Origin of the sequence: Clostridium sp. UBA5712, assembly GCF_002419845.1 — a bacterium.
GTDB classification, from domain to species: Bacteria; Bacillota; Clostridia; order Clostridiales; family Clostridiaceae; genus Clostridium_J; species Clostridium_J sulfidigenes.
On record NZ_DIGW01000012.1, the window covers coordinates 1 to 115,343 of the forward strand.

96 protein-coding genes, 1 pseudogene and 1 riboswitch (1 of these 98 running past the window's edge) are annotated in these 115,343 nt (G+C 29.6%); of the genes and pseudogenes, 78 read left to right on the top strand and 19 right to left on the bottom strand.

Annotated features, from left to right (window positions below; all coding sequences use genetic code 11):
- Nucleotides 1–226 precede the first annotated feature (226 nt).
- Nucleotides 227–1,576, top strand: a complete 1,350-nt coding sequence (locus tag B3B03_RS09815; RefSeq protein ID WP_346877198.1) for a B12-binding domain-containing radical SAM protein — start codon at nt 227–229, stop codon at nt 1,574–1,576.
- Between the two features lie 129 nt (nt 1,577–1,705).
- Here the strand turns inward: B3B03_RS09815 and B3B03_RS09820 are convergent, their stop codons facing one another.
- The 3 genes from B3B03_RS09820 to B3B03_RS18060 form a co-directional block, all read right to left on the bottom strand.
- On the bottom strand, nt 1,706–1,999 hold the full coding sequence (locus tag B3B03_RS09820) for a hypothetical protein (protein WP_346877199.1): 294 nt from the start codon (nt 1,997–1,999) through the stop codon (nt 1,706–1,708).
- 232 nt (nt 2,000–2,231) lie between these two features.
- Entirely contained in the window at nt 2,232–3,125 is an 894-nt protein-coding gene (locus B3B03_RS09825; protein ID WP_346877200.1) for a hypothetical protein, read from the bottom strand.
- A 291-nt stretch (nt 3,126–3,416) separates the two neighbouring features.
- Nucleotides 3,417–3,797: a LytTR family DNA-binding domain-containing protein gene (locus B3B03_RS18060; RefSeq protein WP_414632754.1), complete on the bottom strand. Its 381-nt coding sequence runs from the start codon at nt 3,795–3,797 to the stop codon at nt 3,417–3,419.
- Between the two features lie 616 nt (nt 3,798–4,413).
- Between B3B03_RS18060 and B3B03_RS09830 the strand changes: the two genes are divergently transcribed.
- Together B3B03_RS09830 and B3B03_RS09835 are read left to right on the top strand one after the other, a co-directional pair.
- Nucleotides 4,414–4,902, top strand: a complete 489-nt coding sequence (locus tag B3B03_RS09830) for a cysteine hydrolase family protein (protein ID WP_346877201.1) — start codon at nt 4,414–4,416, stop codon at nt 4,900–4,902.
- Nucleotides 4,903–4,962: 60 nt separating this feature from the next.
- Nucleotides 4,963–5,175, top strand: coding sequence for a hypothetical protein (locus B3B03_RS09835; protein ID WP_346877202.1), 213 nt, complete (start codon nt 4,963–4,965; stop codon nt 5,173–5,175).
- A 21-nt stretch (nt 5,176–5,196) separates the two neighbouring features.
- On the opposite strand, the gene B3B03_RS09840 is transcribed toward B3B03_RS09835, so the two are convergent.
- Nucleotides 5,197–6,195 (bottom strand): AraC family transcriptional regulator, encoded by a 999-nt coding sequence (locus B3B03_RS09840; protein WP_346877203.1) that lies wholly within the window; start codon nt 6,193–6,195, stop codon nt 5,197–5,199.
- A 174-nt stretch (nt 6,196–6,369) separates the two neighbouring features.
- On the opposite strand from B3B03_RS09840, the gene B3B03_RS09845 reads away from it, so the two are divergent.
- The 14 genes from B3B03_RS09845 to B3B03_RS09910 all read left to right on the top strand — a co-directional run bounded on the left by B3B03_RS09845 (nt 6,370) and on the right by B3B03_RS09910 (nt 20,483).
- Nucleotides 6,370–7,314 carry an ABC transporter substrate-binding protein gene (locus B3B03_RS09845; RefSeq protein WP_346877204.1) on the top strand — a complete coding sequence of 315 codons (945 nt, stop codon included), beginning with the start codon at nt 6,370–6,372 and terminating at the stop codon, nt 7,312–7,314.
- Nucleotides 7,301–8,293: an iron ABC transporter permease gene (locus tag B3B03_RS09850; RefSeq protein ID WP_346877205.1), complete on the top strand. Its 993-nt coding sequence runs from the start codon at nt 7,301–7,303 to the stop codon at nt 8,291–8,293. Before B3B03_RS09845 ends, B3B03_RS09850 begins: the two co-directional genes overlap by 14 nt.
- 1 nt (nt 8,294) lies before the next feature.
- Complete coding sequence (locus B3B03_RS09855; RefSeq protein WP_346847246.1) at nt 8,295–9,302, top strand: iron ABC transporter permease; 1,008 nt, start codon at nt 8,295–8,297, stop codon at nt 9,300–9,302.
- Nucleotides 9,303–10,091 carry an ABC transporter ATP-binding protein gene (locus B3B03_RS09860; protein ID WP_346877206.1) on the top strand — a complete coding sequence of 263 codons (789 nt, stop codon included), beginning with the start codon at nt 9,303–9,305 and terminating at the stop codon, nt 10,089–10,091.
- A 1-nt stretch (nt 10,092) separates the two neighbouring features.
- Nucleotides 10,093–11,313 carry an MFS transporter gene (locus tag B3B03_RS09865; RefSeq protein ID WP_346877207.1) on the top strand — a complete coding sequence of 407 codons (1,221 nt, stop codon included), beginning with the start codon at nt 10,093–10,095 and terminating at the stop codon, nt 11,311–11,313.
- A 129-nt stretch (nt 11,314–11,442) separates the two neighbouring features.
- Nucleotides 11,443–12,594: a sensor histidine kinase gene (locus tag B3B03_RS09870; protein WP_346847249.1), complete on the top strand. Its 1,152-nt coding sequence runs from the start codon at nt 11,443–11,445 to the stop codon at nt 12,592–12,594.
- 2 nt (nt 12,595–12,596) lie between these two features.
- Nucleotides 12,597–13,235, top strand: a complete 639-nt coding sequence (locus B3B03_RS09875) for a response regulator transcription factor (RefSeq protein ID WP_346847250.1) — start codon at nt 12,597–12,599, stop codon at nt 13,233–13,235.
- Between the two features lie 85 nt (nt 13,236–13,320).
- Nucleotides 13,321–14,256 carry an ABC transporter ATP-binding protein gene (locus B3B03_RS09880; protein ID WP_346877208.1) on the top strand — a complete coding sequence of 312 codons (936 nt, stop codon included), beginning with the start codon at nt 13,321–13,323 and terminating at the stop codon, nt 14,254–14,256.
- Nucleotides 14,257–14,267: 11 nt separating this feature from the next.
- Complete coding sequence (locus B3B03_RS09885; RefSeq protein ID WP_346847252.1) at nt 14,268–15,362, top strand: ABC transporter permease; 1,095 nt, start codon at nt 14,268–14,270, stop codon at nt 15,360–15,362.
- Nucleotides 15,353–16,420, top strand: coding sequence for an ABC transporter permease (locus B3B03_RS09890; protein WP_346847253.1), 1,068 nt, complete (start codon nt 15,353–15,355; stop codon nt 16,418–16,420). Before B3B03_RS09885 ends, B3B03_RS09890 begins: the two co-directional genes overlap by 10 nt.
- A 318-nt stretch (nt 16,421–16,738) precedes the next feature.
- Entirely contained in the window at nt 16,739–17,170 is a 432-nt protein-coding gene (locus B3B03_RS09895; RefSeq protein WP_414632084.1) for a fasciclin domain-containing protein, read from the top strand.
- Nucleotides 17,171–17,425: 255 nt separating this feature from the next.
- A complete protein-coding gene (locus B3B03_RS09900) occupies nt 17,426–18,901 on the top strand; it encodes a protein adenylyltransferase SelO (protein WP_346877209.1) in 1,476 nt (491 codons plus the stop codon).
- Between the two features lie 113 nt (nt 18,902–19,014).
- On the top strand, nt 19,015–20,064 hold the full coding sequence (locus B3B03_RS09905; RefSeq protein ID WP_346877210.1) for a MerR family transcriptional regulator: 1,050 nt from the start codon (nt 19,015–19,017) through the stop codon (nt 20,062–20,064).
- Between the two features lie 35 nt (nt 20,065–20,099).
- On the top strand, nt 20,100–20,483 hold the full coding sequence (locus tag B3B03_RS09910; protein WP_346847257.1) for a (deoxy)nucleoside triphosphate pyrophosphohydrolase: 384 nt from the start codon (nt 20,100–20,102) through the stop codon (nt 20,481–20,483).
- A gap of 46 nt (nt 20,484–20,529) precedes the next feature.
- Here the strand turns inward: B3B03_RS09910 and B3B03_RS09915 are convergent, their stop codons facing one another.
- Complete coding sequence (locus tag B3B03_RS09915) at nt 20,530–23,439, bottom strand: DUF3427 domain-containing protein (RefSeq protein ID WP_414632755.1); 2,910 nt, start codon at nt 23,437–23,439, stop codon at nt 20,530–20,532.
- Nucleotides 23,440–23,725: 286 nt separating this feature from the next.
- Here B3B03_RS09915 and B3B03_RS09920 point away from each other — a divergent pair, with 286 nt between their 5' ends.
- The 3 genes from B3B03_RS09920 to B3B03_RS09930 all read left to right on the top strand — a co-directional run bounded on the left by B3B03_RS09920 (nt 23,726) and on the right by B3B03_RS09930 (nt 26,401).
- Nucleotides 23,726–24,814 carry a radical SAM protein gene (locus B3B03_RS09920; protein ID WP_346847259.1) on the top strand — a complete coding sequence of 363 codons (1,089 nt, stop codon included), beginning with the start codon at nt 23,726–23,728 and terminating at the stop codon, nt 24,812–24,814.
- Between the two features lie 38 nt (nt 24,815–24,852).
- The gene (locus tag B3B03_RS09925; RefSeq protein ID WP_346847260.1) at nt 24,853–25,314 is read left to right on the top strand and encodes an 8-oxo-dGTP diphosphatase; all 462 of its coding nucleotides are present in this window, start codon (nt 24,853–24,855) and stop codon (nt 25,312–25,314) included.
- A 223-nt stretch (nt 25,315–25,537) separates the two neighbouring features.
- Entirely contained in the window at nt 25,538–26,401 is an 864-nt protein-coding gene (locus B3B03_RS09930) for a DegV family protein (RefSeq protein WP_346877212.1), read from the top strand.
- A gap of 174 nt (nt 26,402–26,575) precedes the next feature.
- On the opposite strand, the gene B3B03_RS09935 is transcribed toward B3B03_RS09930, so the two are convergent.
- On the bottom strand, nt 26,576–27,907 hold the full coding sequence (locus tag B3B03_RS09935; RefSeq protein ID WP_346877213.1) for a DUF4910 domain-containing protein: 1,332 nt from the start codon (nt 27,905–27,907) through the stop codon (nt 26,576–26,578).
- Nucleotides 27,908–28,238: 331 nt separating this feature from the next.
- Here B3B03_RS09935 and B3B03_RS09940 point away from each other — a divergent pair, with 331 nt between their 5' ends.
- The 5 genes from B3B03_RS09940 (at nt 28,239) to B3B03_RS09960 (ending at nt 33,151) form a co-directional block, all read left to right on the top strand.
- Nucleotides 28,239–29,081 (top strand): helix-turn-helix domain-containing protein, encoded by an 843-nt coding sequence (locus B3B03_RS09940; protein WP_346847263.1) that lies wholly within the window; start codon nt 28,239–28,241, stop codon nt 29,079–29,081.
- 77 nt (nt 29,082–29,158) lie between these two features.
- Nucleotides 29,159–30,073 (top strand): hypothetical protein, encoded by a 915-nt coding sequence (locus B3B03_RS09945; protein WP_346847264.1) that lies wholly within the window; start codon nt 29,159–29,161, stop codon nt 30,071–30,073.
- A 256-nt stretch (nt 30,074–30,329) separates the two neighbouring features.
- Nucleotides 30,330–31,142 carry a glutamate 5-kinase gene (proB, locus tag B3B03_RS09950; protein WP_346847265.1) on the top strand — a complete coding sequence of 271 codons (813 nt, stop codon included), beginning with the start codon at nt 30,330–30,332 and terminating at the stop codon, nt 31,140–31,142.
- A gap of 26 nt (nt 31,143–31,168) precedes the next feature.
- The gene (locus tag B3B03_RS09955) at nt 31,169–32,413 is read left to right on the top strand and encodes a glutamate-5-semialdehyde dehydrogenase (RefSeq protein ID WP_346847266.1); all 1,245 of its coding nucleotides are present in this window, start codon (nt 31,169–31,171) and stop codon (nt 32,411–32,413) included.
- Between the two features lie 255 nt (nt 32,414–32,668).
- Nucleotides 32,669–33,151: a hypothetical protein gene (locus tag B3B03_RS09960; protein WP_346877214.1), complete on the top strand. Its 483-nt coding sequence runs from the start codon at nt 32,669–32,671 to the stop codon at nt 33,149–33,151.
- Nucleotides 33,152–33,348: 197 nt separating this feature from the next.
- Here the strand turns inward: B3B03_RS09960 and B3B03_RS09965 are convergent, their stop codons facing one another.
- On the bottom strand, nt 33,349–33,819 hold the full coding sequence (locus B3B03_RS09965) for a cupin domain-containing protein (protein ID WP_346847268.1): 471 nt from the start codon (nt 33,817–33,819) through the stop codon (nt 33,349–33,351).
- A 195-nt stretch (nt 33,820–34,014) separates the two neighbouring features.
- Between B3B03_RS09965 and B3B03_RS09970 the strand changes: the two genes are divergently transcribed.
- From B3B03_RS09970 to B3B03_RS09985, 4 genes are read left to right on the top strand one after another with little or no spacing between them, the layout of a single operon-like run.
- Nucleotides 34,015–36,342, top strand: coding sequence for an ABC transporter permease (locus tag B3B03_RS09970; RefSeq protein ID WP_346877215.1), 2,328 nt, complete (start codon nt 34,015–34,017; stop codon nt 36,340–36,342).
- An 11-nt stretch (nt 36,343–36,353) separates the two neighbouring features.
- On the top strand, nt 36,354–37,109 hold the full coding sequence (locus tag B3B03_RS09975; protein WP_346847270.1) for an ABC transporter ATP-binding protein: 756 nt from the start codon (nt 36,354–36,356) through the stop codon (nt 37,107–37,109).
- A 33-nt stretch (nt 37,110–37,142) separates the two neighbouring features.
- Nucleotides 37,143–37,829 carry a response regulator transcription factor gene (locus B3B03_RS09980; RefSeq protein ID WP_346877216.1) on the top strand — a complete coding sequence of 229 codons (687 nt, stop codon included), beginning with the start codon at nt 37,143–37,145 and terminating at the stop codon, nt 37,827–37,829.
- Nucleotides 37,811–39,202 (top strand): HAMP domain-containing sensor histidine kinase, encoded by a 1,392-nt coding sequence (locus tag B3B03_RS09985; RefSeq protein ID WP_346877217.1) that lies wholly within the window; start codon nt 37,811–37,813, stop codon nt 39,200–39,202. Before B3B03_RS09980 ends, B3B03_RS09985 begins: the two co-directional genes overlap by 19 nt.
- Before the next feature lie 87 nt (nt 39,203–39,289).
- Here B3B03_RS09985 and B3B03_RS09990 read toward each other — a convergent pair whose 3' ends face one another.
- Both B3B03_RS09990 and B3B03_RS09995 read right to left on the bottom strand, forming a co-directional pair.
- Nucleotides 39,290–39,856, bottom strand: a complete 567-nt coding sequence (locus tag B3B03_RS09990; protein ID WP_346847273.1) for a DUF6143 family protein — start codon at nt 39,854–39,856, stop codon at nt 39,290–39,292.
- Nucleotides 39,857–40,107: 251 nt separating this feature from the next.
- Nucleotides 40,108–42,498 carry an ABC transporter ATP-binding protein/permease gene (locus B3B03_RS09995; RefSeq protein WP_346847274.1) on the bottom strand — a complete coding sequence of 797 codons (2,391 nt, stop codon included), beginning with the start codon at nt 42,496–42,498 and terminating at the stop codon, nt 40,108–40,110.
- Nucleotides 42,499–42,679: 181 nt separating this feature from the next.
- Between B3B03_RS09995 and B3B03_RS10000 the strand changes: the two genes are divergently transcribed.
- Complete coding sequence (locus tag B3B03_RS10000) at nt 42,680–43,354, top strand: response regulator transcription factor (protein WP_346877218.1); 675 nt, start codon at nt 42,680–42,682, stop codon at nt 43,352–43,354.
- On the top strand, nt 43,351–44,643 hold the full coding sequence (locus tag B3B03_RS10005; RefSeq protein ID WP_346877219.1) for a HAMP domain-containing sensor histidine kinase: 1,293 nt from the start codon (nt 43,351–43,353) through the stop codon (nt 44,641–44,643). The genes B3B03_RS10000 and B3B03_RS10005 overlap by 4 nt, the downstream gene beginning before the upstream one ends.
- Nucleotides 44,644–44,862: 219 nt before the next feature.
- Here the strand turns inward: B3B03_RS10005 and B3B03_RS10010 are convergent, their stop codons facing one another.
- Nucleotides 44,863–45,408 carry a GNAT family N-acetyltransferase gene (locus B3B03_RS10010; RefSeq protein ID WP_346877220.1) on the bottom strand — a complete coding sequence of 182 codons (546 nt, stop codon included), beginning with the start codon at nt 45,406–45,408 and terminating at the stop codon, nt 44,863–44,865.
- A 468-nt stretch (nt 45,409–45,876) separates the two neighbouring features.
- Nucleotides 45,877–46,062, top strand: a riboswitch (cobalamin riboswitch).
- Nucleotides 46,063–46,381: 319 nt separating this feature from the next.
- Between B3B03_RS10010 and B3B03_RS10015 the strand changes: the two genes are divergently transcribed.
- The 13 genes from B3B03_RS10015 (at nt 46,382) to B3B03_RS10075 (ending at nt 61,420) form a co-directional block, all read left to right on the top strand.
- Entirely contained in the window at nt 46,382–47,515 is a 1,134-nt protein-coding gene (locus B3B03_RS10015) for an ABC transporter substrate-binding protein (RefSeq protein ID WP_346847278.1), read from the top strand.
- A gap of 4 nt (nt 47,516–47,519) precedes the next feature.
- Complete coding sequence (locus B3B03_RS10020) at nt 47,520–48,581, top strand: iron ABC transporter permease (RefSeq protein ID WP_346847279.1); 1,062 nt, start codon at nt 47,520–47,522, stop codon at nt 48,579–48,581.
- Nucleotides 48,581–49,339 (top strand): ABC transporter ATP-binding protein, encoded by a 759-nt coding sequence (locus B3B03_RS10025; protein WP_346847280.1) that lies wholly within the window; start codon nt 48,581–48,583, stop codon nt 49,337–49,339. Before B3B03_RS10020 ends, B3B03_RS10025 begins: the two co-directional genes overlap by 1 nt.
- A 35-nt stretch (nt 49,340–49,374) precedes the next feature.
- Nucleotides 49,375–50,154: a nicotianamine synthase family protein gene (locus B3B03_RS10030; RefSeq protein WP_346877221.1), complete on the top strand. Its 780-nt coding sequence runs from the start codon at nt 49,375–49,377 to the stop codon at nt 50,152–50,154.
- Nucleotides 50,151–51,470, top strand: coding sequence for an opine metallophore biosynthesis dehydrogenase (locus tag B3B03_RS10035; RefSeq protein ID WP_346877222.1), 1,320 nt, complete (start codon nt 50,151–50,153; stop codon nt 51,468–51,470). Before B3B03_RS10030 ends, B3B03_RS10035 begins: the two co-directional genes overlap by 4 nt.
- A complete protein-coding gene (locus B3B03_RS10040; protein WP_346847283.1) occupies nt 51,457–52,308 on the top strand; it encodes a DMT family transporter in 852 nt (283 codons plus the stop codon). Before B3B03_RS10035 ends, B3B03_RS10040 begins: the two co-directional genes overlap by 14 nt.
- Nucleotides 52,309–52,555: 247 nt before the next feature.
- Nucleotides 52,556–53,062: a GNAT family N-acetyltransferase gene (locus tag B3B03_RS10045; RefSeq protein WP_346847284.1), complete on the top strand. Its 507-nt coding sequence runs from the start codon at nt 52,556–52,558 to the stop codon at nt 53,060–53,062.
- A 476-nt stretch (nt 53,063–53,538) separates the two neighbouring features.
- Nucleotides 53,539–54,927 (top strand): MATE family efflux transporter, encoded by a 1,389-nt coding sequence (locus B3B03_RS10050; RefSeq protein WP_346877223.1) that lies wholly within the window; start codon nt 53,539–53,541, stop codon nt 54,925–54,927.
- Nucleotides 54,928–55,218: 291 nt separating this feature from the next.
- Nucleotides 55,219–56,982, top strand: a complete 1,764-nt coding sequence (locus B3B03_RS10055; RefSeq protein WP_346877224.1) for a PAS domain-containing protein — start codon at nt 55,219–55,221, stop codon at nt 56,980–56,982.
- Nucleotides 56,983–57,027: 45 nt separating this feature from the next.
- Nucleotides 57,028–57,273 (top strand): hypothetical protein, encoded by a 246-nt coding sequence (locus tag B3B03_RS10060; protein WP_346877225.1) that lies wholly within the window; start codon nt 57,028–57,030, stop codon nt 57,271–57,273.
- Nucleotides 57,257–57,685 (top strand): large conductance mechanosensitive channel protein MscL, encoded by a 429-nt coding sequence (gene mscL, locus B3B03_RS10065; protein WP_346877226.1) that lies wholly within the window; start codon nt 57,257–57,259, stop codon nt 57,683–57,685. The genes B3B03_RS10060 and mscL overlap by 17 nt, the downstream gene beginning before the upstream one ends.
- Before the next feature lie 420 nt (nt 57,686–58,105).
- Nucleotides 58,106–61,042 carry an insulinase family protein gene (locus B3B03_RS10070; protein WP_346877227.1) on the top strand — a complete coding sequence of 979 codons (2,937 nt, stop codon included), beginning with the start codon at nt 58,106–58,108 and terminating at the stop codon, nt 61,040–61,042.
- A 180-nt stretch (nt 61,043–61,222) separates the two neighbouring features.
- Nucleotides 61,223–61,420 (top strand): cold-shock protein, encoded by a 198-nt coding sequence (locus B3B03_RS10075; protein WP_035131204.1) that lies wholly within the window; start codon nt 61,223–61,225, stop codon nt 61,418–61,420.
- A gap of 153 nt (nt 61,421–61,573) precedes the next feature.
- On the opposite strand, the gene B3B03_RS10080 is transcribed toward B3B03_RS10075, so the two are convergent.
- Entirely contained in the window at nt 61,574–62,263 is a 690-nt protein-coding gene (locus B3B03_RS10080; RefSeq protein WP_346877228.1) for a TetR/AcrR family transcriptional regulator, read from the bottom strand.
- A gap of 221 nt (nt 62,264–62,484) precedes the next feature.
- Between B3B03_RS10080 and B3B03_RS10085 the strand changes: the two genes are divergently transcribed.
- From B3B03_RS10085 to B3B03_RS10140, 12 genes are all read left to right on the top strand, one after another.
- A complete protein-coding gene (locus B3B03_RS10085) occupies nt 62,485–63,810 on the top strand; it encodes a glycine/sarcosine/betaine reductase component B subunit (RefSeq protein WP_346877229.1) in 1,326 nt (441 codons plus the stop codon).
- 18 nt (nt 63,811–63,828) lie between these two features.
- Nucleotides 63,829–65,139: a betaine reductase selenoprotein B gene (grdH, locus tag B3B03_RS10090; protein WP_346847292.1), complete on the top strand. Its 1,311-nt coding sequence runs from the start codon at nt 63,829–63,831 to the stop codon at nt 65,137–65,139.
- A gap of 88 nt (nt 65,140–65,227) precedes the next feature.
- Entirely contained in the window at nt 65,228–66,769 is a 1,542-nt protein-coding gene (locus B3B03_RS10095; RefSeq protein WP_084178084.1) for a glycine betaine uptake BCCT transporter, read from the top strand.
- Nucleotides 66,770–67,029: 260 nt separating this feature from the next.
- On the top strand, nt 67,030–68,193 hold the full coding sequence (locus B3B03_RS10100; protein WP_346847293.1) for an SAM-dependent methyltransferase: 1,164 nt from the start codon (nt 67,030–67,032) through the stop codon (nt 68,191–68,193).
- 75 nt (nt 68,194–68,268) lie between these two features.
- On the top strand, nt 68,269–69,354 hold the full coding sequence (locus B3B03_RS10105) for a CdaR family transcriptional regulator (protein WP_346847294.1): 1,086 nt from the start codon (nt 68,269–68,271) through the stop codon (nt 69,352–69,354).
- Between the two features lie 304 nt (nt 69,355–69,658).
- A complete protein-coding gene (locus B3B03_RS10110; RefSeq protein WP_346847295.1) occupies nt 69,659–70,801 on the top strand; it encodes a glycerate kinase in 1,143 nt (380 codons plus the stop codon).
- 24 nt (nt 70,802–70,825) lie between these two features.
- Complete coding sequence (locus tag B3B03_RS10115; RefSeq protein WP_346847296.1) at nt 70,826–72,085, top strand: GntP family permease; 1,260 nt, start codon at nt 70,826–70,828, stop codon at nt 72,083–72,085.
- A 337-nt stretch (nt 72,086–72,422) separates the two neighbouring features.
- A complete protein-coding gene (locus tag B3B03_RS10120; RefSeq protein ID WP_346847297.1) occupies nt 72,423–73,169 on the top strand; it encodes a biosynthetic peptidoglycan transglycosylase in 747 nt (248 codons plus the stop codon).
- A gap of 188 nt (nt 73,170–73,357) precedes the next feature.
- Nucleotides 73,358–74,764 carry a L,D-transpeptidase family protein gene (locus B3B03_RS10125; RefSeq protein ID WP_346847298.1) on the top strand — a complete coding sequence of 469 codons (1,407 nt, stop codon included), beginning with the start codon at nt 73,358–73,360 and terminating at the stop codon, nt 74,762–74,764.
- A gap of 85 nt (nt 74,765–74,849) precedes the next feature.
- A complete protein-coding gene (locus B3B03_RS10130; protein WP_414632296.1) occupies nt 74,850–76,595 on the top strand; it encodes a flavin monoamine oxidase family protein in 1,746 nt (581 codons plus the stop codon).
- 185 nt (nt 76,596–76,780) lie between these two features.
- Nucleotides 76,781–77,194, top strand: a complete 414-nt coding sequence (locus B3B03_RS10135) for a hemerythrin domain-containing protein (RefSeq protein WP_346847299.1) — start codon at nt 76,781–76,783, stop codon at nt 77,192–77,194.
- 502 nt (nt 77,195–77,696) lie between these two features.
- Nucleotides 77,697–81,140 carry a pyruvate carboxylase gene (locus B3B03_RS10140; RefSeq protein WP_346877230.1) on the top strand — a complete coding sequence of 1,148 codons (3,444 nt, stop codon included), beginning with the start codon at nt 77,697–77,699 and terminating at the stop codon, nt 81,138–81,140.
- A 148-nt stretch (nt 81,141–81,288) separates the two neighbouring features.
- Here the strand turns inward: B3B03_RS10140 and B3B03_RS10145 are convergent, their stop codons facing one another.
- The 3 genes from B3B03_RS10145 to B3B03_RS10155 form a co-directional block, all read right to left on the bottom strand.
- Entirely contained in the window at nt 81,289–81,798 is a 510-nt protein-coding gene (locus tag B3B03_RS10145) for a ferritin (protein ID WP_346847301.1), read from the bottom strand.
- A gap of 94 nt (nt 81,799–81,892) precedes the next feature.
- A complete protein-coding gene (locus tag B3B03_RS10150) occupies nt 81,893–83,008 on the bottom strand; it encodes an SLC13 family permease (RefSeq protein ID WP_346847302.1) in 1,116 nt (371 codons plus the stop codon).
- A gap of 91 nt (nt 83,009–83,099) precedes the next feature.
- Nucleotides 83,100–84,482 (bottom strand): MATE family efflux transporter, encoded by a 1,383-nt coding sequence (locus B3B03_RS10155; protein WP_346877231.1) that lies wholly within the window; start codon nt 84,480–84,482, stop codon nt 83,100–83,102.
- Nucleotides 84,483–84,797: 315 nt separating this feature from the next.
- Between B3B03_RS10155 and B3B03_RS10160 the strand changes: the two genes are divergently transcribed.
- The 14 genes from B3B03_RS10160 (at nt 84,798) to B3B03_RS10225 (ending at nt 103,892) form a co-directional block, all read left to right on the top strand.
- Complete coding sequence (locus tag B3B03_RS10160) at nt 84,798–85,085, top strand: DUF503 domain-containing protein (protein WP_035131176.1); 288 nt, start codon at nt 84,798–84,800, stop codon at nt 85,083–85,085.
- Between the two features lie 261 nt (nt 85,086–85,346).
- The gene (locus tag B3B03_RS10165) at nt 85,347–87,074 is read left to right on the top strand and encodes an ABC transporter ATP-binding protein (protein WP_346877232.1); all 1,728 of its coding nucleotides are present in this window, start codon (nt 85,347–85,349) and stop codon (nt 87,072–87,074) included.
- Complete coding sequence (locus tag B3B03_RS10170) at nt 87,074–88,861, top strand: ABC transporter ATP-binding protein (protein ID WP_346877233.1); 1,788 nt, start codon at nt 87,074–87,076, stop codon at nt 88,859–88,861. Before B3B03_RS10165 ends, B3B03_RS10170 begins: the two co-directional genes overlap by 1 nt.
- Before the next feature lie 394 nt (nt 88,862–89,255).
- The gene (locus tag B3B03_RS10175) at nt 89,256–91,109 is read left to right on the top strand and encodes a 5'-nucleotidase C-terminal domain-containing protein (protein WP_346877234.1); all 1,854 of its coding nucleotides are present in this window, start codon (nt 89,256–89,258) and stop codon (nt 91,107–91,109) included.
- Nucleotides 91,110–91,364: 255 nt separating this feature from the next.
- Nucleotides 91,365–92,078, top strand: a complete 714-nt coding sequence (locus B3B03_RS10180; protein WP_346877235.1) for a phosphatase — start codon at nt 91,365–91,367, stop codon at nt 92,076–92,078.
- Between the two features lie 111 nt (nt 92,079–92,189).
- A complete protein-coding gene (locus B3B03_RS10185; RefSeq protein WP_346877236.1) occupies nt 92,190–93,629 on the top strand; it encodes an FAD-dependent oxidoreductase in 1,440 nt (479 codons plus the stop codon).
- Complete coding sequence (locus B3B03_RS10190; RefSeq protein WP_346877237.1) at nt 93,622–94,509, top strand: tocopherol cyclase family protein; 888 nt, start codon at nt 93,622–93,624, stop codon at nt 94,507–94,509. The genes B3B03_RS10185 and B3B03_RS10190 overlap by 8 nt, the downstream gene beginning before the upstream one ends.
- A gap of 170 nt (nt 94,510–94,679) precedes the next feature.
- A complete protein-coding gene (locus B3B03_RS10195; protein WP_346877238.1) occupies nt 94,680–95,465 on the top strand; it encodes an EFR1 family ferrodoxin in 786 nt (261 codons plus the stop codon).
- A 135-nt stretch (nt 95,466–95,600) separates the two neighbouring features.
- Nucleotides 95,601–96,935, top strand: coding sequence for a hypothetical protein (locus B3B03_RS10200; RefSeq protein ID WP_346877239.1), 1,335 nt, complete (start codon nt 95,601–95,603; stop codon nt 96,933–96,935).
- Between the two features lie 59 nt (nt 96,936–96,994).
- Entirely contained in the window at nt 96,995–98,197 is a 1,203-nt protein-coding gene (gltS, locus tag B3B03_RS10205; protein WP_346877240.1) for a sodium/glutamate symporter, read from the top strand.
- 488 nt (nt 98,198–98,685) lie between these two features.
- Nucleotides 98,686–100,128 (top strand): aminoacyl-histidine dipeptidase, encoded by a 1,443-nt coding sequence (locus tag B3B03_RS10210; RefSeq protein ID WP_346877241.1) that lies wholly within the window; start codon nt 98,686–98,688, stop codon nt 100,126–100,128.
- 217 nt (nt 100,129–100,345) lie between these two features.
- Nucleotides 100,346–102,277, top strand: a complete 1,932-nt coding sequence (locus B3B03_RS10215; RefSeq protein WP_346847314.1) for an OPT family oligopeptide transporter — start codon at nt 100,346–100,348, stop codon at nt 102,275–102,277.
- 165 nt (nt 102,278–102,442) lie between these two features.
- Complete coding sequence (locus tag B3B03_RS10220; RefSeq protein WP_346847315.1) at nt 102,443–102,847, top strand: PqqD family peptide modification chaperone; 405 nt, start codon at nt 102,443–102,445, stop codon at nt 102,845–102,847.
- A gap of 184 nt (nt 102,848–103,031) precedes the next feature.
- Nucleotides 103,032–103,892, top strand: a complete 861-nt coding sequence (locus tag B3B03_RS10225; RefSeq protein ID WP_346877242.1) for an undecaprenyl-diphosphate phosphatase — start codon at nt 103,032–103,034, stop codon at nt 103,890–103,892.
- Nucleotides 103,893–103,964: 72 nt separating this feature from the next.
- On the opposite strand, the gene B3B03_RS10230 is transcribed toward B3B03_RS10225, so the two are convergent.
- Together B3B03_RS10230 and B3B03_RS10235 are read right to left on the bottom strand one after the other, a co-directional pair.
- A complete protein-coding gene (locus tag B3B03_RS10230; protein WP_346877243.1) occupies nt 103,965–104,771 on the bottom strand; it encodes a TPM domain-containing protein in 807 nt (268 codons plus the stop codon).
- Nucleotides 104,772–104,773: 2 nt separating this feature from the next.
- A complete protein-coding gene (locus B3B03_RS10235; protein ID WP_346847318.1) occupies nt 104,774–105,343 on the bottom strand; it encodes a LemA family protein in 570 nt (189 codons plus the stop codon).
- Nucleotides 105,344–106,024: 681 nt separating this feature from the next.
- Between B3B03_RS10235 and B3B03_RS10240 the strand changes: the two genes are divergently transcribed.
- The 4 genes and pseudogenes from B3B03_RS10240 to B3B03_RS18065 all read left to right on the top strand — a co-directional run bounded on the left by B3B03_RS10240 (nt 106,025) and on the right by B3B03_RS18065 (nt 109,782).
- The gene (locus B3B03_RS10240; RefSeq protein WP_346847319.1) at nt 106,025–107,530 is read left to right on the top strand and encodes a carboxypeptidase M32; all 1,506 of its coding nucleotides are present in this window, start codon (nt 106,025–106,027) and stop codon (nt 107,528–107,530) included.
- A 249-nt stretch (nt 107,531–107,779) separates the two neighbouring features.
- Nucleotides 107,780–108,343: a GNAT family protein gene (locus B3B03_RS10245; RefSeq protein WP_346847320.1), complete on the top strand. Its 564-nt coding sequence runs from the start codon at nt 107,780–107,782 to the stop codon at nt 108,341–108,343.
- Nucleotides 108,344–108,593: 250 nt separating this feature from the next.
- Nucleotides 108,594–108,914 carry a rhodanese-like domain-containing protein gene (locus B3B03_RS10250; protein ID WP_346877304.1) on the top strand — a complete coding sequence of 107 codons (321 nt, stop codon included), beginning with the start codon at nt 108,594–108,596 and terminating at the stop codon, nt 108,912–108,914.
- 110 nt (nt 108,915–109,024) lie between these two features.
- Nucleotides 109,025–109,782: pseudogene (locus B3B03_RS18065) on the top strand (metalloregulator ArsR/SmtB family transcription factor).
- Nucleotides 109,783–109,951: 169 nt separating this feature from the next.
- On the opposite strand, the gene B3B03_RS10265 reads toward B3B03_RS18065, so the two are convergent.
- Nucleotides 109,952–110,890, bottom strand: coding sequence for an AEC family transporter (locus B3B03_RS10265; RefSeq protein ID WP_346877244.1), 939 nt, complete (start codon nt 110,888–110,890; stop codon nt 109,952–109,954).
- Nucleotides 110,891–111,200: 310 nt separating this feature from the next.
- Here B3B03_RS10265 and B3B03_RS10270 point away from each other — a divergent pair, with 310 nt between their 5' ends.
- The gene (locus B3B03_RS10270; protein WP_150845249.1) at nt 111,201–111,446 is read left to right on the top strand and encodes a TM1266 family iron-only hydrogenase system putative regulator; all 246 of its coding nucleotides are present in this window, start codon (nt 111,201–111,203) and stop codon (nt 111,444–111,446) included.
- Between the two features lie 82 nt (nt 111,447–111,528).
- Nucleotides 111,529–112,947: a [FeFe] hydrogenase H-cluster radical SAM maturase HydG gene (hydG, locus tag B3B03_RS10275; protein WP_346877245.1), complete on the top strand. Its 1,419-nt coding sequence runs from the start codon at nt 111,529–111,531 to the stop codon at nt 112,945–112,947.
- Nucleotides 112,948–112,974: 27 nt separating this feature from the next.
- Here the strand turns inward: hydG and B3B03_RS10280 are convergent, their stop codons facing one another.
- Together B3B03_RS10280 and B3B03_RS10285 are read right to left on the bottom strand one after the other, a co-directional pair.
- Nucleotides 112,975–113,556, bottom strand: coding sequence for a 4Fe-4S binding protein (locus B3B03_RS10280; protein ID WP_346877246.1), 582 nt, complete (start codon nt 113,554–113,556; stop codon nt 112,975–112,977).
- Nucleotides 113,556–113,768: a DUF362 domain-containing protein gene (locus B3B03_RS10285; RefSeq protein ID WP_346877247.1), complete on the bottom strand. Its 213-nt coding sequence runs from the start codon at nt 113,766–113,768 to the stop codon at nt 113,556–113,558. The genes B3B03_RS10280 and B3B03_RS10285 overlap by 1 nt, the downstream gene beginning before the upstream one ends.
- A gap of 108 nt (nt 113,769–113,876) precedes the next feature.
- Between B3B03_RS10285 and B3B03_RS10290 the strand changes: the two genes are divergently transcribed.
- A complete protein-coding gene (locus B3B03_RS10290) occupies nt 113,877–114,548 on the top strand; it encodes a Crp/Fnr family transcriptional regulator (protein ID WP_346866995.1) in 672 nt (223 codons plus the stop codon).
- 57 nt (nt 114,549–114,605) lie between these two features.
- On the top strand, nt 114,606–115,343 hold the beginning of the coding sequence (locus B3B03_RS10295; protein ID WP_346877248.1) for an AAA family ATPase. Its footprint extends 2,631 nt past the window's final position; only the first 738 of its 3,369 coding nucleotides appear in the window; the start codon lies at nt 114,606–114,608; its stop codon lies off the right edge, out of view.

The window sequence follows — 115,343 nt, forward strand, 5'->3', positions numbered from 1 at the left end:
GCATCTTGTGTTACTATTGAGTTTGTAAATTGAGAGGCCTCAGTTGTAAGATAAAATATATTACCTAAAAGAATAAAAATATATTGAAAAACAATAAAAGCAATGGTATCATATATAAATAAAGAGTGAAATATTGGTAAATCACTACTGGTTTGTTACTCTGTAAAAAGAAAGTAGTAATAGATATTTGTTACTATGATAGCTTTTGAAAAGGAGACAATTTATTGTGAAAATAAAGTTTATTTTACCAGCATTAGAAGAGGCAAAAAGTCCATATTGGAGGCCTATAAAATATTCACTGTTTCCTCCTTTAGGCTTGGCTACTTTAGCATCATTGTGTGATGACTCAGATGAAATAGAAGTAGTTGATGAACATATAGAAGAAATAAATTTAAATGATGAACCTGATTTAGTTTGTATTGAAAGTTATATAACTAATGCTAATAGAGCTTATGAAATTGCAGATTTTTATAGGAAAAGAGGAATAAAGGTTGCCATTGGTGGAATTCATGCAACATCATTACCTATAGAGGCTAAGAATCATGCAGATACTGTATTACTTGGTCTTGGAGAAAGAAGTTTTCCAGAGTTTTTAAAGGATTTTAAAGAGGGAAATATTAAGGAGTTTTATGAGCAGGGGGAAGTTTCATTAGATAATCTACCTCTGCCAAGAAGGGATTTATTTAAACAAGAGAAGTATTTAGTTCCAAATTCCATGGTCTTTTCAAGAGGGTGTCCTAATAAATGTTCCTTTTGTTATGTTAGTTCATTTTATAAGGGTGGAAAATCTTTTTTTGCATATAAAGTGGACAGGATATTAAAAGAAATTGAAAGCATGAAAGGGAGACATTTATATTTCCTTGATGATAATATATTTGCGGATAAAAAGTTATCAAGGCAAGTTTTCAAGGAAATGAGGGGAATGAATAGAGTTTTCCAAGGTGCAATAACTGTGGATTCTATTCTTCAAGATGATACAATTGATCTTGCGTATGAGGCTGGATTCAGGAGTGCTTTTATTGGGTTTGAGAGTATTAATAAACAGAACTTAATTCAAGCTAATAAAGGGTCTAACATAGGAAAAGATTATAGTAAAGCAATAAAAAAATTAGATGAATTAGGAATAATGATAAATGGAAGTTTTATTTTTGGACTGGATAGTGATACTTTAGATGTTTTTGATAGAACTACAGAATGGGCTATTAATAGTGGGATAACTACAGCAACTAATCATATTCTTACTCCGTATCCTGGTACGGGTATTTTTAGTAAAATGGATGAAGATAAGAGAATTATTACTAAGGATTGGAGACTATACGATACTAGGCATTTAGTATTTAATCACCCTCATATTACAAAAGAAGAAATGGAAAGTGGATATAATAGAGCTTATAAAGATTTTTATAGGTGGAGAAATATATATAAGGCATCAAAGGAACATGAAGAACTTAAAATGAGATTAAAACATTTCACCTATTCAGGGGCATGGAAAAAGTTTGAGCCAGTATGGAATTTTCTAATTAAGAATGAACTTCTTTCAAAGAGTAGAAGTACACTAGTAAGAACATTAAAGTAATTGAGTATTTAATGTAATAAGTAAATATCAACATGGATTAGCAATTATATATTAAAATGTAGCATAAAAGTTAAAAAGTTCCAATATTTTAATGTTGGAACTTTTATGGACTTCATGATAATATTTCAGTTACATATTATTACCAAGATTACAGTGTAATGTTAAGGAATTTTCAGAGAAAAGCCATAGTTGTGGATTTGTTGGATTGAATATCCACTTTTTGTCTTTTATATTGTAAGTTAGTGTTGCAGTAGTATCAATATGATGATGCATTGTCTCAACTATAACTTTTATAATGATTGAATCATCACCCTTTAATTTTTTTCTTATACGACCGCCACTTTCTAAATAGAACTTTATATCATTATTAAGTGACCAAGCCTGATTTTTATTACTAGAATTATAAATATTAATATCAAACATTTCATTCCTCGCCTCCTACATATGATTTATAATATCAATAACATTTAAAATTTAATCAAGGATATTACCCATTGTTGGTACAAGAGCACCTATAATCTTTGAGTTGTATTCCTTAGATTATGCTTTAATTGGAAATGTTCTATCATCATTATAATTAATAGGGTTCTTGGAATATTGAAAAAATAAAAGAACCCTATTAATTACAGGATAATATTGTTAATAAACAACTAAATTAGGATATTCCTATACGTGGATAATTATCTAAATTAATATTAGTACCTAATAAAAACTCTCCTGTAGGAAGTTTTGATTCAATATTAAGAATCTTATCTATTGTATTAAGGCAATCAGTATATAACTTTCCTTGTGCCTTATCTAGAGCTGCTTTAAATTTAGTATAATCACTAGTTTTAGTATCTAAGACTGATGCTTTTAATGCACTAACACGAGATTCAAAATTAAAATTAAAAGTTACATACTGTGTTTTTGAACAGTCATTTGTAAATTCAGTTTGAGTAGCACTAACAGAAATATAGTAGTATTTTACTTTAGGGAAATAGATCAAATCTTTTCCAGTATTAATACCTTCATGACATTGACTCATTAAAGCTACCTCAAAATTTTTTTCTTTTTTTTCCCAACATGTTCTTAGTGTCTTACCAACTCCTTTTATGAAGTTTGTAATATCTGTTATTAATGCTTCGGGAAAAGCAACTGCATCAAAAATCATCTTAAACACTTCTGTACTAAATTCAGCGACAGCCTGTTTACTACTATAATTTTCAGTTTTTATCTTAAAACCAGCTAATCCACCAGCATCAACTAAAATATTTTCCATAAGATGTGTAACAGATTTGCTCCATTGAGAGGTAGGGGGTATATCACCAGGTAAAACCGCTTCAGGATGATCTTTTAGGTATGTATATACCTGAATACGTAGTGAAGAATAAAAATTACATATTTTATCACATAACTCTCTTCCTGGCTTATATTCAGTACTTTTACCTATAATCTCATTTGTTAGATTTACAAATGAGATTAATCCGTCAGAATCGCTAAATTTGCTTTCATCCTCTTTTAGATTGTTGTGATTTAAAATTAAGTCTAGATGATTTATACTTTCCATAATGTAAATTCTCCTTATTTTTAAATTTGTTTTGTATATTTAGAGTGTTTGGTAAATATTCACTAAAAATATAATTTGTATAACTTACGTTAACTCCCTTTACATAGGTTTGTAAAAAACTATTACATCCCTTATTGGTTTAATTGAAAGGTTTTTATTAGGTTAACCCTGTTGTATCTACACGTGTAATTTACATTAATATTATAAGGTCAATTTATTTTCAATATACTATTTAGTCCGTGAAAGTAAAATATAAGCATTAAACATCATAATATGGGTTTAAACTGCAAATTACCAGCAAACGATTTTTTTAAAATCTTTTATATATTTCCTTCCTACGGGTAATGTTTTTGTGTATTTTTCTAATTTTAAATCAAAGGTATAATTATAAGATGGGATAATTTCTAACACTTTTTCAAGATTCACGATATAGCCTTTATGACATCTAAAGAAGTTACAATAGGGAAGTTTTTTTTCCCAGAATTGAAGTGAGTGTGGCACAGTATATATACAATTATCAACTGTAATGATTTTTATTTCATTGCTATGAGAATAAAAGTATAATATATTTTTTAAGTCAATAAGAAACTTTTTATTTTCTTTGGTAGCAATTATTTTTCTTAAAGGTAATAAATATGATACATCGCTATCAGTATTTATGACTGCTTGTATACCTTTATTTTTTAAAAAATTCTATTAGTTCATTTTCAATAGGTGTTTTAGAATTATAAATTATAGAATTCATATTTTGTTACTCTCCTTTATTTTAATTTTTTATTTTTTAAAATTTATGAATATTAGATTCTGTTATGAATAATGATTCATAATACGTAAAATTTATAGTAGAGTATAAGGTTTTATATTATGATATGTTAAAAAATATTAGTAAAAATGAGGGGAAATTATTTAACATTACATTTGCTTATTTCAATCATCTTATAAACATGGTATAGAAGATACGCTTACTGTGAAAAATAAATGTAAAATTATTCTATATTATAACCACAAAAATACTTACAAAACATTTTACTTATGCAGGTGCATAGAAAAAATTTGAGCCAGTATGGAATTTTCTAATTAAGAATGAACTTCTTTCAAAGAGTAGAAGTGCATTGGTAAGAACATTAAAGTAATTACTATTTAATTTAGGTGGTTTTATTTTTCAAAAAGTTGGGACTATTAATATTTAATGTATTATAATTAAATGGTATATATTTGTTAATTATTAATATAGATTGGAAATATATTTTCGTGGGTAAGATATAAAAATTTAAAGGGGTGTATAAGAATGAAAGCAGCGTTTCTAATAATTGATATGCAAAAGGGATGTTATGACTTTTGTAAATGTCCAAGAGAATTTGATGATGCAGTAGAGTATATAAATGAAGCAGCACGTATGTTTAGGGAAAAAGGATTGCCTGTTGTTAAAGTATTAGATATCGAAGTTGGAGATGGTCCTGGATCTGAGAAGTTTGAATTTGTTGATTCTATTAATGAGAGTACAAATGATATTGTTATACATAAAGAGTATAATAATGCATTTTTCAAGACAGAACTTCATGCAAAGCTTCAAGAACTTGGAGTTGAATTTGTTGTTATAAGTGGATTTGCAGCAGAGTATTGCGTATTATTTTCTTATAATGGAGCAAAAGAGATGGGATATGGAACATCATTACTTCAAAATGGTATTTCAGGAGTTGAATATGAAGAAGTGAAAAAAATGCAACTCTTAAGACCAGTAATTAGTCTTGAGGCATTAGAATATTTTTTAAAGTAAGAAAAGCTTAGTGCCTAGGCACTAAGCAATCCTCAGAACAAAAGCAGATAATCCAAAGCTTTGATTTGGTGTAAGTCACTTTGGCAGCGTGCTTATTTTGTTTTAGAACTATTGGATGAAATTTATGATATGAATTTAAGAGGCAAAAGCACTATTCTTTTAGGGATAGAAGCTTTTGCCTTTGCTATTAAATTCTTCTTAACTCCAAGAAATCTAACCTCAGAAGATTTACAGAACATAACTACAGTAGTTCTCTATATCCATCGTTTTTAAGTTATATCTCCATGGATTTCGTTATTTTGTTTTTCTGAATTTCAATGGAGTTTTTCCATAAGTCTTTTTAAACATTTTAGAAAAGTTTGCAGAATAATTATAACCAACTTTTTGAGATATTTCTTCAATACTTAAATCTGTGGTAGATAAGAGGTTTGCAGCAATATTCATTTTAATATGATTGGTGTATTCCCCAATGGACATATGATAATGCTTTGAAAATCCTGCTTTTAATTTTTGTTCGTTCAAAAATACCATCTTACTTAAAGTGCTAATATTAGGAGGGTTATTATAATTTTTTTCTAAAATATCATGGACTTTTTGAATAGCATGGATATCAGACGAGGTTAGTTTTATTATTCTGTTAGCACCAATATTAATATTTCCATAGTTAATTTGATTAGTAAAAGCATTCTCAGGTTTAGTGGACTCATTTATTAATATAGCTATGCACTCTAAAATTTTACTTTCTAGATAAATACTATTTAAGGAATTTTCATAAGTTAAACTTTGTAACTGATTAATAATATCTATAATTCCTAAGGGTAGATAAGTATAGGTATAATTTTTAATAAAAGAATCAAAATCCATTATCTTTGGAAAGTTAGGTTTTATTATTTCTTTAAAATAATTTTCGTATATAGTGATTTCAGTTCCATGAAAATGTTGTCCTTTTTTCCAATGCTGTTCACCTTTTAGATTTTTTTCAATGACAAAGAAGGATGAAGGGGTAAAGGATGAAACAGGATTATTTTCAATTTTAAATTCTGTAATTCCTTTATAAACTAAACCAAAACGCATTAAATATTCAGGATTATCAAAGTATATGGAAAAATCCTCAGGTATTGTATAGTCTGCAATACCTAAATTATAATAACCATCTCTTGAATAAGTAATTAAGTGGCCAAGTTCAGGCTTATTTTTATTTGTATATAAAGTATAGTTTTTACTTTCAATTTTACTAAAGCATAATTTATTTAAAACCACAGATTTAAATTCTTCACTAGATTTTACTATCATAAAAATCCTCCTTCTTATAAATAATATTATATATAATTTGTAATTAATCAAGGGAAAATACTTTATTTAGATGTAAAAATAATTAAATTAGGTGCAAATATTGTTATGATAATGATAATCATATACAATTAGCTTTGTTAATATAAGAATTTAATTATTGAAAGGAAGATATAGATGAAAAGAAAATCAGTATTAAAAGCAATTCTAGCTACCTGTATGACATCAATGATTTTAGTTGGTTGTTCAAATACTTCAACTGTAGAAGAAAAAAGTAAAACCGTTACAGTAACAGACGTTAGAGGAGAAGTTGAAATTCCAGAGAATCCTGAAAGAATAGTTGACTTAAGTGGTAATAGTGATATTTTATCAATTTTAGGATATAAGGTAATCGGAACTGCTAATAGTGATGCTTACGATTATACAAAATTCCCTACATATTTAGAAGAGACATTAAAAGGTGCAACTATATTAGGTTATAGCATGCAAGATACTATGGATGTTGAAGCAATAATGAACTTAGATCCAGACTTAATTGTCATATCAACAGTGCAAGAAAAAATGTATGATCAATTAAGTGAAATCGCTCCAACTGTAATGATTAAATTAGAAGCTTTAGACTGGAAGGAAGATGTTAAGTCTTTAGCAAAGGTATTTAATAAAGAAGAGGCTGCAAATACTTGGTTAGAAAATTACGATAAAAAGTCAAAAGAAGTTGGAGATAAGATTAAAGAAACTTATGGTAAAGATACAACTTATTTATCTTTCTTAGCTAGTGGTGGTCAATTCTATGTATTTGATGGAGCAGGTTTTGGTAATGTTTTATATGAAGATTTAGGATTAGCTAAACCTGAAGGTATGCCAGAACAAAATGATATAAGTTTACCAGTGGTAACCTATGAAGGATTAGCGTCAATAAAATCAGATTATATATTTGTGATTGCAACAGATGAAGATTTAAAAGTACTTGAAGAGAATGGGGTATGGAATAATTTACCTCAAGTAAAAGAAGGTAAAGTTGTTAAACTAGATTCTTCACCTTACTTTGTACAAGGCTATAGTTCAATAGGTAGACAAGTGCTTTTAGACGAAATAATGGAGATGTTAAATGAAACAAAATAATAAAAATACAATAACTTTTATAGTTTGTAGTATTTTTATTCTAATAATCGGTGTATTCCTAGCTATTAGTCTAGGAGTCACCAATATTGGAATATCAGAAGTTTGGAATAGTATTTTTAATTATAGTGAAACTATAGAACCTATGCTAATCAGAGATATGCGTATTCCTAGGGCCCTTACAGTGTTACTCACAGGGGGGATTTTGGGAGTGACAGGAGCTATGATTCAAGGAGTTACAAGAAATCCAATAGCAGAGCCGTCCATTCTTGGAGTAAGTCAAGGGGCAACTATGGTTATAGCTATATTTTATGCTGTTGGGATTACTATAAATACTACAAATGTTATGATAGCTTCATTAATTGGGGCAATCTTTAGTGGAATTATAGTGATGGGATTTACATCAAGAAAATCAAATAATAGATCTATAGCAAAAATACTTTTGGCAGGTACTGCTATGAGTACTTTCTTTATTTCTTTAACAACTATAATAGGACTTTTATCAAATAAATCTCAGTTTATTGCTTTTTGGGTTTCAGGAGGTTTCAGAAATGCAACCTGGGCAGATTTTAATTTAGTTGCAATAGTTGGAATCCTAGGTTTAATAATAGCTATTTTCCTATCAGAGAAAATAAATATTCTAAGCTTAGGGGATAATGTGGCAATTAGCCTTGGGCAAAATCCAGAAAAAATAAGACTAATAACTTTCCTTGTTATGATACCAATGTGTGCAGCGGCTGTGGCTGTTGGTAAAAATATAGCCTTTGTTGGACTTATAGTTCCACAAATAGTAAGAAAAATATTTGGAGAAGATTATAGAAAAAATATACCTTTTTCTTTCTTGTTAGGTGCAATACTATTAACTTATTCCGATATAGCTGCAAGAATGGTGTATAGTCCTTATGAAACCCCTATTGGAATTTTTACAGCCTTAATAGGTGTTCCATTCTTTATAGCTGTAGCAAGAAGGGAGCGTGGTTGATATGAAAAGAAAAAGATTTAAAATAATAATCTCAATGTTATTTATTTTATTACTTGCATCTTTAATTATGTATTTATGTTGGGGAACTTATAAAATATCACCTTTAGATAGTATAAAAACTTTATTAGGTCAAGGAACAAAACTTCAAAATGCAGCAATTTTAAATCTTAGACTCCCTAGAATGTTAGTTGGAATTTCTGTGGGTATTGCTTTATCTACAGCAGGAGCACTGTTGCAGACTATAACAAAAAATGATCTAGCAGATTCAGGGATAATTGGTATTAATGCTGGAGCAGCAGTGGCAGCAGTTATATTTGTTTCATTAAAAACTTTAAATTACTATAGTACACTTGGACCTCTATCTGTTTATGTATTACCATTTATGGCCATTATAGGTGCAGGAATTTCAGCCACTATAATTTACTTATTATCAAGTAGAAATGGAGTTAAACCAAAGAGATTACTACTTATAGGACTTGGCCTAAATGCGGGATTAAATGCTTTTATTACCTTCTTTACTTTTAGAGGTGGAGTTGGTGATTACAATAGAGTATTAATTTGGACATCTGGAAGCCTTTGGGGAGCAGGATGGAACTATGCAAAAGTAATTATTCCCTTAGTTACTTTAATGTTTATGGTTGTATTATTGGATTATAAAAAGTTAGATGCTCTTAATTTATCTGATGAACATGCAATTTCTCTTGGCTTAAACTTAAATAGGGAAAGAAAAAAGTTTTTATCCTATGCGGTTATTCTTGCTGGTGGAGCTACAGCTTTTGCAGGAAATGTAGGATTTATTGGATTAATATCTCCTCATATAGCAAGAAAGTTAGTTGGGCCCTATCATAAAAATTTCTTATGGGTATCTGGAATTATAAGTATAGTAATAGTTTTATTTGCTGATGCAGTTTCAAGAAACTTATTTTCTCCAATTGAAATACCTGTAGGAATCACAATTTCAATATTCGGAGTGCCATATTTTATTTATTTAATGATGAAGGAGAAATAGATGGAAGCTATTAGTGTAAAAAATTTATCAGTAGCCTATGAAGATAATGTCATAATAGATGATATGAATCTTTCCATTCCTAAGGGTAAGATAAGTATTATTATAGGGGCAAACGGATGCGGAAAATCAACTCTGCTAAAAACAATAGCAAGGGTAATAAAGCCTAAAAATGGAGATATCTTTATAAATGGAAAAGATATAAAAATACAAAAAGAGAAGTATATAGCAACACAAGTGGCCTTTCTACCTCAAGGCCCTGTGTGTCCAAGTGGAATTACTGTAAAAGAATTAGTTGCTTTTGGAAGATTTCCACATCAAAAACTCATAGGTGGACTTAAGGCTCATGATAAAGAAATTATTGATTGGGCAATAGAGGAGACAGGACTTACGGATTTTGCAGATAGAGAAATAGAAAATTTATCTGGAGGACAAAGACAAAGGGCTTGGATTGCAATGACCTTAGCACAAGAAACAGATATAATTATGCTAGATGAGCCAACCACTTATTTGGATATGTCTTATCAGCTTGAAGTATTACAAGTGTTAGAGAAATTAAATAAAGAAAAAAACATTACTATTATCATGGTGTTACATGAGTTAAATAATGCTTGTAGGTTTGCAAGTAATATTATCGGACTTAAAAAAGGCAAGGTTATTTGCCAAGGTACCCCTATGGAAGCTATAACTAAAGAAAACTTAAAAGAGATTTATGGAATTCATGGTAAGTTGCAATTAAGTGAAAATAAAAATTACCCTATATGCATAGATTATGAACTTATAGGGGGATAAAATGAAAAACAAAAACTTTACTATAGTGGTTACTGGACAGATAATATCTTTATTTGGAAATGCAATTCAAAGATTTTGTATGTCCTTATACATTTTAGATTTAACAGGAAGTGCCGCTATTTTTTCAAGGATATTGGCAATTTCAACTATTCCATACATATTATTTGCACCTATTGCAGGACTATTAGCTGATACAGTAAATAGAAAAAAGATAATGGTTTACCTTGATTTTTTCAGTGCTGGGTTAATGGCTATATATTCAATAATATTGATAAGTGGAAGAGATAATATCATAATAGTAGGAAGCATTATGTTCATGCTATCTACTATTTATACCTTATATAGTCCTTCTGTTACAGCTTGTATTCCACAAATAGTTGAAAAGGATAAACTAGCTACAGCTAATGGAATAATTCAACAAGTTGGTGCTATAGTAAATTTAGTTGGGCCTATAGTCGCAGGTTTATTATATAGTTTTATTGAGATAAAAACAATCGTAATAATAAATGCTATCAGCTTTTTTATTTCAGCTATTATAGAGCTATTTTTAGAAATTCCAGATTTGCAGTTAAAGGAAAAAATAAAAAAACCTATTTTACAATCTTTTAAGGAAATGAAAAAGAGTTTTATTTATCTAAAAGAAAAAAAGAAAATTGTCTTAGGAATTATAGTTTTTTATGGTTTAACTAATATTTTTGTAGTACCAATTCTAAGTGTTGTATCTCCTTATTTTATTAAAATAAAATTGAATATGCCTTCAGTTATATATGGTTTTGTAGAAGCAATATTTGTTATAGGAATGATGCTAGGAGGATTATTAATAACATTTAGACCTAAAATGTTTAAGATGAAACACATACACAAAACTATGTATCCTATGGTAGTAGCTATTGTAATTATAGGGATTTCCACTCATTTAACTAGAACAAATAAATTTATTGTTTTAGGATTTTATTCTATAGGAGGTCTTGGAATAATGTTATCACTAGCTTTATCTAACATTATATCTTTAACCTATATTCAACAAGAAATAAAAGAAGATATGCTAGGAAAGGTAAGTGCTTTTTCTACTGCTATTGCAACAGCAAGTGTTGCACCTGGTCAGTTAATATATGGACAACTTATAGATATTAATTTAAGCATTTACAATATCCTATTATTAACTTTAATTCTAAGTATAGGAGTAGTTTGGTTTATAAAATGGAATGTTAGGGAAATTTAAGATAAGGAATCTTCCTAGGGTGTTTATATATAAGGTTAACAAAACATAATCATATAAAAAATACACTAGTAATTTTATGTGATTTAGGCTTAAATAAATATATAGAGAAATATATATTAGGAGAGCGGTATGGTAAAAAGTAAAGAATTATTGTTAATGAGATATATATCATTTTGTATATTAACCTTTCAGTTGTTTGTAGAAGTTGAAAATAAGAGCATAGTAAGTCTAGTTTTTCTTCTATTATTTATTATAAATAATCATTTGAGAATGTTTTATTTAGAGAAAGAGAGAAGTGCTATCCTTTCAATAATAATAGAGTTAGTATTTATACCATTGGCACAACTGAACTTTGGAGGAACTATTATTTTTTACTTAATAGGGGTATCCATAGATTTATTCCCGTTGAAAAGTAAGATAGTTAAGTATGGATTAGGGCTTATAATTTTATTTATTGGAATTTATCCGAAGTTTAGTGGGCCTATTGAAGATGGCATTATTAATTTTGTTTTACTTGGAATCTTCTTTATTCTTTTAAGTTATATATCTAGACTTTTTAGTACAAAGGTTGAAGCACAGCAGCTTTATGATAAGCTTAGAGTTTCAGATGAAAAACTTATAGAAGCTAATAAGGAGCTTGAAGGGTATGTAGAATCTATTGAGGAATTAACTTTATTAAAGGAAAGAAATAGAATATCAAGGGAAATTCATGATAGTGTTGGACATACTTTATCTACTGCTATGATTCAGTTATCGGCTATGGAAGCCATTGCAGAGAAGGAAAATAGTTCTATGAAGGATATGATAGGAAATTTAAGAGCTTTTATTAGTGAAAGTTTTCAAGATGTGAAGAGAGCTGTAAGGGAGTTAAAGCCCGATGAATATGATAACTATCAAGGAATTTTAAGACTTCAAGATGTATGTAAAAACTTTGAGAGAATGTCTGGAGTAGAAGTTAAGGTCATTATATCAAAGGGTGATTGGAATTTATCAACTAAGCAGATTAATCATTTATATAGAATGATTCAAGAGATTTTATCAAATTCTTTAAAGCATGGTAAAGCAACTATAGTTAAGGTTATTATGAATTTTACAGAAGATGAATTTGTAATATCCTTTAGTGACAATGGCGTGGGAACAGATAAAATTGTGGAAAGTGGACTCGGACTTAAAAGTATAAGGGAAAGAGTAGCGGAGATAGAGGGTATAGTTCATATGAAGTCTAGCAAAGACAATGGTTTTTTTGTTAAGGTTATAGTTCCAAGGGAAGTGGAGGTGTAGGAATGGAAAAGATTAAACTTTTAATTGTAGATGATGAGAAATTAATAAGAGAAGGCTTGAAAGTAATGCTTTCAGTTTATGAGGATATTGAAGTTGTTGGGATAGCTGAAAATGGTTATAAGGCTTTGGAAGTTTGCAAAACCACTGATGTTGATGTTGTTCTTATGGATATAAGAATGAAAACTTGTGATGGGGTTATGGGGACAAGACTTATTAAGGAACAGTTTACAAAGATAAAGGTTATAATTCTTACTACCTTTAAGGATAAGGAGTATATAAGAGAAGCCATGAGGTATGGGGCTTTTGGTTATATGCTTAAGGATAGCTCCCATGATGTAATTTATGAAGGTATAAAAATGGCTTATAAAGGTAATATGGTAGTTCATCCTGATGTGGCCATAGAAATGATGGGAAGTAATGGAGTAATTAAAAGTGATATAGATAAGTATGGACTTTTGGAGAAAGAGCTTAAGATAATAGAAGCAATAGCTAAAGGATTAACTAATAAAGAGATTTCAGAAGAGTTGTTTTTATCAGAAGGAACAATAAAAAATAATATAACCAATATACTATCAAAGTTGAAGCTTAGAGATAGGACGCAGATTGCAATTTTTGCTTTTAAAAATGGAATAGTGACTTAAGTCATTTATGTAGTGACCTTAAGTTATGGCCATCCCCCTGGAAATATCTTATTATAATAGTAAGATAAGTCTAGGGGGTAATTTTATGAGTATTATAGAAGTAAAAAACATCAGTAAAAGATTTAATGATAAGTTAGTTTTAGATAATATTAGCTATGAAGTAAAAGAAGGGGAGATATTTGGCTTTATTGGACCTAATGGAGCGGGTAAGTCAACTTTAATAAATATTATGACAAGCTTATTAACACCAGATAGTGGGACTATTGAAATATGTGGATATGATATTTTAAGGGAGCCGATTAAGGCAAAGGAATGTATGGGATATGTTCCACAGGAGTTAGCTCTAATGGAGGACCTTAATGCCTATGATAATTTAGAGTTCTTTGGAGCTTTATATGGATTAAAGGGGAAACTTTTGAAGGAAAGAATAGCAGAGGCTCTTAAAGTAACTGGATTAGAGGAAACTAAAAAGCAAAAGGTTAAGAAGTTTTCAGGTGGAATGAAAAGAAGACTAAATATTGCAGTATCAATTCTCCACCATCCAAAAGTTTTAATATTGGATGAGCCTACCGTTGGCGTAGATCCGCAATCAAGAAATCATATATTTTCTTTCATAAAAAATATATGTAAGGATTGGGGTACTACAGTAATTTATACTTCACATTATATGGAGGAAATCGAGGAGCTTTGCAAGAGAGTATTTATAATTGATTTAGGCAAGGAAGTATCCTATGGAGATAGAGAAGAGATTAAGGCTTCAGTTTTCTCTAACAATAAGGTGATTATTGAAACTCAAGAGATAAGTGGAGAAACAATAATGAAGTTAAAGGATTTAGAGGGAATCGATAAGGTATCAGATAAGGATAATGTACTTAATTTAACTATTGATTCAAAGTTTAAGCTGGCTAGTGTGCTTTCATTATTAGAAAAAGAAACTGTTAATATAAAGAAGATTAGTTATGAAGAGGCAAAGCTTGAAGATGTATTTTTATCATTAACAGGAAAAACTTTAAGAGATTAGGGGGAAGAGCTATGAAGGCATTATATTATATAAAAACTACCCTTAAAGGTATGTTTGCAAATGGCGTAGTTACCATAGCAACTTTTATCTTATTTCCTATTTTACTTGCATGTTTTATGGCATTTTTTCATAATTTGGATGATGAAAATCCATTAAAGCTTAAGGCATTAAATGTTCAAATTGTTGATGAAGACAACACTGAAAATTCAAAAAGGCTTGTAGAACTTTTAGGCAGTGATGATTTGAAAGAGGTTGTAAATATAGTAGATAAAAAGCCAGATGTGGAACTAACAATAAAAGAAGGATATGAGAAAAATGTTTTATCTTTAAATAAGGGAGATATAATTATTAATAAAAAAGTAGAAGGCATGGGAATGTCCACTGACACCTTAAAGGTAATATTAGATAGATATCATCAAAGTTTATATGTATCTATAGCTGGTGGAGATATGGGGAATTTAAATAGAATTATGGAATCATCTATAGTTGAAGATATTACAATAGATACTATAAAAACCAATAATCCCTATGAAAAGATATCAGCATCCATGATTGGCTTTGTAATTACCATTCTTATATATACAATGATTCATGGTGGTTATGCAGATATTAGTGTAAATTTAGATAAAAGAATTAATGCAACTCCTATTACAAAATTACAATATCTTTTTTACGAGACTATGGCTTTGATAGTATATGTGTTTATAATAATCAGTGGATATGTAATTTTCTTTAGAGTAGCTGGATTAAGTTTTAAAGGAAATATTTTAGATTTAATATTATTAATATTAATGGGAACTATGCTAGTAGTATCTATGTCTAAAAGTATATCTACTATATTTGGGGCTAAGTATGGAAAAATAATTGGGACTATAATATTTACCTTACCTCTAATAAGTGGAGAGATATTTTCAGGTGAAGGTAATAAAATTGCGTTGCTAACACCAACACATTATTTAAATAATGCATTTAATTTATATAATTTAAATGGAAATTTAGAAGGCTGTGGGAAATGGATATTAATTATATTTGCAATGTCAATTATTATATACTCTGCAGCAATAATTAAAGCAGTAATTCAGGGGAGGAAAAAGGTATGCGCTTAATAAGATTAGTATTAATTAATATGAAAAGACAATTAAAAAGTCCATTTATGTTACTAATGACCTTGATATTTCCTGTTGTTATGATTTTAGTTATAAATGGTGGAGGTTTAAGTCACGGATCAGGAAGCATAGGAATTATAGATAAAAGTAATTCAAATCACTCTACTGAGGTTATTGAGAAATTGAGTGAAGAATATTCAATAAATACACTAGATGGAAAGGTAGAAGACAATTTCGATTTGCTTAGAGAAAATAAATTAGGTGCAATTTATGTTATAGAAGATAACTTTCAAGATTTATTAGATAATGGAGAGCTTCCTAAAATTCAGTGTTATAGTACAGAAGCAGCTAGTGGCTCAATAATGGCAGAAGATATTATAACAAACTATGTATCTGGAGTTGTTGAGGAAGAAGTAAGTGCGGGATTAAGCACAAATTCTACTACTGCAGTTATTGTAGATGAAGAAGTAGACAGTAAAGAGGATTATAAGATGACTATATTATTGATATGTTATTTTATGATGATAGGTGGTTCCGTTATTGCGGGAGAAATAATTAAACTTAGAGAGCAAAAGGTATTAAAAAGAACCATAGCAACTAGTAATTCAGATATAACTATTTTAGGTAGTTTATTTATTTCATCCTTTATAATTCAAGGAGTTTTAAGTTGCTCAGCTTTTATAATCTTAACACTTGTATTAAAGCTTCCTAACAACAATATTCCTCAAGGAATACTAATCATATTTCTAAGTAGTTTAGTTACAACATCTATTATTGTAGCAGTAACAAGATGGATTAGAAATGTAACCTTAGCAAGTCTATCTACAGTTGTTTTTGGAATAGCTGCCTTTGGTATGGGGATTTTTGGATCAGAGTTAGATAGCTTTGATAATGTTCCTGAAATAATAAGTAGAATCAGTGTAATATCACCATTTACATGGCTACTCAGAATAATAAATACAGGAAAAATTATTATTCCTATCTTAATCATATTTTTAATGTCTATTATGTTATTTACAGCAGGTAGCTTTAGGCTCAGGGAGTTTGTTAAAGAATAATGTGGATTTAATATTAGTAGCTTTCAATTTAGGTTGGGGCTACTATTTTTTTATGTGAATTTATTTCAGAGAAATATTAATTAAGTACGTATATATTTATTTAGAATAATCTAGATTTTTAATGGGCAAACTTAAATGGAATAAAAGTTACAAATTTTAAAAGAGGGTGTAAAAACTTTACACTAACCCAAATAGTAAAGGAGAATGATTATGAAAAGAAAAATTAAAATTATTGTAGCGTTAGCAATGATGGTATTTATTATACAAATGCCTTTAGTGGCAAGTGCACAGAGCATTTTACATATTCAAAGTGATACCATGAAAGAAATGGCAGAACCAAAGGACATAGTGGATATAGCTACAAGTGATGGCAGATTTAAAACTTTAACAGCAGCTTTAGAGGCAGCCGGATTAGTGGATACCCTAAAGAGTGAAGGTCCATTTACAGTGTTTGCACCTACAGATGACGCATTTTCAAAACTTCCAGCAGGAAAAATTGATGAGCTATTAAGACCAGAAAATAAAAATGTGCTTACAGATATTTTAACTTATCATGTTTTCAAAGGTAAAGCTACTGCTGCAGATGTTGCCAAATTAAATGGTAAGGAAATAACCATGGCAAATGGAAAAAATGCTAAAATAGAGGTTAAGGGTGATTCAGTATTTATTGATGGAGCGAAAGTTATAATTACTGATATTATGGCTAAAAATGGAGTTATACACGTAATTGATACTGTAATGATGCCTTAGTAGATGGATTATACAAACAGTTTAAATTAAGGTAAAAGATGCTAATCATCTTAGGATGAAGCATCTTTTTGCTTTTTATTTCATATTAAGATTGATAGCTTTAATTTGATATTTCAATAGTAAACAAAGACATAAGTATTTAATAAATAACATATTAGAATAAATAATTATTAAAAGTATAAACTAAAAAGAGGGTAGTTATTATAGAAGTTTATATCTATAATTTATATAAAATGAAGAAGAAAAGGAGATATGATGAAAGAAGGAAAAGCATTAATAGAAACAGGATTCAACTTGGAAAATAGTTATGCTGGACTACCGAAAAAATTTTTTGAAATGCAAAGACCTAGTCATGTACCATCACCTAAACTAGTTATGCTAAATTATCCGCTAATAAAGTTTTTAGGATTGAATGCTGAAGGATTACAAAGCATTGATGGGGTAGATATACTTGCAGGAAATAAGATTCCAGAAGGAGCTATGCCTATTGCTCAGGCATATGCAGGACATCAATTCGGCCATTTCACCATGTTAGGTGATGGGAGAGCTGTTCTCATAGGTGAGCATATTACTCCCCTAGGTGAGAGAGTTGATATTCAGCTTAAGGGTTCAGGTAGAACTCCATATTCACGAGGAGGTGATGGAAAAGCATCACTAGGTCCAATGCTGAGGGAATATATCATAAGTGAAGCAATGAATGCACTAGGTATTCCTACTACTCGTAGTTTAGCTGTGGTTACAACTGGTGAGTCAATAATGAGAGAAACACAGTTATCTGGTGCAATTCTCACTCGTGTATCAGCTAGTCATATTCGTGTTGGTACATTTCAATACGCATCAAAATGGGGTACCGTTGAAGAACTTAGAGCTTTAGCTGATTATACTTTGCAAAGACATTTTCAAGAGGTAAAGGATAAAGAAAATCCATATCTTTTATTACTTCAGCAAGTAATTAGGAAGCAGGCTGAGCTTATTGCAAAATGGCAGTTAGTTGGGTTTATCCATGGTGTAATGAATACTGATAATGTAACAATTAGTGGAGAAACAATTGATTATGGGCCATGTGCTTTTATGGATGCCTATGATCCTTCTACTGTATTTAGTTCTATTGATATTCAGGGTAGATATGCTTATGGTAATCAACCTAATATTGGTGCATGGGATCTTGCCAGATTTGCGGAGACTCTGTTACCATTGTTACACACTAATGAGAATGAGGCATTAAGGCTAGCACAAAAAGAAGTTTCACATTTTGCTGATTTATATAAGAATAATTGGATTAGAGGAATGAGAGAAAAACTTGGAATTTTTAATGAAGAAGTTGCTGATGAAGCTTTAATTGAGGAACTTTTAAGTATTATGAAAAAGTATGGTGCAGATTATACCAACACCTTCCGTGTATTAACTAGTGGAAAGATAAAGGATAATGTACTCTTTGGCAAAGAGGAATTTGATAAATGGTATAAGCGATGGCAGGAGAGATTAACGAGACAAGAAGAATCAAAAATTTCCTCAAGGGAGCTTATGGAAAGAAGTAATCCAGCGGTAATTCCACGTAACCATAGGGTAGAAGAAGCACTAGAAGCTGCAGTAAATCAAGGAGATTATAGGGTCATGGAAAGGCTATTGGATGCTCTCTCAAAACCATATGATCACTCTAAAGAACTAGATTATTACACTACATTGCCAGAGACATCAACGTGTCCATACCGAACTTATTGTGGAACTTAATATAAAAATAGCTAGTAAAATTAATTTGGTTTTACTAGCTATTTTTATTGACTTTAACCCTAGACGAAAGTTTAGAATAGTATTATTAAGAGTATTATTAAGGGGATGAACACATGGGAAGTAAATATACTATAAGTGAAGTAAGTAAAATGTTTAATATAACTACTAATAAAATTAGATTTTATGAGAAAAAGGGTTTATTAAAGCCTATAAGAGAAGAAGAAAATGAGTATAGAAAATTTAATGAACAAGATATAATTAAATTACAATCTATATTGCTCTATAGGTCAATAGGATTAACTATTAATGACATTAGAAATATATTAGATAATAATGAAAAAGAAAATTGTTTAGCACATTTTAATAATCAATGGAAATTCGTTAATGATGAAATACATAGGCTTAATAGTATAAGAAAATCTTTAGAAGATGTGATAGACAAGCTTTATGGAGAAACAACAGGATATGAAATAGATAGTGAAGTACTAGATATAATAAATAGTAGTAATAAATTAAGTAGTATTAGAAATAACTGGAAAGATAAATGGGGCTTTAATCATTGGGCAAAAACATATGATAATGACGTTATTGAAGATAAAGGACAATTTAAAGTATATAAGAACTACAATTTAATATTGCAAAGTGTATATGATTTAGTAAATAATGTGAAGTTAAAAAATCCAATAATACTTGAAATAGGAGTAGGTACAGGTAATTTAGCAAGTAAGTTTTTAAATAACAATTGTGAGATAATTGGAATAGATCAGTCTAGGGAAATGCTATTAGTAGCAAAACAAAAATATCCAAATTTAAAAGTTAGATTAGGTGAATTTTTGAAGATACCATACGATAATAAGTACTTTGATATTATTATTTCAACATATGCATTTCATCATTTAAATGAAAGTGAAAAAGTCATAGCAATAGAAGAAATGATAAGAGTACTAAAAGATGATGGAATAATAGTTATTGGAGATTTAATGTTTAAAAGTAAGGATGATGAAAAAGGTATTTTTAATGAATTATCTAAGGAACAAGTAGAAGAAATAGAAGATGAGTATTATTCACATATTGATTTTTTAGAAAATGAATTTAAAAAATATAATAAAAATCTAGAGTATAGAAAAATAGATGAACTTAATTATATAATAAAAGTAGATTAGTATTTAAAAAAAGCATAGTAAAAGAGGGGGAACATATGAAGACAATAGAAGTAGTAGCAGCAGTAATAAAACATAATGATAGAATATTTATTACACGTAGAGGATACGGTGACTTTGTTGATATGTGGGAATTTCCTGGAGGTAAAATAGAAATTGGTGAATCAAAGGAAGAAGCACTTATTCGTGAGATAAAGGAAGAATTAGAATTAGATATAAAAATATCAGATTTTTTAACCACAGTAGAATATGATTATCCTAGTTTCCATCTTATTATGCATTGTTTTATTTGCCAAATTTCTGGTGGGAAATTAAATCTAAATGCCCATAATGATGCTAAGTGGATTACATTTGATGAATTAGATGGTGAAAAGTGGATTCCAGCGGATATTTTAGTTATTGATGCTCTAAATAATATGTAAGAAAAGGGACTTAGCAAATTAAATTACTTTGCTAAGTCCTTTTACATTATGAAGTAATGTATTCATAAATATCTTCTCTTACAGGTGTAATTAATTGATATTTAATTTCCACAGCTGTTTTATTAGTATTTTTCATAATGAATTGGACAGGTGTTCCTACAGCTTTAATTTTTCCAAGGAAGTAAAATTCTTTTGAAATTTTATCATCTTTATTTTTCCTCAGAAATAAGCTCATTTCAACACCAGTTTCTTCAGCTTTATAAGCTTGTACAATATCATCAGAAGTTATTGTTCTGCCTGACTTTGATATAGCAATTAACTGGGATGGAGATAGAAATCTATCTTCATAGTTAATAGTATCAGTAATATCTTCAGATTTCTCATAGTTGATAAATACGGGATATGTTTTAGTGGTTTTATCGAATTTATATCCACCAATATTAAGTGCAACTTCACCTTTCTCCCACTGAAGTAATCTACAAACATCCTCATAGGTATATTTTTGATATAACTGAAAACTAGTATTCATATAACTTTTACTGTAGAATTTCGTATATCTTTCCATTCCAAAATGGATTAACTCCTCAACCATATATTTAAAATCCCTATTTTCAAGATGATTCTTAAAGGATTTAGAAATTTTATAATCAGAATCTGATACTTCTAAAAAAACACATTTTTCATAAGTTTTTTTACCAGTGCCAGTGGGAAATTCATTTGTAAGAACATTAACCACATTAGTTTCAGTGGTAGCTTTAAAATCTATATTATAATCATCTTTTAGCTCTTTTTTCAGTCTATGGATTAGATTGGTTTCATGGTTAATAGCAAGCTTAAGCATAAGCAGTTCATGAATTCTTTTACCGGAAGCTAGCTTTTTAGAGATGAATTCAATAAATAATTCTTCAGACTTATTAAGTTCTATAGCATAGTCCTTCTCATATTTTTTTAAGAATTTATAGTATGAACCCAGGCTTTTATTATCAAATATTCTTAATGGGTCAATAGATTCATAAGTATCAAAATCTGTTAAACTTGGTATTCTACCAATCTTTTGCTTAAGATTATTATAACTTTCTTTAATTAGCTTAATATCATTAAAATTAGCTTTATCAATGGACTCAAATATTTTATTTTTAGATATTTCATCAAAATTAATAGTGGAACAACCAGGTATTATTCTTGTTCCTTCCATAACATATTTTCTAATGGAATCTTTATTAAAGGTTCTATCTCCAGATAAAGCAATGGGAATTAAAAAATTGCTGTTATAGTTTCCTATAAAGTCTATAATAACAACATATTCTTTAAAATTATGTTTTCTAAGACCTCTACCTAATTGTTGAACGAAAATTATAGCTGACTTAGTTGGCCTTAACATAACAACTTGATTAACAGCAGGTATATCTACACCTTCATTAAATATATCAACTGTGAAAATATAATCTAAAGAGTTATTTAATTCTTCTTGCTCTAAACGTTGAATTGCTGATTCTCTTTCATCCTGAGTATTTTCTCCAGTTAAGGCTACTGTTTTATAGCCGCGAGTATTAAATATATTTGATAGTTGAATGGCTTCTTTTTTATCACTACAGAATATTAACCCCTTTACTCTTTCACCACAATATCCATAAAAATCAATTTTATCGATGATATGATTAACTCTTTCTTCAGCTACTAAAGCTCTAAAGTCTGATTTTTCCTCTAACTCCACACCATTAACACTAATATCAGATACACCAAAATAATGGAATGGACAAAGTAAATCTTCTTCTAAGGCCTGTTGAAGACGTATTTCATAGGCAATGTTGTAGTTAAATATTTTAAAAATATCAAAGTTATCACTTCTTTCAGGGGTGGCTGTCATGCCAAGTAAGAATTTAGGATTAAAATATTCAACTATCTTTTGATAACTATTAGCTCCTGCCTTATGAACTTCATCGATGATAATATAATCAAATTCATCTTTGCTAAAACTTTGAAGCACCTCATCCTTTGATAGTGTTTGGACTGTACAAAAGATAAAGTCTTTATTAATTTCCTTTCGGCTTCCAGAGAGAATTCCCATGCTTCGAGTATCACCAAATACATTTTGAAAGCTATTTAGGCCTTGATTGGCTATTTGTTCTCTATGTACTATAAATAGAGCTTTTTTAGGATTATAATTTCTTAACTCAAAAGCAGATAGATAAGTTTTTCCAGTACCAGTAGCAGAAATTAAGAGAGCCTTATCTGCACCGTTTTCCCTGAGCTTATTTAATCCTTGAATAGCAGCTACCTGCATTTTATTTGGCTTAAGCTTATATTGTGCTAGCCTTGGAATGTTACTTTTTCTTGCGTATTCAATTTGCTTTTTATAAATATCTTCATAGGTTTCTATCCAATTTAAAGTTAAGTCATCAGCATCCTTCCAAAGCTCCTGAAATTCATCAATTACATTTTCAGTTAAGGAACCTGCCTCTAAAGAGGAAATTTTTAAATTCCATTCCTTATTTTTTGTTAATGCTGATTGAGTTAAATTCGAACTTCCTACAATTAATTTATAATGATCTTCATATTTAAATATATATCCTTTAGTATGAAAGTTTTCTTTGCTATATAACTTAATTTCAATATTTGAAAATTCAAGTAGCTTCCTTAATGCTTTAGGCTCACTGAAATTCAGATAATCTGTAGTTAAAATTTTACCTTTCACACCTTTTTTATTTAAGTATTTCAAGGTTTCTAGTAAGGGGGTTATGCCACTACTTGTAATAAAAGCAACGGATATAAAAAACTCTTTACATCTTGTTAATTCAGAGATTATTTCATTTAAAACTTTGCTACCTTTTAAATAGTCATTTACTATTAACTTTGGTGTTAAAGCTAAATTTGAATGGATTAAGCTATTTACTAAACCAGTTTCACTAGCTTTAATAATCTCATCTTTAATTATATTTTTATCATTTGTATCCATATCAATAGTCTTAAAGTTAATACTTACTGGTGTATTAAATATATCTGTTTTAGTTATAGTACTCATATTTACCTCACATTTAAATTATCATAGTTAAAGTGTAAATAATTTCATCAATTCTTATATTATAACATAATTATATGATATGGATTTTACTATATAATGATATAATGTATTTAAATAGAATTTATCATACTAAAGGTAAGGTGAACTGTGAATATTAAAGAATACTTGATATTGAAATAAAGTAAATTAAATAAATAATTTATAGGGAGATGGCATTGAAATGGGTACAGAGTTTAGTTTAGTTAACTATTTAAATGAAGGGGTAGAAAGCATTGTAAAGGGTGCAATGAAGGCTTCTTTTCAAAATCCCAAAGAGGCAAAGTTCATTATGAAATATATTTTAGAAAGCAAAAAAGCTGCTAAAAGAAGAAAAACCTTTGAAGAGAAAGGACAACATATTCCACCTTTCCTAATCTCAAGCATCACTAGTAGCTGTAATCTCTTTTGTAAAGGGTGTTATGCAAGAGCCAATAATACCTGTGGTGAAAAGTCAAATAAAGATCAAATGACAAGTTATCAATGGGAAGATATATTTAAACAGGGGAAAGAACTTGGAATTTCTTTTATATTACTAGCTGGTGGAGAACCTTTAATGAGAAAGGATGTTATAGAAAAAGCGTCTCAAATTAAAGAAATTATTTTTCCTATATTCACAAATGGGACTATCATTGATGAAGAATATATTAAGCTATTCGATGCTAATAGAAATCTTGTGCCTGTTATTAGTATTGAAGGTGATGAGAACAAAACTGATGCTAGACGTGGTAAAGGAACCTATGAACTTCTCATAAATAAAATAGATTCACTTAAATCTAAAGGAATATTATATGGAGCTTCTATAACTGTTACCACAGAAAATATCTATAATGTGGCTAGTAAAGAGTTTATAGCAGAATTATATAATAGAGGTTGCAAATTAGTAATTTTTGTAGAATATGTACCAGTAGTTGCTTCAACTAAAGATTTAGCACCAACTGATAAAGAAAGGAACTATCTTGAAAGTGAACAAGCTCGTCTTAGAGAAATTTATGAAGATATGATTTTTATTTCTTTTCCAGGAGATGAAAAACATTCAGGAGGATGTCTTGCTGCTGGAAGAGGTTTCTTTCATATTAACACAAGTGGAGGAGTAGAGCCATGTCCATTTTCACCTTTTTCAGATACAAATTTAAAAAATTCTAGCTTGTTAGATGCATTACAATCACCTTTATTTAGAAAATTAAGTGCAGCAGAAATGCTTCTTGGTGAACATAAGGGTGGATGTGTATTGTTTGAAAAAGAAGAAGAAGTAAAAAAGCTTTTGATATAAAACAAAAAAATATAAATTGTACTTAAGAGGTGTAATATATGGAGAATGTAGAACTAACAAATATGGTTATGATAATGGATAAATTAAATAATAAAGTTCTTGTTCAGAACCGCATTAAAGGAAATTGGACTGGAATAGCTTTTCCAGGGGGGCATGTAGAAAAGGGTGAGTCTATTGTAGATTCAGCCATCAGAGAAGTTAATGAGGAAACTGGCCTAGTAGTAAATAATTTAGAAATTTGCGGTGTTAAAGATTGGTATAGGGCAGAAGATAATAAAAGGTATATGGTTTTTCTTTTTAAAACTGATTCATACCAGGGAGATTTAATAGAGTATGGTGAAGAAGGTCATGTATTTTGGCATGATATAGATAAACTTAATTTATTAAATCTTGCCCATGGATTTGATAGGATGGTTAAAATAATATTAGAGGATAAACTTAATGAGTATTTTATTACAGAGAATCAACAAAAATCTCATTGGGAGCATATGCTAAAATAAAGATAAGTCAATTATAAGATTTAAGATTTTATGTTTAGCTTATTTTGAATGTTTCTGGATTATTGTGTGTAAAATATAAGCAATATAAGTATCTAAGTTCTTAGTAGGATTTCTGGGAATATGGGAATAAATTATTAATAGAACCTTATCTTAGAAATTTAACAAAGCTTTTTTGGTAAATTATACAAATGAAAAATGTTATGAATTTTATGGAGGTAAACTTGTGAAAAAAATAATTATTTTAGCAGAGAGCGGAGCAGATATTCCATTGGATTTAGCCACATTACATAATATTCAGGTTATCCCCATGCACGTGATAATGGGAGACTCATCTTATTTAGATGGTTCAATACCTGTAACAGAAGTCTATGATTATTATAAAAAAACTAAAAAAATACCATCAACTTCAGCAACAAATCCAGAAGAATTTCATCTTTTATTTAAAAAAATAAAAGATGAAAATCCGGGTTGTATTATTCTTCATATTGGATATACATCTAAAGCCTCTTGTGCTTACCAAAATGCACTTATTGCTTCAGAAGGAATGGAAGATATTTATCATGTTGATTCTTTAAATGTCACTGGTGGTCAAGGAGCAATTGTTTTAAGAGCAGCTGAAATCATAGAAAAACATCCAAATATAATGATAACTAATTTAATTGAAGAAATTCAGGATTACGTGGCAAGAGCCAGAGTATCTTTTATCCCTGGTGATCTTGCATATCTGAGAGCAGGAGGGCGTGTATCCAATGCTGCATACTTGGGAGGAACTTTACTACTAATAAAACCCCTCATTGAAATTGTAGATGGAAAGTTAATTTCAACACAAAAGTTTCGTGGGAAAATGGTTAGTGTTGCTGATAAGTATATGAAAGAATATATTAAGAGATACAATTTTGATAAAGAACAATTATATCTTATTTATTCTTTGGGTCTTGATGAATCTATAAAACATAACATGGAGGGAATTGCTAAAGAAGAGGGATTTAGAAAGATTATATGGATTCAAGCAGGATGTGTAATTACATCTCATAGTGGTCCAGGAGCTATTGGAATAGCAGGATTTGAAAAGGTTAGTTCTAAATAAAAGTAAGGCTCTATAAAATTANNTAATTTTATAGAGCCTTACTTTATTAGAGAAAGGTATCCACTACAATTATATTTGCTTGTTCATTATTATCCATAGGAATAATAGTACACTAGAAGCATTATGTTACTTAAGTTCTTTTTTATATAAGATTTAAGATTTTATTTTTAGTTATTATTTTGAGAATCTTTCTGGATTATTACCAATTTCATTACATAAAGATGTAATTACGTTGCATGTATTAGATAAGTTTTCTTTATTGATCTTATCAGCGGTATCTTTATCCGTATGGTAGTCAACAAATGGGCCATATTCAAAATATGCCACTGGTATACCAGCTGCTTCAAAAGCTACATGATCACTTCTGTTACTTTCATCTCTTCTATTATCGTATTGGAAGTTATTCATACAACTTACTGCTAAATCTGCAGTTAAAGAATCCTTAGAGCTATCCATTGTGTAAACACATAAGTTATCACCGATACCAACCATATCGGCATTTATCATTGCAATAGTATTTTGTAAATCATCACTATTTAAAGATTGAACATAATAATTTGAACCCACTAAACCTATTTCTTCAGCACCAAATGCAATAAATTTAATATTACAATCAAGGTTTTTCTTGGATAAAATCCTTGCCGACTCCATTACAGTAGAAATACCTGAAGCATTGTCATTTGCAGCTGGGGTATCTACTCCATCATAGTGAGCTCCAACTATTAAGGTTTTAGCATCTTTCTTTTTAGATTTTAAGGTTGCAATAATATTTTTAGATTTACTATCTAGACACTGACTATCAACCTTTAGTGTGGCTTTAAGGCCTTTTTTTGAGGTTATTATGGTTGAATTAAGATATTCTGCATCAGCTTTAGATATTGTAACAGCTGGTATTTTTGTAGGTTCAACTAGGGTAGCAGATAGAGGTTCTTCGCTATTAGGATCAAAAAATATAACACCTACAGCACCCATTGCAGTAGCTCTTTCAGTTTTATTTTTAAATGTATCACCACTACGTTGAATAATAACAAGTTTATCTTTTACTTTAGCTTTTTCCAAATCAGCTTGTGTTCCCATATATCCATTAACGACTTCTGAAGTTAAGCCTTCCTTTGGAGTCTCTTTACTAAAGGTTAAAGCCTTAGATTCAACAACTTTACTTTCAGGTATATCTATTTTTACTTCTACATCATTACATTTAAATGCGGTTACAGGAAACTCTTGTTCATCAACACTAAGTCCCATGTCTTTAAACTCTTTAGAAATATATGATGCTGCATCCTTTTCTCCATCAAACCCGGTTATTCTAGCATCATCCTTTGCTGAAAGTTTCTCTATAGTGCTATATATCCTATCTTCAGAAATATCCTTTGAAAAATCTTTGAATTTTATGCTAGTTATATCACTTAAGCTAGAGGATTTGTCTTTAACACTATTACAACCCACAAGTGATGTTATAACAATTAAAGAGCAACATATACATATTATTTTTTTGGTGCCTTTCAAAATTAATCCCTCCCCAAAATTATTAGTAAGTATAACCTTTGTTTTAATCTTAAAATAGATAAAATTTTATACTCCTTTCATTTATAACTAAATAGTATTTGTAATGTAGTTAGTACAATTCAATATATGCTATTTGTAAATTATATGAATATATTAACACTTAATTACATTTAATTCTAGTAATAAATTAAGCACACTAACACTTTTTATGAACTTTATCTATTAAAGATTTTAATAGATAAAGTTTATCCTAAATATTAGAAATAATGTTATAATGTTAGTACGATTATTAACAAAAATAAAAATAAATTATTATGAAGTGGTGGAACAAATGAAAGAGTTATCAGACTTATTTAAACCCATAACTAATAATATAATAAATAAATCAGATACTTATAGAGAAGTTGAGCCATGTGATACTTTAAAGCCATATATAAGATGCTTTTGGGGAAGTCCAGTGCCTTATAGAAATAAGGAAATAACTAAAGATGGGGATAGAAACAATATTGTGATTCCAGATTGTTGTATGGATATAATTTTTGATATAGATTATAGTAATAATAAAGTGAATAACCTATTTTGTAGTATAAATGATTATCCTTTTTATACAGAAGAGGTTAAAACCTCGGCGTTGATTTCTACCTTTGGTATCCGATTTAATTTTTGGGCTGTGCATTTATTTACAGATAATCAATTGCCTAAAAAGTGTAATGAGTTTGCAATTGTAGACCAATATTTTATGGGTTTAAGAAAAGAAATTGAAGATATAGTTATATATTATCCTAAGATTGAAGAAAGAATATATTACATAGAAAAGTTATTGCTAAGAAGATTATTCAATAAGAATTTTAGAAATAAAAATTTATTAAATGGAGTATATTATATTTTGAAATCTAAAGGGGTAACTACAATATCAGAGATTAGTAATTATATTTCTGTTAGTTCTAGACAGTTGGAGCGTATCTTTGGAGAATATATTGGAATAACTCCTAAGAAGTGCTGCAGTTTAGTTAGATATCAAAATATATGGAAAGACATAGCTTTTAAGAGAGATTTTAATCTTAGTAATATTACTTATAGTTATGGTTATTGTGATCAAGCTCATATGATAAATGACTTTAAAAAATACCATGGAAACACTCCTATGAAAGCTATAAACGAGTTAATTAAATAGAATGTCGCATTTTTACAATACTAAAGGTGTTTAATGTATTAACATTAAGTTATGAAATAAAGTTTGTGAGGTGTACTATGGAAAAGTTAAAGATGAGCCAATTTAAAAATATAGAGGAGCATATATTTAGTAATGGTAGAGATATTGAAAAAGTAAAATGGAATTATACTTTTAATAAGGGTAGTAAAGAGGATATAGTATCAGAACTAATAAAATATCAAAATGAGGATGGTGGTTTTGGAAAGGGATTAGAAGCTGATATGTTATTACCATCATCAACAAGTATAGCATCTACTGAGGCCATTTTTATTGCATATGATTATGACCTTAATTGTGAGGAGCCTTGGTTTGGAAATTTATTAAATTATTTTGAAAAAACCATTGAAGATACGCCATCATTCTGGGAGAAGGTTCCAAAGGAAGTTGAAAACTTTCCCCATGCACCATGGTGGATATATGCTCCAGATACAAAATTTACTCCTAACCCTTGTGCTGCTGTTGCCTCAGCTTTTATCAAGTATGGTAATGCTGTTCAAAAGGAGATAGGTAATAAAATTGCAGCTAGATGTATAGAGTTTTTAAATAGTAATGAAGAGTGTTCTGACCATGATTGCTATTGCCTACAAAGACTATTTATAGTTTTAAAAGAACTAAATTCAAATTTGATTAGTGATGTAACTATAAGGTCTATGGAAAGAAGAATATTAGACTGTCTTTGTATAGATGAGGCTAAATGGATGGAATATGTATCACAACCTTTAGATTTAGTAACTTCACCTGAGTCACAATGGTATAAATTAGTTGAAGCCTTTATAGAAAAGAACTTTTCTTTTTGGATTAATACATTGAAGGAAGAAGGTTTTTGGCAACCTAATTTTTCTTGGGGAGTAGATAGTGAAGTAGCTAGAAATGTTACTAAAATTTGGACTTGCTACATAGCTGTGAAAAGAGCCAGGATTTTCAAAGCTTTTGGGCTAATAAATTTATATTGATTTTAAATTAATATGTAAATAAGTTTTAAATTAATGGTGGTGTCTCGCCTCCACCATAAAACCCACGACAATACGGCAATGTATTGTGGTGGGTTATTTCATGTACAGGATATATGCTTAGGTTTGCTATGCATTGGAAGTTATTTCTAATAAATTGTAGAGTGAAGTAGTATTAATAAACTTATATTTTTATGATAATATTATTACAAGCTTATTAAAGATAAAATTAATGAAGGAAACTTAAGAGGAGATAAAAATGATATATCGCGAAAATATTAAAAATTCAAGAAGAATAATTATAAAAATTGGTACTTCAACCTTAACCTATGACAATGGAAATATAAACTTAAGAAGAATTGAAAAAATAGCCATGTCAATATCTGATTTAATAAATAGTGGGAAAGAAATAATCCTTGTAACATCTGGATCTATAGGTGTTGGAGTAAGTAAAATGAACTTAAAGGAAAGGCCAAAAACTATTAGAGAAAAGCAGGCAGCTGCATCTGTGGGACAAGTAGCACTTATGAATATTTATAGCAAACTATTTGGAGAATATGGCTATTCAGTAGGTCAAATACTTTTAACAAGAGACATTATAGAATGTGAAAGAAGTAGAAATAATGTTGCAAATACTTTTGAAACCTTGCTAGAAAGCGGAATAATTCCAATAGTAAATGAAAATGATAGTGTATCTATAGATGAAATTGAAAATATATCTAGATTTGGAGATAATGACAATCTAGCAGCAATAGTTTCTACTATTGTGGATGCAAATCTTTTAATAATACTATCAGATATTGATGGTTTCTATGACTCTAATCCAAGAACAAATAAGGATGCAAAGCTTATAAAAGAAGTGAAATATATAACGGAAGAAGTACTAAATTTTGCAGAAGGTGCAGGAAGTAATTTAGGCACAGGTGGCATGGAAACTAAAATACATGCAGCAAAGATTGTAACTGATAATGGTACAAATATGATATTAGCAAATGGAAAAGACCCAAGTAAACTTATTGATATATTAAATGGAGACGATGTAGGAACTTTATTTCTGGGAAAAGAAAGATAAACAAAATATGAAGGGAGTAATTTTAGATGCAAGAGTTAATTTTAAAAGGTAAAAAAGTAAAAGAAGCTGCGTACATATTATCAAATATTTCATCAAATGAAAAAAACAAAGCTTTAAATGAAATGGCAAAAGCATTATTAGAGAATGCTAGTGAAATAATAGCAGCAAATAAAATTGATATAGAAAATGCAAAAAATAAGGAAACATCAGAAGCAATAGTAGATAGATTGCTTTTAAATGAAGACAGAATCAAAGGGATGAGTGGAGGTTTAACACAAGTAGCAGGACTAGAAGACCCTGTAGGTGAAGTAAGTTCAATAGTAACTAGACCAAATGGACTACAAATAGGGAAAAAAAGGGTACCTCTAGGAGTAATAGGAATAATATATGAGGCAAGACCAAATGTTACTTGTGATGCAGTAGGGCTATGTTTAAAATCAGGTAATACGACAATACTAAGAGGTGGAAGTGAAGCTATAAACTCCAACAAAAAAATAGTACAGATATTAAAAAAAGCCTTAGAAGAAACTAAGTTACCAGTAGATTGTATTCAATTAATAGAAGATACAAGTAGAGAAACTGTTAAAAATATGATGAAGTTAAATGAATATATAGATGTGCTAATACCAAGAGGAGGCGCTGGACTAATAAAATCAGTAGTAGAAAATGCTACAGTACCAGTAATAGAAACTGGAACAGGGAACTGTCATGTTTATGTTGATAAAAATAGTGACTTAGAAATGGCAAAACAAATAGTTATAAATGCAAAAACTACTAGACCAGCAGTTTGTAATTCTGAGGAAAAATTACTTGTTCATGAAGAAATAGCAAAAGAATTTATTCCAGTAATAGTTGATGAATTAAGACAAAGAAAAGTAGAAGTTAGAGGAGACAAAAAATCTATAGAAATAGTAAATGACATAATACTAGCAAATGAAGAAGACTATTATAAAGAATATTTAGATTATATAATTTGTATAAAGGTAGTAAAAGATATAGATGAAGCTATAACTCATATAAATAAATATGGCTCAGGACACTCTGAAGCTATAGTAACAAATGATTATCAAAATGCTCAAAAATTTCATCAACAAGTAGATGCAGCAGCAGTTTATGTGAATGCTTCTACTAGATTTACTGATGGAGAGGAATTCGGATTTGGAGCAGAAATAGGTATAAGCACTCAAAAGCTACATGCAAGAGGTCCCATGGGACTTAAAGAGCTTACCACTAATAAGTATATAATATTTGGAAATGGTCAAATAAGATAATAACTAAGGAGTTACTCAAAATGATTAAAGGTATTTTGAGTAACTTCTTTTGTCATCTTTATTTTGTTTAGTAAGGACTCAGAAGATAATCTGAATATATTTTTATATAGATTCAAATAATATAAAATATATTATTTAGAATAGAAAAGGTGTAGAAGGTAGCAATTCCATATATTGCTTACTTTATACTATTAAAAAATTTATTTACGATATACAAATAGCAATTTACTTACTTTGAGTAAGAGGAGTGATAACATGAACAATGATTTAAGGATAAATATCTTTTTAGATGAAACCAATACTCCATTTGCACCATATTTTAGCTCGGATGATTTACACCTAAGCTCTGATTTGGAAGAGTTTATTTTATCAAAGCTACTGAATTGCAGAAGAAGAGAAGTTGATATATTTATTAAAGGTGAAAATAATTATGATGATAAGTCGTTGAAGACAGCTATAGTAAATACCTTTTCAAACCGAGTGGAAGAAAATGAATATATCTATGGTAGAAATAATATGAAGGCTATTGTTTTGTACGCCTTCGGCATCATTATTGGGTTGATAGGCTTGAGTCTTTCAAGCAGATATGCTTATTTCGCAGGTATATTAAGTATAGTGTGTTGGGTATTTATCTGGTCAGGCACAGAAGTTTATTTTTTTGAAAACCGACAAATAAAATCAGATATAAGGAAGTACCAGAATATTATTAATGCAAATGTGAATAAAAAATACACATAATGAATGGCCAATTCTACATAGAGTAAATATATTAATAAGGGCATTGAATAACATAAAAGATTATATGGTGGATTATAAATACTACATTTCATCTCCACCATTAAAATGGGGCTGTCTCACAAATTTTTTAGAGCGACAGCCCCATTTTTTATCCACGATATATTAAATAAATATTTAGCTAATATCAGGAAGAAGGTTTATCTAGTTAACTTTTTTATTATATCTTCTAGATTTGGATACATATTTAAAAGGTCTCTTCTCTCAAATAATTCAAAATCATCAAAAGTAAAGGCAGGGGCTACCATACATCCAACTAAAGCAAATCCATCATTATTCATAGAAGAACCAAATATATATCCCTTAGGAACTAAAACTTGTGGAACCTCTCCTTTTTCTATATCTAATCCTAATTGCTTAGTTATAAGCTCACCCTCTGGTGTGATCATATATATAGTCAGAGGTTGCCCGTCGTGGTAATACCACATTTCATCAGAAGTTAATCTGTGAAAATGAGACACCTCTCCTGTTTCAAGCAAGAAATATATGCTACTAAATAACTTTTTATCTTCTCTAAAGAAATCTTCTGATAATACTGATTGTTTGAAGTATCCCCCTTCCACATGTGGTGTCATGCCTAATTTTTCTATATAATATTGTGCTGATTTCATGCTGTACCTCCTAAGTATAATAAATCTATTATATCAAAAACTTAATGATTTGTTGTAGTAATATAAATTAATGACGGCATTACTGATAGAATTCCTTAGTGTATAATCAATTTAGAAAAATGTAAGAATTCATTAAGAATTTGAAATAAATATATTAAAAATTAATTAGTAATATAAAAGTATGGAGGGATGATGATGTGGAAAAAGAAAATTAAACAAAAAAAATTACAATTAATTTTAATAGCAATTATTTTAATGGTATCTTCATCTATATTTGCACTATCTATGAGCTTTACAAGTACAGTTTCAAAATATACTAATGATTATTATGAAGGAGAAAATATAAAGGATATTGTAGTTCAGACATATAATGAGGATGTTATTTCAAAAGTTGAAAGTTTTATTATGGAAGAAGAAACTAATGAAAAGGATATTAGAAAAACAAAGGGGTTAACGGTAGATAGACAAGTATTTTTAGGGGATGAAAACCTTGATTTGGGAATGGCAAATTTAATAATTTATGAGAGTATGAAAGCTCATCCATGGGATGTAGTTATAACAGAAGGAGAAAAAGTAACGACTCCAAGTAAAGGTACTATTTGGGTCTCAAATCTTTTAGCTGATTCTAAGAATTTAAAAATAGGAGATAAGTTAAAGATAAAAGATGGTGATGAATATAAATATTTAACTATATCAGCTTTAGTAAACGATTCAGTAGTTCCGAGTTCTGTTGTGGGCTATAATAATTTATATATAGGTAGTAATGATTATGATGACTTTAATGAACCTATTAAATCTGAATATATTGGTTATGATTCATCTAAAGAAGGAAACGATGCAACATCTGAATTAATTTCTTATATAGGTGATTCAATTGATGGAGTTATATATGATAAGTGGATTACAATATTTGCAGCAAATGCTGGAAGTCAAATTACAAGTGCAGTGGGGTTAAGTACAGCTATATTAATATTCATTGTATCTATTGTAATAATAAGATTTGTACTATGGAACAACATTTTAAAGGAGTATAAATCTATAGGTGTATATAAATCATTAGGATTTACCTCAAAGCAGATACGTAATATATATTTAAAAAGCTTTGGAATAGTAGGAGTCATTGCAATAACCGCTGGAAGTTTCTTTAGTATTTGGTTTATAAATTATTTAGTAAAGATATCTATTAAATATATTGGAATATATGAAGGTGGTATAAATAATTTTAGCTTTATAGTTTTAACAATAATATTAATGAGTTTTGTTTTAATATCTAATATTTATCTTTTACTTAGAAGAATAAATAAAATAAAGCCTGTTGAGGCATTTAGAATAGGAGTTACTTCATCTAAAGAGAAATTTAGGAAGTCAATTATTAGAGATGCTTCATCACCAATGTCCATGGCTATAAATGATATTTTTAAATATAAAAAGCAAAATATAATTATAGTAACAGTTTTATCCCTTGTAATATATCTTTCAGTATTTTTAGTTAGTGTAAATTACTCAATGATTAATATGAAAGATAATGCATGGAATATGTTTGGATTACTTCAGGGAGATGTTACCTTAGATTTTCCAAGTGGAGAGGCGTCATATGATAAGGCTTTAGAAGAAATTAAGAGTGACCCGAGAGTCTTAGGCGTAAGAGCGTGCTCATTTGATGTAGGAAAGGTCGCTTATTTAGATGTATCAAGATACAATATAAAAAATGCTCAAGTTATTACTTATTTATATGATAACTATGACAATAACAATGGGTTTAATGTATCTATTAAAGAGGGAAGAAATCCTAAAAATAAAAATGAAATTGCATTGTCAGAACAAATTCTAAAAGATGCAAGTTTAGATATTGGAGATTATATTGATATAAAAATATTAGGTGAAGAGAGATCATTGCTCATCACTGGTAAATATATCGGCATGATGTCAAATAACTACAATATGAGAATGACTTTAGATGTAGTGCCTAAGGAAATTAGAAATAACCTTAATAACTTAAACATCAATATTACTTTAAAAGATAAAAATGATTATGAAGAGTTTAAAGAAGAATATAAACAAAAATATGAAGTATGTTCTATAGATACATGTCCAAGTTTGATTGCAACAGCAAGTAAGTCAGTTATTGAGATAGTTATACCAGTTACTACAATTATTCTTTTAGGAATATTACTATTCAGTATATTAAATATAGTAAATCTTATAATTATGAACAATACCGATAATAGAAGAAATAATGCTATTATAAAATCGCTAGGATTTTCAAATATTTATATTTTAAAGAGAACTTTATATAGAATTATGCTACTTATAGGTATTTCATCTTTGGTTGGATTTATTTTAAATGCTACTATATCTAAAAATTTATTTAAGCTTGCAATGATGGGAATAGATGGGTTGATGATTCCAAATGGTGAAGTTATAAGCACAATAGTATTTATTGGAATATTAACCATTGGCTCATCAATAATATCAATGTTTAGTATAAGAAAAATATCTACAGTGGAACTTATTGAAGAGTAGGGGGAGAAGAGATGGGAAGTATTATTAAAGCAAGTGGATTATGTAAATCATTTATTTTAGGAAAAACATCAAACAATGTATTAAAAAATATTAATTTAGATATATATGAAAGTGATTTTACTGTAATAATGGGTAGTTCAGGTTCTGGAAAATCTACATTGTTATACTCTATTAGTACTATGGATAGCCCAAGTGCAGGTAGCGTTGAGCTTTTAGGAAAAGATATAACAAATATAGGTGAAAAAGAAGCTACAAGTATTAGAAATAAATATATATCCTTTGTTTTTCAAAGTATAAATTTACTTTATGATTTAACTATAAGAGAAAATATAACTTATTGTGGTTATCTAAACAATAAAGATAAGAAGAGCGTAAATAAAAAAACAGATGAATTATTGAATAGATTAGAGCTGAAAGATATTGAGAATAAATATCCTTCAGAAATATCAGGAGGACAACAGCAAAGAGTTGCAATTGCTAGAGCATTAATTAACAATCCTAAGATAATTTTTGGAGATGAGCCAACAGGAGCACTTAATTCTTCAACGGGAGCCAGGGTATTGGATATTCTTACAGAATTAAATGAAGAGGGACAATCCATAGTAATGGTAACCCATGATTTAAAAGCAGCCTCAAGAGCAAGTAGATTGATTTATTTAAAGGATGGAAGAATTGATGGTGATTTGTCTCTTGGAAGATATAATGAAAAAGATTCAGATAGTAGAGAAAAAAAGATATTTGAATTTATAAAAAGTAGGGGCTGGTAAAATAATGATATAATGGAAGTGGGGGTGAGTAGAATGCATGATAAAATCTTGGTAATTGAAGATGATAATGATTTAGGAAACTTAATAAAAGATTACTTAGAGATAGATGGGTTTCAGGTATTGATAGCTAATGATGGGTTAAAAGGTGTGGAACTGGCTAATGATCCTATGATAAAGCTCATTATTTTAGATATTATGCTCCCACTTTTAGATGGTGTTGAAGTTTGTAAAAGAATAAGGATGATATCGAAAATGCCAATACTTATGTTATCAGCTAAAAGTGGAGAGATGGATAAGATACTAACATTAGGAGTAGGGGCAGATGACTATATGACAAAACCTTTTTCTCCAATGGAATTAGTGGCAAGGGTGAAAGCTCATATAAGAAGGTATACTTCATTTTCTAGTGATACACTATCAGATGTAAAACAATTTGGTGATTTAATAGTAGACTCTAAGGCATATAAAGCTTTACTAAATAATAAGGAAATACCACTAACTTCTAAGGAATTTCAAATATTGGATTTTTTCACATCTAATCATTCCCAAGTGTTTTCAAAGTCTCAGGTATATGAAAGTGTATGGAGTTACAGTGAATATATGGATGAAAATACTATAGCTGTGTACGTTAAAAGGTTAAGAGAGAAGCTTGGAGAATACGGTGAAAAGTCGATAAAGACAATATGGGGAGTAGGATATAAGTGGGAAGTAATAGAGTGAAGGATAATTACCTTGGTAAAAAAATTAGTATATTTACAGGGTTAACATATCTATTTGTTATATTATCAGTGGTATATTCTCTCCTAATTTTAAAGGAAGATATTAAAAAAGAAGATAAGTCTAATTTATTAAGAATAGAAACATCAAATCAAAGAGAATTGATTAAAGAAATGTTTAAAGAAAATAGCTATTACATGGAAAATGATTTTTATGATTATACAGTTATAAATTTAAAAGGGGAGGCTATCTTTTCTTCCATAGATGATTTTAATAAAGGAGAAAAGATAAATCTTGAAAATGAAATAGGTTATGATAATGCCTTTGACAATAGAAAAAATGCATTAATTAGATACAGTATACCTTTAGTTAATAATGATGTTCAAGAAGGGATTATAATTATAGATTTACCACAGAGTATATTAAAAAAGGAAAGCAAAAATGAGAAATTTATACCCCTGTGGATACTTTTATTTTTAATAGGAATATTAGCTTTTATGATAAATAGGTTTGTAAAAATAGATATAATAAAACCAATTAAAGAGCTCCATAGTAGTGCAAAAACCATACTAAATGGAAGCTATAAGTGTAAAGTAAACTACGATTATCATGGGGAGGTTGGAGAGTTTTGTCATGATTTTGAAGCTATGAGAGGTGAAATAATAGACTCAAAAGAAAAGGAAGAAAAGCTTAAAAGAAATGAAAAAGAATTATTAGCTTGTATTTCACATGATTTAAAAACTCCTCTTTCATCAATTTCAGGATATGTTGAAGGCATAAGAGATGGAATTGCAAAGGATGAAGATGGTATAAAAAGATATTCAAACATTATATTGAAGAAATCTAAGGAACTTTCAAAATTAATAGATGATATATTAGAGCAATCGAAAACAGAGTTGAATGAAATGTCAATTGAAAGAAAAGAAATATACTCTGATGATTATCTAAAGGAAGTTTTAGGTGACTTATCTATTGATGTAGCTACTCATAATATGAAATTAGATGTTAAGGGACAATTGCCAAGGGCTTTGATTTCTATAGATATAATAAGAATAAATCAAGTTATAAATAATATTATTTCAAATTCAATAAAATACTCTAAATCAGGAGAAAAAATTGAGATATGGGTAGATGATGAGATAGATAAAATTACTGTAAATATTAAGGATTTTGGTAGTGGAATTAGCATTGATGATATACCATTTGTTTTTAATAAGTTTTATAGAGGTGAAAAGTATAGAAACACTAATATATCAGGTTCAGGGCTTGGTCTTTCTATATCTAAGTATATAGTAGAGAGTCATGGAGGAAATATAAAGTGTTCATCTTCTTTAGAATCTGGAACTACTATTAGTTTTACTATACTTAAAATATAATTAATAAAGGTGCTGTCACACCTCAGAATTTATTTTCTATTGTGTAGCAGCACCTTTTTTATCTTTTAATTTAATTATTAGTAGGATTTACTTTATCTTTTCTTCCCACCATCCAAATGCGACTCTACCTTGAGCAAGTTCATTTGGAGTTTCTGGGTTGGATAAGAAAATAATAAATGATCCTCCAGGAGGAAAAATAAATTTGCCTACTTCTTCGTCGGCAATTGTAACCTCTGGAAGGGCTCTTCTAACAAATGCCTTAACTCCACCTTTAGGTTCTCCTATAACATTGCTTGCTTTAAGTAACCTAATTCGTGGCTTTGGTAATGGGCAAAGAGCTGTATTAGCTGGAGTAACTAATTCTGATATCTCTGGACATCCAGGTGGATTTGAATTAAACCATATTTGCGCTCTTATTGGTGATTCTCCAATATTTGTGACAGTCCAGACATATACGTGTAGATTAACTCCTGAATAATAAGGATTTACTAATCCTGCCCATGCACTTTTACCTCTTCCAAAATTTAATTCATCTGCATAGCCTACAAAATATTTTCCTTGAAGTGAAAGATATAGAGGATATGGCATACTAGCTACTTGAGTTATTGGATTAGGTAAGATTATAGAGTCATTACAATTTTTTGTGTTTTCCATTTTCATAATATCTCCTATTAAAAGTATAGATTTTTCATATTCTCCATACATAAGGTATAAGAATAAATCTGTATACTGTTAATATATGTTGTACGGATATAAGGGGTGTACAAGGAGTTGAAATTTAGTAAATCTGAGAATTTAAGATAGTGTTTAATATAAAATTTAATTATTAATTTCTAGATAACTATAGGAAATAAAAATGTCACATACTCTTTAAAATAAGGAGTATGTAACATTAAATTTATATATTATTCTGTACGTAATGATTCTACAGGATTTTTTCTTGCAGCCATTTTTGCTGGAATAGCACCACCCAGCAATGTTAAAGAAACACTTATAATTATAAGTATTATAGCATGAACTGGATTAAGTTTTGCTACACCTTCAAGGTCTGTTAAATTCTTAAGAACACTATTTATTGGAAATGTTAATAAGTATGATATTAATATTCCAAGTAATCCTGAACAAGAACCTATTATGAATGTTTCAGCATTGAATACACGGGTTATATCTTTCTTTCTTGCACCTAATGCTCTCAATACACCAATTTCCTTTGTTCTTTCTAATACAGAAATGTATGTTATTATCCCAATCATAATAAGGGATACAACAAGTGATATTGCGGCAAAGGCAATTAAAACAAGGGTTATTGAATCCATAATACCACCAGATAATTTTGTGAATGTAGCTGCTAAATCTGTATATATTATAGAGTCTTCAACAGCATTTCCATCATTCCATGAATTTAAGTAATTAAGTACCCTATCCTTGGTAGTAAAATCTTTAGGGTAAAGGGTGATAGCAAATGGTGTAGAAGTAGCACCTAATTGAGAAAGTACGTCATCTTTAGTAACATTAGGAGTAGTACTACTAGCTCCTCCCATTGGTGACATTGCAGCCATTGGATTAGTAGGCATACTAGTTCCAGCTGTGGCACCTCCAAAAGGCTTTCCAGTTAATACATTATAGTTAGAATCTTGCTGTACTTTAACAATTTCAGAGTTTTTAGCATTATCAATAAAATATTGTGATAATTCATCTGAATATGAAAGTCCTGGTGAAAGAATTTCTAGCTTTGAATTTTTGCTAGAACGAACTATACCAGCAATTTTAAGAGTAATAGCATTATCATTATTATAAATATCTATAAGATTGTCTGGAGTACCGTTTATTGTAAATATATTGCCCATCTGTTTGTAGTAATCATCATTTAAAGCTAATTTAAATTCCTTGTTTATAATATCATTAAAACTTACAGTATCTGATTCAGAATCTATACCTAAAGCTTCTAGCATAGAGTTGTCAAGTCTGTTATAGCTATCGACAATAAGAACAAGATCCGTTTTTTCTTTAGGATATGACCCAGCTAATAAATCATAATTGCTTTCAAGGTATCCTTTAGTATCTAAATTTAGACTATTGGGATATGATGAAAAGTTAATTAGGGATGTATTTACTGGAGTTGCAGTTTTGCCATCAGATTTCAAAAGATTCATATTAACAAGTCTTGTATAGGACATTCCAGAAAGCAGAGATGAATCAATATTTTCAATATACTCTATGTATTCATCAGTAAATACATTTGTGTGTTCAATACTATTTTTACTAGGGTCATAAGGATAAATGTAATCTACATCTGGAAATTGATTTTCATTTACGGAATTACTCACTGCTTCTTTGTGTTGCTCTCTCATTGCATCCATATCAACTTCGGCGGTTTTTTGATTAATCATTATTGGAAAACCAGATAATGTACTATTTTCAAATTCTCCAATTTGTTTATCGAATCCATTTGATAATGAAAGTATTAAGGCAATACCAATTATACCTATACTTGAGGCAAAAGCAGTAAGTGCTGTTCTCCATTTCTTTGTAGATATGTTTTTGCCAGATAGTTTTAAAGCAGTAAAGAAACTCATACTTGTTTTCTTAAGTTTATAATCAGCAGTATCTAAGTCATCATAAAATGGATTGCTATCAGATTTTATCTCACCATCTCTAAATTCAACAATTCTATCAGCATATTCATTAGCTAACTCTGGATTATGAGTTACCATAACAACAAGTTTATCCTTTGAAATTTCTTTAATAAGCTCCATAATCTGAATACTTGTATGAGTGTCCAAAGCCCCAGTAGGTTCATCTGCTAAAATTATATCAGGGTCATTAGCTAGAGCTCGAGCTATAGCAACTCTTTGCATTTGTCCTCCTGATAGTTGGTTTGGTTTTTTGTGAACATGGTCCTTTAGGCCAACCTTTTCTAACACCTCAAGAGCTTTCTTGTGCTTCTCTGTATTTGAAACTCCACTAAGGGTCATTCCCATTTCTACATTATCTACTATACTTAAGTGAGAAATTAGGTTGTAACTTTGAAAAATAAATCCAACACTATTATTTCTATAGGCATCCCAATCTGAGTCTTTAAAATTTTTTGTAGATTTACCATTGATAATTAAATCACCTTCATCATATTGGTCAAGACCACCTATAACATTTAAACATGTTGTTTTTCCAGAGCCACTCGGTCCAAGAATTGCAACAAATTCAGATTTTCTAAATTTTAGGCTTATTCCATCTAATGCAACTTGAGTAAATTCGCCTGTAGTATAACTTTTAAATATGTTTTTTAATTGTAACATTATGCTCCTCCTTTACGATTAACTTTTCTAATTGTAGAATCGTAATATGAACCTAATATGAACCTAATATGAATTATGGTCTAAAAGTATATTTTTATTTCTTTTTTATTTGTAAAGTTCATATTTAATTAACATAAAATAATTATTATATAAAGTAACATAATAAATTGAGGTGATAATATTGTTTAATATACTTGTTGTAGAGGATGATAAGAATTTAAGAAAACTTATATCTGCAACCTTAAAACAAAATGGATATAACTCATTAATGGCAGAGAATGGAGAAATAGCTCTTGATATTATGGATAAAGAGCATATTGATTTAGTAATATCTGATATAATGATGCCTAAGTTAGATGGTTACAATTTAGTGAAAGCTTTGAGAGACTCAGGATATAATATGCCAATACTTATGGTTACAGCTAAGGAAATGTTCGAAGATAAGAGAAAAGGATTTAATGTTGGCGTAGACGATTATATGGTAAAACCTATTGATATAAATGAAATGATATTAAGAGTTGGAGCACTTCTTAGAAGAGCTAAGATATCTAATGAACATAGACTATCTATAGGTGATATTATTTTAGATTATGATTCAATATCTGTAAGTCGACATGGAGACAGTGCTACCCTTCCTAAAAAAGAATTTTATTTATTATTTAAATTATTATCTTATCCTAACGTCATATTTACACGAAGACAGTTATTAGATGAAATATGGGGTATGGATAATGAAGTGGATGAGCGTACTGTAGATGTTCATATAAAAAGATTGAGAGAAAGATATGATAGTTGTACAGAATTTAAGATTGTTACAGTACGTGGTCTTGGATATAAGGCGGTTAAGAAGATATGAGAAAAAATCTAAGAGTTAAGTTTGTTGTAATTCTTCTATTGATGATGATTGTATCAGGAATTTGTTCCCTTATAATATCTGCATTAATGTTTAGTGGAAATATAGAGAAAGAATCAAAAAATGCCCAAAGGAAAGTAGTAGATACTATAATAGAACTATATGATAATACAGATTTTACTTTAAATAAAATTATAGAGTTAAGTAATAATGATAGATATGAAGTAATACTTATCAATGATTTGCATGAGTATGCTGGAACTGCTGATACGCTTCATGAGAGAGAATTTCTACAGATTAAAACCAAAAGACTTCCTATTATTAATACTATATTAAAGGTAGATGATAGGTATATAAAAATATCTAATTCATTTAATGAAAAAAGTGTGCATATACGTGCATTTTTTCTAACTATCACATCCTTAATTATATCTACTGTAATAGCTACCATAATATCAGGTATAGCATCAAAGCGAATCTTAAGGCCAATAAGAACTTTAAGTAAAGCTACTGAAGAGGTAGCAAAGGGAAACTTTAGTGTTAAAATAGGTATTCCTAAGGATTATGAATTTTCATTATTAGCAAAAAATTTTAACAAGATGGTTCATGAGCTTAGTAGTATAGAGACCTTAAGAAATGATTTTGTTAGTAACGTTTCCCACGAGATAAAAACACCCATTGCATCTATACAAGGCTTTGCAAAGTTAATTCAAGATAAAAACTTAGATGATGATGAGAGAAGTGAATTTACAGATATTATTATTAGTGAGTCATCAAGGCTTTCTAAGCTAACTTCAAATATATTAAAGCTTTCAAAGCTTGAAAATCAAGAGGTTATTACTGGAAAAGCAGAGTTTGCATTAGATGAACAGATTAGGTGTGCAATTCTTATAATGGAACCAGAGTGGAGTGAAAAGGGAATTGACTTAGATATAGACCTAGATAAAGTCAATATTATAGGAAATGAGGATTTATTGCAGCAGGTATGGCTAAATATAATAGGAAATGCTATTAAGTTTACGGAGAAGGGTGGAACTATTGGTATCAAATTAATGGATTTGAAGGATAAAATAGTTATTAAGGTTTCAGATAATGGTGTTGGAATGAATGAAGAAACTCAAAGACATATTTTTGATAAGTTCTATCAAGGTGATAAATCCCATTTAAGCAAGGGAAATGGATTAGGATTATCACTTGTAAAACGAATAATTGAATTATGTGATGGTGAAATAAAGGTTAGGAGTAAGCTTTATTATGGTACGACTTTCACAATAGGACTACCCAAAAAATAATATTCTTAATAAATAGGATATTCCCATTTAGAGATTTAAAATTTTGCGAAGAGTAGATATGAAAAGTGAGGAAAGAAAAGAGTTGTAGTTGCAATAAAAATTTTATACCTTTATTGAACTATATAAAGATATAAGGAGCTGTCGCACTAATTTTTTAGTGTGACAGCTCCTTTACTTTAGACTTTACTGCACCTGTGAAATAAAGTTGGTAATGACACTTTACTTCATATTTATGGTCTTCCATTCATCTACAAGCATCCCATATTCATAGGTGTCTTTCCAGAGAGGATTACCATTTTCATCCTCAAAGAAATAGATATTTTGGAGACGGTGTCCTTCTCTTCTCATATTTACAGCTTCAAGCAGTTTCCAAGAAGATATGTTTCGGGGATCACAATTAGCAATTATACGTCTTGTACCTAGATTCTCAAAGGCATATTTCATAATAGCTTTTACACTTTCAGTAGCGTACCCTTTTCTATGATATTTGGAGTTAAATATATATCCAAGTTCCCAAGTCATAAAATCCTCTTTACTAAAATATAAATTGCCAATTACTTTTCCTGTACTCTTCAAGGAGACAGCCAAAAATGTATCACCCTTTGACCTGGATAGTGCTTCTTCTTTACAATCTTCCTCGGAGAAAGGCTTGTAGGGTTCAAATTTTAATACTTGCTCATCAGAAAAATACTCATGTAAATCTCTCCAGTCCTCAGGAGTAAAGTTACGAATTATTAATCTCTCAGTTTCAACTTTACAAATCATTTTTTTATACTCCATTTCATTCATTATTTATAATTAATTACTCAAACCTCGCACATGTAAATATAGCTTAACCCATTGATTTATCAAAGGTTTTGTGCTCAAATTTGCAGAGAATTCCTCTGGAAAATGATATGATGTAAATACCCAAAATACAATATATTAAATTTTTGGATGAATTATCTTATGAACAGTTTACCACAAAATAACCCAAAAAAAATGATTTAATAAAATTCATTTTAAACTATATGAAGCAATTTAAAGTTATGTAGTCTCATTAAAAATCAAATTGCTATAAGAAGTTAAAAAAGTAGCTTAATTTTGCAATAATTATGCTTATTAAATTACTTCGATATTGATAGTGCAATGGTTGAAATACTTTTTGTGCTGCGAAGTTTGAGTTATTATGAAAACAAATAATTCGAATTATTTGACAAAATATATAAGTATATGTATTATATAGATATAAAATTACATATTGTGTTTTATGGTTGCATACGCAATAACAGGGAATGAGGTTAGAATCCTCAACAGCCCCCGCTACTGTAATAGCTACGAAACTCTTTAAAAGTCACTATGAAAATAATTCATGGGAAGGCAAGGAGAATTAGGTTTGAAGCTATAAGTCAGGAGACCTACCATAAAATAAAGTTTGCAATTTCGGTGGGAAATTAAAGCGGCAAAGATTATTAGTAGATATCAAATGTATATTTTAGTATACATTTTTTATTCTGTGTATATGTGTGCTTAAAGTCCTAGAAATAGGACTTTTTTTATTTTCACTATTTATATTTTTATATTTTTTACCAATTTTGTATTGATAATGAATTTCAAATATGATACTATGTTTTTATGAAATTGATATTCATTATCATTAACAGGTTAATAAATCATAATAGAAGTAAAGAGGGAGGTGGCTAAACATTCTTATATGAAAACCAAATTGTATTATAGAAAGTAAGAGGAGTGATTTTTTATGAAAAAACTAGTTAGTATAATGGTATCTTTAATAATGATAGTAGGGCTAACAGGATGCTCACAGGAAAAGGAAAAAAACTCAGAAGAAAGTACTGTTATAGAAGTAGAAGACATAAATGGTGATGTAGTTACTTTAAATAGGCCAGCAGAAAAAATATTTTTAGGATTTTATATAGAAAATTATCTTGCAGTGTCTGGGGATTTTAAACTAGATAGAATTGTTGCTATGTCAAAAGGAGAAACAAAGGATTTAATGAATGCAATGTGGAGTAAGTATGCAGAAATAATTCCTAATTTAGAAGGGTGTATTGATACAGGATCTATTTACTTAGATAGTTTCAGTATGGAGAAACTAATTGAGGCAAAACCAGATTTAGTAATTCTTGCACCTTATCAGGCAAAAAAAATAGGGGATGGGATTAATACTATAAAAAGTCTAGGGATTCCTGTAGCAGTAGTTGACTACAATTCTTTTACTTTAGATAAGCATGTAAAAAGTACAGAAATACTTGGAAAATTATTAGGAAAAGAAGAAAGAGCAAAGGAACTTGTTGAAAATTATAAAAGTCATATAAAAAATGTTGAAGATAGAGTAAAAGATATACCAGAAGATAAGCTTAAATCTGTTTATTTTGAACTTGCAAGTCAAGGTCCAGATACCTATGGAAATTCTTATGGAAACTCTTTATGGGGAAATATACTTAAAACTGCAAAATGTAAAAATATTGCTGAAGAGAAAGTTGAAGAATATGGTCCACTAAATCCTGAATACGTTATCTCCAGCAATCCTGATATTATAATGTTCTCAGGACAAACTAATTCTCAAGATAAGGGAAAACAAAGATTTGAGATGGGATTCAATGTAAATGAGGATAGAGCTGTAGAAACAATGAATATGTATTTAAAAAGACCAGGTTGGAACAATCTAAATGCGGTAAAAAATAAAGAAGTATATGGTTTTGATCATAGCGGACTTAGAACTCTTTATGATTATGTATATCTTCAATATGCTGCAAAGGCAATTCATCCGGAAAAGTTTAAAGATGTAGATCCAATGAAAAATCTAAATGAATTTTATGAAAAATATTTACCAGTAAAACCAGCAGGTACTTTTATGATAAAGGGGGAATAGTCAAATGACTAATAAAATAAAAGTATTGGAGGATTTAAATGAGGGAGAGGATGTATATAAGAACATAAATAAAAAAAGATTTATTTTATTTGCTATTACAATTATAGCATTACTTGTATTTTCTATTTTAGATTTAATTGTTGGACCTTCTGGGATGTCTTTATCAGAGGTAATACGGACTTTAATACAAGGACCTACTAAAGAAAATATAAATTCAGCTGTTATGTGGTCTATAAGACTTCCAATGACATTAACATGTATATTTGTGGGAGCTTCATTGGGATTAGCAGGATCTCATATGCAAACTATACTTAGTAATCCATTAGCTAGTCCATATACTTTAGGTATTTCATCAGCAGCTGGCTTTGGGGCTTCTCTTGCTATTGTCACAGGAATTACTATTGGAAACATAGGATGGATTTCTATACCTTTAATGGCATTTGCTTTTTCATTTATATCTAGTTTATGTATATATTTTATAGGTAAAAGTAAGGGTATGAAGTCTATAACAATGGTGTTAACAGGTATTGTTATTCATTTTCTATTTCAGGCACTACAATCTTTAGTTCAGTATATGGCAGCACCAGAAGTATCACAACAAATTGTATTCTGGATGTTTGGAAGTTTATTAAAATCTACCTGGATTGGGGTATTTATTACTGCAAGTATTTTTCTTTTATGTTTCTTACTAACTACAACTATAGTATGGAAAATAACAGCCCTATCTGCCGGAGAAGAAAGAGCAAGAAGTCTTGGAATAAATGTAGACAAATTAAAGTTAAGGGTATTTTTAATATCAACTTTGTTAACTACAGGAGCTGTTTCATTTATAGGTCCTATTGGATTTATAGGATTAATTTCTCCGCATTTTGCAAGGTTATCCGTTGGAGAAGATCAAAGATATTTATCTCCCGTTTCAGCTATATTTGGAGCATTAATCATGGTTGTAGCTTCTATAATATCTAAAGTAATAAAACCAGGTGCATTAATACCTATAGGCATTGTTACATCTATTGTTGGAGTACCTTTTTTACTTTTTTTATTACTATCTAAGGGGGCAGAGTAATGAGTTTTATTACAGTAGATAAGGTTTCAGTTAAATATAAAAATAAAGAGGTATTAAGAGATATTACTTCTACTTTTAACCAAGGTGAAATAACTTCAATTATTGGTCCTAATGGTACAGGAAAGACAACCTTTATAAAAGCTATATCTAATATGGTTAACTATGGAGGTCATATATATATGAATGAAAATAATAAGGAGAAAATATCCATGGAAAAAGTGGGCTATGTGCCGCAGATGAGTAATAGTAGTTCTGGTTTAACTGTATTTGAAATGGTATTGCTTGGACATATGAAGGATTTAAAGTGGAAAATTTCTAAGGATAAACTAGAAGAAACAAATAAAATATTGAAAAAAATAAATTTAAGTCATCTAAGTTATAATAAATTTTCTAGTTTAAGTGGAGGAGAAAAACAATTAGTGATTATGGCACAAACCTTAGTTTCAAAGCCCAAAATACTACTATTAGATGAACCAACCAGCGCATTAGATATAAGACATCAGCTACAAGTTTTAGATCTAGCAAGAGAGTATACTACAGAAAATAATGCTATTACTATAGTTGTAATTCATGACTTAGCTTTGTCAACTAGATATAGTGACAAAATAGTATTATTTAACAAAGGATATGTGATGAAGGAAGGAAAACCAGAGGAAGTATTACAACCATCATTATTGAAAGAGGTTTATAAGGTAGATGTAGAAGTTTGCTGCACGAAGAAAGGTTATTTTACAGTTACCCCTATTACATGTAGTTAAATAATAGTAAAAATAAAGTTTTGAGGTGAGAGGGTATGAATAAACATAAATTTTTATTAAATTTAAAGTTGTTAAACATAGATATTAAAGAAATTATGAACTTATGCAAAGAGCATAATGAATGTTTTTCAGTCTTAAAAGATAAACTTGATTACGTATGTGATTTTATACTAGATAATTCAAATAATTTAAAATGGAAGAAATATTTATCAGAAGAAACGTATGATTCTCTAGTTAGAGAACTTAGAAACTCTACTTCAAATGCCTTAGGATGGGTTGAAAAGTTTCAAGCTCATAGCATATTAAGCGGTAGTGTGGATTCATTCAAGTATTCTGATGAATTAAATCTTGCTGTGAAAAATGAAATACTGGAGTTTGAAATAAATACCAAATCAAGGATTCTATTTATTGGCTCTGGAGCTATGCCTATAACAGCTTTTACTATAAAAAATGAAGTTGATTGTGAAGTGACATGTTTAGATATTGATAAAGAAGCACTTGATTTGTCTCAAAGATTATCAGATAAGTATGGGATCAAAAATATATTCTTTTCATCCCAAGATGTAAGTAAATTTGATTTAAACAACTTTACTCATATTATTATAGCTTCTTTAGTTGAAGAAAAATTAGATATTGCAAAATTTTTATTAGAAAATATCAATGGAGATACAAAGGTTATTTTAAGGTATGGAAATGAGTTAAAAAGTATATTTAATTACCCTTTGGATACAAAGATATTGAAACATTGTCAAAAAACAATAATAAAAGACAGTAAATATATTTATGAAAGTATAGTTTTGGAGAAATCTGTATGATGCTTAAAGATATATATAATAATTTGGGAAACATATTAATAGTAGGTTCAGGACCTGTAGCAATGAATATGACAATTAATTTATCTAAAGGGTTTTTGGGTGAAATAGGTATGGTTGCTAGAGAAAGTGATAAAACTATATCTTTTTTACAACAATTAAAAAATAATAATTTTACAATAATGGGGAGCTCATCAAAAAGAGAATTATTTAAAGTAGAAGGAAGCTATAAATTAAAAAAATTATATATTGGACATGCTAATATAGATGATATTTGGGAGACTATGGTATTGTGTGTTCCATGTGATTGCTATATGGACATATTAAAAAAAGTAGATTTACTAAGGCTTACTAGAGTAAAAACGATTATTTTAGTATCACCAGAGTTTGGGTCTAGTATAATAGTTTCTAATTACTTAAATAGAGAGATAAGGGAATTAGAGATAATTTCTTTGTCTAATTATTTCGGTGCAACTAAGTATTCATCATCAAAATCATTAATAGAAGTAACAACAAAAGCTTTGAAAAAAAAGATATATATAGGTTCATCATTAGAATATAGCTATAAAGTACAAGTTCTAAAAAGTTTTCTAAAAGATATTGGAGTTATTTCAGAAATATTAAATGATCCATTAGAAGTTGAAAGCAGAAACATAACTATGTTTGTACATCCAGCTTTTTTAATTAATGATATTAGTTTAAATCAAGTATTTGATTATGATAAAACAAATAAATATGTATACAAGCTATATCCAGAAGGACCTATAACAATGAATACTATATCTATTATGCGTTCTTTATGGAAAGAAATATGTCAAGTGTATATGAAACTCAGGATTAAACCTATTAATATACTTAAGTTTTTAAACGATGATAATTATCCAGTTTTAGAAGAATCTATATCAAGAGAAAATATAGATAAATATATGGAATATGATACCATAAAACAAGAATATTTACTTTATGTTAGATATTCCTCAATATTAATTGATCCGTTTTCCATACCAGATAAAAATGGAAGATACTTTGAGTTTTCAAGGATTCCTTATCCAAAAATTTATAAAGATAATAGGGGAAAATGGAATATACCAAGAATGCCATTTGAAGATTATAAAAAGATCAAGCTTTTATATGCTATAGGAAAAAAATTAAATATAGACATGGAAAATGCAAAATATTTATTAGACTTATTTGATATTTACTTAAATAAATTTATTGAAGATAAGGGTGAGAATAATATAAATAATAGTGTATTTGAAGATCATAGCATAAACAATGCAAAAATTATAATTAAGGAGCGATTAAATGAGAGTAGATAAAGGTGTAATATTGGCAATACTATCTTCATTTACGTTTAGTATAATGAATGTTTTAGTAAAGTTAGTTAGTAATAGAATACCCTCTAATGAAATAGCTTTTTTTAGAGGCATAATTGGTGTGATTTTAATATTGATATTAATGAAGGGAACTAATGTAAAGTTTTCTAAAGAAGGAAAACCACTTTTATTAATGAGAGGGCTTCTAGGAGGACTTTACATGGTAACATACTTCTTTGCAATTTCTACAATGAAGTTAGGAGATGCTTCTATATTAGCACATTTATCAGGTGTTTTTGTAATGATATTTTCTGCAATGTTTTTGAAGGAAAGACTACCAAAGAATGCTTGGATATTTATTATAATTATTTTATTTGGGGCAAGCCTTATAATAAATCCATTTAGATATTCCACATATTCTTTTTATGCTATATTTGGATTGTTAAGTGCAATCCTATCAGCAAGTGCTTCTATAACTATTAGAAAATTAGCAAAATCTAAGAAACATCATTCTTATGAAATTGTATTTTATTTTTTAGCTGCATCTACAATAGTAGCGGCTATATTAATGAGAAATAATTTTGTAGTACCAACAGTTAGAGAATTTGTTTTATTGTTTATTTTAGGAGTTGTTTCCTTATTAGCACAAATATTTTTAACAGGTGCGTTTGGAAATACTAATGCTGTAATTGTAGAAGTAGTAAGGTATATAGGAATATTATTTAATGCAACTTGGGGATTGATATTATTTGGAGAATCTTTATCCGTATACTCTATATTAGGAGGAATTCTTATAATTGGAGCATCTATTGTTTTATCCAGACAAAAATCTTTAGAGTAGGTGAAATTAAATGTAATAAAAAGACTTTTAATAACTTTAACTGGGATTAAAAAGCTAAAAATGGAAAATATAAACTAATTGGAAAAGTTGTAGAAAACAAAGGAAAGTACAATAAAAACAAGTTAAACTTAGTTAATCAGCAATTAAGATTTTTACTTATATTGAGATTAATAGTATTATAAATCATAGTTACTAGTAAATTAACATATGTTTGCAAGCATTAAATAGGTTTAAGGAGTTGTACTTTGTGGAAATAAACAGTATAGTCCTAAGCCCAGAAGTATATAGATCTGATGCAGAAAAGATAGCTGATTGGCTTAGTGATGAGGAAATTGTAAAGTATTTAAATGAAGATAATAAGGCTAGAGAGAACTTAATTAATGTTATAGATAGAGTAAATATGCCAATTTTAACTCATTTATTTAATAACAACTGTAGATTTTTTACTATAAAAAATCCATATGGAACTATAGGCTTTTTAAGACTTATCCCAAAAGGTGAAACAATTGAAATTGTTATAGCTGTGGGAGAAAAGGAACTGTGGGGAAAAGGTATAGGACATAATGCGGTTATGGAAGCATTAAAAACTGCATTTTTTGAAATGAGGACAGAAAAAGTTGTTGCAAAAATTAAGAAAGATAATAAACGGTCTCAAAACCTTGTAAAGGGAATTGGATTTAGAGAAATAAAAAAACTTGAAAAAGAAGTAGAATATCATATTACAAAGGAAATATTCTGGAAGAAAGCAGCATAATAATCTTTTATATGAGAGTAAATAAAATAATAAAGAAAAAATTTTAGACAACCATCTTAGGTAATAAACTGGGAGGGTTGTTTTTTTGTTGAGAATTAAATTATTGTTATAGTAGATAAAATTTTTACTAATGAATTTTTATCATTTAACAACAACATTAAATTTAAAACAAAAATTGACAATAATTCAGAATTGTTATACACTAATATTGATTCGAGTATCGAAGTAATTTTCAAAAGACCTGTGGATTTAAAAGATTTATCCTAAAGGATAACGACTTCTAAGTATCAAAAATACCGATATTAAGAATTTTGTTGGTAAGATTCAAATAAGCTAAGAACTCTGTTTATTATATAAATTTTAAAAATGAAAATAAATTATAAAAGAATGAAATTTAGAGCTAACCATTTATGGTTAGCTCTAAATTAAGGAAAAATTGAAGTTTAATTTATTAAATTTAATCAGGAGGTAGATGTATGGTAAAATTTTCAGAACTTTTTTCTCCCAGAGACATGACTGAGGGGACACCGTGGAAACGAATTGTAGAATTTTCATTACCAATGCTTATTGGTAATATAGCTCAGCAGTTTTATAACACAGCGGATTCTATTATTGTGGGTAAGTATGTAGGTGATAATGCACTGGCTGCTGTAGGTAGTGCATCTCCAATATTAAATCTTTTACTTGTACTTTTTGTTGGAATTGCAACAGGAGCAGGAATCATGGTTGCTCAATATTTTGGAGCAAAGGATAGGGAAAGGCTTTCTCATACCATTGGGGTATGCATATCTCTTACTGCTATAGCATCTCTAATCATAATGGTTATAGGGCCTCTAGTTACTCGTCCATTGTTATCTTTTCTTAACACTCCAGCATCTATAATAGATTGGTGTGCAGATTATCTTGTTATTTATTATGTAGGTATAGCAGGCTTTGCTTATTACAATATTTTAGCAGGAGTACTTAGAGGACTTGGCGACTCTATATCTGCTCTTGGATTTTTACTTATTGCTACAATTTTAAATGTATTCCTTGATCTTTGGTTTGTTGCAGGACTTGGAATGGGTGTACCAGGAGTTGCTTTGGCAACTATTATTGCTCAAGGTATATCAGCAGTTCTTTGTATTATTAAGTTAGCAAGAATGAATAGTACCTTTGATTTTAATCTTAAGATGCTTGTACCAGCTAAGGAATATTCGATGAAGCTTATAAAACTTGGATTGCCATCTGGATTTACTCAAGCCATATTTTCTATTGCAATGATTGTTGTACAATCTCTAACTAATAGTTTTGGAGAAATGGTTATAGCATGTAATGTAATTGTTATGCGTGTAGATGGATTTGCTATGATGCCTAACTTCACCTTTGGTAATGCAATGACAACCTATGCTGGTCAAAATATTGGTGCTAAAAAGATGGATAGAGTTGATAAGGGGACTAAAGATGGTACTATGATCGCTGTTGGAGTTTCTACTGTTATAACAATTTTAATTTTAATTTTTGGTAAATACCTTATGGGTGTTTTCACTGATACAGCAGAATTAGTTGACTTAAGTATGCATATGATGCGTATTCTTGCAGTGGGTTATATTGCTATGGCAGTAACTCAAAGTTTATCAGGTGTAATGAGAGGTGCAGGGGATACTATGACACCTATGTGGATTTCTCTAATTACTACGGTGATTTTACGTGTACCTGTTGCTTATGGTATTGCATATTTAACTCGTAGTGCAGCTTATCCTACTGGAAGACCAGAATCTACATTTATATCACTACTTGTTTCTTGGACACTTGGAGCAATTGTAACTACAGTTTTCTTTAAGAGAGGTAAGTGGAGAAATAAAGGCTTTGCTGGACATAATTAAAAGTACATGAATTAAATAGATTTTAAGAAGATGATTATATCAATAGTGCAATTGATATAATCATCTTTTTTTATTCAGTTTTAGATATTGACAATATTGCAGTTGTTATACTGAAGATAATTAAATAATATTAAGAAATATTGTGATAGTAATCACAGATTTATAAATAAAATAATGATACATTGTAAATGAAAGACATTATCAATTAAAAACAATATGATGTTAAATAGAAACTTTAAATTTAAATAATAGATTTAAATTTTATATAAAATATGAGGAGGATGAAAATATATGAAAAAGCAAATTAACTACATTACCATTGATGGACGTGGAGACCATGAGACTTTTAAAGATTGTATTACTAAAGCAATTAAGGAGTTAAAATCAAATGAAGGTATACATGTAATTAAAGATTTCGAACCTTTTCCTATGTATAAAATGATGGATGGTAAAGGCTTTGATAAACATGTAGAGAAGTTAAGTAATGAAGAATTTCATGTTTACTTCACTCCTAAAGAGAAAATAGAAAAAATTCAAATGGAGGATAATTTAGAAATGGACCATGATAAAATTAAAAAGATCATGGAAATAAAACTTAAGTATTTAAGAGGAGAAATATCTCTAGAACTAGCAAAAGAAGAAATGATAACATCAGTTAAAAGTGTAACAGCTCAAGAATTTGCTATATGTGAGCAATATCTTCAGCAATATGGTATAACTGATGATGAATTAGCAGAGAGAATGGATGAAATTCTGCAAATTTTTGATGGAATACTTACAAGTAATAAAATAGACGTTAAATTAGGTCATCCAATTAGAACCTATTTAGAGGAAGTAAAGGCTATAAGAAATGTTTTAATTGAAGCTAAGAATATGTTAAATAAAAAGTTTATTAAAAATCAATGGGCTGAGATATATGATAAATTAGAAGAAATTAATATACATTTTTCAAGAAAGCAAAATCAACTATATCCTGCTCTCGAGGATAAGGGCTTCGATAAACCTTCTAAAGTAATGTGGACCTTAGAGAATAATATAAAAGATATTATTAAAAAAGCTAAAGAGTATTTAGATCGGGATGAAGATGAAAAGTTTTTAGATATTCAAAATGAAGTAATTGAAATGATTGAGGATATGATGATAAAAGAAGAAGAAATACTTTATCCAACTTCAATGGATCTTCTTGACCATGAAGATTTTATTAAGATGAGAAAAGGTGATGATGAAATTGGATATTGTCTAATTGAGAAACCACCTTATTACAAAGAAGATGAAGTTAAGAAAGACGAAAATGCGTCTAATAATGAGCTTTTGAAGGATTTGGCAAAGGTTTTACAAAAACATGGAATATTCAATAAAGAAGATAATGAAGTGTTAGATGTAAGCCAAGGAAAGTTAACACTTAAGCAGATAAATTTAATTTTTAAACACCTTCAAGTAGATTTATCCTATGTAGATGAAAATGAGATTGTAAAGTTTTATAGTGATACAAAACATCGAGTATTTCCAAGAAGTGCAGGAGTTATAGGAAGAAAGGTGCAAAATTGCCATCCAAGAGAAAGTGTTCATATGGTAGAAGAAATTATTAGAGCGTTTAGAGCTGGTGAACAAGATCAGGCAGAATTTTGGTTAGAAATCGGTGGTAAGTTTATTTATATAATCTATAATGCAGTAAGAGATGAAGAAGGGAATTTTAGAGGCGTACTTGAGATGATGCAGGATGTAACAAAGATTAGAGGGTTACAGGGAAGTCAGAGATTATTATCTTGGACTAATGAAAAACAAGAAAGTAAAAAGGATGAGATAAGTGGTGAGGTTATAAAAAATCAATATGGATTAACAAAGGAAACTGTTATAGGTGACTTAGTAAAAAAATATCCATTTCTAAAAGAATTCTTATTAAACCTTTCCCCTAAGTTTAGTAAACTAAAAAATCCAGTATTATTTAAAACTATGGCATCTATAGCTACATTAGATATGATTAGTGAAAGAGGCGGATTTGAGGTTGAAGAGCTTATAAGTAAAATCACAGAAGAAATTAATAGTAGAAATTAAAAACTAAGAATATCAAAGAAGTTTCAGTATAATAGAATTTATATTATGCTGGAACTTCTTTTAAAAGATGTTGTCATAGATGAAAAAAATAGTAGTAATAAAGATGTTGACATTGAAGTATTTATATATGTAACATTAGATGGAATAGGGTCTGTTGGACATGTTCATTTATGTTATAATGGACAAGTTATATCCTATGGTAATTATGATGATAGATCTTTTAGGCTATTAGGTATAGCAAGTAGAGTTTTTTATTATTTTGAGGAGGAAAAGTATGTTAAAGGAATTTAAAAAATTTGCGATTAAAGGTAATATGATTGACTTAGCAATTGGTATGATTATAGGTGCAGCTTTTACTAAGCTTGTAACATCTTTGGTTGAGACAGTAATAATGCCTATTATTAGTATTTTTGTAGGTAGAATCGATTTTTCAAATTTGTTTATTGCTTTAGATGGAAAAGAATATGTAACTCTAGCTGCTGCAAAGGAAGCTGGAGCCTCAGTAGTTGCTTATGGAGTTTTTCTAACTGGACTTATAGACTTTTTAATTATGACATTTGTAGTATTTATTGTGGTAAAGCAACTTGATAGGTTTAAAGGCAAAGAAGAAGCAAAACCTGTAACAACTAAAAAATGTCCTTACTGTATTTCAGAAATCTCAATTGAAGCATCAAAATGCCCTCATTGTACTTCTGACTTATAAGATGTATAAGTTTTAATAAAGTTTTTATAGTATATAAAATTGAAGAGCTTGTTTATGTATGTAGCATAACTTATATTAATTGTATTTACAAGTATGTTAAAAAATGTTATGATTGAATAGTTAGAATATTGAAAGGAGGTCGTTTTTAAGTGAAAAGTATAAAAAATTTGAATAAAAGTGAATTTTATAATACCTATAACGGCCTTAAGAATAGATTTTAACATATTTATTTTGATATTTTAAGTCATGGGGTTGTTTGGACTCTATGACTTTTTATTTTTTTAGTAAAATGAGAAGTTGTAGATATCTTGGTTTAACTAAGGTATATCTATGACTTTTTTATTTAATATAAAGTTATGAATAGTAATGGTTTAAAATGATTTTAAACCACTATTAGGAGTGATTGTGGGGGGAATTTATATGCAATTTAAAACTAACGAAATCTACTATGGATTTAAATTATTAAAAGAGGAGAAGGTAGAAGAGGCACAATCCATGGCTAGAATATTTGAACATGTGAAAAGTGGAGCAAGACTTTTACATTTAGAAAATGAAGATGATAATAAGTTATTTTCTATAAGTTTTAGGACAACTCCTACAGATAGTACTGGAGTTGCTCATATATTAGAGCATTCTGTACTTTGTGGTTCAAGAAAATTTAAGGCTAAGGATCCTTTTGGAGATATGGCCAAGAGTTCATTACACACTTTTTTAAATGCTATGACATTTACAGACAAAACTATGTATCCTGTAGGAAGTAGAAATAGTAAAGATTTTATGAATTTAATCGATGTATATTTAGATGCAGTTTTACATCCTAGAATATATGAAAATCATGAAATATTACGTCAAGAAGGTTGGAGATATGAATTAGATGAAAATACTAATAAACTAGCGTATAAGGGTGTAGTTTATAGTGAAATGCAAGGAGCCATGTCATCACCAGAGGAAGTTATTTGTAGTGATATATATAGATCAATATTTCCAAATACTACTTATGCCTTTGTTTCAGGTGGAGATCCAGAGGATATACCTAATCTAACTCAAGAGGATTTTGAAAAGTTTCATAGCAAATTTTATCACCCATCTAATAGTTATATCTATCTATACGGGGATCAGGATTTGGATGCATGTCTTAAGTTTATAAATGATGAATATCTTTATGAATTTGACAGAATAGAGATATCTTCTCATATAGATGATGTGAAAAATTTTGAAGGTATGGTAGAAAGAACTGCTAATTATTCTATTAGGGAGGATGAAGATGAAGAAAATAAGGCATTTTTAGCACTAAATTTTGCCTTTGAAGAAACACGTAATGGAGAGGCATATTTAGCTACAAAAATACTTTATAACATGTTAATTGAATCCTCAGCATCTCCAATAAAAGCTGCCTTACTTAAAGCTGGTATAGGTGAGTGTATTATAACAAGGGATGATATGAATATGGATGCAACTAAGGAAATATTATTCCCAATAGTAGCTAAGAATGTAGATATTACAAAGAAGAGTGAATTTATAAATGTTATTATGAATACTCTTAAAGAACTTGTAGACAAGGGATTAGATAAGGATCAATTGAAGGCAGCTATAAACACCATTGAATTTGATTTGCGTGAAGCTGATCCATGGAGAACTGCTAATAAGGGAATCGAATATAATGATTGGGTTTTAAATAGTTGGATATATGATGGAGATCCTCTTGTTCACTTGAAGTATGAAGATATCCTTAATAAGATAAAAGCTGCTTTAGACAATGGATATTTTGAGAAGTTTATTGAAAAGAATATGGTTAAAAATCCCCATTGTTCCTTAGTAGTTTTGACACCTAAAAAGGGATTAGAAGATGCTAGAAATAAAGCATTAGAAAAAAAGCTAGAAAATTATAGAAGTTCTTTATCCGAAAAAGAAATAAAAGAGCTTATGGAGCGAAATAGGAAGTTAAAAGAAGCTCAAGTTAGGGTTGATACCCAAGAAGAAAAAGATACTCTTCCAAAGCTACCTATAGAAGAGGTAGATAAAAAAGTAGAAAAAATTCCTCAAGAGGTTGTAAAAGAACAAGGAATAACCATTTTAAAACATCATATTTCTACAAATAAAATAGTGTATATTAATCTGCTATTTGATGCAAAAGTAATTGAAGAAAAGTATATTCCTTATTTAGGACTTTTAAAGGATGTTTTAGGGGAGCTTGATACTGAGAAAAGAGGTTATTCTCAATTAATCACAGAAATCTATAAAACTACAGGTGGAATAACTTTTGAAAATCAAGTATACACTGAGAAAAATAATAGTCAGGCATATCATCCTAAATTTATAGTTAAATCAAAGGTAATTGCAGAAAACATTTCATCTCTACTAGAGTTAGTAAATGAAATAATTACTACTACTAAATTTGATGATTTAAGTAGGCTTAAACAAATTATTCAAGAAACAAAATCAAAGCTTCAAATGAGAGTTATAAATGCAGGACATGAGGTTGGGATGAACAGAGTATTTGCACAGACTTCTTGTGGTAGAGGATACTGGGAAAAAATTAGTGGTGCAACTTATTATGAATTCATCTGTAATTTAGAAAAAAGTATTGAGAAATCTGGTAAGGAAGTTAGAAGCAATCTTATTAAGGTTTATGAAACAATATTTAATAAAAATAATTTAATTATCTCAGTGGTGGGAGAAGAAAAAGAAGTTGAAACAGTAGTAACTAATATTAATAAGGTTATTTGTAACATTAAAACTGAACCTACTAAATTATATAATCTTGAGCATAAGAGCAAAAAGGATATAGAAGCTATAATAACTGCTAGTAATGTGCAATATGTAGTTAAGGGATTTAATTTTGCAGATCTTGGTTATGAATATTCAGGGAAAATGAGAGTGCTTTTAAATATATTAGATAATGAATATTTATATCCTAGAGTTCGTCTTCAAGGTGGTGCTTATGGATGTTATAGTGACATGAATAAGGATGGTAATTTAGCAATTTTCTCCTATCGTGATCCTAATCTTACAAGAACTATAGATGTATATAATGAAGCTTATAAATTCTTAGAAGAAGTAGATTTTACCAAGGAGGATATGGAAAAATTTATAATAGGATCTGTTGGACAGTTATATAAACCATTAACTCCTGATAGAAAAGGTGAAAAAGCAGTTGCAGACTATATTTGCAATGTAACTCAAGAAGACATTCAAAGATGGAGAGATGAACTTTTAAGTACTACTAATGAAGATATAAGAAGTTATGCTTCAATGATTAAGATAGGAATGAATGAAAATTATTGTTGTATAGTAGGTAATGAAGGAAAAATTAAGGAAAATAAAACTATTTTTAATAAAACAAGTAAATTATTATAAAATAACTTGCTTTATATAATAAAGTGTAGTATGCTTAATAAGAACTTAAATTAATAGTAAATAATATAAACCAATATGTTTCAATTAGTACTTAATAAATAGAGTATGTTAATATCGAAATTTTGTTAGTGAATTATTACAATGAATTTAAGAAAAATAAAATTTCGGAGGTATACATTTATGAATGGTACAGTAAAATGGTTTAATGGAGAAAAAGGTTTTGGATTTATTACAGGAGAAGATGGAACAGATGTTTTCGCACACTTTTCTCAAATAAATTCTGATGGTTATAAATCACTTGAAGAAGGTCAAAAAGTTTCTTTTGATGTAGCTAAAGGACCAAAAGGACCACAAGCAGAAAATATTACTATTATCTAGTTTTTAATTAGTAAATATTTACCCCTTAAATAGTTATACTATTTAAGGGGTTTTTTATATTTAAAAATTATAAATTATTTAAAAGTGTGATTACACAATATATGTAAATATTAAATTAATATTCATTTTAAATACATCTACATTAATGGCATTTTATAGAGTTAAAAAAGGTGATAAAACATTGGAAGACTTTAAGTTATAATAATGCAAGGTGTTATAAATAAATTTTAGAATAATTTCTAATGCCCTTTTTTTACTATATCCATCAACATGGTTTGTAACTTTCATCAATAAACCTTCAAAAAAAATAATAATATTTTCACTTAATTCTTTAACATCTTCTTGATTTATATACCCATCTTTAATACATACTTCAAGTAAAGCAAGATCACGTTCATTAATATAATCTTTATCTAGCATAGTAGATAAAGATGTTGGGAGACTTTTTAATTCATTAGGAAAAATTTCATAATATTCCTTCATAGTATCTTTAACACTAAGATGACCTTGATCTAGAAATATTGATTTAAAGATTTTAGGATTGTTAAAAGCGTGTATAGAGAAACACTTCCAAATACCTAAATAATTCTCTAAAGATGAATTGTCTTCACTAATATAATTAGGAAGATCTTGAATATATAAATTATAATATTTCATGCAAGCAAAAAACAAAATATGATTTAAATTTTTAAAGTACTTATATGCAGTAGCAACGTTATATCCTGTAGCATGAGCAATTTTTCTTGCTGTAACATTTTCTATACCTTCTTCATCTATAAGTTTATTAGCTGAACTTATGAAAGAAACTATCATTTCTTTTCTTTCTATGGCTGACTTAGTCATAAGATTACCCCTTTAATTTACTCATTATTAATATGTATCTTTATTATAACATTAAAATTTAAATTTATAATGATATAAGATTAACTATTTGATTTTTAAATACATAGAATTTGTTAATTAAATAACAAAAAAACGTAAACGCGTTTACAAAATGCAATTAGAGGAATAAAATAATATTATAAATATTAAGAATATTAAAAAAATAATAAGGGAGTGGGAGTATGAAACTAGAAATTGGAAATTTTCATGTGGAAGATATAGTTTTTGGCGAAAAAACAGAATTTACTCAAGGAATACTAACTATTAATAAAAAGGAAGCATTAGATTTTGTTTTAGAGGACAAGCACATAATTGAAGCAGATTTATTTATTGTTAAACCAGGTGACAATGTACGACTTATGCCAGTAAAAGAAGCTATAGAGCCAAGAGTAAAATTGAATGGAGATTCATTATTTCCAGGTTATACAGGAGATTTAGTTAAAGCAGGTAATGGTAGAACTCATGCACTGAAGGATTGTAGTCTGCTGGTAGTGGGAAAACATTGGGGTGGATTTCAAGATGGACTTATTGATATGAGTGGAGAAGGTGCAAAATATACCTACTATTCTCAACTTAAAAATATAGTACTAGTTGCTGATACAGATGAAGAATTTGAAAAAAGAGAACAACAGAAAAAAAATAAAGCTTTAAGAGAAGCAGGTCATAAACTTGCAGAATTTATAGGCAGTGTTGTTAAAGATTTAGAGCCAGAAGAAATTGAAGAATATGAACTAAAACCAGTAATAAAACGTGAAAAAAGGGTAAATGAACTTCCAAGTATGGTATTTGTTATGCAACCTCAATCTCAAATGGAAGAGTTAGGGTATAACACATTTTTATATGGATGGGACATGAATCGTATGCTACCAACCTTTATGCATCCAAATGAAGTTTTAGATGGAGCGTTGGTATCAGGTAGTTTCATGCCTTGCTCATCTAAATGGTCAACTTATGAGTTTCAAAATAATCCTACAATAAAAAGACTTTATAAAGAACATGGAAAGACAATAAATTTCTTAGGAATAATAATGTCAAATCTGAATGTAGCTTTAGAACAAAAAAACCGTGCCGCACTATTTGTAGCACAGATTGCAAAGTCTATTGGAGCTGATGGTGCAATAGTTGCAGAGGAAGGGTATGGTAACCCTGATGCAGATTTTACAGCTTGTATAGTTGCTCTTGAAGATGCGGGAGTAAAAGTTGTAGGACTTACTAATGAGTGTACTGGAAGAGATGGACAATCACAGCCACTAGTTTCTATGGACGAAAAGGCTGATGCTATAGTGTCTTGTGGTAATGTGTCAGAATTAATAACTCTTCCACCAATGGAAACTGTTATAGGAGAATTAGAATCTCTAGGTAGAGACGGTGTATCTGGTGGTTGGGAAAATGATGAGATACTTGGACCTTCTGTAAGATCAGATGGATCAATAATAATGGAGAATAATGCTATGTTCTGTGGAGATCAGGTTTGTGGTTGGTCGCCAAAAACAATGATAGAGTTTTAGTAACTAGGAGGGGATAAAATGAAAAAGGCAGTAATATATATAAACCAATTCTTTGGTCAAATAGGTGGAGAAGATAAGGCGGATTTTGAGCCTATAATTAAGGAAGGCACAATAGGACCGGCTATAGAGCTAAATAAAAACTTAGATGCAGAAGTTACTCATACAATAATTTGTGGAGATAACTTTATGGGATCTAATACAGAAGAAGCTATAAAAAGAATTATATCTGAACTTAAAAATATAGAATTTGATATTTTCTTTGCAGGCCCAGCTTTTCAAGCAGGAAGATATGGTGTTGCGTGTGGTGAAATCTGTAATGCTGTTAAAGAAGAATTTAATGTTCCAGTAATTACTTCTATGCACATAGAAAATCCTGGGGTAGAAATGTTTAAAAGAGATATGTATGTTTTTGTAGGAGGACATAGTGCAGCTAAAATGAGAAGTGATATAAAAGCTATGGCAACCTTTGGAAATAAGCTTTTAAAAGGTGAAAAAACCCTTGGTGCTGAAGTAGAAGGATATTATCCTAGAGGGATAAGACATCAAATTTGGAGAAAAGATGGTAAGTTTGGTGCTGATAGAGCAGTAGAAATGCTTATAGATAAATTATATGGAAGACCGTTTATCACTGAACTTCCAATTCCTAAAACAGATATAGTACCTATAGCAGAGCCAATTAAAGATCTTAAAAATGCAACTATAGCACTTTTAAATACAGGAGGCATCGTCCCTGTAGATAATCCAGATAGAATTCAATCAGCGTCTGCAACAAGATGGGGAAGATACAATATTGATGGCGTAGATGCTCTAAAAGGTGGAGTTTATAAAACAATCCATGCTGGTTTTGATCCTGCAGCAGCAGATGCAGACCCAAATGTAATAGCTCCAATAGATGCATTAAGAGTATATGAGAAAGAAGGAAAATTCAAAAAATTACATGAGTATTTCTATTCAACAGTTGGTACTGGAACTACTCAAGCTGAGGCAAAGAGAATGGCACAGGAGATTTTAGTTCATCTTAAAGATGAAGGTATAGATGGAGTTATAATGGTTTCTACGTGAGGAACTTGTACGCGTTGCGGTGCAACCATGGTTAAGGAAATTGAAAAATCAGGTATGCCAATTGTACAAATGGCAAACTTAATTCCAGTTTCAAAAACAGCAGGAGCAAACAAGATTATTCCTACTATATCTATTCCATATCCGCTAGGAGATCCAGGAACTTCAAAAGAAGAACAATGGAAACTTCGTTACCACAGAGTTGGAGTTGCATTAGATGCCTTAGCTACAGATGTAAAAGAACAAACTGTTTTTAAAGTTAAGTTTTAATATTTAAGGGGCTGTGAAAGTAAATTTACAGCCCCTAAAGAAAACCTACGGCATAATTATCTACTCTAATTTTAAGGAGGATATTGTTATGGGGAATAATAACACTAATATAAATACAACACTAAATGTAAAGACTAAAAGAAAGCAAGGGACAAATTCAGTTTTTATTATTTCATTGATTATAACTTTTGCTATTGTATTTTGGGGAATTTTAGATAAAAGTGGTTTTGAAAAAATATCCAATAGTGCTCTTAATTTTTTAACTGAAAAATTTGGCTGGGCATACCTGCTTTCTATGATGATATTTGTAGTATTCGCAGTAGTATTAGCATTTAGTAAATTTGGGAAAATAAAACTTGGACCGGATGATTCAAAACCAGAATATAGCACCGTTGCTTGGTTTGCAATGCTATTTGGAGCAGGTATGGGAATAGGACTAGTATTTTGGGGAATTGCAGAGCCTATATCTCACTTTGTAGCACCAATAGAAGGTATGGATCCAGGTTCCGTTGAAGCTGCAAATTTTGCTTTTAAATCTTCTTTTATGCATTGGGGATTCCACCCTTGGGCAAATTATAGTATTATAGGTCTTGCTCTAGCATATTTTCAATTTAGAAAAAATAAACCTGGACTAATTAGCAGCATATTTATTCCATTATTAGGAGAAGAAAGAGTAAATGGACCAATTGGTAAAACTATTGATATACTTGCAGTATTTGCCACAGTAGCTGGAGTTGCAACTTCTTTAGGACTTGGAACACTACAAATTAATAGTGGATTAAGTTATATGTTTGGAGTTCCAGAAACGCCTATAGTTCAGTTAATTATAATATTTGTCATAACAGTAATAGTTATTTGGACTGCAGTTAGTGGGATTGAAAAAGGAATTAGTGCAATATCAAATATAAACTTGGTCATTGCTTTTGGGATTTTAATTTTATCTCTATTTATAGGACCAACCATAAAGATAATAAATACTTTTTTAAATGGTACAGGTGGTTATCTAGCAGAGTTTATAGAGAGTAGCCTGCATATTGAACCTTTTGCAAGTAATAAATGGGTAAATAGTTGGAGAATATTTTACTGGGCGTGGTGGATTGCTTGGGCACCTTTTGTAGGAGTATTTATTGCTAGAATATCCAAAGGAAGAACTATTAGAGAGTTTATAATTGGAGTTATTGTAGCACCAAGTATTGTATCTATAATTTGGTTCTCAGTCTTTGGAACTCTTGGAGTAAATCTTGGTATTACTGGCGAGCTCACAATGGATGTATTAAAAAACTTAGCTGCATCACCAGAAACTGCATTTTTCCAAGTTATAACTAAATATCCACTAGGAAGTATAATTTCAGTATTTACTATAATATTATTAGGTACTTTCTTCATTACTTCAGCTAACTCAGCAACTTTTGTGTTAGGTATGTTATCTTCAAATGGAGATTTAAATCCATCTAATAAAAAGAAAATAATATGGGGTATACTTCAGGCACTACTAGCTACAGCTTTATTGTTATCAGGTGGATTAGCATCATTACAAACAGCATCTGTAGTTGCTGCATTTCCGTTTATTATAGTAATGCTTTTATGTTGCGTTTCACTGTGGAAGGCACTGAAAACTGAAAAGATATAATTAGCGATTTAGATAGATTGTAAGGTATATATATTAAGTTAATTTATAAAGTTTAAGGGAGTCATAGACTCCCTTTTTAATATTCATTTTTATAACCAATAGTTAAAGCTATATATTATCATTTCATAGAAAATTAAAAATTTATCTATACCCTACCCTATGTAGATAATATAATATTTTGGATGTACTTTTTCTTTTAGAACACAATAATTTAATATATGATACAATAGATACAAATATAAATAGTAAGGTGTGTAAAGATGGAAGAATTAAGAAAAGCAATTGATGAAATTATAAAAGAACATATTATAAAATTAGTTATTAGTAATAAGATGAATAAAGATATAGAATATAACAAAATAATATTTATATTAAAGGAAAACAACTCGAAGGAGTATTATCAAATAGAAAAGTATACTGATAAGCAGGTATTTCATGAAAATATTCCTTTAGATTTATTAAAGGAAAAAGTCTTAGAGTATACAATGGATAATTATAAACAAGTTTCTGCTTGGGCAAGTAATATTACCTTTGATTTAAGAATATCTAAAAAGGGTAAAGTTCATTTAGGAAAGAAAACAAGCAATAATGAAAGTCTTATTAATAAAGAACATAATAAAGAAAAGAATTATATCATTAAAGAAGGAATGATAATTGAGCCCCTTATAGATTTAGGAATCTTCACTAAAGAAGGCAAAGTGGTAAATTCTAAGTATGATAAGTACAAACAAATAAATAGATTTGTTGAAATCATTGATGATGAAATTAAAAAGAATGATTATAAAGAGCTTACAATTTTAGATTTTGGATGTGGCAAATCTTATTTAACCTTTGTACTATATTACTATTTTGTAGAGATTAAGAAAATTAATGTTAAGATGATAGGTCTAGACCTTAAAAAGGATGTAATCGAAAAGTGTAATGATATAGCTAAAAGATATAATTATGAAAACTTACACTTTGAACTTGGAGATATAAATGGATTTAAATATAATGATAAGGTTGATATGGTAATTACCTTACATGCTTGTGATACTGCTACAGATTATGCATTATATAATGCTATTAAATGGAATAGCAAAATGATTTTTTCTGTACCTTGTTGTCAGCATGAGTTTAATAAGCAAATGAACACAGAATCCTTATCTATACTTACTAGATACGGCATAGTTCAAGAAAGAGTAGCAGCTCTCATGACTGATGCAGTAAGAGGAAATCTTTTAGAATCTGTAGGATATAAAACTCAGCTTTTAGAATTTATAGATATAGCTCATTCTCCTAAAAACATATTAATTAGGGCATCAAAGGCTAGTATAGCTAAGGAAAAAAAGGAAAAGGCACTTTCAGAGGTTAATGCTTTAATGAATGAATTTAATTTGAATCCTACATTGTTTAATTTATTAAAGCAGGATGAATTAATTTAGTGGTATATAATATTTGTTACAAGGTAACCTCCTTTAAGTTTGTATATAGTGCTTCACAAGGAGATGATTTAAATTATGATAATTAATAAAATCAATTTTAACTTAGCTCAAGAAATAGTAAATGCAGTTAAAGAGGTTGTAGATAAAGATATAAATTTTATAGATATTAATGGGATAATTATAGGTAGTACAGATAAATCTAGACTTAACACCTTTCATCAAGCAGGATATAATGCTATAAAAACTTTGAGTAATGTAACTGTTGAAGATAATGAGGAATATAAAGGAAGTAGAAAAGGTATAAACTATCCCATAAAAATAAATAATATTGCAGTAGGTGCTATAGGTATAACTGGAGAGCCTAGTGAAGTTAGTAAATTTGGATTTTTAGTCACTAAAATCACAGAAATATTTATAAAAGAACAGCAGCTAAATTATAAATACGAAGCAGATAAACAGAGAATAAATTATGTTGTAAAGTCATTGATATATAATAATGTTGAAGATAAAAATGAAATTGAAAATATTCTTCAGGAATTTGGAATAGAGTTAGATCAGCAGTTTGCAATAGTTATTTTAAAGATAAATAAGTATCATAATCTTAGAGAGCTAGAGACTATAGAGAACCATATAAAAGGTGTATTAGATGATATTGGTAATATATTTAAACTATATATTTATCCTAATGAATTCATAGCGTTAGTAAACCAAGAAAGATATAATAAATTAAGAAACACTCATTTGGAAACATTAAGTAAGTATCATGGAATTTTAACTGGGGGAGTAGGGAGGTTAAAGGGTTTATATGAAGCGTATAAATCCTATGAAGAAGCTAGAATTGCCCTTAAATACTCCGCTGAAAACCATGATATTTTAACTTATCTTGATAGCTTGAATTTAGAGCTTATTTTAGAGAGTGTAGATACTGAAACAAAAAATCAGTATAAGGATAAGGTATTAAAATCTCTTGATGAAGAGGATATAAATCTATTGGAGGTTTATTATAAAAATGATATGTCTCTAAAACAAACTGCAGAAGAGTTATATGTACATAAAAATACCCTTCAGTACAGATTAGAAAGAATATATGAAAAATCAGGATTTAATCCAAGGAAATTTAATGAATCCGTAATACTTTATTTAGCTATAAAACTATCATAAAAGGCAAAATGCAAAGAAATTTTTAATAATGAATTATCTCAAAATTGATTAAATCTAAAATTTTTATTGAAATTGTATCTATATGGAATAATAGGTATCAATCAAATAAAAATGAGGATTAATTATAACCAATTTTGGGATATTTTTGTTTATAAGTAAAAATATTTTTATGAAGGATTTTAAATTTGAAAATTCAATATTAGATATGACAAAAATTAAGGTGTGAAAACGTATTATTTTGTTGTGTGTAACATAGAAGTGACAAAAATCCTTTGATATAATTTGATAAAAGGAGGAGGTAGCAATGAAAATTGTAATTTCTATAGATTCTTTAAAGGGAAGTTTAACCTCAATTGAAGCAGCTAATGCAATAAAAACAGCAATATTGAATGTAGATAATAATTCAGATATAAAAATAATGCCCTTAGCAGATGGGGGAGAGGGAACTGTAGATGCCTTAGTAGAAGGCATGAATGGTGAAGGTAAAATTATATCTGTTACAGGTCCAGTGGAAGAAAAGGTGGAGGCTAAGTATGGGATATTAAAAAATAACAATACAGCAATAATAGAAATGGCTCAAGGGGCAGGTTATGCACTTGTTCCACAAGAACTAAGAAATCCTTTAAAAACTACTACCTATGGAGTTGGAGAAATAATAAAAGCTGCCATAAAAGAAGGATGTAGAAACTTTATAGTTGGAATAGGTGGAAGTGCTACTAATGATGCAGGAGTAGGAATGCTACAGGCCTTAGGATATGAGTTTTATGATGAAAATAATGAACCTGTTGGTTTTGGTGGCCAGGTATTAAATAAGATAAAAACTATAAAAACACATAATAAATTGAAGGAGTTAGATGAGTGTACCTTCAAAATAGCTTGTGATGTGACCAATCCTTTGTATGGAGAAAATGGAGCAGCCTATGTTTATGGACCACAAAAAGGTGCAACTCTTGATATGGTGAAAGAATTAGATAGAGGACTTAGAAATTTTGCACAGGTGGTTAAAAAAGACTTAGGAAAAGATATAGCTGAGACAGAAGGTGTGGGAGCAGCAGGTGGACTTGGATTTGCATTTTTAGGGTTCTTAAATTCAAAACTAGAATCTGGAATTAAGATAATATTAGAAGAAATTAAGTTAGAAGAAGCCTTAAAGGATGCAGATTTAGTTATTACTGGTGAGGGTAGACTAGATAATCAAACTGCCATGGGAAAAGCGCCTATAGGAGTTGCTAAGCTTGCTAAAAAACATAAGGTTAAGGTAATAGCAGTGGCAGGATGCACTACAGAAGATGCTGTTAAGTGTAATGAAGAAGGAATAGATGCCTATTTTTCTATAATAAATTCAGCTATGACTATAGAAGAAGCAGTTAATAAAGAAACAGCTATAAAGAATATGACATCAACAATGACGCAAATTTTCAGACTTATAAAGACAATGAAAGAATAAAAATCTTAAATAGGGGTGACGATAATGGAAGTACAGATTACAACATTAGGAGCTTTACTTGGGCTTGTAGTAGCCATAGTATTAATCATTAAAAAAGTACAACCTGTATATAGTTTAATATTAGGTGCAGTAGTTGGAGGGTTAGTAGGTGGAGCTGGAATTGAAGGAACCGTAAGTGTAATGATAAGCGGAGCAAAAGATATCATGCCAGCAATCCTTCGTATAGTGACCTCTGGAGTTTTAGCAGGAGTACTTATTAAGACAGGAGCAGCAGCTAAAATTGCAGATCAAATTGTAAAAAGCTTAGGTGAGAAAAGAGCACTATTTGCCATAGCGTTATCAACCATGATACTAACAGCTGTTGGAGTATTTATAGATGTAGCAGTAATAACAGTAGCACCTATAGCCCTTGCAATAGCGAAGAAATTAGGATATTCACCTATGGTTATACTTTTAGCTATGATTGGTGGAGGTAAGGCAGGAAATATAGTATCGCCAAACCCTAATACCATAGCAGCAGCAGAAAATTTTGGAGTAGAATTGTCATCTTTAATGGTAGCTAATATAATTCCTGCCATAGTTGGGCTTGTAGTTACAGTAATATTGACTTCTTTACTTAATAAAAAGTATAGAGGTGCAAAAGAAACAAAAATAGAAGATGTTGAAGAGGTGGAATTGCCATCTTTCTTTGCAGCAATAATTGGTCCAATTGTAACTATAATTTTACTATCACTTAGACCATTAATAGGAATATCAATAGATCCACTTATAGCATTGCCAGTTGGAGGTATTATAGGAGTTTTAGTTATGGGTAAAGGTAAAAATATTAACGAATATCTAACCTTTGGATTATCTAAAATGATGCCTGTAGCAATACTTTTAATAGGGACAGGTACTGTAGCAGGAATAATAAAGGCATCAGGATTACAGGCTACAACTATAGGAGTGCTTAATGCTTTAAATATGCCAGCATTTGTATTGGCACCTATTTCTGGAATATTAATGTGTGCTGCTACAGCTTCAACAACCTCAGGGTCAACTATAGCATCAGCTACATTCTCACAAGCCATAGTGGGAGTAGGTATATCACCTATAGGAGGAGCGGCGATGGTTCATGCTGGAGCTACAGTTCTTGATCATCTACCACATGGTTCTTTCTTCCATGCAACAGCAGGAGCAACAGGGATGAGCATAGGACAGCGTTTGAAATTAATACCATATGAATCTTTAGTAGGATTATCAATGACTTTAGTTTCTACAATAATGTGGGGAATTATATTCTAGTTTAGTAAGTATAGATATAATAGTTAAAAAGAAATACAATATTTAAATTTTAAAAGTAATAGAGCAATATCAAGTTTTAAAATCCATAGACTCTTAATTAAATAGGAAAATACTATCATTAAGGAATACTTATGAATTCTTTGATGATAGTATTTTTATTTTAAAGCCTTCTTTAAATCACTAGTCATTGACTATAATATTAATTAATTTTAGTAATTAATAATTAATATGTTAACCTATAAAATTGTAAATTACAAAAGTGTAAGATAAGTGTAAGTTACTTCGATAACATATGTGAACTAAGAGATGTATAATAAACTTATAAGGAGGAGTTGCAATGAAGAAGTTATTAGTTAAACTTACTTTAGGGATTATTGTTTTAATGACAGCACTTGGAGTTTTTGTTTTACAAGATGGATATTCTTTATATAGAGCTGCTACCTCTGATATAGGGGTACAAGAAAAAATTAATGATATAAGAAATGGTAAGGATTATGTAACTATAGATGGAATCTCTAAAGACTTCCTAGATGCTATTGTATCCGTAGAAGATCATAGATTTTATAATCATAATGGAATAGATTTAATAGCCATAGGAAGGTCAGCTATTAGTAATATTGATGCAGGGAAAATAATTATGGGGGGAAGTACAATAACACAGCAATTAGCAAAAAACTTATTTTTTACCCATGAGCAAAGATTGGAAAGAAAAATTGCGGAAATTTTTGTGGTTAGAGAACTAGAAAATAATTACTCAAAGGAAGAAATATTAGAGCTATATGTAAATGTAATATATTATGGCGATGGCTATTCTGGAATTAAACAAGCCTCTAAAGGATACTTTAATACATCACCCAATGAAATAACTTTATCTCAATCATTGTTGTTAGCTGGATTACCACAATCACCAGAAAACTATGCATTATCTAAAAATTATGAAAGAGCAAAGGAAAGAAGTGAAGTTGTATTAATGTCTATGATAAGAAATAATGTTATTTCAAGAGAGGAAGCAGAGTTACTATGTAACGGTAAAATGGATAAAACTTTCAATAAGGCTACGCTTGCTTCAGAAACTATAAATTAAGGGTTGAAAAAGCTATAAATTAAAACTTATAGGTTGTACTTTAATAATAATAGGTACAACCTATATTTTTGTACTTTTAAAGTGGTATGATTAGTATATATAGTATGAGAATATATTTATTAATATTATTTAATTGTAAATAATCGGGGTAAATTTATTTGCAATTGCTAGTTATATAGGGGGTTATTATGGAGATTAAAGATCAAGAAGTAGAAAAAAGTGTGAATATAAAGAAGAGGATAATTATAGGTATTATAATTTCCATTAGTATTTTGCTAATTATATATTTAAGTACATCTTTATATTTTATGAAGAGATTTTATTTTGGAACTAAGATTAATGGAGTTAGTGTTACTGGAAAAACCACGGAAGATATAGAAGCTGATATATTAGCAGAAAGTGAAGCTTATATATTAAAGTTAAAGCAAAGAGGTAATATTGAAGAAAATATAAATGGAAGCGACATTGAATATAAGTATAATTTAGAAAACAAAATTGGAGACTTGAAGGATAATCAAAGTGCTTTTGGATGGATTTATGGAGTTTTTAATACTAGCGATTATAAGTTAGAAAAAAAAGTATCTTATAATGATGAATTGTTAAAAAAGAAGTTTCGTAGTTTAAATTGTTTTAAGAATGATAATGTAATTAAACCTGAGAGTGCTAAAATTGAATATGAAAATAAGGAATACGTAATTAAAGATGAAGTACAAGGAAATAAGGTAAATAAAGATATATTATATAAAAAAGTTAAGGAAGCACTTAATAATAAAGTAGATGAAATAAATTTAGAAGAAATTGAATGCTATGAAAAACCAAAGTATACTGTTGCTTCAAAGGAAGTGGTAAATGCTAAAAATACTCTTGATAAGTATATAGGCTCAGTAATTACTCATAAATTTGGAGATAATAAAGAAGTATTAAATGGAGATTCTATTCATAATTGGCTTGATATTGATAAAAACTTTAAGGTATCTATTAATGAAGAAAAGGCAAGAGAATATGTAAATTCACTGTCTATTAAGTACGATACTTATGGGGCTACAAGAAATTTTAAAACCTCCATTGGAACTACCGTAAATGTAAGCGGAGGTAACTATGGATGGTTAATTAATTATAGTGAAGAAACTGAAACTTTAATTAATGCTATTAAAGATGGAAAAAAGGAAGAAAGACAACCTATATATGCTCAAACAGCTGTAGCTTATGGTGCAAATGATTTCGGAAATACATATGTAGAAATTAATTTAACAACCCAGCATATATGGTTTTACAATGATGGAGTTTTAATTACGGAAGGGCCTATGGTTAGTGGTAATGCTGATAGTAAGCATGCTACTCCACCAGGTATTTACAGTTTAACTTACAAAGAAAAAAATGCAACTTTAAGAGGAGAAAATTATGCGGCACCCGTTAGTTATTGGATGCCTTTCAATGGGGATATTGGTATCCATGATGCTACTTGGCGCTCAAAATTTGGAGGGCAAATTTATATAACAGATGGTTCTCATGGATGTATAAATACTCCATATGATGTTGCTAGTAAGATATTTGAATATATAACTCAGGGTACACCAGTAATATGTTATTTTTAGTTTGATTATATAATTAAACCATAGAACTCTTTTTAGTAAAGTAGAATATTATAATTACTATAGAACTAAAAGGAGTTGAAACTATTTGGCTAGGGAAATTAAAGTTGTGCAGCCAAGTAATCCTACAGACGAGGAAAGGCATAGTATGCTAAGGCTTGCTTTAGAGGAAGTAGGTCGAATAGAAGACTATGATAATTTAATTGAACTACTTAGCCCGCCAAAGGACATTACAACCATATTACCACCGGGTGGATGCAAAGGCATTAATATAGGTATAATAGGAGGAGGAATTGCAGGTTTATCTGCTGCTTTTGAGCTTAGGAAATTGGGTTTTGACATAACTATATTTGAACAGCAAAAGGAACGTATAGGAGGAAGAATTTATACTTACTATTTTGATGAAAATAAAAGATTTTATGGTGAGCTTGGTGCTATGAGAATACCAGTAAGTCATGAAGCTACATGGAAGTATATAAATCAATTTAAATTAAGAACAACACCTTTTATTCAAAATAATGATAATGCCTTTATTTATGTGAGAAATAAAAGAGCTATCAATGATCCAGATGGAATAAGTGTTATGGAGAAAATATATCCTGAATTTAATTTAGCACCATGGGAAAGACAAGAGCCATGGCAAAAGCTTGTAAGTTATGGCTTAGGAGCTAGCTTACTTCAAATTAGCCCAGATATAAGAAGAGAGTTATTACAAAATAAAAAAAGGTACTCTCCAGAAATTGAATACTTTGACAGCTTAAGCATAAGAAGAGAACTTGAAGAACGGGGATTAAGTGAAGGTGCTATAGAAATGTTATCATCTATTGTTACATTTTCTGGATGGCTCTATGATAATAGTTATATAGAAAGTCTCCAAGAACAGTATGCTGTAGATGATGCTTTTAGGTACCAAATTGATGGAGGAACAGTATGGTTACCTATTGCAATGTATCATTCATTAATGTCACTTGACCCTAAAGAGTATAATGACATTTTACAGGATCAACTAGGACATATAACTTGGAAAAGTGGGAATAGAGTAGAAGGTATATACAAAAATAACGAAGATAATAAAGTTATTTTAGAATATAAAAGTGAACAAGAAATAAGTAGTCACCACCAGAGCTTTGATTTTGTAATATGCACTATACCATTTTCTAGCCTTCGTAATGTAAATATATATCCTATGTTTAGCACAGAAAAAATGCAAGCAATCAAAGAGGTTAATTATATAGCAGGACAAAAAACTCTCTTTATGTGTAAGGAGAAATTTTGGGAAGAAGGGGGACCTAGTAAAGCAATAATAGGTGGAGCCTCTTATACAGACTTACCAATAGGAAGTATATGGTACCCATCTTATAATATTGAGTACAATATTGCCGATTTGGAAAGTCAGGTAATACCTTCTGTGAGAAGAGAGTATAAAAGTTATGGAGGGGCTGGGGTTCTTTTAGCATCCTACAATCTATCTAGAGATGCAATGCGTCTTGGTAATTTAGAACCAATAACTAGATTAGAATGGATAAAAATACAAGTAGAGCATGTCCAAGGACTTAAACAAGGATATCTTGATGATATAGTATTAGATAGTAAAACCATACAATGGGATAATGAACAAGGATTTTTTGGAGCTGTTTGCTATTATATGCCTGGCCAAAAAAGGCTATTTGCCTATGCTTCTAGCCAGCCTGAATATGATAATAGAGTATATTTTGCTGGTGAACATATTTCACAGGAACATGGATGGATACAAGGAGCAATAAAAAGTGCAATGATTGCTGCAAATGAAGTAGCAGAACATTGTAAAAATTATATGAAAATAGGTATAAATTAAAAATGAGGTTATATCAAAATATATTAAATCTTATATTAATTTAAGATTAATAGATTATTTTGATATGACCTTTTCTAATATTAATTAAAATAGAGGATATATGCTAAAGGTTGTAACAAATGGTACATAACTTCTGCTACATTTTGTTTATAATAAAGGTAGTAAATCAGTAGGGGGGTATTACCATGAATTTAAATAATTTAATGAGACAACACGGAGACATATCAGATGAAATAAGGCTAATAAAAGAAATGATAAATAAAAATGTTATGGCATTAAATGCAATGGAAGCAGCAAGCCATATAAATAAACTCGCAGGGAAATTACAAATTCACTTAACATCAGAGGATAAATTTTTATATCCAACTTTGATTAATGGTAAAGATTTATCACTTAAGAAAATGGCTAATTTATATATGAATGAAATGGGTGAAATTTCACAAGTATTCACTAGTTATAAAAATAAATTTAATACTAAGAATAAAATTGAAGCTAATTTAATGGAATTTGTTGAAGAAACTAAGTGTATATTAAAAGCTATAGAGACAAGGATTACCAAGGAAGAAAATGAATTATATAAAATGATAAATGTTAATTAGCATCATAAATTTTTATATATTTTATTACTAAAAATGGAATTAATTAATATATTATAGGTGGTTTATACAATAAATTAGTTAATATTAAATAAAAATACAATAAATTGATTTAACACAAATAAAATATTTAAAGAATATAAATTCATAAAATATTATCTTGCATAATTAAAAATGTATGATAATATACAATGGATTATAAGCAAAATAGCTAAATACAAGGGTTTGAAGATGATTTAAAATAGTTCGAATAGAATTATTTTAAATCATTTTTTCATTCAAGTCATTATATTTGCAAGTATAAAAATATTAAATTTCAGTTGTACATAATAATTTTATAAAAATGCTATACTTTATAAAAAGTGTGTGATATAATTAAAAACATGTTATGGGAGTCCAATTATTTTTGTTAAAAAAATATATTTTGCATAAACTAAAGATTATATATTGCATAAATTTATAAAGTTTTTAGTTGAAAATAATAAAAGATGGTGGTGTTTTTTATATGACTAAGAAAAAATTCAAAAGAGTATTAGTAGCAAATAGAGGAGAAATTGCAATAAGAATATTTAGAGCTTGTCACGAGCTTGGAATAAGAACTGTTGCTATATATTCTGAGGAGGATAAGCTTTCTCTTTTCAGAACAAAGGCTCATGAAGCCTATCAGATTGGAAAGAATAAAAGCCCTGTTGACGCTTATTTAAATATTGATGAAATAATTAATCTTGCATTAAAAAAGCGTGTAGATGCCATCCATCCAGGTTATGGATTCCTATCTGAAAATCCTGAGTTTGCTAGAAAGTGTAAAGAGGCAGGAATAGAATTTATAGGACCTAAAGCAGAAATGATGGATAGATTAGGGGATAAAATAAAATCAAAAATTGTAGCAAAAGAAGTTGGTGTACCTGTAATACCAGGAGTAGAAAAACCAATTAATTCAGAGACGGAAGCAATTAAATTTGCAAAAGAATGTGGATATCCAATCATGCTAAAGGCTGCTGCCGGTGGTGGTGGAAGAGGTATGAGGATAGTAAGAAAAGAAGAAGAACTTCTTGAGTCTTTTAAAAGTGCTAAAAATGAGGCAAAAAAGGCTTTTGGAATAGATGATATATTTATAGAAAAATATCTAGAAGGACCTAAACATATTGAGATTCAAGTTCTTGGAGATAAGCATGGTAATATAGTTCACCTTTATGAGAGAGATTGTTCAATACAAAGAAGACATCAAAAGGTTATTGAATTTAGCCCAGCAGTATCTCTAAGTGAAGAAAAAAGACAAGTTATCTGTGAAGATGCTTTAAAGATTGCAAAATCTGTAGGATACATAAGTGCCGGAACTTTAGAGTTCTTAGTAGATATACATGGCAATCACTATTTTATTGAGATGAATCCAAGAATACAAGTAGAACATACTGTTAGCGAAATGACTACAGGAATAGATATCGTTCAAAGTCAAATTTTGATAGCACAGGGATATAGTTTAGATTCTAAGGAAATAGGAATCTGTTCACAAGAAGATGTAAAACCAAGAGGTTTTGCAATCCAATGTAGGGTAACTACAGAAGATCCTTCTAATAGTTTTGCCCCAGATACAGGGAAAATAGATGTTTATAGAACAGGTTCAGGATTTGGGATAAGACTAGATGGAGGAAATGGATTTAGTGGTGCTGTAATTAGTCCATATTACGATAGTTTACTTGTAAAAACAACAGCTTATTCTAGAACCTTTGAAGATACAATTAGAAAATCCATACGTTCCATTAAAGAGTTGAATATTACTGGAGTTAAGACCAATATAGATTTTCTAATAAACGTATTAAATAATGAAACCTTTAGAAGAGGACAATGTGATACTAATTTCATAGCAGATAATCCTCAATTATTTGATATAAAACCTAGAACTGATGAAGAATATAAGGTTTTAAAAATCATTGGAGAAAAAATAGTAAATGAAACTAAGGGAAATAAGAGAGAATTTGACGTACCAGTTATTCCAGTTATAGACTCTTTAGAAGGAATACAAGGTACTAAGAAAATATTAGATGAACAAGGTCCACAGGGTGTTGTAAATTGGATCAAGAATCAGAAAAAACTATTAATTACTGATACTACTATGAGGGATGCACAACAATCCTTAATGGCTACAAGAGTGAGAAGTAGAGATATGTTCAACATTGCAAAGGCGACCTCAGCCTATGGAAGAGATTTGTTTTCTCTTGAGATGTGGGGGGGAGCTACCTTTGATACGGCTTACAGATTCTTAAAAGAATCTCCATGGGAAAGACTTGAGGAATTAAGAAAAAGAATTCCTAATGTTATGTTCCAGATGCTGATAAGAGGAGCTAATGGAGTAGGATATAAAAATTATCCAGATAACGTAATAAGAGAATTTATAAGAGAATCTTCAAAGAGTGGTATAGACATATTTAGAATTTTTGACTCACTTAACTGGTTAAAGGGTATAGAGACATCGCTTGATGAAGTTTTAAACTGTGGGAAATTAGCAGAAGTTGCTCTATGCTATACTGGAGATATTTTAGATGTAACTAGAGATAAATATAGTCTTGAATACTATGTAAATAAGGCTAAAGAAATAGAAAAAATGGGAGCTCATATACTTGCTATAAAGGATATGTCTGCATTGCTTAAACCTTATGCAGCTAAAAAACTTATTAAGGCATTAAAAAATGAGATTTCAATACCTATTCATTTACATACTCATGACACTACTGGAAATGGTGTAGCAACTGTGCTTATGGCAGCCGATGCAGGAGTAGATATTGTAGATACAACCTTTAATAGTATGTCTGGTTTAACTAGCCAACCAGCTCTAAACTCTGTAGTAGCAGCTCTTGAAAATACAGACAGAGATACTGGCATAAATGTAAGTGAAATTCAAAAGTTATCAAATTATTGGGATGCTGTAAGACCAGTATATGAACAGTTTGAATCAGGACTTAAGTCAGGTAGAGCAGAAATTTATAAATATGAGATTCCAGGGGGACAATATTCAAACTTAAAACCTCAGGTAGAAAGTTTTGGACTTGGTCATAGATTTGAAGAAGTTAAATCTATGTACAAAGAGGTAAATAATATGGTAGGGGATATAATAAAAGTTACACCTTCTTCAAAAATGGTAGGGGACATGGCTATTTTCATGGTTCAAAATGGATTAACTTCTGAAAATATCTGTGAAAAGGGAAGAAATATGGCTTTTCCAGATTCGGCAGTATCTTATTTCAAAGGGATGATGGGTCAACCAGAAGGTGGATTCCCAGAGGAACTACAAAAGATAGTTTTAAAGGGTGAAAAGGCTATAACAGATAGACCAGGAGAATTATTACCACCTGAAGACTTTAATAAAATTGAAGAATATTTAAAGGATAAATATAAATATACTCCATCTAAAAAAGATGTTATAAGTTATGCTTTATATCCTGAAGTATTTGAAGATTTCTTAAAATTTGTTTCAGAATATGGTGATGTAAGTCGTATGGGTAGTGATGTATTCTTCCATGGACTTGCAGAGGGTGAAACATGTGAAGTTGAAGTTGCAGAAGGCAAGACCCTTATAGTTCAATTTATAGAAATAGGTAAATTAGATTCAGAAGGATATAGAACTCTAGCCTTTGAAATTAATGGAAATAGAAGAGAAATTAAAATTAAAGATAAAACAGCAAGTGCTTTAAAGAGTAATGGTAAAGATAGCTCTATAAAGATGGCTAATGCTGAGGATAAGCTAGAGATTGGAGCGAGTATTCCTGGAACTATAATTAAAGTCTTAGTAGAAAAAGGACAACAAGTTAAAGAGGGAGAAAGCTTACTGACAATAGAAGCAATGAAAATGGAAACTAATATAGTAGCTTCTATGGATGGTACTATTGACTCCATCCTTGTATCAGAAGGACAACAAGTAAAGACAGGACAATTACTAGTAAAATTAAAGTAATAACATCTACTTAATTTGTAGCAAAATAAATTGCCTATAAAAAATTTATATATATTATAAAAGACTTACTTAATGTTTTATCACTAAGTAAGTCTTTTGCATTGTCATTATACTGACTAAATATTATAATGAGTAATTGATTTTCACATTAAGCAGTAGTTGGTGGAGTGAAAACTCTTGTAGCAAGTTCTTCATCTAACATATATAAAGCTGCTGGATTATCTTCAGCTCTTTTAATCTTTTTAAGAAGAGTGTTGAAGGTGTTTTCTTCTTCAACCTGCTCATCTATGAACCATCTAAGTAAGCTTATAGTTGCATGTTCTTTTTCTTCGGAAGCAATATCTGCTAACTTATAAATTCTACTTGTAACTAGTTGTTCATGTTTATAACCAGTTTCAAATACATCTATTATACTTTCATATTTGCCCTCTGGTTTATCAATTTTATCTAATTCAACAACACCATTTTTTTGAAAAATATAGTCATAAAGTTTCATTGCATGGAATAATTCCTCTTGAGCTTGAACTCTAAAGAAATTAGCTATTCCACCTAAATCAACAGATTCAGCATAGGCTGCCATAGCTAAATAAGTGTAAGATGAGTAAAATTCAAAGTTTACTTGGTCATTAAGATTTTTTAATAAATTATCACTTAACATTAGTATACCTCCTTATAATCCTTAGTTTATTGTAGGATTTTAAATATTTAGTACTATTCTACATGATTTACCATAGTTATTCAAATTATAACAACTATAACAATTTAATAATAGGAATAAATATAAAAAGTCCTAAAATATTGTAGAAGGTAAATTTCTTTAAAAACTTACCACTATAGGATTTAAATTCCTTCACATATAACTTAAATGATATAACACTTGCCATAGATGCAATTATTGTGCCCATTCCTCCAACATTAACACCTAGTAAAAGCTCTTTATAATAATTTGTGAAGTTTGCAATGAGCATTGTAGCAGGTACATTACTTATACCTTGACTCAGCAGAATAGATGCAAAGTAAGTATTATTAGCTCTATTTAGTATTTGTGATAAAAAGCTTTTTACAACACCTAGAGAGGAAATATTGCCTATAAATATGAAGAAACCTATAAAAGTAATAAGTAAGGAGTAATCCACTTCCTTTAATAGATTTTTATTGATTATCAAGGTTAATATCAAGGTTACCCCCATGGAAGTTCTATAATCTATAAATCTAAATACAGATAAAATAGCTATAATAAATAAAATAGTAAAAATAATAATACCTTTTGTGTTGAATCCGGAAATATTATCTAGACTAGGAACCTTAATATTTTCTTTATTATTTATAATTAATATAGTTAAAAATATAATAGCAGTTATAACTAAAGGTAGAGTTATCCTAAAAAAGTCCACAGGAGTTAGATTATAAAAGGAATAAATAAAAAGATTCTGTGGATTTCCCATAGGGGTTAGACTACTACCTAAGTTGGCAGCTAAAGTTTGAAAAATTACTAGTTTTAATGGATTAACCTTAATCTTTTTACTAATTATTATAGTTAACGGTACAAAGGTAAGTAGAGCTACATCATTAGTTACTAACATTGAGGAGAAAAAGGTTATAAATATTAGGGAAAAACATAATGATGTGTAGCTTGTACATTTATTTAATATAGACACTGCAATGAAGTCTAATATCTTTAAATCTTTAAAGGCTGCCACAATAATCATTAAATTTAGCAATAAAAATAAAACCTTAAAATCTATATACTCTATCTTGGGTATAGCTATAAAGGAAGAGAGAATAGCTAAAGTTATAGCTATTACTAATATAGTCTCGGTTTTAAAGAATTTTATAATTTGATTTTTATAAATTTGTACTATTTTCATTTGTATATCTCCATTTTAAAAATTAAGCTATGTATTACTTTGATTATAAATTAATTATTAAGTAAAACATAGCCTAAATATAATTATATATTTAATTAATTGAAGGTTTCCAAGTACCCTTATAATAAAAGTATACAGATAACGCAGTTCCTATTATCCAACCAAGAGGGAAGGCCCACCAGATACCGGAGTATCCTATTATTGAAGCTAAAATGAAGGAAAGGGCTACTCTTAGTATTAAATCAGAAAAGGTGGCAAACATAAAGTCTTTCATAGCTCCAGCTCCACGTAGAACACCATCACATACCATCTTAAGACCTACTACTAAATAAAACGGTGCTAGGGTTCTTAGAAACTCAGTACCCACATTAATTACATCTATGCTCTCACTAGAATCTACAAACAATCCAATTAATTTTGGAGCAAGGATTAAAAATAGAATAAGAATTCCACCACATATACTTAAGGTTATAGCTACTGCAGCTTTATATCCTTCTCTCACCCGGGAAATTTTCTTTGCACCAATGTTTTGTGCAGTGAAGCTAGAAAGTGCACTAGACATAGTACTCATAGAAGTAAGAGCAATGGTATGAACTCTAAAGGCAGCAGAATATCCTGCTACGACTATGGCTCCATAACTATTAACTAGACCTTGTACACAAATTTGACCTACAGATATAAAGGATTGTTGCATTATACTTGGTATGGCAATTCTACTTATACGCTTTAAAATGTAACTACTAAAGTAAGGATACTTTTCAGTGACTTCAATTTTACGTAATCTCATAATAAGGCACACTATAGCTAGTATAGAAGAAAGACCTTGAGCAATAAAAGTAGCCCAAGCAACTCCAGATACACCCATTTTAAAAGTTATAACAAACACTAGGTCTAAAATAATATTAAATATAGAAGAGAAAATTAAAAGATATAAAGGTGTTTTGGAATCTCCTAAACCGTTAAATATGGCGGTGGCAGTATTATATAAAAATAAAAATATAATTCCGCTTATGTATATTTGTAAATAAAGGGCAGAATCAGAAAATATATTTTCTGGAGTATGAAGAAGTCTCATAAGAGGCTTACAAAAAATACTACCCAAGATAGTTAAAATAATGCTAAGACTAGTTAGAGATATTATAGCTGTTGAAATTGCAGATTTCATAGTAGTATATTTTTTTGAACCAAAGATTTGTGCAACTACAACAGAGCATCCCATACTAGAGCCTACAGCTACGGCGATGAATAGTGCAGTTATAGGATAAGAAGCACCTACAGCAGCTAAAGCATTTACTCCTATAAATTTTCCTGCTACAATACTATCCACAATATTATAAAGTTGTTGAAAAAGTGAACTAAGTAACATGGGAAGAGAAAAAGTCCATAAAATTTTAAAAGGGTTTCCAATGGTCATATCAGTGATAGAACTATCTTTAATCTTATTATCCCTTTTAGTGATAGTTTCAGAGTTCATAATAGTTTACCTCCTCAAATGATATAATTATAGATTTTAATCTAAAGTTTATAATTTAAAACTAAGTTTATATATACCTTAAGATAAAAAAATCCCCTTATCATTATAGGATGTATGTAAAAGAAGAGCAACGAAGGATATATATAGGAATATTGTGATAAAATTAGAATAATAGGGTACATTGGAGGTAATTGATTAGATTTGCTCTAGGAGCCTTAATTACAGTAATATCAATGGGTTTACCATGTAAGAACATAACATTATTGAAACTGGAGAAATTAATATAAAATATTAAATCAATGGAGTGATAATATAATGAAAATATTAATAATGCGTGTGACACTAAGAGCTTCGTGGGTACATTCTTTAAAGGAAAAGAGAATGGTGATAAAGAGTTTAATGCAAAGACTAAGAAATAAGTTTAATATTTCTGTTGGCGAAGTTGATGAACAAGATATACATCAAACATTAGTTATAGGTATTGCAGGAGTTTGTGGAACATCAGCTCAGGTCCATTCTACCATGGAAAATATAATAAATTTTATAGAAGAAAATACAGATGCAGAAATAATTAAAATTGAGAACGAGGAAGATGTGTTTTGATGTGGTATTAAATGGTGAAAAATTTTAGAAGATATTAAAAAGGGGAAAGTTGCAACACACATAGAGGAAATAAAATAATAAATATTAATAATTCTTTATGTAATTGTATTCACGGTTATAAATTCCATTGACTTCATAGTTAAGCTGTGGGTATTATGTTCTAATAGTGGTAAATAATTAAAGTTAATTATAGAACAGATAATTAAATTATTAATTTATATTATTAGTATTAAAAAATATTTACAAAGGAGGAATTATAAAATGAAATTAATTTTAAAATACTTAAAAAATTATAAAATGCTTCTTATGATTAATATAATATCAGTATTTGGCTTTGCTTTAGTTGAACTTGGAATACCAACTATTATGGCTAAAGTTATCGACAAGGGAATAGCTAATGGTGATATAGAATATATAAAAACAATGGGACTTATAATTGTAGTTATATCTATAATAGGGGTTTTAGGGACAATATTGTTAGGATATTGTTCATCTAAAATATCTACAAATGTAACTAGAGATATAAGGAATGATATATTTAAGAAATCACAAGAGTTTTCTCATAGTGAATATGATAGATTTGGTATATCATCAATGATTACTAGAACTACCAACGATGCATTTCAAGTAATGCAATTTATAAATATATTACTGAGATTAGCGTTGATTACACCAGTAATGTTTATAGTAAGCTTAGTGATGATACTTAAAACAAGTTCATCCTTATCAAGTATATTAGCTGTTACATTACCATTTATAATTATTGGTGTATTCATAATAGCTAAAATTTCCCATCCGTGGTCAGAGATTCAACAGAAAAATTTAGATAAGTTAAACAGAATATCTAGAGAAAATTTGACAGGAATAAGGGTAATAAGAGCTTTCGGTAATGATGATCATGAAAGAGAAAGATTTGCTAAAACTAATAAGGACTATACTGAGATTTCAAAGAAGATTTTCAAGCTTATGTCTATATCTCAGCCAAGCTTTTTCTTAGTGCTTAATTTAGCAATCATAGCCATATTCTGGATTTCTAGTAGCATGATAAATGTCGGAACTCTTCAAGTAGGACAATTAGTTGCTTTTATAGAGTACTTATTCCATGCTATGTTTTCACTTATGTTATTTTCAACTGTATTTGTTATGTATCCCAAAGCACAAGTTTCATCTAATAGAATACAAGAGCTATTAGATGCTGAACCTATTATCAAGAATCCTGAGAATGGAATCAAGAAAAGTAATAATGAAGGAAATGTAGAATTTAATAAAGTTACCTTTACTTATCCAGATGGAGAAGTACCTGTGCTTAAAGATATTTCCTTTACAGCTAAAAAAGGAGAAACTATTGCGTTTATAGGAAGTACTGGTAGTGGAAAAAGTACACTAATAAACCTAATTCCTAGATTTTATGATGTTACTGAAGGAAGTATAAAGATAGATGGGATAGATATTAGAGAATATGATTTAAAGACTTTACGTAAAAAAATTGGATTTATACCTCAAAAGACTAGGTTATTTACAGGAAGTATAGATACAAATATTAGATTTGGTAAAAAGAAAGCTACTGTAGAAGAGGTTGAATATTCTTCAAAGGTGGCCCAAGCCTATGACTTTATAATTAAAAAACCTAAGAAGTTTGAGGAGTTAATAAGTGAAGGGGGAGGTAATGTATCTGGAGGTCAAAAGCAAAGAATATCTATTGCTAGAGCTATAATAAGAAGGCCTGCAATATATATTTTTGATGATAGCTTTTCTGCCTTAGATTTCAAAACAGATGCTACTCTTAGAGCTAAGCTTAAAAATGAAACTAAAGAGGCTGTAGTATTGATAGTTGCTCAAAGGATAAGCTCTATTATGGATGCTGATAAAATTATAGTATTAAATGAAGGTGAAGTAGTTGGAATAGGAACTCATAGAGAGTTACTGAAAAATTGCGATATATATAAAGAGATTGCATCATCACAATTAACAAAGGAGGAGTTGGCATAATGAAGAAGATTAAAAATACAGTAAGTAAAATTTCTCCCTTTGTAAAACCTTATAAATGGCCTTTTATAGGGGCCATAATATTTGTAATTATAGCAGCGGTCTTTACTGCTCTAGCTCCCATGACAGAAGGATTAATTATAACTCAGCTTACCAAGGATGCCTTTGATATGGCGAAAGGAGTAGCAGGAGCTTCAGTAAACTTTAATTATATAATAAAAATTTTAATAGTTTTAGCCTTTGTATATGTAGGAGGTACAGCATCAACATATGCAGCTAGCTTCATGTTAACTAATGCAATTCAAAATACCATGAGGGATTTAAGAAATGCAGTTCAAGATAAAATTAGAAAATTACCAGTGAGTTACTTTGATAAAAATAGCTATGGAGATGTATTAAGTCGTATTACCAATGATATAGATACTATATCTAATGCATTACAGCAAAGTTTTGTTCAAGTAGTTAATGCAGTTCTTTCATTAACTTTTGCCTTGATAATGATGTTTACAATAAATGTGAAGATGGCACTAGTAGCTATACTTATAATACCTATAAGCTATATGATATCTAGAGTTATAGTTGGAAGATCACAGAAACTGTTTTATAAGCAACAAAAGGCTCTAGGAAACCTAAATGGTAAGGTTCAGGAGATGTATACGGGCTTTAATGAGATAAAATTATATGGAAAGCAAGATGATGTTATAAGAGAATTTGGAGATATAAATCAAGAACTTTGTAGTACTGGATTTAAAGCTCAATTTATATCAAGTATAATGTCACCCCTAGTTTCTCTAGTAAGTTATTTAGGAATTGCAGCCATTGGAGTATTAGGTGCAATTAATGCCATAGCAGGTGCCATTACTGTTGGAAACCTACAAGCATTTATTCGTTATATATGGCAGATAAATCAACCTCTTTCACAGGTAACTCAATTATCCTCAGCTATACAATCAGCTTTTGCTGCAGTTGATCGTGTATTTGAAATATTAAATGAGGAGGAAGAAATTTCAGATAAAGAAGATTCAATAAAATTAGAAAATCCACGTGGTAATGTTATCTTTGAACATGTTAAGTTTGGGTATAGTGACGACAAGCCATTAATAAAGGACTTAAGTGCAGAGGTAAAGAGTGGGCAAATGGTAGCCATTGTAGGTCCTACAGGAGCAGGTAAAACTACTCTTATAAACTTGCTTATGAGATTTTATGATATCAAAGAGGGAGCTATAAAGATAGATGGAGTAGACATTAGAGACATGAAGAGGGAAGATCTACGTTCAATATTTGGAATGGTTCTTCAAGATACATGGCTGTATAATGGTACAATTTACGATAATATAAAGTATGGTAGATTTGATGCTACGAAAGAGGAAATAATAGAAGCTGCTAAGATAGCTAATGTACACCACTTTATAAAGACTCTCCCTGATGGGTATAACATGTTTCTTAATGAAGAAGCATCTAATATATCTCAAGGTGAAAAGCAATTGTTAACTATTGCTAGAGCTATAATATCAGATCCTGCCATATTGATATTAGATGAGGCAACAAGCTCTGTAGATACTAGACTAGAGCTATTACTTCAAAAAGCTATGAAGAATATAATGAAGGGAAGAACAAGCTTTGTTATTGCCCACAGACTTTCAACTATCCGTAGTGCGGATTTAATTTTAGTTATAGATGAAGGTAATATTATAGAGCAAGGAACTCATGAAGAGTTAATGATAAAGGGTGGTTTTTACGAGAAACTTTATAATAGTCAATTTAGAAATAATGAAGAAGTAAGAAGTTAAATAATATTAGAAAACGTCTCTTTTTAAGAGACGTTTTTATATTTTTTTAATATACATATATCACAATATAAAATTAAATATACATTTAATTTTATAGTTTAAGTAACCTAATATCATGAAACCCGCATGAGCACAACAACTAGTTAACTAGGTAAATATTTAAATAGGTTTATAGGTATATATTTAAATAGGAACATAGTTTTATAGCTTCATATTTAAATAGTTTATGGTTAAAATCCTATTGAATTTTATTTTTAATTTAATTATTCTGTAATGACATAAATTACAAGTAAGGAATAAAACTATTGAAAAGTAAAATAATGGGTAATACAATATAAGGTATAAGGAATATAGTTAACTATGTTCCATTAAATTATAATTAGGGGGAAAGGGTATGAAAGAGAAAAAAAGACTTACGGCGTTTATAATGTCATTATTTTTATTTGCAACCTTAGTAATGCCAATAAATATTACTGAGGCATATGCAGAAGATAATGATAAAACAAATAATAGCCAAGCTGTAGCTAGTGACGAAAACAGTATAGAGACACAATTACTAGAGGAGACTAATTTAAGTAAGGTTAACAAGGTAGTTGACATTATAAGTTTTAATGATTTCCATGGCAATGTATTAGAGTCTGGTAAAAACATTGGAGCTGCAAAATTAGTAGGAGTTGTAAATGAATATAAAGCTAAAGCTACTACTGAATATGGTGTTATACCAGTATCAGCAGGAGATTTATATCAAGGGACAGCAATTTCTAATCTTACCACTGGTAAACCAGTAACAGCTATGCTAAAAGCTATGGGACTTGAAGCATCTGCTATAGGTAATCATGAATTTGACTGGGGCATTAATAATATAAATGCTTGGTCAAAAGAAGGTGGATTCTCCTTCTTAGCTGCCAATATAGTTAAAAAAGGTACTGAAGAAAGAGTAAGCTATGCGCAACCATATAAAGTAGTTGAAAGAAATGGAGCAAAAATAGGGTTAATAGGAATTTCTACTCTAGAGACAGCAACTTCTACTTTAGCTGAAAATGTAAAAGATGTAGATTTCTTAGATCCAGTAGATACTGTTGCTAAGTGGAACAAAGTACTTAGGGAAACAGAAAAGGTTGATGCTGTAGTAGTTATAGCGCATGCCGGAGCGTATCAAGATATTAATACAAAAGAAATAACTGGGGAAGCTGCTGATATAGCAAAAGTTGAAGGTGTAGATGCTGTAATTGCAGGTCATAACCATTCTGTAGTTTCAGGCGAGGTAAATGGAGTACCAGTAGTAGAAGGTGGATATAATGGTAGAGCCTTAGCTAAGCTTACATTTACCTTTGATCATAGCAACAAACTTATAGACGTAGAGCCTAGTGTGGATGTGTTTTTAGGTAAAGAGGCTACCCTTCCAGTAGATGAAAATGTATTAAAGGAAGTAAATGATATGAATTCAGGTTTAAGTGAAATATTAGGACAAAAGGTAACTTCACTTAAAGAGCGTTTAAGTCATGATGATAAAAACACTGCAGTAACTCCACTTGGTGTAACTGTAGCAGAAACTATGAGAAAAATAGTAGGAACTGAGATAGCTGTAACTAATGGTGGTGGAATTAGAAGAAGTCTAGAACAAGGAAATGTCACTATTGGTGATATGTACGAAATTCTTCCTTTTGATAACACTATAGTAACTCTTGATGTTAAGGGTTCAGACTTATATGGCATCATAGAACATGGAATTAATACAGAGGGATTTGCATGGGGTCAATATGCAGGTATAAAGGTTTGGTGTAATCCAGAAGATGGCAAAGTTTCATCTATAAGATTAAATGATGGAACTAAAATTGATATGGATAAATACTATTCGATAGCAATAAATGACTTTATGTTAACAGGTGGAGATAAATATGATTTCTCTAATGCTATAAATGCAGTTAACACAAATGTAGTTATGAGAGATGCAATGGCTGAAGACTGGAACCAAAATGGTGTCCCTAAAGTAGATTTTAATGTATTAGTAGCAGGAGAAGATACAACTGTAGATAAGCCTACAGAAGAAAAACCAACAGAACCTAATGTTCCAGAAGAAGAAAATAAGCCATCAACTCCAAATACTAATAATCCAAGTAAACCAAGCAATCCAAGCAAATTACCTCAAACTGGTGCTCCATTAACCCCAGATGCATTTGCAATTATGGGAATTGTGGTAATTGCATTAGGTGGATATATTGCTAAGAAAAAGAAAAAGTCAGCATAATAAATTGTTAAAATTTTTTTAACGAGCTTTAAAATAAAATTTTTTACTTGATATAATATAGATATAGCACGTAGCTTAACAGCGTAAGTTCGATTGTTAAGCTTATGTGCTTTTTATTTTGGAGGTGATTTTCAATATGTGAATAACTCATAGAGCAATACATAGAAAGAATCATCCCTTTTTTATTATGCAGTTTTGGGGTAATATAGAGGATAGTGATAGGACTAAAGAAAAATAAAGTAATGGAGGGATATAATGAAGGCTTTAATGGATTTACATACCCATACTATTTCTAGTGGGCATGCTTATAGTACTTTAAAGGAAAATATTGAGGAAGCTAGAGATAAGGGGCTAAAGGTCCTTGGAGTTTCAGATCATGCTATATCTATGCCAGGTACAGCTCATGAATATTATTTTAATAATTTAAAGGTGATTAAGGATGAAATTATGGAAGTTAGAATTCTAAAAGGAATAGAGGCTAACATAATGGATTATGAAGGTAGAATAGATGTACAAGAGGAGCTGGCACTAGAACTTGACTATGTCATAGCTAGTATGCATCCACCTTGTGTAGCACCAGGAACCATTGAAGAAAATACTAATGCTTTAATAAAGGTTATGGATAATCCTTATGTTAAAATCATTGGTCATCCTGATGATAGTAGATTTCCTTTAGATTATGAAAAAGTAGTATTAGCGGCTAAAGAAAAAAATATGGTTTTTGAAATGAATAATACATCCATATCTCCAAAGAGCTTTAGAAGAAATGCTAGAGAAAATCAAATAACTCTTCTAAACTTATGTAAAGAACATGGAGTTAAAATAATCATGGGCAGTGACGCTCATATTTATTATGATGTAGGAGAATTTTCATCCTGCTATGAGTTACTTAAGGAGATAGATTTCCCAGAGAAACTTGTTTTAAATTTTAATATGGATTCCTTAGAATATATATTAGGAAAAAGATAATATAAGGTGATATATCAACAAAATGTTATAGTTGTGTGGATATATCACCTTTATTAATAATTAATTGTGTATAAAATCACTAAAGTGGAATACTATTTATGAGGTGATTTTATGAAATCTGTATGGAGTGAAAGCTGTAATTTTAAAAAGAGGGAATCCTTAAATGGAAATATAGAGGCAGATGTAGTAGTTATAGGAGCTGGTATAACAGGAATATTAACTGCCTATATGCTAAAGAAAAAAGGAATAGATGTAGTTATAATTGAGGCTGAAGAGATTTGTAGTGGAAATACAAAAAATACTACTGCGAAGATAACTTCTCAGCATTCCTTAATTTATGATAAGTTAATTAAGGAATTTGGAGAAGCGAAGGCAAGACAATATGCAAGTTCCAATGAGTTAGCTATAAAAAAATATAAAGAAATAATAGAGAATGAGAGAATTAAGTGTGATTTTGAAGAGAAGGATGCTTATCTATATACTATGGACAATGTTGAAGCTTTAAAAAAAGAATTAGAAGCGGCAACTAAGTTAGGAATAAAAGCTAAACTTTTAGAAAATACAGAGCTTCCTTTTAAGGTTAAGGCAGCTTTGAAATTTTATAACCAAGGTCAATTTAATCCCCTTAAGTTTTTAGAAGTTATTACTGAAGACTTAACCATTTACGAAAATACTAAAGCTTTAGAAATTAAAGAGGAGCTAGTTGTTACAGATAAAGGGATGGTTGCTGCTAAGGTAATAGTAGTAGCTACTCACTATCCAATTATGAATACACCTGGGTATTATTTCATTAGAATGCATCAAGAAAGATCCTATGTTATAGCTTTAGAGAATGCTCAAGATGTCAATGGAATGTACATTGGTATTGATAAATGGGGATACTCTTTTAGAAATTATAAGGACTTATTATTGCTTGGTGGAGGTTCTCATAGAACTGGTAAGAATGAAGCTGGTGGTAAATATGAAGAATTAAGACAGGTAGCAAAGGAGTTATATCCCAATGCTAAGGAAAAATATCATTGGTCTGCTCAAGATTGTATTCCTATAGATGAAATACCTTACATTGGTCAATATTCCACTGAAACTCCTAATGTATATGTGGCAACGGGTTATAAAAAATGGGGAATGACATCTTCTATGGTGGCAGCTATGATTTTATCTGATATGATATCCGGAAATAAAAATGATTTTGCAGAGATATTTTCTCCTACAAGATTTGATATGTCAGCATCAAGTAAAAACCTAACCCAGGATGTAATAGAAACTACAAAGAATTTTATAGCACAAAAAATTCACATTCCAAGTGAGCAGGTAGAGAAGGTAGAAGCTGGTCATGGTGGAATTGTAGAATATAATGGAGAGAAAGTTGGGGTATACAAAGATAATGATGGTAATATATTTACTGTAACTACAAAATGTCCTCATTTAGGCTGTGAGCTTCAATGGAATCCTGATGAGTTATCATGGGATTGTCCATGTCATGGTTCTAGATTTGATTACAAGGGTAATTGGATAGAAAGTCCAGCTATTAGGGGATTATCCCATGAATAAAATTAAATGTTATACAAGGAAAAAGAATTTTTTTGAGGGCTGGTATTTTAAACATCAAAAGGGTGAGGATACTATATCCTTTATACCTGGCATAAATATAGATAGTAAAGGAAATAGATCAGCCTTTATACAAGTGATAACTAATAGAAATTCATATAATATAAATTATAGTTTTTCTAAATTTATAGTTTATAAAGATAAGTTAAGAATAAAAATTGGAGATAGTACTTTTTCATCTAAAGGCATTGAAATCCACATTAAAGATGAGGGCTTAACAATAGATGGAAAAATAGAATATGACTTATTGACTCCTGTAAAATATGACATCATGGGACCTTTTAGCTTTATACCTTTTATGGAATGTAGCCATGGCATTATTAGTTTATATCATAAATTAAGGGGGAATTTAATTATTAATGGTGAATATGTAAGTTTTAATGATGGAGTTGGATATATTGAAACAGATAGAGGCAACTCTTTCCCCAAAACTTATTTATGGACCCAGTGTAATGATTTTAAAAATGAAAAAATATCTATAATGGCAGCTATAGCAGATATACCTTTTATGGGAATAAATTTTAAAGGATGTATATGCGTTGTATATTATAAAGGAAGAGAATATAGATTATCCACCTATAATGGAGTTAAGATTCTTAAATATAATTGCAAGTCACTAATGTTAAAAAGAGGTAAGTATGAACTACAGATAAAAGTTACTGATGGAAATCCACAAAAGTTATTAGCACCCTCAAGTGGTAATATGTGCAGAACTATTCATGAAAATGCAGCTTGCTCAGCTAACTATAAGTTTTATATAGAGGATAATTTAGTCTTTGATATAGAAAGTGATAACTGTAGTTTTGAATATGTGGATAGATAGGAATTTAAATGTCTCTAGACCTGATAAAAACTAAATTCTAAACTAATATTAAACTAGCATTAAAAATATAAAGATGCTAGTTTAATATTTTTAAAAAGACTATTTCATAAATATATATCTATATGGTATATTAAAACAATAGCAAAAAAATATATATGGAGGGTTTATTCATGATATTTTATTTTTCAGGCACAGGAAATTCTTTATACGTAGCAAAAAATTTATCCAGTAACCAAGGAGAAGAATTAATTGCAATTTCAAAGGAAATGAAACAAGATAAAGATTTTTATGAATATGACTTAAAACCAGGAGAAAAGATAATATTTGTTTATCCTATCTATGCTTGGGCATCACCAGCACCAGTAGTTAAATTCATTAGTAAATTAAAATTAAATAACTATAAGAACAATTATTTATCAGCAGTAGTAACCTGTGGCGAGAACATAGGAAATAACATGAAAATACTAGAGAAAAAGCTAGGAGCTAAGGGGTTAAAGTTAAATAGTGGATTTTCAATTGTTATGCCTAATAATTATATTATCCTTGGAAGAGCAGATGAAGATGATATTGTGAATAGTAAGATGTCTAAGGCTTTGGAGACCATTGGAGAAGTAAATAATCTTATAGGTGATAAAGTTAGGGATGTATTTAAAGTTGAAACAGGACCAATGCCTAAGGTTATGACAGCTATAGCTAATCCTATATTCAATAAGTTAGCTATAAATACTAAAAAGTTTCATGTTACAGATGATTGTATAGGATGTAAACTTTGTGAACAGGTATGCAATACTAAATGCATTAAAGTTGATAAAGTTCCTAAATGGGGAGATAACTGCTGTCAATGTTTAGCATGTATAAGTTATTGTCCTAAGGAAGCCATCCAATATGGAAAATATACAATTAATAAAAAGAAATATAAAAACCCTAAAATTCCTGTAGGTGAAATGATAATATAACAGGCAATGATTCTATATAGCTCAGTGAACTTTTAAAGACTCTCTTTAAGACTGGGACTTTACTTTTAAAACATGTATATATTTTTATAATAAAAATAATAATAAGAGTACGAAATTTAAAAGGGGAGTTCATCCATGAAAAACTTACTTAGAGTTATTTTTGTATTACTTATTTTCAATTTTATATTATATGATATAGCTTTTGCTAAGGATAGAAGTTATGTCTTAGAACTTAGAAAAGAAGATAATAAAATTGAGGTAGCAGTAGTTATAAAAGATGATGGTATTTGGGCAGTGAATATAAATAACCCTTCAGAGAAAATAATTCTTAACAAAGGGGCTTATAGAGAGCCAAATATAAGTGAAAATGGTTATGTAGCCTATAGGGATATTAAGAATAACTTGTATGTAACAAAAATAGATTTTTATAAAAAAGTAGAAAATACTACTAATGTAGATGATAGTATTACTGCATATCAATGGGATAAAGATGGAAATTTAATTTATTCTAAGTCCACAGGTGGAGTATATATATTTGGAGTTAAAGATAAAACTAAAGAAATTTTCACTGGAGGAAAAGAGTTTTATACACAAATTTTATTAGGAAAAGATAACTCTTTATTTGCCACAAAGAATATTATGAAAAAAGGTAATTCGGATAATTATCCTTTTCCGCTAGGAATAGTTAAGTTAGATTTAGCAACTAAAACAGAAAAAGTAGTGATACCATATATACCTATAAGTTCCCAAAATCATGATTTAGGGTTGGATCCAAAGATGGCTACCATCTCAATTAATGGAGTTAATTTAATTGTATGGTGTAGACCTAATTCTGCATCAATGACAGCAGATGGAGTGCCCATAGGAGTTTATAATGATGAAAGTAACAAGTGTAGAGAAGTACTTAATGAAGAGATTATAGTTTTAACTTATGAGGATATGATGTCTGTATCACCAATAGATGATAACTTAGTGGCTATTATAAATGGTGCATATAGGTTTATGAATGTAGATAAAACTTTAGGAATCTTAAATTTAGAAGATGAAAGTTTTAAAAAGATCACTAAGGATGGAGAAGTAGCTATGACTCCAAGTTATTCTAGTGATGGTAGAAATATAGTTTATTCAGCCTCAACTTATAGTGAAAATCTTCAGCAATGGGAAAATTCCAACAATCAACATATATATGAAGTAAACTTAGAAAATAATGAAATTACTAAATTGACTAACTCATCTGTAGGATGGGATTTTTATCCTAACTATATTAATGATGATAGTGAATTTGTATTTATAAGAAAAGATAAAGAAAATAAATTTTCTTTAATTAAGGGAAATAGGGAGGGGAAGGAACAAGTTATTATTGATAACATTTTACACTTGGATGATAGTGCAAGTATAAACGAGTATTTTTGGTATTATGGACATTACGATATGAATAAGGTGTTTCATAATATGGAGATAACTCAATGATTTAAAAATTTAATACTTACGCACTAAGATACACATATGATGAGAGGAAAGATAAATTTATGGAATTGACATTAGACATATTTCAAACAATGGCATTAGCTTCTATGGTTTTTTATTTTGGAAAATATTTAAAAGAAAAAATATCTATATTAGAAAAGTATTGCATACCAGCACCAGTTGTAGGAGGTCTTATTTTTGCAATACTTATGCTTATATTTAGGCTGACAGGATTCATAACTATTAATTTAGATACAACTCTTCAAAATATTTTTATGACTGCATTTTTCACTAGCGTTGGATTTACGGCTAGTATTAGAATATTAAAAAAAGGTGGTATAAAAGTATTAACATTCTTAATTATATCAGTGCTTTTAGTAATTCTACAAAATACAGTTGGAGTTGCTTTAGCAACTTTGTTTAATTTAGAACCCTTATTAGGAATTTGTACAGGCTCTATTCCTATGATAGGGGGACATGGTACAGCGGGGTCATTTGGACCTATTCTAGAAGAAATGGGAATTGCAGGTGCCACAACTGTATCCTTTGCTTCTGCGACTTTTGGACTGGTTATGGGAAGTATAATTGGAGGATTGGTTGCTAGAACATTAATTATACGTCATAAGCTTAATACTCCTATGAAGGAGGATGATGATAATACCTGTATGCCACTAGGAGATTTTAATGAAGATAATCAAGATATACTATGTCATAAAAGATTAATGTCAGGTGCATCTTGGATCTTTATAGCAATGGGAATAGGATCTATAATATCTAATTTTATTCAGGGAATTGGTTTAACTTTTCCATCTTATATTGGAGCTATGCTTGTGGCTGCAATTATAAGAAATATTTGTGATGCCACAAATATTGAGTTAGTAGAAAAAGAAATTGAAAATCTTGGAGGTATCAGCTTATCCTTCTTTTTATCTATGGCTCTTATGGGATTAAAGTTATGGGAACTTCTAGATTTAGCAATTCCTATGGTTGTTATGTTAATAGCACAAACAATTCTCATAGGTATATTTACATATTTTGTAACCTTTAGAATTATGGGGAGAGATTATGAAGCGGCAGTTTTTGCATCTGCAAACTGCGGATTTGGAATGGGAGCTACACCTAATGCTGTAGCTAATATGGATGCACTTTCAAATAAATTTGGATTTGCACCTACCCCATATTTTGTCGTACCAATTGTAGGATGCTTATTCATAGATTTCGTAAATTCTGCAATTATTACACTATTTATAAATATAATTCATTGAAGCCATTGATCAAAGTAATTATAGAATAACGACATATTAAAATATTAGAATATAAAAGAAAAAGCAATATACTATTAAAATGTAAAGAGTATGTTGCTTTTCTTAGGTTAAAATGTATGAAATTAATTCATAAAAGATATAATAATTATGAGATTAGAAAAAGTTGTTATAAAAAGGTAGCATAAATTCTTTCTATTAACATAGGTATTATATAGAATTATATTTTAAGAAATAATAAATAATACTATTTTTATAAATACTTTTTTTAATTATATAAAATATAAAAAATTTAAATGAATTATTAAATGGGTTATAGGTAATATTTCAAAAATAATTATTTTATATATGTTGACTTTATAAATTTATAAGTATAAAATTAATATAAATTTGCAAGTCGAAGAACGTAATAAAATGTTGAAATATATATTGAAATATATATAAAGTACATATTAATTATAAAGTAAATACAAAAAAATGGAGGGATTTTTATGTCTATATTAAAAGGATTAAATCCAGAAAAGGTTCTAGGCTATTTTGAAGAATTAACTAAAATACCTCATGGTTCAGGCAATGAAAAGGTTATCAGCGATTATTTGGCTAACTTTGGTAAGGAAAGAGGATTTGTAGTAATACAAGATGATGAGTTAAATGTAATCATTAAAAAACCTGCTACTCAAGGATATGAAAATGCACCAGTAGTAACAATCCAAGGTCATATGGACATGGTTTGTGAAAAGAATAAGGATAAGGTACATGATTTTGAAAAGGATCCATTAGAGCTTAGAATCGATGGGGACTATCTTTATGCTAATGGAACAACACTAGGAGCAGATAATGGAATAGCAGTAGCTTATGGATTAGCTATTTTAGATTCAAAAGAGTTAAAACATCCTGCTATAGAACTATTTGTTACTACAGGTGAAGAGACAGGTATGTATGGAGCTATAGCAGTAGATCCTAAAAATCTTGATGGAAAAATATTATTAAACATTGACTCAGAAGAAGAAGGAATATTCCTTGTAAGCTGTGCTGGTGGAGTTACTAACTATGTAAATATAAATACTCAATGGGAAGATGCCTCTAATGAAGCTTTAAAACTAGAAGTTAAAGGTTTAAAAGGTGGACACTCTGGTATGGAAATAATAAAACAAAGAGGAAATGCTAATAAACTTATGGGAAGATTATTAAATGCTATATCAAAAGAGGTAGATTTTAATATTTCTCATATAAGTGGAGGCGCTAAAAATAATGCAATTCCTCGTGAAGCAGAAGCTACAATTACAGTAGCAGCTAAGGATGTAGAAAAAGTTAAACAAATAGCTACAAAATCATTAGAAATATTTAAAACTGAGTTAAGAATACAAGATCCAGATGTAACTGTAATAGTTGAAAAATCAGAAACTAGCAAACAATTAACTAAGGAAGTAACTGAAAAAATAGTTTCTTACTTAGTAGTAGCTCCAAATGGAATTCAAACTATGAGTGAAGATATTAAAGGGTTAGTAGAAAGTAGTATTAACTTAGGAGTTATAGAATTTAGTGAAGAAAAAGTTACCTTTGTTTCTGCAGTGAGAAGCTCTGTAAAAACATTAAAAAATGCCATTACAGATGGAATAGATGTTGTAGCAGAATTAGTTGGTGCTGAGGTTATTAATGATTCTGATTATCCAGAATGGCAGTATGAACCAAACTCACCAATAAGAGATTTATGTATAGAAACTTATAAAAATGTTACTGGTGAAGAACCAAAAATAGATGCTATCCATGCAGGACTTGAATGTGGACTTTTAAAAGAAAAAATGCCAGATGTAGATATGATTAGCTTTGGACCAAATTTATTTGATGTACACACTCCAAATGAACATATGAGTATATCATCTGTTGAAAGAGTATGGAATTTTATAAAAGCACTATTAGAAAATATTAAATAAATGCCTAAGGTAAATTTTACTTTAGATATTTAATATAAAAATAAACAATTTGATTTAGGCATCCTGAAGAGTACTAGTTAATGTGTTTATATTTTTATCAATAGTATTAATTAAAGATAAAGATATAGCTTGTAGATAAATTAAACTTTTAAACATAGTAATTAGTGGCTTTTTTAGGGTGCCTTGTTAAAGAGTTACAAAGGAGGAGAAAAAATTTATGAGCCAAGAGAAAAGAAAATTATCTCAAAGTGCTTATGGTGGATGCAAAGGTGAAGAATATGTTCCTTTTATTCCAACATCAATGGCAATGCCAGAAACAACAGGTTATTCAATTATTTTAGGTATTATTTTAGCATGCGTTTTTGCAGCAGCTAACACATATCTTGGTCTGAAAGTTGGTATGACAATATCAGCTGGTATTCCAGGTGCTATTATTGCAACTGGAGTATTAAAAGGAATGTTTAGAAGAAATAACATTTTAGAAGCAAACATGGTAGCATCTTTAGCTGCTATGGGAGAATCCATTGCCGGGGGAATTATATTTATTTTACCAGCATTAATTTTATGGGGATTAAAATTAAGTATTCTAACTGTTGTTATTGTTACAATAATTGGTGGAGTTATGGGAGTATTTTTCATTACACCCCTTAGAAGATACTTAATCGTGGAAGAACACGGAAATTTAGTTTATCCAGAAGGTATGGCTGCAGCTGAAGTTCTTGTAACTGGTAGTGAAGGTGGACAAGGATTCAAAACAGTCATGACTGGTCTTGGAGTAGGAGCTGGATATAAACTTTTCTCAGGTGGATTTGCACTTTGGGGAGAGCAAGCTACTTATGTTATTAAAAGTTATCAAGGTACAATGATGGGATTTGACACTTTAGCATCACTTCTTGGTGTTGGATTTATAGTTGGTACTAGAGCATCATTACTTATGTTTGGTGGTTCTGTTATAGCTTGGTTTGCACTTATACCATTAATCAAATTCTTAGGAGTTGGACTAGCAGAGCCTTTATTCCCAGCTACTAAAATTATAGCTGAAATGAGTGCTAACGAAATCTGGGCTAACTATATTAAATATATAGGTGCTGGAGCTGTTGCAATGGGAGGATTTATTTCTCTTGCTAAGTCTATTCCTACTATTATCACAAGTTTTAAACAAGCTATGGGTGGAATAGGTGCAGGTAAAAATGATAAAGTAAGTAGAATTGATTTAGAAGCACCTCTTACTTGGGTTATTCTAGCAGCTGCTTTTGGATTTGCATTAACTTGGTTATTACCAATGGTTAATGGTGGATTTGTAGGTGGAATCATGGCAGTTTTATTCAGCTTCTTCTTTGCTGTTGTTTCAGCTAGAATGGTTGGTATAATTGGAGCATCAAACAACCCAGTTTCTGGTATGACTATAGCTACAATGTTATTTGTAACTACTGTAATTAAATTAACTGGTGGAGTAAGCCAAGAGTATATGACTAAAGCAGTACTAATAGGTGGAGTTGTTTGTGTCGCTATAGCAGTAGCTGGTGGAGCAGCACAAAGTTTAAAAACTACATTTATTATAGGTGGTACTCCTAAAAAGGTTCAAATAGGAATGTTTATTGCACTTTCAGTAGCAGGAGTTTTTGCAGCACTTGTAATTAACATGTTAAATACTGCTTATGGAATAGGTTCTGCAGATGTAGCAGCGCCTCAAGCTACACTTATGAAAATGATAGTTGAAGGTATTATGACAGCTCAATTGCCATGGACACTAATAATAATTGGTGCTGCAATTGCATTATTCTGTGAATTAGCTGGAATAGCAGTATTACCAGTAGCTCTAGGTATATACCTTCCAATAACTTTAAATGCTGCTATCTTAGTTGGTGGAATAATCAGAGAAATCGTTGAGAGAAAATTTGCTAAGGATCAAGATAGAAGAGGAGAAGTTGTTGAAAAAGGAACTCTTCTTGCATCAGGTTTAGTTGCAGGAGATGCATTGATGGGTATAGTAGTAGCTGGATTAGTAGCTGCTAATGTAAATATAGCATTCGGTAAGAATTTCTTAACAGGAATAACTCAAAGTAATCTATTTGCTTGTGTAATGTTCTTATTACTAGGATTATGGATTTACATGTTCTCTTGTAAAAAAGACAAAGCCGTTAAATAGTAAATCATAAAACAACTTAAAATCGCTTTGCCACAGGTAAAGTCTATCTGTGGACAAGCGATTTTAATAATTGGTAACAAATTAATTTATATAATAAAGAATAATAAAATGAATTAAAGAATATCTTATATTTAATAGTTATAAATAAGTTAGGAGGAATTTTGCATGAAAAATAAGAAAAAGCAAGAAGAAATAGAAAAACAAGCTCAAGATACAAAGCATAATTTTGCCCTTTATGTACCTGAAATTAAACAACAAAATTGGGAAGAAAAAGATGGTAAAGTTGTTATCCATATAAAAGTTACTGATCCAGTTAAAAAGTTTCTAGCTTGGATGGTTAAAAGAACTCCTGAAACTAAATTAGAACTAGATGAGAGATGTTCTACAGTATGGAAGTATATAGATGGAAATAGAACTGTTTATGATATTGCAAAGCTCATGGCAGAAATTTATAAAGAAAATGTAGATGGAGAGCTATATAGATTAGTAACTTATTTAAAATACATATCTAAAAGAGGATGGATAAAGTTTAAAGAATATGATAAAGAAGTTGAAATTAAATATACATAATATTTAATTAACATAAAATTTAAAATTACAAGACCTGTGTAAATACAAGGTTTATAGGTGTTAGAGAGGACAACCTTACATCATTGAAAGATATATGTAAGGTTATCCTCTTGTTCTATTTATACATGTAAGGTAAACTATATGTATGTCAAAAATGGGTACAAGTAGCAAGGAGTGAAAATTAGTGGGTTTAGATTTGATATTTATATTAAAGGCAATAATTATTGCAATAGTAGAAGGGTTAACAGAGTTTATTCCAGTTTCATCTACAGGACATATGATATTAGTTGGTAATGCTATTAACTTCCGTGGTGAGTTTGCTGATATGTTTCAGGTAGTTATTCAACTAGGGGCCATACTTGCAGTAGTGGTATTATATTGGAATAAGATTAAGGATAGTGTAATAGAATTTTTTAAATTCATATTCACATTTGGTAAGAAGGGTCAAACTGGATTTAAATTTGGAATTAATGTATTGATTGGATGTATTCCAATGGGAATAGTAGGAGTAATTTTTTATAAGCAAATTAAAAGTTTATTTAATCTTCAATCAGTAATTGTTGGATTATTAGTAGGAGGATTTTTACTACTTATAGTGGAAAACTTCTTTAGAAAGAGAAAAAGTAAAGCTGTTAAAAACATAGATGATATAACACCTATGCAGGCATTAAAGGTAGGAATATTCCAAGTTCTTGCTGTATGGCCAGGAATGTCAAGAAGTGCATCTACCATAATGGGAGGTTGGGTTGCAGGGCTCTCCACTCCAGTAGCAGCAGAATTCTCATTTTTCCTAGCAGTACCTGCAATGGTAGGATCATCAGCTAAAGATTTATTTGAATTTAACTATTCTATTATGACTCCAACCTTATGGGTTGCATTAATAGTTGGGTTTATTGTTGCCTTTGTTGTATCAATAATAGTTATGGACAAATTTGTTACTTTCTTAAAGAAAAAGCCTATGAGAGTATTTGCTATATACAGAGTAGCAGTAGGAGTACTACTTGCTGTGTTAGTATTTACAAAGGTTATTACCTTAGTAGCTTAAATTAAATGATAACTTTAATAAAAAAAGAGAACAAATTCATTGAAAAAATGAACTTGTTCTCTTTTTTTATAACTACCAACTACCAGATGATCCACCGCCACCGGAAGAACCTCCACCGAAGCCGCCAAAGCCGCCGCCACCGGAAGAACCACCGCCGCCGAAGCCACCAAAGCCACCGCCACCTCTAGGACCTCTTCCACCTCTACTAGTCCAAAACAACATTCGTAGTAATCTACCCCTATTGAAGATGGAATCTATAAATACAATGATGATGATAGCTATAAATATAAATATATTAAAACCATCATTATCCTCATAATTTTCTTCACTAGGCATTGTCACATTCAAAGACTTATCTAAGGTGACACCGTATTCTTTACTAGCATAATCACATAAAACACTATAACTATTTAGAATTCCTTCACTATAATTTCCACTTTTAAAACTTGGTTTTGCGATGGAAGTCATAACTCTACTTGAAAGTGCATCAGGTATTGCACCTTCAAGACCTCTTCCTACCTCTACTCTCCACTCCCTGTCATCTATGGCTACAAGAATTAAAAGACCATTATCTTTGCCTTTTTCACCTATTCCCCAGGTTCTAAAGAGACTATTGCTATAATCTTCAATTGGAGTATTGTTTAGGGTGTTCATTACAACAACTACAGCTTGAGCACCTGTTTTATCCTCAAGCTCCTTACCTAGAGAAATAATTTTATTGGCATCTTCATTATCTATAATACCTGCATAGTCATTTAGATATTTATATACAGTTGGACTAGGATAAGTATCCTGTGCTAATGCACTAAAAGAAGAGAGTAGTAGTATAACAATAAGCAAAGAAAGACAGTGTTTTAAAAACTTAATTGCACTCTTCATATTTATTTAGAAAAGTCTACAGAAGGGACTTCTGCAGCACCTGCACTTGCTTTATAAAATGGTTTCTCGTCAAATCCAAATAATGAAGCAATTATGTTGGTAGGAAATCTTAAGATTTTAGTATTATAATTTGTTACTACATTGTTATAATCTTGTCTAGCAATGGCAATTCTATTTTCTGTTCCTTCTAATTGCACTGATAAATCTAAGAAATTTTGATTAGATTTTAAGTCAGGATAATTTTCAACCACTACTAACAATCTAGAAAGAGCGTTAGATAGTTCAGTATCTGCAGCTGCTTGGTCAGAGATATTTGTAGCTCCTGCAAGTTTAGCCCTAGCATCAGCTATTTCCGTAAATATTTCCTTTTCTTGAGTTGCATATCCTTTTACTGTATTAACTAGGTTAGGGATTAAATCTGATCTTCTTTGAAGCTGAGTATCAATATTTGATTCCGCTGCACTAACTCCTTGTTTAAGAGTTACAAGATTATTGTAATTTCCAACTAAAAATACAGCAATAATAATCACAATAATTATTATAGGAAGGAAAACCTTCATACCTTTTTTCATAATTTATTCTCCTTTCAATCTTTGATTTAGTATATGTTTTAATTTCACATATTATATATGAATTAATCTTATTATTAACAAGATTAATTAGAAACATAAAGTAATGAGTTATAAATTAAAACCATTGCTTTACATTATATTCATTATAATCAAGAAAATTTACAAAATCAATGTAAATAAGAAAATCCTGTGATTTACACAGGGTTTTCTTATTTGAGGGGTTAATTTTTAGCTTCATTTATAATCGGGGGATTATTTATGAAGTACTTTTTACTTAATACTTAGGGGTTCCACTTTTAATATTACTAAAAAGTAATATTAAAAGTGGAGATACTTATTCCAGGGTGTAACTTATTTGCTTTAAATATTAGGAAATTAATTATCTCTTATATAATCTTGGGGAATTACTTACGAAATATTTATTATCTCCTGTTGATATTTATAATAAGGGTATATTGTGACATCTGTGTGACAAAATTATGATTAGATTATAAATAATTTTAGAAGGAAATTAATGTGATTAAAAATTAGGTGTATAAATTGAATAAAGTTTTTTAATGAAATAAGTAGCATAAAGCAATAATATATAAATTTAATAAATAACTATGGAATTATATTGAAAATAAAGATATAATTAGTACAACGAAAATTATGTAATACAAGTTATAAGGAGTGGGGAGAATGGAGATTATTAATGAAAAATTAAATGAAGTAAAGGAGCATATTAAAAACGTAACTTATTTAATTCATGCAGAAAGCTTAATACATTGGGATATGCAAACAGGAATACCATCTAAAGCTATAGATGGAAGAATTGAAGTAGTGGGATATCTATATTCAGAGTGTATAAAACTTATGACTTCTCCAAGAATAGGGGAATGGATAGAGTATTTCTCAGATAAAATGGACAAATTATCTTTCAGGGATAAAAAGATTATAGAAAATTTAAAAAGAAACTATGATGAACTTATAAAGATACCACCTGAAAGAAATAAAGAGTATCAAATGTTATGTTCAACATCAGAAGCATTTTGGAAACAAGCTAAGGCTAACAATGATTATGAAGGCTTTAAGCCATATCTAGCAAAGATAATAGAGTTTAATAAGGAATTTGCTGAATATATAGGATATGAAGGAAATATATATAATAAGTGCTTAGATGATTATGAAAGAGGATTGACTGTAGATAGGGTAGATAAAGTATTTAAAGAGCTTAGGGATGGTATAGTGGAGCTTTTAGAGAAGATTAAAGCCTCTAAGGTAAGTATAGACGAGTCCTTCTTTAAAAAGCAATTTCCTATCAAAGATCAAGATGAATTTGGTAAATTTGTTTTAGAAAAATTAGGATATGATTTTGAGGCAGGAAGACTAGATACTACTGTTCACCCATTTACAACTAACTTCGGAAATAAAGATGTTAGAATAACAACTAATTATGATGAACATGATTTTAGAAGTGCTTTCTTTAGCAATATTCATGAAGGTGGACATGGTATTTATGAGCAAAACTCAGCAGATGATTTAGAATATACAGGTATTTCAGGTGGAACTTCTATGGGTGTACATGAATCACAATCTAGATACTATGAAAATATTCTAGGAAGAAGTAAGGAATTTTGGGCTTATTTTTATCCAGAGGCTCAAAAGAGATTCCCTCAATTTGAAGGAGTTAATTTAGAAGATTTCTATAAAGCTATAAATAAGGTAGAACCTTCTTTAATTAGAACAGAAGCAGATGAATTAACTTACAGTATTCATATTATAATTAGATATGAGTTAGAAAGAGCTTTCATGAATAATGAAATCACAGTAGAAGAGTTGCCAGCTGCTTGGAATAAAAAATACAAGGAATATTTAGGTGTAGAGCCTAAAAATGATTCAGAAGGAATTCTTCAAGATACTCATTGGGGTGCAGGTTTAATTGGATATTTCCCAAGCTATGCTCTTGGTAATGTATATGGAGCCCAATTTTTAAATAAAATGAGACAAGATATACCTACCTATGACGAAGAAGTTAAAAATGGTAATTTTGCAGTGATAAAAGATTGGTTAAGAGAAAACATACATCAGTTTGGATCTCTTTATACTCCATCGGAGCTTATTGTAAAAGTAACAGGAGAAGAGTTAAATCCTAAATATTTCTTAGAGTACCTAAATAAAAAATACGGAGAAATCTACGAAATATAAGTGACACTCCAAATTTTATATTTGGTCAGTGGAACTTACTCATTCGAACGCATGTGAGAAGGAGTTTCTTCGAGAGCAAAGCGAAAGGTTGCTTTAGCAACATCACTCCAAATTTTATATTTGGTCAGTGGAACTTAAGTGAGACTCTAAATCTATGATTTAGTTAGTTGAACTTACTCATTCGAATATATATGAGAAGGAGTTTCCGTAAAATACAATAGATTTAGCATGCATAAAAGAAAGTGAGATATGATGAAATTTTTAAAGAAATTAGTTGGAGATAAATGTTATCTTTCTCCAGTGGATGATATACTAGCAGATAAGGTAGCTCAATGGAGTAATGACTTGAGGGTTTCCTTAAGAACTGGAGATATATCAGATATGATAACAGTTGATGCTCAAAGAGAGTATTTAAATAGTATGAATGAGAGAGGATATGCCTTCTATATAGTTGACTCTAAAAACGACGAGGCTATAGGGGTCATAAGGCTTATGAGAATAAGCCACATACACAGAAATGCTGTTCTTGGAATGTTTATTGGAGATTCGAATCATAGAAATAAAGGTATAGGAACAGAAGCAACAAAGCTAATATTGGATTTTGCTTTTAATGTGATAAATCTTAGAAACATAATGATAGAGACTTTTTCTTTTAATGAAAGGGCCATTAACTTATGCAAGAAGATTGGCTTTAAAGAGATAGGAAGAAGAAGAAACTCTATTATATATGGAAATAATGAGTTTGACGAAGTCTTCATGGATATATTGAATACTGATTTTCATGAATCAATTATATGTGAAGCACTAAAATAGAAAGAAGACAATATATAACATTAGGCTGTTAAAAAATAAGAGCTATAAACTTTCAGTTTTATAGTTCTTATTTTTTTATTACATTTTATATGAAAATTAGTTAAATCTAAATTTAGTGACTGCAAAATCCATCTGACCATTAATAATAAACAATAAGTGATTAACTCACATAAATAAAATATTAAAAAGGGTAAAATATATGTATAATAAAAAGCAGATTTTGAGTTATCATATATAGGGAGGCATTACAATATTTAACTTTTTAAAAAGGGATAATGGAAAAGTAATAAGTATTAATGGTATAGATAGTTTGTTAGGTAAGATTAATTTAATTGATGTTAGAGAAATATATGAATATAGAAATGGAAGTTTAAAAACAGCTAGAAATATTCCAATGGGAAATCTTTTAAACAATCCAGATAGATATCTTAAAAAAGAAGATGAATATTACTTTATGTGTCAAACAGGTTCGAGAAGCTCACTTGCTTGTAGGAGATTGACTAAAGAAGGGTTTAATGTGATTAATGTTAGAGGTGGTATTGGAGCATATAAAGGGGCTAAAAGAAAATAACTTTAATTATTGTATAGAATATTTTAATTTGTAGTTGATATAATCACTTAAGAGTAATATAATTTAATTAAGTTAATGCTTAATTAAATTATATTATAAAAGGAGTATATATGATAGAAAGTGTAAAAGTTTTTAAAGCTATTGGTGATGAGACAAGGATAAAAATACTAATATTATTATCTAAGAAGAATATTTGTGCAAAGGCAATAGCTAAGCATTTACAAATTTCTGAAGCTGCAGTATCACAACACATTAAAATTCTTAAGGAAGTAGATTTAATTGTAGGTTACAAAAGAGGATATCATGTAATCTATGACTTAAATAAGAAAGTTTTAGAAAAAGCTATAGAATTTATTAATGTATTAATTACTGATGACATATGCTCAATAGATGATAAGTTTAATGTAAGTTTAGAGAGCTTTCATGCTTTACAATGTGAAAAAAATTGTAAGGTGGTAAAGAAATGCTGTAAAGAGAGATTAAAGGAGGAAGAGTAATGAAGGTTTGTTTTCCAGTTAAATCTAATGAAGGTATGGAGAGTGTACCATATGGACACTTTGGAACAGCTCCAATGTTTGTAGTATGTAATTTAGAAACTAATGAGGTTAAGACTATAGGAAATGGTGATTTAGGTCATCAGCATGGTATGTGTCAACCAATGAAAGCATTATCAGGAGAAGTAGTAGATGCTGTGGTTGTAGGTGGTATTGGTCAAGGGGCTATAGTTAAGTTAAACTCCCAAGGAATAAAGGTATATAGAGCAGCAGAAGGAACTATAAATACAAACTTAGAGAAGCTTAAAAATGGTGAGTTATCAGAATTCGCTATGAATCATACTTGTAATCATGATGGATGTGACCATCATTAAAATATAATTAAGAATTGAAAGAACTGTATGAAAATAGAAATAAGTGCTTCTATTTTCATACAGTTCTTTTAATAATGGTTCTGTTGAAAACTATAGTGATAGAATATACAATCTATAACATGTTGACGGATTATTTTTACATAGTCCAACTATATATTTAATCTATCCCCTAAATTAAACTAAACTGTTTTAATGTGAATATCCACAGGAATACTGTAAGTATACAAAAGGCTGAAGTAAATACTACTATTTGGGCAGCTAATTCACTATCACCATCCATTTTTTGAGCCATAGTGAAGGAAGAAATAGCAGTAGGGGATGCAAAGATAAGCATTAACGCTATAAGTTCTATATCTCTAAAACCTAACCATATACTTATAGGCATAAGAATACTAGGAACTACAATAAGTCTACCAGTTACACCTATAATAGTTTGTTTCAAGTGAGCTTTTACATCGGTGAAAGAAAAGGAACCACCAAGTAAAATAAGGGAAAGAGGTGTAGCAATTCGTGATATATCACTTATGGATTTTTCAATAGCTGTTGGAAGTTTTATTCCAAAGATAAGAAATAATAGTCCAATTGCTGATGTTATAATTAAAGGATTAGTAATAATTCCTTTTAGAGTATTTTTAATATCTAGCTTTCCGCATCTAAAAATTTCTAAGGATATCACTGCTAACATATTAAAAAAAGGAACAACAGTGGCTATTAGTATAGCTACAACACCAACTTTGTCCTCACTAAATAGGGAACATGCTACAGGTAGACCAAATATTATAAAGTTGCTACGAAATATACCTTGTATCAAAACACCACGTTTTTTATTATCCTTTTCAATAAGGGGAATGAGAATGCATAGTACTATAAAGGTAAGGGTAACACTTATAAGTGCAAAGCAAATAAGTTTCGGATTTATAGCTCCTTTTAAATCTGTTTTATATATATTATAAAATAACAATAGAGGCAAAAAAGCCTTAAAGGTGATACTATTCATAACCTTTAGAGTATTGTCATCAAACATTTTCAATCGCTTTAATACATATCCTAAAGCCATGGTAAGAAACAGTGGTAAAACTACATTAATTGATAAAATCAAATTTCCCATAATTAATATCCTTTCTAGTATTTTGTTAATCTATTTCTCATATTTTATATGGTTGTCCCAATTAATTGTATACAAAGTTAAAGTGTTTTTCAATGTATAAGTAATAATTGATAATATTTGTAATAGGTGTTAAAATAAAAATGTAGTCTTACTCTAAGGAAGTATCCAAGGAGGAAGAGTAATAGATTTAAATCGTTCTGAATTACATGAGGGTTAGCCCAAATGATAAGGCGGTGTCATAGGATAGCGATATACTATCTCTGCTCTCTATTGGGACGCAGAGAGTATTTTTTTGAGGGGAGCTTAAGCTTTGGAAACAAGAATCGCATTGATTGGAATTATAGTAGAGGATACTACAGCTACAGAAAAATTAAATAATATTTTACATGACTATGGACAATATATTGTTGGGAGAATGGGGGTACCATATCGCGACAAGGAGGTGTGTGTTATCAGCGTAATTATAGATGCAACTAATGATATTATTAGTTCATTATCTGGTAAGTTGGGTATGCTCGATGGTATTACTGTAAAAACGATCTATTCAAAGAAGTAGAGTAAATATATAAAATCAGAACGAATTAGGTATATATTAGAATAAAGCACTTAAAATCTTATTAAGAAAGAAGAGTAGATGTATGTATAATGTAAAATCTAAGGTAGCAACTGAATTTATTGAAGATGGAGAAATATTATCAACCCTTGAATATGCTAAGAAAAATAAAAATAATAAAGAGTTAATAAATAGTATTATAGAGAAGGCTAGAGAATGTAAAGGTTTAAACCACCAAGAAGCAGCAGTACTATTAGAATGTGATTTAGAAGAAGAAAATAAAAAGATAGAAGAGCTAGCTATGGAGATAAAGAATAAATTTTATGGTAATCGTATAGTTATGTTTGCTCCATTATACCTTTCTAATTACTGTGTTAATGGATGTATATACTGTCCGTATCACCATGGAAACAAACATATAGCTAGAAAGAAACTTACTCAAGAAGAGATTAAAAAGGAAGTAATTGCATTACAGGATCTTGGACATAAAAGACTTGCACTAGAAACAGGTGAAGATCCTATAAATTCTCCTATAGAATATGTATTAGAAAGTATAAAGACTATATATAGCATAAAACATAAAAATGGTGCTATAAGAAGAGTAAATGTAAATATTGCTGCTACTACTGTTGAGAATTATAGAAAATTAAAAGAAGCTGGAATAGGAACATATATATTATTCCAAGAAACTTATAATAAAAAATTATATGAAGAATTACATCCAACAGGACCAAAGCATGATTATAATTATCACACTGAAGCTATGGATAGAGCTATGGAGGGTGGTATAGATGACGTTGGTATAGGAGTTTTATTTGGATTAAACATGTATAAGTATGATTTTGTTGGATTACTTATGCATGCAGAGCATTTAGAAGCATCCATGGGAGTAGGACCACATACTATCAGTGTACCTAGAATTTGTCCTGCTGATGAAGTAAATCCAGAAGATTTTACTAATGGAATTTCTGATGATATATTTGCAAAGATTGTTGCAATCTTACGTATTTCAGTACCTTATACAGGAATTATTGTATCTACAAGGGAATCTCAAAAATCTAGAGAAAGAGTGCTTCATCTTGGAGTTTCTCAAATTAGTGGAGCTTCATGTACAAGTGTTGGAGGATATGCTCAGAAGGAAAAAGAAGAAGAAAATTCAGCACAATTTGATATCAGTGATACAAGAACTCTAGATGAAATTGTAAATTGGTTACTTGGTATGGGATATATTCCTAGTTTTTGTACTGCTTGTTATCGTGAAGGTAGAACAGGAGACAGATTTATGCAGTTAGTAAAATCAGGTCAAATTTCTAACTGTTGTTTACCTAACGCCCTAATGACTTTAAAAGAGTATCTAGAGGATTATGCATCTGAAGATACAAAAGCTAAAGGCGAAGAAGTCATAAAAAATGAAGCTATGAAAATTCCTAATCCTAAAGTTAAGGGTATTGTAGAGGAACACCTAAAAGAACTTAATGAAGGAAAACGTGATTTTAGATTCTAGATATAATAAAAATAGAGGGTTAGCCCTCTATTTTTTCATATCTTTAATTATACAAATTCCTTGAGTCATGGTACCCATTGGACAATAAACACACCAAGAACGTGGTTTATAAAGGGCCATGGTAATTATACCTAGGAAAGTTGAAGTTAACATTAAGCTATAGAAGCCAAAACTAAATTGAACTATCCAAGGAGAAACATAGGATAAATCTGTGAAGTTCCAAGGTAATTTAAAGGTCCAAAGTATAGTAAGAACTTCTTTTAGAGTATTTGTCCCTTGGAAAACTAAATATGTGTTAAATACCATACTAATGAACATAGTTAAAAAGAAAATTAAAAATCCGTATCTAAAATATTTAGATTTTAAAAATTTAGGCATAGGCTTATTTCTTGATAATTTTAATTTATTTCCTAATAAATCTAATAGTTGTCCTCTACCACAGTATTTATTGCAATAGCCTTTATTTCCTTTAACTATTGAAATTAATAAAGGTACGATAAAGCAAATTAATCCTAGCCAAGCAAAGAGTATATTAAATAACCCTAAAATTAAATATAGGGATGATAATATCCAAAGATATTCATAAAGATGCTTTTTCTTCTTTTTCATTAGTTGCCTCCTAGTTGTTTAATTTCTATAGTAGATGCAGGGCAAGCTTTAACACATTTTCCACATCCAACACACTTATCATAATCAACCTTTGAAAAAATACCCTTGTTAATAGCAATGGCTCCAAGGGGACAGACTTTTTCACAAGCACCACAGGCTACACAGTAGCTAGTATCCACATAAGCCCTCCTTTTAACAATTTTCTTTTCCATAAATTTATATCCTCCTGTTTTATAAATGTTGTAGTAAGCATATTATAACTGTATAATTAAAAGAAAATATGTGATATAGTCACACAAGCAATTTTTTAGGAGGACAATATGTTAAATAGTTTAGATGTATTTAATAAAAGACTTGAAGCTTTGTATGATGCTTATCCTGTATTAAAAGAAATAGATGATAGCCATGAAATTATAAGAAAAAATGTAATTTTTAAAAGTCTATTAAGTGAGGAGTATTTAAAAACAGATAGTGGAAACTGTATAGGTATGTTATTTGTTATAAGTGGAATTATAAAGGTTCAAAAAGTAACAGAAGAGGGAAATGAAACTAATTTGTACAATGTAGAGCGTGGTGAGCTATGTCATGAAGCATTAAGCTGCTTTGTAAATTGTCAATCATTAAATATTGAAGGCATAGCCATGCAAGATTCTTTAATTGCTATTTTACCATCAGATATAGTGAAGGCCTATTTATTAAGTGATTTTAGATTTATGCAAGTTATATATAAAGATTTATATGCAAAATTTAGAGGGGTTATAGAAAACAAAGAAGCTAGAATTCATGAATCTTTAGAAAGTAGATTGGTTAAATTATTACTTAGTAAGAATACTAAAATAATTTATACAACCCATGGGGAACTTGCTTTTGAATTAGATTCTTCAAGAGAAGTAATAAGCAGAAAGCTTAAGGAACTAGAGAAAAAAGGGTATTTATTAATATCAAGAGGAAAAATTCAATTACTAAAAGATTTAGAAGAACTATATAATTAGTAAAGAAATTATAATACAAAGATAACTACATAAACAAAAGAAAGGGTGAATTTATATATGAAAGACAAAAGTTTAAGTAATGGTTTTTTAAATATAGTAAAAAAAATGAATAATGAAATAATAGGGCAAGGAGAATTTATTCATAAATTGTGCAATTATTTTAAAGAAAAGTTTGAAGAAGATAAGAAAGGCATATTACTTTTAGCCGGTAAACGAGGAACTTTTAAAAAAGCTAGTGTAAGGCTATTATTTGAAAAACTTAACGAGGAAGGAATAACTGAAGATTATCATATAGATGAAATAGATTTAGCCTCTTACAATTTTAATTTAGGATATAATGCTTTTTTAAGTGACTTATATGAAAAACTAAATAGTAGTTCACAGGTAATAATGTTCAAAAATACTGAAAAAGCTTCAGAAAATATTTTAAAGGTATTATCAGAAATATATCCTAATACTTGTTTAAAGTTAAAAGATAACTACATTATGAAAAATAAGTTTCTTATTGAAGCAAAGATTAAGGATATAGACAATATAGGAGAATTTATCTGTCATAATAAGTTTTTCATATTTATTTATAATAGTGATGATAATGTAATAGGAGATGGAATTTTAGATAATAGGGAAGAGGTATTATATACTGAAAGCCTTACAGAAGAGGAACAAAATAAAGTAATTAGAAGAGAAGTGTTAAGGTCAATAGATGGTATACAAAAGCATATGCAAGGAAATATAGTTCTTGGAATAGAGAATAAAGATGAAGAGGAAGATAACTTTGGAATTTGTAGTTTCTTA

What these genes read in the sequence shown, in the direction of transcription:
- B3B03_RS09880 (WP_346877208.1), top strand. Translation starts at nt 13,321, where the DNA reads ATGAGTATTATAGAAGTAAAAAACATCAGTAAAAGATTTAATGATAAG.
- B3B03_RS09945 (WP_346847264.1), top strand. Translation starts at nt 29,159, where the DNA reads ATGGAAAAGTTAAAGATGAGCCAATTTAAAAATATAGAGGAGCATATA.
- B3B03_RS10015 (WP_346847278.1), top strand. Translation starts at nt 46,382, where the DNA reads ATGAAAAAACTAGTTAGTATAATGGTATCTTTAATAATGATAGTAGGG.
- B3B03_RS09975 (WP_346847270.1), top strand. Translation starts at nt 36,354, where the DNA reads ATGGGAAGTATTATTAAAGCAAGTGGATTATGTAAATCATTTATTTTA.
- B3B03_RS10040 (WP_346847283.1), top strand. Translation starts at nt 51,457, where the DNA reads ATGAGAGTAGATAAAGGTGTAATATTGGCAATACTATCTTCATTTACG.
- B3B03_RS10075 (WP_035131204.1), top strand. Translation starts at nt 61,223, where the DNA reads ATGAATGGTACAGTAAAATGGTTTAATGGAGAAAAAGGTTTTGGATTT.
- B3B03_RS10230 (WP_346877243.1), bottom strand. Translation starts at nt 104,771, where the DNA reads ATGAAGAGTGCAATTAAGTTTTTAAAACACTGTCTTTCTTTGCTTATT.
- B3B03_RS09830 (WP_346877201.1), top strand. Translation starts at nt 4,414, where the DNA reads ATGAAAGCAGCGTTTCTAATAATTGATATGCAAAAGGGATGTTATGAC.
- B3B03_RS10050 (WP_346877223.1), top strand. Translation starts at nt 53,539, where the DNA reads ATGGTAAAATTTTCAGAACTTTTTTCTCCCAGAGACATGACTGAGGGG.
- B3B03_RS09970 (WP_346877215.1), top strand. Translation starts at nt 34,015, where the DNA reads ATGTGGAAAAAGAAAATTAAACAAAAAAAATTACAATTAATTTTAATA.
- B3B03_RS10195 (WP_346877238.1), top strand. Translation starts at nt 94,680, where the DNA reads ATGATATTTTATTTTTCAGGCACAGGAAATTCTTTATACGTAGCAAAA.
- B3B03_RS10235 (WP_346847318.1), bottom strand. Translation starts at nt 105,343, where the DNA reads ATGAAAAAAGGTATGAAGGTTTTCCTTCCTATAATAATTATTGTGATT.
- B3B03_RS10060 (WP_346877225.1), top strand. Translation starts at nt 57,028, where the DNA reads ATGCTGGAACTTCTTTTAAAAGATGTTGTCATAGATGAAAAAAATAGT.
- B3B03_RS09910 (WP_346847257.1), top strand. Translation starts at nt 20,100, where the DNA reads ATGAAGACAATAGAAGTAGTAGCAGCAGTAATAAAACATAATGATAGA.
- B3B03_RS10155 (WP_346877231.1), bottom strand. Translation starts at nt 84,482, where the DNA reads ATGAACTCTGAAACTATCACTAAAAGGGATAATAAGATTAAAGATAGT.
- B3B03_RS09955 (WP_346847266.1), top strand. Translation starts at nt 31,169, where the DNA reads ATGCAAGAGTTAATTTTAAAAGGTAAAAAAGTAAAAGAAGCTGCGTAC.
- B3B03_RS09940 (WP_346847263.1), top strand. Translation starts at nt 28,239, where the DNA reads ATGAAAGAGTTATCAGACTTATTTAAACCCATAACTAATAATATAATA.
- proB (WP_346847265.1), top strand. Translation starts at nt 30,330, where the DNA reads ATGATATATCGCGAAAATATTAAAAATTCAAGAAGAATAATTATAAAA.
- B3B03_RS09915 (WP_414632755.1), bottom strand. Translation starts at nt 23,439, where the DNA reads ATGGATACAAATGATAAAAATATAATTAAAGATGAGATTATTAAAGCT.
- B3B03_RS10125 (WP_346847298.1), top strand. Translation starts at nt 73,358, where the DNA reads ATGGAGATTAAAGATCAAGAAGTAGAAAAAAGTGTGAATATAAAGAAG.
- B3B03_RS09865 (WP_346877207.1), top strand. Translation starts at nt 10,093, where the DNA reads ATGAAAAACAAAAACTTTACTATAGTGGTTACTGGACAGATAATATCT.
- B3B03_RS09855 (WP_346847246.1), top strand. Translation starts at nt 8,295, where the DNA reads ATGAAAAGAAAAAGATTTAAAATAATAATCTCAATGTTATTTATTTTA.
- B3B03_RS10150 (WP_346847302.1), bottom strand. Translation starts at nt 83,008, where the DNA reads ATGAAAATAGTACAAATTTATAAAAATCAAATTATAAAATTCTTTAAA.
- B3B03_RS10115 (WP_346847296.1), top strand. Translation starts at nt 70,826, where the DNA reads ATGGAAGTACAGATTACAACATTAGGAGCTTTACTTGGGCTTGTAGTA.
- B3B03_RS10180 (WP_346877235.1), top strand. Translation starts at nt 91,365, where the DNA reads ATGAAGGCTTTAATGGATTTACATACCCATACTATTTCTAGTGGGCAT.
- hydG (WP_346877245.1), top strand. Translation starts at nt 111,529, where the DNA reads ATGTATAATGTAAAATCTAAGGTAGCAACTGAATTTATTGAAGATGGA.
- B3B03_RS09980 (WP_346877216.1), top strand. Translation starts at nt 37,143, where the DNA reads ATGCATGATAAAATCTTGGTAATTGAAGATGATAATGATTTAGGAAAC.
- B3B03_RS09895 (WP_414632084.1), top strand. Translation starts at nt 16,739, where the DNA reads ATGAAAGAAATGGCAGAACCAAAGGACATAGTGGATATAGCTACAAGT.
- B3B03_RS10175 (WP_346877234.1), top strand. Translation starts at nt 89,256, where the DNA reads ATGAAAGAGAAAAAAAGACTTACGGCGTTTATAATGTCATTATTTTTA.
- B3B03_RS09845 (WP_346877204.1), top strand. Translation starts at nt 6,370, where the DNA reads ATGAAAAGAAAATCAGTATTAAAAGCAATTCTAGCTACCTGTATGACA.
- B3B03_RS10200 (WP_346877239.1), top strand. Translation starts at nt 95,601, where the DNA reads ATGAAAAACTTACTTAGAGTTATTTTTGTATTACTTATTTTCAATTTT.
- B3B03_RS10010 (WP_346877220.1), bottom strand. Translation starts at nt 45,408, where the DNA reads ATGATTTGTAAAGTTGAAACTGAGAGATTAATAATTCGTAACTTTACT.
- B3B03_RS09920 (WP_346847259.1), top strand. Translation starts at nt 23,726, where the DNA reads ATGGGTACAGAGTTTAGTTTAGTTAACTATTTAAATGAAGGGGTAGAA.
- B3B03_RS10160 (WP_035131176.1), top strand. Translation starts at nt 84,798, where the DNA reads ATGAAAATATTAATAATGCGTGTGACACTAAGAGCTTCGTGGGTACAT.
- B3B03_RS10215 (WP_346847314.1), top strand. Translation starts at nt 100,346, where the DNA reads ATGAGCCAAGAGAAAAGAAAATTATCTCAAAGTGCTTATGGTGGATGC.
- B3B03_RS10140 (WP_346877230.1), top strand. Translation starts at nt 77,697, where the DNA reads ATGACTAAGAAAAAATTCAAAAGAGTATTAGTAGCAAATAGAGGAGAA.
- B3B03_RS10070 (WP_346877227.1), top strand. Translation starts at nt 58,106, where the DNA reads ATGCAATTTAAAACTAACGAAATCTACTATGGATTTAAATTATTAAAA.
- gltS (WP_346877240.1), top strand. Translation starts at nt 96,995, where the DNA reads ATGGAATTGACATTAGACATATTTCAAACAATGGCATTAGCTTCTATG.
- B3B03_RS10285 (WP_346877247.1), bottom strand. Translation starts at nt 113,768, where the DNA reads ATGGAAAAGAAAATTGTTAAAAGGAGGGCTTATGTGGATACTAGCTAC.
- B3B03_RS09965 (WP_346847268.1), bottom strand. Translation starts at nt 33,819, where the DNA reads ATGAAATCAGCACAATATTATATAGAAAAATTAGGCATGACACCACAT.
- B3B03_RS10135 (WP_346847299.1), top strand. Translation starts at nt 76,781, where the DNA reads ATGAATTTAAATAATTTAATGAGACAACACGGAGACATATCAGATGAA.
- B3B03_RS10185 (WP_346877236.1), top strand. Translation starts at nt 92,190, where the DNA reads ATGAAATCTGTATGGAGTGAAAGCTGTAATTTTAAAAAGAGGGAATCC.
- B3B03_RS09860 (WP_346877206.1), top strand. Translation starts at nt 9,303, where the DNA reads ATGGAAGCTATTAGTGTAAAAAATTTATCAGTAGCCTATGAAGATAAT.
- B3B03_RS10100 (WP_346847293.1), top strand. Translation starts at nt 67,030, where the DNA reads ATGGAAGAATTAAGAAAAGCAATTGATGAAATTATAAAAGAACATATT.
- B3B03_RS10265 (WP_346877244.1), bottom strand. Translation starts at nt 110,890, where the DNA reads ATGGGAAATTTGATTTTATCAATTAATGTAGTTTTACCACTGTTTCTT.
- B3B03_RS10030 (WP_346877221.1), top strand. Translation starts at nt 49,375, where the DNA reads ATGAATAAACATAAATTTTTATTAAATTTAAAGTTGTTAAACATAGAT.
- B3B03_RS10245 (WP_346847320.1), top strand. Translation starts at nt 107,780, where the DNA reads ATGATGAAATTTTTAAAGAAATTAGTTGGAGATAAATGTTATCTTTCT.
- B3B03_RS09850 (WP_346877205.1), top strand. Translation starts at nt 7,301, where the DNA reads ATGAAACAAAATAATAAAAATACAATAACTTTTATAGTTTGTAGTATT.
- B3B03_RS10110 (WP_346847295.1), top strand. Translation starts at nt 69,659, where the DNA reads ATGAAAATTGTAATTTCTATAGATTCTTTAAAGGGAAGTTTAACCTCA.
- B3B03_RS09820 (WP_346877199.1), bottom strand. Translation starts at nt 1,999, where the DNA reads ATGTTTGATATTAATATTTATAATTCTAGTAATAAAAATCAGGCTTGG.
- B3B03_RS09900 (WP_346877209.1), top strand. Translation starts at nt 17,426, where the DNA reads ATGAAAGAAGGAAAAGCATTAATAGAAACAGGATTCAACTTGGAAAAT.
- B3B03_RS10220 (WP_346847315.1), top strand. Translation starts at nt 102,443, where the DNA reads ATGAAAAATAAGAAAAAGCAAGAAGAAATAGAAAAACAAGCTCAAGAT.
- B3B03_RS09995 (WP_346847274.1), bottom strand. Translation starts at nt 42,498, where the DNA reads ATGTTACAATTAAAAAACATATTTAAAAGTTATACTACAGGCGAATTT.
- B3B03_RS10240 (WP_346847319.1), top strand. Translation starts at nt 106,025, where the DNA reads ATGGAGATTATTAATGAAAAATTAAATGAAGTAAAGGAGCATATTAAA.
- B3B03_RS09960 (WP_346877214.1), top strand. Translation starts at nt 32,669, where the DNA reads ATGAACAATGATTTAAGGATAAATATCTTTTTAGATGAAACCAATACT.
- mscL (WP_346877226.1), top strand. Translation starts at nt 57,257, where the DNA reads ATGTTAAAGGAATTTAAAAAATTTGCGATTAAAGGTAATATGATTGAC.
- B3B03_RS10095 (WP_084178084.1), top strand. Translation starts at nt 65,228, where the DNA reads ATGGGGAATAATAACACTAATATAAATACAACACTAAATGTAAAGACT.
- B3B03_RS09885 (WP_346847252.1), top strand. Translation starts at nt 14,268, where the DNA reads ATGAAGGCATTATATTATATAAAAACTACCCTTAAAGGTATGTTTGCA.
- B3B03_RS09875 (WP_346847250.1), top strand. Translation starts at nt 12,597, where the DNA reads ATGGAAAAGATTAAACTTTTAATTGTAGATGATGAGAAATTAATAAGA.
- B3B03_RS10190 (WP_346877237.1), top strand. Translation starts at nt 93,622, where the DNA reads ATGAATAAAATTAAATGTTATACAAGGAAAAAGAATTTTTTTGAGGGC.
- B3B03_RS10055 (WP_346877224.1), top strand. Translation starts at nt 55,219, where the DNA reads ATGAAAAAGCAAATTAACTACATTACCATTGATGGACGTGGAGACCAT.
- B3B03_RS10085 (WP_346877229.1), top strand. Translation starts at nt 62,485, where the DNA reads ATGAAACTAGAAATTGGAAATTTTCATGTGGAAGATATAGTTTTTGGC.
- B3B03_RS10025 (WP_346847280.1), top strand. Translation starts at nt 48,581, where the DNA reads ATGAGTTTTATTACAGTAGATAAGGTTTCAGTTAAATATAAAAATAAA.
- B3B03_RS10165 (WP_346877232.1), top strand. Translation starts at nt 85,347, where the DNA reads ATGAAATTAATTTTAAAATACTTAAAAAATTATAAAATGCTTCTTATG.
- B3B03_RS09905 (WP_346877210.1), top strand. Translation starts at nt 19,015, where the DNA reads ATGGGAAGTAAATATACTATAAGTGAAGTAAGTAAAATGTTTAATATA.
- B3B03_RS09990 (WP_346847273.1), bottom strand. Translation starts at nt 39,856, where the DNA reads ATGGAAAACACAAAAAATTGTAATGACTCTATAATCTTACCTAATCCA.
- B3B03_RS09925 (WP_346847260.1), top strand. Translation starts at nt 24,853, where the DNA reads ATGGAGAATGTAGAACTAACAAATATGGTTATGATAATGGATAAATTA.
- B3B03_RS09870 (WP_346847249.1), top strand. Translation starts at nt 11,443, where the DNA reads ATGGTAAAAAGTAAAGAATTATTGTTAATGAGATATATATCATTTTGT.
- B3B03_RS10145 (WP_346847301.1), bottom strand. Translation starts at nt 81,798, where the DNA reads ATGTTAAGTGATAATTTATTAAAAAATCTTAATGACCAAGTAAACTTT.
- B3B03_RS10290 (WP_346866995.1), top strand. Translation starts at nt 113,877, where the DNA reads ATGTTAAATAGTTTAGATGTATTTAATAAAAGACTTGAAGCTTTGTAT.
- B3B03_RS10005 (WP_346877219.1), top strand. Translation starts at nt 43,351, where the DNA reads ATGAGAAAAAATCTAAGAGTTAAGTTTGTTGTAATTCTTCTATTGATG.
- B3B03_RS10170 (WP_346877233.1), top strand. Translation starts at nt 87,074, where the DNA reads ATGAAGAAGATTAAAAATACAGTAAGTAAAATTTCTCCCTTTGTAAAA.
- B3B03_RS10020 (WP_346847279.1), top strand. Translation starts at nt 47,520, where the DNA reads ATGACTAATAAAATAAAAGTATTGGAGGATTTAAATGAGGGAGAGGAT.
- B3B03_RS09840 (WP_346877203.1), bottom strand. Translation starts at nt 6,195, where the DNA reads ATGATAGTAAAATCTAGTGAAGAATTTAAATCTGTGGTTTTAAATAAA.
- B3B03_RS10120 (WP_346847297.1), top strand. Translation starts at nt 72,423, where the DNA reads ATGAAGAAGTTATTAGTTAAACTTACTTTAGGGATTATTGTTTTAATG.
- B3B03_RS10080 (WP_346877228.1), bottom strand. Translation starts at nt 62,263, where the DNA reads ATGACTAAGTCAGCCATAGAAAGAAAAGAAATGATAGTTTCTTTCATA.
- B3B03_RS09825 (WP_346877200.1), bottom strand. Translation starts at nt 3,125, where the DNA reads ATGGAAAGTATAAATCATCTAGACTTAATTTTAAATCACAACAATCTA.
- B3B03_RS10035 (WP_346877222.1), top strand. Translation starts at nt 50,151, where the DNA reads ATGATGCTTAAAGATATATATAATAATTTGGGAAACATATTAATAGTA.
- B3B03_RS10105 (WP_346847294.1), top strand. Translation starts at nt 68,269, where the DNA reads ATGATAATTAATAAAATCAATTTTAACTTAGCTCAAGAAATAGTAAAT.
- B3B03_RS10280 (WP_346877246.1), bottom strand. Translation starts at nt 113,556, where the DNA reads ATGAAAAAGAAGAAAAAGCATCTTTATGAATATCTTTGGATATTATCA.
- B3B03_RS10210 (WP_346877241.1), top strand. Translation starts at nt 98,686, where the DNA reads ATGTCTATATTAAAAGGATTAAATCCAGAAAAGGTTCTAGGCTATTTT.
- B3B03_RS09890 (WP_346847253.1), top strand. Translation starts at nt 15,353, where the DNA reads ATGCGCTTAATAAGATTAGTATTAATTAATATGAAAAGACAATTAAAA.